This window comes from Streptomyces sp. T12 (genome assembly GCF_028736035.1).
Classification (GTDB): Bacteria; Actinomycetota; Actinomycetes; order Streptomycetales; family Streptomycetaceae; genus Streptomyces.
The window spans coordinates 6,162,320-6,274,667 of the sequence record NZ_CP117866.1 but is presented as its reverse complement, the minus strand read 5'-3'; the positions used below and the strand labels follow the sequence as shown (position 1 = coordinate 6,274,667).

At 69.2% G+C, this 112,348-nt stretch carries 111 protein-coding genes and 2 pseudogenes (2 of these 113 cut by a window edge); 50 read left to right on the top strand and 63 right to left on the bottom strand.

The features are described from left to right. The 7 genes from PBV52_RS28365 to PBV52_RS28335 form a co-directional block, all read right to left on the bottom strand. Positions 1-1,383: the 5' portion of an SPFH domain-containing protein gene (locus PBV52_RS28365; protein ID WP_274242044.1), read on the bottom strand. 279 nt of this gene lie to the left of the window's left edge; the window shows 1,383 of its 1,662 coding nt (coding positions 1-1,383); it begins with the start codon at positions 1,381-1,383; the stop codon falls past the left edge of the window. A gap of 192 nt (positions 1,384-1,575) precedes the next feature. Then, the gene (locus PBV52_RS28360) at positions 1,576-1,887 is read right to left on the bottom strand and encodes a DUF4229 domain-containing protein (protein WP_274242043.1); all 312 of its coding nucleotides are present in this window, start codon (positions 1,885-1,887) and stop codon (positions 1,576-1,578) included. 96 nt (positions 1,888-1,983) lie between these two features. Beyond that, positions 1,984-2,508 carry a GNAT family N-acetyltransferase gene (locus tag PBV52_RS28355; RefSeq protein WP_274242042.1) on the bottom strand — a complete coding sequence of 175 codons (525 nt, stop codon included), beginning with the start codon at positions 2,506-2,508 and terminating at the stop codon, positions 1,984-1,986. Between the two features lie 16 nt (positions 2,509-2,524). Further along, positions 2,525-3,184 carry a UdgX family uracil-DNA binding protein gene (locus PBV52_RS28350; protein ID WP_274242040.1) on the bottom strand — a complete coding sequence of 220 codons (660 nt, stop codon included), beginning with the start codon at positions 3,182-3,184 and terminating at the stop codon, positions 2,525-2,527. Positions 3,185-3,217: 33 nt separating this feature from the next. Further along, positions 3,218-4,381, bottom strand: a complete 1,164-nt coding sequence (mqnE, locus tag PBV52_RS28345) for an aminofutalosine synthase MqnE (RefSeq protein WP_274242038.1) — start codon at positions 4,379-4,381, stop codon at positions 3,218-3,220. A gap of 82 nt (positions 4,382-4,463) precedes the next feature. Then, entirely contained in the window at positions 4,464-4,919 is a 456-nt protein-coding gene (locus PBV52_RS28340; RefSeq protein WP_274242037.1) for an Lrp/AsnC family transcriptional regulator, read from the bottom strand. 113 nt (positions 4,920-5,032) lie between these two features. Further along, the gene (locus tag PBV52_RS28335) at positions 5,033-5,716 is read right to left on the bottom strand and encodes a UbiX family flavin prenyltransferase (RefSeq protein WP_274242036.1); all 684 of its coding nucleotides are present in this window, start codon (positions 5,714-5,716) and stop codon (positions 5,033-5,035) included. A 90-nt stretch (positions 5,717-5,806) separates the two neighbouring features. On the opposite strand from PBV52_RS28335, the gene PBV52_RS28330 reads away from it, so the two are divergent. Beyond that, on the top strand, positions 5,807-6,448 hold the full coding sequence (locus PBV52_RS28330; protein WP_274242035.1) for a rhomboid family intramembrane serine protease: 642 nt from the start codon (positions 5,807-5,809) through the stop codon (positions 6,446-6,448). Positions 6,449-6,505: 57 nt separating this feature from the next. Here the strand turns inward: PBV52_RS28330 and PBV52_RS28325 are convergent, their stop codons facing one another. Genes PBV52_RS28325 through PBV52_RS28315 form a run of 3 tightly spaced genes read right to left on the bottom strand, consistent with a single transcriptional unit; the run spans position 6,506 to position 9,359 of the window. Continuing rightward, positions 6,506-6,988, bottom strand: a complete 483-nt coding sequence (locus tag PBV52_RS28325) for a Uma2 family endonuclease (RefSeq protein WP_306801451.1) — start codon at positions 6,986-6,988, stop codon at positions 6,506-6,508. 14 nt (positions 6,989-7,002) lie between these two features. Further along, positions 7,003-7,905 (bottom strand): menaquinone biosynthesis prenyltransferase MqnP, encoded by a 903-nt coding sequence (mqnP, locus tag PBV52_RS28320; RefSeq protein ID WP_274242034.1) that lies wholly within the window; start codon positions 7,903-7,905, stop codon positions 7,003-7,005. Further along, positions 7,902-9,359 (bottom strand): menaquinone biosynthesis decarboxylase, encoded by a 1,458-nt coding sequence (locus PBV52_RS28315; protein ID WP_274242033.1) that lies wholly within the window; start codon positions 9,357-9,359, stop codon positions 7,902-7,904. The genes mqnP and PBV52_RS28315 overlap by 4 nt, the downstream gene beginning before the upstream one ends. A gap of 87 nt (positions 9,360-9,446) precedes the next feature. On the opposite strand from PBV52_RS28315, the gene PBV52_RS28310 reads away from it, so the two are divergent. The 5 genes and pseudogenes from PBV52_RS28310 to PBV52_RS28290 all read left to right on the top strand — a co-directional run bounded on the left by PBV52_RS28310 (position 9,447) and on the right by PBV52_RS28290 (position 12,012). After that, on the top strand, positions 9,447-9,797 hold the full coding sequence (locus PBV52_RS28310; protein ID WP_274242032.1) for a PLD nuclease N-terminal domain-containing protein: 351 nt from the start codon (positions 9,447-9,449) through the stop codon (positions 9,795-9,797). A 33-nt stretch (positions 9,798-9,830) separates the two neighbouring features. Next, positions 9,831-10,002 (top strand): annotated as a pseudogene (locus tag PBV52_RS28305) (cytosine permease); the annotation flags it as partial. A 224-nt stretch (positions 10,003-10,226) separates the two neighbouring features. Further along, positions 10,227-10,835, top strand: a complete 609-nt coding sequence (locus PBV52_RS28300) for a DUF6232 family protein (RefSeq protein WP_306801450.1) — start codon at positions 10,227-10,229, stop codon at positions 10,833-10,835. Next, a complete protein-coding gene (locus tag PBV52_RS28295; protein ID WP_274242031.1) occupies positions 10,832-11,191 on the top strand; it encodes a hypothetical protein in 360 nt (119 codons plus the stop codon). The genes PBV52_RS28300 and PBV52_RS28295 overlap by 4 nt, the downstream gene beginning before the upstream one ends. 146 nt (positions 11,192-11,337) lie before the next feature. Further along, positions 11,338-12,012 (top strand): hypothetical protein, encoded by a 675-nt coding sequence (locus tag PBV52_RS28290; RefSeq protein ID WP_274242030.1) that lies wholly within the window; start codon positions 11,338-11,340, stop codon positions 12,010-12,012. Between the two features lie 29 nt (positions 12,013-12,041). Here the strand turns inward: PBV52_RS28290 and PBV52_RS28285 are convergent, their stop codons facing one another. Then, positions 12,042-13,937 (bottom strand): hypothetical protein, encoded by a 1,896-nt coding sequence (locus PBV52_RS28285; protein WP_274242029.1) that lies wholly within the window; start codon positions 13,935-13,937, stop codon positions 12,042-12,044. Positions 13,938-14,060: 123 nt separating this feature from the next. Continuing rightward, positions 14,061-14,354 (bottom strand): hypothetical protein, encoded by a 294-nt coding sequence (locus PBV52_RS28280; RefSeq protein ID WP_373922029.1) that lies wholly within the window; start codon positions 14,352-14,354, stop codon positions 14,061-14,063. 420 nt (positions 14,355-14,774) lie between these two features. Between PBV52_RS28280 and PBV52_RS28275 the strand changes: the two genes are divergently transcribed. The 3 genes from PBV52_RS28275 to PBV52_RS28265 all read left to right on the top strand — a co-directional run bounded on the left by PBV52_RS28275 (position 14,775) and on the right by PBV52_RS28265 (position 17,803). Next, a complete protein-coding gene (locus PBV52_RS28275) occupies positions 14,775-15,233 on the top strand; it encodes a nucleoside deaminase (RefSeq protein WP_274242028.1) in 459 nt (152 codons plus the stop codon). Positions 15,234-15,240: 7 nt separating this feature from the next. Next, positions 15,241-16,209 (top strand): isopenicillin N synthase family dioxygenase, encoded by a 969-nt coding sequence (locus PBV52_RS28270; RefSeq protein WP_373921914.1) that lies wholly within the window; start codon positions 15,241-15,243, stop codon positions 16,207-16,209. Between the two features lie 214 nt (positions 16,210-16,423). Next, positions 16,424-17,803, top strand: coding sequence for a condensation domain-containing protein (locus tag PBV52_RS28265; protein ID WP_274242026.1), 1,380 nt, complete (start codon positions 16,424-16,426; stop codon positions 17,801-17,803). A gap of 105 nt (positions 17,804-17,908) precedes the next feature. Here PBV52_RS28265 and PBV52_RS28260 read toward each other — a convergent pair whose 3' ends face one another. From PBV52_RS28260 to hemL, 10 genes are all read right to left on the bottom strand, one after another. After that, on the bottom strand, positions 17,909-18,313 hold the full coding sequence (locus tag PBV52_RS28260; protein ID WP_274242025.1) for an SRPBCC domain-containing protein: 405 nt from the start codon (positions 18,311-18,313) through the stop codon (positions 17,909-17,911). A 38-nt stretch (positions 18,314-18,351) separates the two neighbouring features. Further along, positions 18,352-19,287, bottom strand: a complete 936-nt coding sequence (locus PBV52_RS28255) for a CU044_5270 family protein (RefSeq protein WP_373921913.1) — start codon at positions 19,285-19,287, stop codon at positions 18,352-18,354. Continuing rightward, positions 19,284-19,877, bottom strand: a complete 594-nt coding sequence (locus tag PBV52_RS28250; RefSeq protein ID WP_274249635.1) for an RNA polymerase sigma factor — start codon at positions 19,875-19,877, stop codon at positions 19,284-19,286. Before PBV52_RS28250 ends, PBV52_RS28255 begins: the two co-directional genes overlap by 4 nt. Before the next feature lie 100 nt (positions 19,878-19,977). Beyond that, on the bottom strand, positions 19,978-21,078 hold the full coding sequence (ccsB, locus tag PBV52_RS28245; protein ID WP_274242023.1) for a c-type cytochrome biogenesis protein CcsB: 1,101 nt from the start codon (positions 21,076-21,078) through the stop codon (positions 19,978-19,980). Between the two features lie 187 nt (positions 21,079-21,265). Next, the gene (locus PBV52_RS28240) at positions 21,266-22,996 is read right to left on the bottom strand and encodes a cytochrome c biogenesis protein ResB (protein ID WP_274242022.1); all 1,731 of its coding nucleotides are present in this window, start codon (positions 22,994-22,996) and stop codon (positions 21,266-21,268) included. 3 nt (positions 22,997-22,999) lie between these two features. Beyond that, positions 23,000-23,776, bottom strand: coding sequence for a cytochrome c biogenesis CcdA family protein (locus tag PBV52_RS28235; RefSeq protein ID WP_274242021.1), 777 nt, complete (start codon positions 23,774-23,776; stop codon positions 23,000-23,002). 1 nt (position 23,777) lies between these two features. After that, positions 23,778-24,395, bottom strand: a complete 618-nt coding sequence (locus tag PBV52_RS28230; protein ID WP_274242020.1) for a TlpA disulfide reductase family protein — start codon at positions 24,393-24,395, stop codon at positions 23,778-23,780. A 66-nt stretch (positions 24,396-24,461) separates the two neighbouring features. Further along, entirely contained in the window at positions 24,462-25,751 is a 1,290-nt protein-coding gene (locus tag PBV52_RS28225) for a hypothetical protein (RefSeq protein ID WP_274242018.1), read from the bottom strand. A 141-nt stretch (positions 25,752-25,892) separates the two neighbouring features. Continuing rightward, positions 25,893-26,591, bottom strand: coding sequence for a histidine phosphatase family protein (locus PBV52_RS28220; protein WP_274242017.1), 699 nt, complete (start codon positions 26,589-26,591; stop codon positions 25,893-25,895). Further along, the gene (gene hemL, locus PBV52_RS28215; RefSeq protein WP_274242015.1) at positions 26,588-27,922 is read right to left on the bottom strand and encodes a glutamate-1-semialdehyde 2,1-aminomutase; all 1,335 of its coding nucleotides are present in this window, start codon (positions 27,920-27,922) and stop codon (positions 26,588-26,590) included. The genes PBV52_RS28220 and hemL overlap by 4 nt, the downstream gene beginning before the upstream one ends. Positions 27,923-28,547: 625 nt before the next feature. On the opposite strand from hemL, the gene PBV52_RS28210 reads away from it, so the two are divergent. After that, positions 28,548-28,985 carry a hypothetical protein gene (locus tag PBV52_RS28210; RefSeq protein ID WP_003974483.1) on the top strand — a complete coding sequence of 146 codons (438 nt, stop codon included), beginning with the start codon at positions 28,548-28,550 and terminating at the stop codon, positions 28,983-28,985. Between the two features lie 67 nt (positions 28,986-29,052). Here PBV52_RS28210 and PBV52_RS28205 read toward each other — a convergent pair whose 3' ends face one another. Next, complete coding sequence (locus PBV52_RS28205; protein WP_274249633.1) at positions 29,053-30,390, bottom strand: site-specific integrase; 1,338 nt, start codon at positions 30,388-30,390, stop codon at positions 29,053-29,055. Between the two features lie 659 nt (positions 30,391-31,049). Between PBV52_RS28205 and PBV52_RS28200 the strand changes: the two genes are divergently transcribed. The 4 genes from PBV52_RS28200 to PBV52_RS28185 all read left to right on the top strand — a co-directional run bounded on the left by PBV52_RS28200 (position 31,050) and on the right by PBV52_RS28185 (position 35,646). Continuing rightward, positions 31,050-31,283: an AlpA family transcriptional regulator gene (locus PBV52_RS28200; protein WP_274242009.1), complete on the top strand. Its 234-nt coding sequence runs from the start codon at positions 31,050-31,052 to the stop codon at positions 31,281-31,283. Between the two features lie 679 nt (positions 31,284-31,962). Continuing rightward, positions 31,963-33,132 carry a DUF3631 domain-containing protein gene (locus PBV52_RS28195; protein WP_274242008.1) on the top strand — a complete coding sequence of 390 codons (1,170 nt, stop codon included), beginning with the start codon at positions 31,963-31,965 and terminating at the stop codon, positions 33,130-33,132. 463 nt (positions 33,133-33,595) lie between these two features. Further along, positions 33,596-33,937, top strand: a complete 342-nt coding sequence (locus PBV52_RS28190) for a plasmid mobilization relaxosome protein MobC (RefSeq protein ID WP_274242007.1) — start codon at positions 33,596-33,598, stop codon at positions 33,935-33,937. Beyond that, positions 33,934-35,646 carry a relaxase/mobilization nuclease domain-containing protein gene (locus PBV52_RS28185; protein WP_274242006.1) on the top strand — a complete coding sequence of 571 codons (1,713 nt, stop codon included), beginning with the start codon at positions 33,934-33,936 and terminating at the stop codon, positions 35,644-35,646. Before PBV52_RS28190 ends, PBV52_RS28185 begins: the two co-directional genes overlap by 4 nt. A gap of 378 nt (positions 35,647-36,024) precedes the next feature. Here PBV52_RS28185 and PBV52_RS28180 read toward each other — a convergent pair whose 3' ends face one another. The 4 genes from PBV52_RS28180 to PBV52_RS28165 all read right to left on the bottom strand — a co-directional run bounded on the left by PBV52_RS28180 (position 36,025) and on the right by PBV52_RS28165 (position 40,996). Beyond that, complete coding sequence (locus PBV52_RS28180) at positions 36,025-38,700, bottom strand: KGGVGR-motif variant AAA ATPase (protein WP_274242005.1); 2,676 nt, start codon at positions 38,698-38,700, stop codon at positions 36,025-36,027. A 5-nt stretch (positions 38,701-38,705) separates the two neighbouring features. Next, positions 38,706-39,122, bottom strand: a complete 417-nt coding sequence (locus PBV52_RS28175; RefSeq protein WP_274242004.1) for a hypothetical protein — start codon at positions 39,120-39,122, stop codon at positions 38,706-38,708. Between the two features lie 63 nt (positions 39,123-39,185). After that, positions 39,186-39,731 (bottom strand): flavoprotein, encoded by a 546-nt coding sequence (locus PBV52_RS28170; RefSeq protein ID WP_274242002.1) that lies wholly within the window; start codon positions 39,729-39,731, stop codon positions 39,186-39,188. Then, complete coding sequence (locus tag PBV52_RS28165) at positions 39,728-40,996, bottom strand: helix-turn-helix domain-containing protein (RefSeq protein ID WP_274242000.1); 1,269 nt, start codon at positions 40,994-40,996, stop codon at positions 39,728-39,730. The genes PBV52_RS28170 and PBV52_RS28165 overlap by 4 nt, the downstream gene beginning before the upstream one ends. Positions 40,997-41,171: 175 nt before the next feature. On the opposite strand from PBV52_RS28165, the gene PBV52_RS28160 reads away from it, so the two are divergent. The 7 genes from PBV52_RS28160 to PBV52_RS28130 all read left to right on the top strand — a co-directional run bounded on the left by PBV52_RS28160 (position 41,172) and on the right by PBV52_RS28130 (position 47,461). Continuing rightward, entirely contained in the window at positions 41,172-41,609 is a 438-nt protein-coding gene (locus PBV52_RS28160; RefSeq protein ID WP_274241999.1) for an ATP-binding protein, read from the top strand. A 2-nt stretch (positions 41,610-41,611) separates the two neighbouring features. Further along, positions 41,612-42,931 (top strand): UDP-N-acetylglucosamine 1-carboxyvinyltransferase, encoded by a 1,320-nt coding sequence (locus PBV52_RS28155; RefSeq protein WP_274241997.1) that lies wholly within the window; start codon positions 41,612-41,614, stop codon positions 42,929-42,931. Further along, on the top strand, positions 42,928-44,157 hold the full coding sequence (locus PBV52_RS28150; protein WP_274241996.1) for a metallophosphoesterase: 1,230 nt from the start codon (positions 42,928-42,930) through the stop codon (positions 44,155-44,157). Before PBV52_RS28155 ends, PBV52_RS28150 begins: the two co-directional genes overlap by 4 nt. Further along, positions 44,154-44,693: a dCTP deaminase gene (gene dcd, locus PBV52_RS28145; protein ID WP_266924742.1), complete on the top strand. Its 540-nt coding sequence runs from the start codon at positions 44,154-44,156 to the stop codon at positions 44,691-44,693. Before PBV52_RS28150 ends, dcd begins: the two co-directional genes overlap by 4 nt. Then, positions 44,690-45,226, top strand: coding sequence for a deoxycytidine triphosphate deaminase (locus PBV52_RS28140; protein ID WP_274241995.1), 537 nt, complete (start codon positions 44,690-44,692; stop codon positions 45,224-45,226). Before dcd ends, PBV52_RS28140 begins: the two co-directional genes overlap by 4 nt. Continuing rightward, complete coding sequence (locus PBV52_RS28135) at positions 45,223-46,320, top strand: glycosyltransferase family 4 protein (RefSeq protein ID WP_274241994.1); 1,098 nt, start codon at positions 45,223-45,225, stop codon at positions 46,318-46,320. Before PBV52_RS28140 ends, PBV52_RS28135 begins: the two co-directional genes overlap by 4 nt. An 88-nt stretch (positions 46,321-46,408) precedes the next feature. Beyond that, positions 46,409-47,461 carry a serine hydrolase gene (locus tag PBV52_RS28130; RefSeq protein WP_274241992.1) on the top strand — a complete coding sequence of 351 codons (1,053 nt, stop codon included), beginning with the start codon at positions 46,409-46,411 and terminating at the stop codon, positions 47,459-47,461. 235 nt (positions 47,462-47,696) lie between these two features. Here PBV52_RS28130 and PBV52_RS28125 read toward each other — a convergent pair whose 3' ends face one another. From PBV52_RS28125 to PBV52_RS28115, 3 genes are all read right to left on the bottom strand, one after another. Next, positions 47,697-49,244 (bottom strand): ThiF family adenylyltransferase, encoded by a 1,548-nt coding sequence (locus PBV52_RS28125; protein ID WP_274241991.1) that lies wholly within the window; start codon positions 49,242-49,244, stop codon positions 47,697-47,699. Positions 49,245-49,715: 471 nt separating this feature from the next. Then, a complete protein-coding gene (locus tag PBV52_RS28120) occupies positions 49,716-50,270 on the bottom strand; it encodes a hypothetical protein (RefSeq protein WP_274241990.1) in 555 nt (184 codons plus the stop codon). After that, a complete protein-coding gene (locus PBV52_RS28115; RefSeq protein ID WP_274241989.1) occupies positions 50,267-50,587 on the bottom strand; it encodes a hypothetical protein in 321 nt (106 codons plus the stop codon). The genes PBV52_RS28120 and PBV52_RS28115 overlap by 4 nt, the downstream gene beginning before the upstream one ends. Before the next feature lie 94 nt (positions 50,588-50,681). Between PBV52_RS28115 and PBV52_RS28110 the strand changes: the two genes are divergently transcribed. The 3 genes from PBV52_RS28110 (at position 50,682) to PBV52_RS28100 (ending at position 53,791) form a co-directional block, all read left to right on the top strand. Next, complete coding sequence (locus PBV52_RS28110; RefSeq protein ID WP_274249631.1) at positions 50,682-51,569, top strand: ImmA/IrrE family metallo-endopeptidase; 888 nt, start codon at positions 50,682-50,684, stop codon at positions 51,567-51,569. Continuing rightward, entirely contained in the window at positions 51,559-51,993 is a 435-nt protein-coding gene (locus tag PBV52_RS28105) for a helix-turn-helix domain-containing protein (protein WP_274241988.1), read from the top strand. Before PBV52_RS28110 ends, PBV52_RS28105 begins: the two co-directional genes overlap by 11 nt. Positions 51,994-52,426: 433 nt before the next feature. After that, on the top strand, positions 52,427-53,791 hold the full coding sequence (locus PBV52_RS28100; protein ID WP_274241987.1) for a hypothetical protein: 1,365 nt from the start codon (positions 52,427-52,429) through the stop codon (positions 53,789-53,791). A 102-nt stretch (positions 53,792-53,893) separates the two neighbouring features. Here the strand turns inward: PBV52_RS28100 and PBV52_RS28095 are convergent, their stop codons facing one another. From PBV52_RS28095 to PBV52_RS28080, 4 genes are all read right to left on the bottom strand, one after another. After that, on the bottom strand, positions 53,894-54,853 hold the full coding sequence (locus PBV52_RS28095; RefSeq protein WP_274241986.1) for a hypothetical protein: 960 nt from the start codon (positions 54,851-54,853) through the stop codon (positions 53,894-53,896). Position 54,854: 1 nt separating this feature from the next. After that, positions 54,855-59,354 (bottom strand): AAA domain-containing protein, encoded by a 4,500-nt coding sequence (locus tag PBV52_RS28090; RefSeq protein WP_274241985.1) that lies wholly within the window; start codon positions 59,352-59,354, stop codon positions 54,855-54,857. Between the two features lie 208 nt (positions 59,355-59,562). Beyond that, the gene (locus PBV52_RS28085) at positions 59,563-60,327 is read right to left on the bottom strand and encodes a nuclease-related domain-containing protein (protein ID WP_274241983.1); all 765 of its coding nucleotides are present in this window, start codon (positions 60,325-60,327) and stop codon (positions 59,563-59,565) included. 564 nt (positions 60,328-60,891) lie between these two features. Further along, positions 60,892-61,542 carry a class I SAM-dependent methyltransferase gene (locus PBV52_RS28080; RefSeq protein WP_274241982.1) on the bottom strand — a complete coding sequence of 217 codons (651 nt, stop codon included), beginning with the start codon at positions 61,540-61,542 and terminating at the stop codon, positions 60,892-60,894. 26 nt (positions 61,543-61,568) lie between these two features. Here PBV52_RS28080 and PBV52_RS28075 point away from each other — a divergent pair, with 26 nt between their 5' ends. After that, positions 61,569-61,751 (top strand): hypothetical protein, encoded by a 183-nt coding sequence (locus PBV52_RS28075; RefSeq protein WP_274241980.1) that lies wholly within the window; start codon positions 61,569-61,571, stop codon positions 61,749-61,751. 111 nt (positions 61,752-61,862) lie between these two features. Here PBV52_RS28075 and PBV52_RS28070 read toward each other — a convergent pair. From PBV52_RS28070 to PBV52_RS28060, 3 genes and pseudogenes are all read right to left on the bottom strand, one after another. Further along, a pseudogene (locus tag PBV52_RS28070) lies at positions 61,863-61,970 on the bottom strand (type 1 glutamine amidotransferase domain-containing protein); the annotation flags it as partial. 17 nt (positions 61,971-61,987) lie between these two features. Further along, complete coding sequence (locus PBV52_RS28065; RefSeq protein ID WP_274241977.1) at positions 61,988-62,662, bottom strand: type 1 glutamine amidotransferase domain-containing protein; 675 nt, start codon at positions 62,660-62,662, stop codon at positions 61,988-61,990. Positions 62,663-63,040: 378 nt separating this feature from the next. Next, on the bottom strand, positions 63,041-63,802 hold the full coding sequence (locus PBV52_RS28060; protein WP_274241976.1) for an SDR family NAD(P)-dependent oxidoreductase: 762 nt from the start codon (positions 63,800-63,802) through the stop codon (positions 63,041-63,043). Positions 63,803-63,928: 126 nt separating this feature from the next. On the opposite strand from PBV52_RS28060, the gene PBV52_RS28055 reads away from it, so the two are divergent. Both PBV52_RS28055 and PBV52_RS28050 read left to right on the top strand, forming a co-directional pair. After that, the gene (locus PBV52_RS28055) at positions 63,929-64,537 is read left to right on the top strand and encodes a TetR/AcrR family transcriptional regulator (RefSeq protein ID WP_274241975.1); all 609 of its coding nucleotides are present in this window, start codon (positions 63,929-63,931) and stop codon (positions 64,535-64,537) included. Between the two features lie 409 nt (positions 64,538-64,946). After that, a complete protein-coding gene (locus PBV52_RS28050) occupies positions 64,947-65,342 on the top strand; it encodes a molybdopterin-binding protein (protein ID WP_062700768.1) in 396 nt (131 codons plus the stop codon). Between the two features lie 25 nt (positions 65,343-65,367). Here PBV52_RS28050 and PBV52_RS51840 read toward each other — a convergent pair whose 3' ends face one another. Further along, positions 65,368-65,580 (bottom strand): NAD(P)-dependent oxidoreductase, encoded by a 213-nt coding sequence (locus tag PBV52_RS51840; protein WP_373921912.1) that lies wholly within the window; start codon positions 65,578-65,580, stop codon positions 65,368-65,370. A 212-nt stretch (positions 65,581-65,792) separates the two neighbouring features. On the opposite strand from PBV52_RS51840, the gene modA reads away from it, so the two are divergent. Genes modA through PBV52_RS28030 form a run of 3 tightly spaced genes read left to right on the top strand, consistent with a single transcriptional unit; the run spans position 65,793 to position 68,562 of the window. Then, positions 65,793-66,608 carry a molybdate ABC transporter substrate-binding protein gene (gene modA / locus PBV52_RS28040; protein WP_274241974.1) on the top strand — a complete coding sequence of 272 codons (816 nt, stop codon included), beginning with the start codon at positions 65,793-65,795 and terminating at the stop codon, positions 66,606-66,608. Further along, complete coding sequence (modB, locus tag PBV52_RS28035) at positions 66,605-67,465, top strand: molybdate ABC transporter permease subunit (protein ID WP_274241972.1); 861 nt, start codon at positions 66,605-66,607, stop codon at positions 67,463-67,465. Before modA ends, modB begins: the two co-directional genes overlap by 4 nt. Beyond that, complete coding sequence (locus PBV52_RS28030) at positions 67,462-68,562, top strand: ABC transporter ATP-binding protein (RefSeq protein WP_274241970.1); 1,101 nt, start codon at positions 67,462-67,464, stop codon at positions 68,560-68,562. Before modB ends, PBV52_RS28030 begins: the two co-directional genes overlap by 4 nt. A 1-nt stretch (position 68,563) precedes the next feature. On the opposite strand, the gene PBV52_RS28025 is transcribed toward PBV52_RS28030, so the two are convergent. From PBV52_RS28025 to PBV52_RS28015, 3 genes are all read right to left on the bottom strand, one after another. Then, positions 68,564-69,211 (bottom strand): PaaI family thioesterase, encoded by a 648-nt coding sequence (locus PBV52_RS28025; protein WP_274241969.1) that lies wholly within the window; start codon positions 69,209-69,211, stop codon positions 68,564-68,566. 138 nt (positions 69,212-69,349) lie between these two features. After that, on the bottom strand, positions 69,350-70,360 hold the full coding sequence (locus tag PBV52_RS28020) for a zinc-binding dehydrogenase (protein WP_274241968.1): 1,011 nt from the start codon (positions 70,358-70,360) through the stop codon (positions 69,350-69,352). Continuing rightward, positions 70,353-70,793 (bottom strand): tautomerase family protein, encoded by a 441-nt coding sequence (locus PBV52_RS28015; protein WP_274241966.1) that lies wholly within the window; start codon positions 70,791-70,793, stop codon positions 70,353-70,355. Before PBV52_RS28015 ends, PBV52_RS28020 begins: the two co-directional genes overlap by 8 nt. Before the next feature lie 147 nt (positions 70,794-70,940). Between PBV52_RS28015 and PBV52_RS28010 the strand changes: the two genes are divergently transcribed. Continuing rightward, positions 70,941-71,525: a TetR/AcrR family transcriptional regulator gene (locus tag PBV52_RS28010; protein WP_274241964.1), complete on the top strand. Its 585-nt coding sequence runs from the start codon at positions 70,941-70,943 to the stop codon at positions 71,523-71,525. A gap of 70 nt (positions 71,526-71,595) precedes the next feature. Here PBV52_RS28010 and PBV52_RS28005 read toward each other — a convergent pair whose 3' ends face one another. After that, entirely contained in the window at positions 71,596-72,072 is a 477-nt protein-coding gene (locus tag PBV52_RS28005; RefSeq protein ID WP_274241963.1) for a tautomerase enzyme, read from the bottom strand. A 102-nt stretch (positions 72,073-72,174) separates the two neighbouring features. Between PBV52_RS28005 and PBV52_RS28000 the strand changes: the two genes are divergently transcribed. Then, positions 72,175-72,789 (top strand): CGNR zinc finger domain-containing protein, encoded by a 615-nt coding sequence (locus tag PBV52_RS28000; protein WP_274241962.1) that lies wholly within the window; start codon positions 72,175-72,177, stop codon positions 72,787-72,789. A 69-nt stretch (positions 72,790-72,858) separates the two neighbouring features. Here PBV52_RS28000 and PBV52_RS27995 read toward each other — a convergent pair whose 3' ends face one another. After that, positions 72,859-73,440 (bottom strand): hypothetical protein, encoded by a 582-nt coding sequence (locus tag PBV52_RS27995; RefSeq protein WP_274241961.1) that lies wholly within the window; start codon positions 73,438-73,440, stop codon positions 72,859-72,861. A gap of 340 nt (positions 73,441-73,780) precedes the next feature. On the opposite strand from PBV52_RS27995, the gene PBV52_RS27990 reads away from it, so the two are divergent. Both PBV52_RS27990 and PBV52_RS27985 read left to right on the top strand, forming a co-directional pair. Further along, entirely contained in the window at positions 73,781-74,170 is a 390-nt protein-coding gene (locus PBV52_RS27990) for a hypothetical protein (RefSeq protein WP_274241960.1), read from the top strand. 112 nt (positions 74,171-74,282) lie between these two features. Beyond that, positions 74,283-76,301: a tetratricopeptide repeat protein gene (locus tag PBV52_RS27985; protein ID WP_274241958.1), complete on the top strand. Its 2,019-nt coding sequence runs from the start codon at positions 74,283-74,285 to the stop codon at positions 76,299-76,301. A 51-nt stretch (positions 76,302-76,352) separates the two neighbouring features. On the opposite strand, the gene PBV52_RS27980 is transcribed toward PBV52_RS27985, so the two are convergent. The 6 genes from PBV52_RS27980 to PBV52_RS27955 all read right to left on the bottom strand — a co-directional run bounded on the left by PBV52_RS27980 (position 76,353) and on the right by PBV52_RS27955 (position 82,313). After that, positions 76,353-77,630 carry an ArgE/DapE family deacylase gene (locus PBV52_RS27980; protein ID WP_274241957.1) on the bottom strand — a complete coding sequence of 426 codons (1,278 nt, stop codon included), beginning with the start codon at positions 77,628-77,630 and terminating at the stop codon, positions 76,353-76,355. A gap of 82 nt (positions 77,631-77,712) precedes the next feature. Continuing rightward, positions 77,713-79,134 (bottom strand): HAMP domain-containing sensor histidine kinase, encoded by a 1,422-nt coding sequence (locus PBV52_RS27975; protein ID WP_274241956.1) that lies wholly within the window; start codon positions 79,132-79,134, stop codon positions 77,713-77,715. Continuing rightward, positions 79,135-79,863 (bottom strand): response regulator transcription factor, encoded by a 729-nt coding sequence (locus PBV52_RS27970; protein ID WP_274241955.1) that lies wholly within the window; start codon positions 79,861-79,863, stop codon positions 79,135-79,137. It lies immediately after the preceding gene. Between the two features lie 73 nt (positions 79,864-79,936). Further along, positions 79,937-80,521: an FMN reductase gene (locus PBV52_RS27965; RefSeq protein ID WP_274241953.1), complete on the bottom strand. Its 585-nt coding sequence runs from the start codon at positions 80,519-80,521 to the stop codon at positions 79,937-79,939. Then, a complete protein-coding gene (locus PBV52_RS27960) occupies positions 80,518-81,612 on the bottom strand; it encodes an LLM class flavin-dependent oxidoreductase (protein ID WP_274241952.1) in 1,095 nt (364 codons plus the stop codon). The genes PBV52_RS27965 and PBV52_RS27960 overlap by 4 nt, the downstream gene beginning before the upstream one ends. Positions 81,613-81,722: 110 nt before the next feature. Further along, positions 81,723-82,313 (bottom strand): TIGR03086 family metal-binding protein, encoded by a 591-nt coding sequence (locus tag PBV52_RS27955; RefSeq protein WP_274241950.1) that lies wholly within the window; start codon positions 82,311-82,313, stop codon positions 81,723-81,725. A 79-nt stretch (positions 82,314-82,392) separates the two neighbouring features. On the opposite strand from PBV52_RS27955, the gene PBV52_RS27950 reads away from it, so the two are divergent. Continuing rightward, the gene (locus PBV52_RS27950) at positions 82,393-83,250 is read left to right on the top strand and encodes a helix-turn-helix domain-containing protein (protein ID WP_274241949.1); all 858 of its coding nucleotides are present in this window, start codon (positions 82,393-82,395) and stop codon (positions 83,248-83,250) included. On the opposite strand, the gene PBV52_RS27945 is transcribed toward PBV52_RS27950, so the two are convergent. Further along, positions 83,240-84,130, bottom strand: a complete 891-nt coding sequence (locus PBV52_RS27945; RefSeq protein WP_274241948.1) for an NADP-dependent oxidoreductase — start codon at positions 84,128-84,130, stop codon at positions 83,240-83,242. The two genes, PBV52_RS27950 and PBV52_RS27945, sit on opposite strands and share 11 nt — an antisense overlap. Before the next feature lie 133 nt (positions 84,131-84,263). Between PBV52_RS27945 and PBV52_RS27940 the strand changes: the two genes are divergently transcribed. Beyond that, positions 84,264-84,671 carry a helix-turn-helix domain-containing protein gene (locus PBV52_RS27940; protein ID WP_274241947.1) on the top strand — a complete coding sequence of 136 codons (408 nt, stop codon included), beginning with the start codon at positions 84,264-84,266 and terminating at the stop codon, positions 84,669-84,671. A 22-nt stretch (positions 84,672-84,693) separates the two neighbouring features. On the opposite strand, the gene PBV52_RS27935 is transcribed toward PBV52_RS27940, so the two are convergent. Beyond that, positions 84,694-85,197: a hypothetical protein gene (locus PBV52_RS27935; protein WP_274241945.1), complete on the bottom strand. Its 504-nt coding sequence runs from the start codon at positions 85,195-85,197 to the stop codon at positions 84,694-84,696. 90 nt (positions 85,198-85,287) lie between these two features. On the opposite strand from PBV52_RS27935, the gene PBV52_RS27930 reads away from it, so the two are divergent. Further along, entirely contained in the window at positions 85,288-85,623 is a 336-nt protein-coding gene (locus tag PBV52_RS27930) for a YnfA family protein (RefSeq protein WP_274241944.1), read from the top strand. A 20-nt stretch (positions 85,624-85,643) separates the two neighbouring features. Here the strand turns inward: PBV52_RS27930 and PBV52_RS27925 are convergent, their stop codons facing one another. Continuing rightward, positions 85,644-86,072 (bottom strand): ester cyclase, encoded by a 429-nt coding sequence (locus tag PBV52_RS27925; RefSeq protein WP_274241943.1) that lies wholly within the window; start codon positions 86,070-86,072, stop codon positions 85,644-85,646. 149 nt (positions 86,073-86,221) lie between these two features. Here PBV52_RS27925 and PBV52_RS27920 point away from each other — a divergent pair, with 149 nt between their 5' ends. The 3 genes from PBV52_RS27920 to PBV52_RS27910 are packed head-to-tail and all read left to right on the top strand — an operon-like array spanning position 86,222 to position 87,953. Further along, complete coding sequence (locus PBV52_RS27920; RefSeq protein WP_274241942.1) at positions 86,222-86,998, top strand: SDR family NAD(P)-dependent oxidoreductase; 777 nt, start codon at positions 86,222-86,224, stop codon at positions 86,996-86,998. Then, positions 86,998-87,153 carry a hypothetical protein gene (locus PBV52_RS27915; RefSeq protein ID WP_274241941.1) on the top strand — a complete coding sequence of 52 codons (156 nt, stop codon included), beginning with the start codon at positions 86,998-87,000 and terminating at the stop codon, positions 87,151-87,153. Before PBV52_RS27920 ends, PBV52_RS27915 begins: the two co-directional genes overlap by 1 nt. A 44-nt stretch (positions 87,154-87,197) precedes the next feature. After that, entirely contained in the window at positions 87,198-87,953 is a 756-nt protein-coding gene (locus PBV52_RS27910) for a tyrosine-protein phosphatase (protein WP_274241939.1), read from the top strand. 55 nt (positions 87,954-88,008) lie between these two features. Here PBV52_RS27910 and PBV52_RS27905 read toward each other — a convergent pair whose 3' ends face one another. Then, on the bottom strand, positions 88,009-89,202 hold the full coding sequence (locus tag PBV52_RS27905) for an RtcB family protein (RefSeq protein WP_274241938.1): 1,194 nt from the start codon (positions 89,200-89,202) through the stop codon (positions 88,009-88,011). A gap of 215 nt (positions 89,203-89,417) precedes the next feature. On the opposite strand from PBV52_RS27905, the gene PBV52_RS27900 reads away from it, so the two are divergent. The 3 genes from PBV52_RS27900 (at position 89,418) to PBV52_RS27890 (ending at position 92,837) form a co-directional block, all read left to right on the top strand. Then, complete coding sequence (locus tag PBV52_RS27900) at positions 89,418-90,296, top strand: DUF3558 domain-containing protein (RefSeq protein ID WP_274241937.1); 879 nt, start codon at positions 89,418-89,420, stop codon at positions 90,294-90,296. A gap of 137 nt (positions 90,297-90,433) precedes the next feature. Beyond that, complete coding sequence (locus tag PBV52_RS27895; protein WP_274241936.1) at positions 90,434-91,333, top strand: DUF3558 family protein; 900 nt, start codon at positions 90,434-90,436, stop codon at positions 91,331-91,333. 166 nt (positions 91,334-91,499) lie between these two features. Continuing rightward, the gene (locus PBV52_RS27890) at positions 91,500-92,837 is read left to right on the top strand and encodes a DUF2637 domain-containing protein (RefSeq protein ID WP_274241935.1); all 1,338 of its coding nucleotides are present in this window, start codon (positions 91,500-91,502) and stop codon (positions 92,835-92,837) included. Positions 92,838-92,916: 79 nt separating this feature from the next. Here PBV52_RS27890 and lysS read toward each other — a convergent pair whose 3' ends face one another. After that, positions 92,917-94,659: a lysine--tRNA ligase gene (gene lysS / locus PBV52_RS27885; RefSeq protein ID WP_274249628.1), complete on the bottom strand. Its 1,743-nt coding sequence runs from the start codon at positions 94,657-94,659 to the stop codon at positions 92,917-92,919. A 144-nt stretch (positions 94,660-94,803) separates the two neighbouring features. Here lysS and argS point away from each other — a divergent pair, with 144 nt between their 5' ends. Beyond that, positions 94,804-96,558, top strand: a complete 1,755-nt coding sequence (gene argS, locus PBV52_RS27880; protein ID WP_274249626.1) for an arginine--tRNA ligase — start codon at positions 94,804-94,806, stop codon at positions 96,556-96,558. Between the two features lie 85 nt (positions 96,559-96,643). Here argS and PBV52_RS27875 read toward each other — a convergent pair whose 3' ends face one another. Then, a complete protein-coding gene (locus tag PBV52_RS27875; protein ID WP_274241934.1) occupies positions 96,644-97,111 on the bottom strand; it encodes a peptidoglycan-binding domain-containing protein in 468 nt (155 codons plus the stop codon). A 319-nt stretch (positions 97,112-97,430) separates the two neighbouring features. On the opposite strand from PBV52_RS27875, the gene PBV52_RS27870 reads away from it, so the two are divergent. Genes PBV52_RS27870 through PBV52_RS27860 form a run of 3 tightly spaced genes read left to right on the top strand, consistent with a single transcriptional unit; the run spans position 97,431 to position 100,055 of the window. Continuing rightward, a complete protein-coding gene (locus tag PBV52_RS27870; RefSeq protein ID WP_274241933.1) occupies positions 97,431-98,282 on the top strand; it encodes a peptidoglycan-binding protein in 852 nt (283 codons plus the stop codon). Continuing rightward, positions 98,279-99,214 (top strand): XRE family transcriptional regulator, encoded by a 936-nt coding sequence (locus PBV52_RS27865; RefSeq protein ID WP_274241932.1) that lies wholly within the window; start codon positions 98,279-98,281, stop codon positions 99,212-99,214. The genes PBV52_RS27870 and PBV52_RS27865 overlap by 4 nt, the downstream gene beginning before the upstream one ends. Positions 99,215-99,257: 43 nt before the next feature. After that, positions 99,258-100,055: a DUF4253 domain-containing protein gene (locus PBV52_RS27860; RefSeq protein ID WP_274241931.1), complete on the top strand. Its 798-nt coding sequence runs from the start codon at positions 99,258-99,260 to the stop codon at positions 100,053-100,055. Between the two features lie 9 nt (positions 100,056-100,064). Here the strand turns inward: PBV52_RS27860 and PBV52_RS27855 are convergent, their stop codons facing one another. Then, positions 100,065-100,898: an arylamine N-acetyltransferase gene (locus PBV52_RS27855; protein WP_274241930.1), complete on the bottom strand. Its 834-nt coding sequence runs from the start codon at positions 100,896-100,898 to the stop codon at positions 100,065-100,067. Positions 100,899-100,983: 85 nt separating this feature from the next. After that, positions 100,984-102,192 (bottom strand): PLP-dependent aminotransferase family protein, encoded by a 1,209-nt coding sequence (locus PBV52_RS27850; RefSeq protein WP_274241929.1) that lies wholly within the window; start codon positions 102,190-102,192, stop codon positions 100,984-100,986. 434 nt (positions 102,193-102,626) lie between these two features. Here PBV52_RS27850 and PBV52_RS27845 point away from each other — a divergent pair, with 434 nt between their 5' ends. Then, the gene (locus PBV52_RS27845; protein ID WP_274241928.1) at positions 102,627-102,821 is read left to right on the top strand and encodes a hypothetical protein; all 195 of its coding nucleotides are present in this window, start codon (positions 102,627-102,629) and stop codon (positions 102,819-102,821) included. A gap of 25 nt (positions 102,822-102,846) precedes the next feature. On the opposite strand, the gene hemB is transcribed toward PBV52_RS27845, so the two are convergent. Beyond that, positions 102,847-103,848 (bottom strand): porphobilinogen synthase, encoded by a 1,002-nt coding sequence (gene hemB, locus PBV52_RS27840; RefSeq protein WP_274241927.1) that lies wholly within the window; start codon positions 103,846-103,848, stop codon positions 102,847-102,849. Between the two features lie 234 nt (positions 103,849-104,082). Between hemB and PBV52_RS27835 the strand changes: the two genes are divergently transcribed. Then, entirely contained in the window at positions 104,083-105,468 is a 1,386-nt protein-coding gene (locus PBV52_RS27835; protein ID WP_274241926.1) for an FAD-binding oxidoreductase, read from the top strand. Positions 105,469-105,818: 350 nt separating this feature from the next. Here PBV52_RS27835 and PBV52_RS27830 read toward each other — a convergent pair whose 3' ends face one another. The 5 genes from PBV52_RS27830 to PBV52_RS27810 form a co-directional block, all read right to left on the bottom strand. After that, complete coding sequence (locus tag PBV52_RS27830; protein ID WP_274241925.1) at positions 105,819-107,525, bottom strand: bifunctional uroporphyrinogen-III C-methyltransferase/uroporphyrinogen-III synthase; 1,707 nt, start codon at positions 107,523-107,525, stop codon at positions 105,819-105,821. Then, on the bottom strand, positions 107,522-108,481 hold the full coding sequence (gene hemC / locus PBV52_RS27825) for a hydroxymethylbilane synthase (protein WP_274241924.1): 960 nt from the start codon (positions 108,479-108,481) through the stop codon (positions 107,522-107,524). Before hemC ends, PBV52_RS27830 begins: the two co-directional genes overlap by 4 nt. Next, a complete protein-coding gene (locus tag PBV52_RS27820) occupies positions 108,478-110,247 on the bottom strand; it encodes a glutamyl-tRNA reductase (protein WP_274241923.1) in 1,770 nt (589 codons plus the stop codon). Before PBV52_RS27820 ends, hemC begins: the two co-directional genes overlap by 4 nt. Beyond that, the gene (locus PBV52_RS27815; RefSeq protein ID WP_274241922.1) at positions 110,244-111,014 is read right to left on the bottom strand and encodes a redox-sensing transcriptional repressor Rex; all 771 of its coding nucleotides are present in this window, start codon (positions 111,012-111,014) and stop codon (positions 110,244-110,246) included. Before PBV52_RS27815 ends, PBV52_RS27820 begins: the two co-directional genes overlap by 4 nt. A 281-nt stretch (positions 111,015-111,295) precedes the next feature. Then, positions 111,296-111,583 carry a glutaredoxin family protein gene (locus PBV52_RS27810; protein WP_274241921.1) on the bottom strand — a complete coding sequence of 96 codons (288 nt, stop codon included), beginning with the start codon at positions 111,581-111,583 and terminating at the stop codon, positions 111,296-111,298. Positions 111,584-111,714: 131 nt separating this feature from the next. Between PBV52_RS27810 and PBV52_RS27805 the strand changes: the two genes are divergently transcribed. Continuing rightward, positions 111,715-112,348 carry the 5' portion of an HAD family phosphatase gene (locus tag PBV52_RS27805; protein ID WP_274241920.1) on the top strand. 287 nt of this gene lie beyond the right edge of the window, so the window shows 634 of its 921 coding nt (coding positions 1-634); it begins with the start codon at positions 111,715-111,717; its stop codon lies beyond the right edge, outside the window.

The window sequence follows — 112,348 nt, the reverse complement described above, 5'->3', positions numbered from 1 at the left end:
CGCCGTGCCGCCGATGCGCACCAGCCGCGGCAGATGGTCGGCGACCTGCTCCAGCGTGTCCAGCACCTGCTGCTGGTAGCGGTACTCCAGGATCTCCGGCGCCTCCGCCGCGGTCACCGCGCGGATGTCCAGGGCCTGCGCCTCCAGGAGGGCCGCGTTCGCCTTCGCCTCCGACTCGGCCTGGACGTAGCGTTGCCGGGCGAGCGCCTGGGCGCGGTTGGTCTCGCGCTCCACGGCGGTGTCCATCTGTGCCTGGTACTGGGCGATGTCGGCCTGGATCGCGGAGAGCGTCTCGTGGCTGGAGGCGAGTTCACGGGTGAGGTCGCCCTCGTCCTGCTCCTTGCGGAGCTGGAGCGCGTACTCGTGCGTGTACGCCTCCTTGGCCACCCGCACCATCTCGGGCGCCGCCAGGTCCATGCGGTAGCGCTGGTCGGAGGGCTCGGCGTGGGTGATGTTGGCGTTGGTCAGCTCGACGGCCGGGCGGAACTGCTGGTTGAGCAGGTCCAGCAGCCGGCCGGTGTCCTCGCCGACCATGTCGTAGATGCCGGCGGCTTCCTGCTCGTAGACGAGGGTGCGGATCGTCTCGCTCACCGCGTTGCTCAGCTTCTCCTCGAAGCCGCGGACCGCGCCCAGCGTGTAGACGAACTCGGTCGGGTCGCTGATCCGGAACTGGATGAACAGGTCGATCGACGCCTTCACGCCGCCCTTGGTCGGTGCCTCGCGCACCGGCGCGTTGAACGGGTACTCGATCGTGGTGTTGACGATGTACGACACCCGCTTCCACGGGCTCAGCAGCACGATCCGGCCCGGGCCGACGACCTTCTCCAGCTTGCCGAACCGGGTGATCATCGCCTGGCAGCCGTCCGGCACCATGACCATGCCCTGGCGCCACCACACGAAGGCGACGGCGAGCAAGGAGATGAGCCAGGAGTGCACGCCGAACAGCGGGTTGGTCAGCACGTCGGCACCGGACGCCCCCACGATGGCCGCGCCCACCACGCTCAGCACGAACAGCATCAGCACCGGCAGCATGGAGAAGATCGAGCGGCCCTTGGGGATCACCATCGGGCAGATGGCGTGCACCATCTCGGTGCCCTCGCGCACCTGCTCGCTACGGCCGAGCGCCTCCCCGGCCTCGTCCAGCGGCACGGTCTTCTGGCGCATGACGGTGGCGGTGGAGCCACCCTGTTCGCGGGCGGCCGGGAAGTCGGCCGGGTCGATGCCCTGGCCCTGCGCGTCGTAGCCCTCGCCGCCGTCCGTGCGTGTCCCGCGTCCGCCGATCTGCCGCTGCAGTTCCTCCTGCGCGGCCGTCCGCGGGTCGGTGCCGGATGCGACGGCCTCGGCCACGCGTCGTGCGCCCTGCTTGGCGCGCGCTCGTGCCACGGTTCCCCCTTGTATTCCCTTGCCCGTTGGATGCGGGTCCTACTGCTCATACACCGGTCACCCCGATGTGGTTCCAGTCATCCCACATCATGATCCGGACAAAGGTAAGGGGGTGACCCGCACAGTTACCCATCGGTATCAGTTACCCATCGGTATCACTGTCGGGTCGGAAGAGACCGTACGGGGGCCCTACTAGGCCTGGGAAGAAGCCTGGCCCTGCGCCCGAGCCGCCTCGTCGAGCACGGCGTCCTCCTGGCTGCGGTTGGCCTCCAGGTTGGCCTTCGCACGGTCGACCTTCTGGACGATCCGCACGGAGGCGCGGTCGCGCTCCTTGCGCAGCACGACGAAGCTGATGGGGGCCGAGATCACCAGGGCGAGCAGGATGATCCACATGCCGTTGGAGTCGCCGAGGCCGCGCGGAGCGAGGCCGGAGTAGACGAGACCCCAGACGACCACGAGGCAGCCCACGAAGATTCCGAGGCGCATCAGTGTGTAGCGGAGCATCTCAATCCACTCTTCCGATTCCAAAAAGGGCCACTGTCCAGTGAAGCACGCGCAGCCCCCGATCTTGCAGGGGGGTCGGCGGGTGGACAGGAGGGGTCAGCCGAGCGGCAGCAGCATGATCACGTCGTCTCGGTCGTCACCCGGCGCGACCCTGATGGCGCCCGGGATCCGGCCGACCTCCTTGTAGCCGCAGGAGCCGTAGAAGCGTTCCAGGCCGAGGCCGCCCCGGCAGGTGAGCCGGATCGCCTCGATGCCGTCGATGGTGCGGGCGGCCTGCTCGGCGGCCGTCAGCAGGTCGCGGCCGTAGCCCTTGCCCTGATGCCGGGGGTGCACCATCACCGTGTACAGCCAGGTCCAGTGCGTCATCAGCCGGTGCGTGTTGAAGGTGAAGAAGGCCGTCGCGGCCACCTCGCCCGCGTCGTCGTGTCCGACCAGCAGCCGGGTGCGCCCCTCCGCCATCGCCGCGAAGTGCTTCACCAATTCCGGCCGTATCGCCTCACGCGTCACCGGCGGCACGAAGCCGACGGCTCCGCCCGCGTTGGAGACGTCGGCCCACAGGTCGAGAAGGCCGTCACGCAGGGCGGGAGTGACGGCGGGGTCCAGGGTAAAAGTAAGGGACACCGTGCCATCGTAACCATTACGACAGCGCCCGCGCCGCCACCCTCAGATCCGAGACCAGCCCCTCGTACGCCGCCTTCCGGTCCGCGTCGTCCTGTGCCCGCAGCACGGACGACGGATGCACCGTCGCCACCACCCTCTCCCGCCGGCCGTGGATCTCCCGCTCCAGCAGCGCACCGCGCACCTCGCCGACCCGGAACGACGAACCGAGCAGCGCCTTGCCCGCGCTCGCACCCAGGAGCACGATCAACTCTGGCTCCACGACGGCCAGTTCGGCAGCCAGCCAGGGGCCGCACGCCGTCATCTCGCGCAGGGTGGGCGCCTTGTGGATGCGGCGCTTGCGGGGTTCGGCCTGGGTGAACTTGAAGTGCTTGACGGCGTTGGTGACGTAGGCGTCCGCCGGGTCGATGCCGGCTTCCTCCAGGGCGCGGTCCAGCAGCTTCCCCGCGGGGCCGACAAAAGGCTTGCCCTGGCGGTCCTCTTGGTCGCCGGGTTGTTCGCCCACGAGCATGACGCGGGCGGTCTTGTCTCCGGCGCCGAAGACGGTCTGGGTGGCGTCCCTGTGCAGGGGGCAGCCCCTGCACTCGGCTGCGGCGCGACGGAGGGCGGGGAGACCGCCCCGGTCGGGGAGGAACGGTTCCGCGGTGTAGGCGTCCTCAGGAGCCTTCGTGCTCACCATGGCGGACGAGTACCACGGCCCCGCCCGCTGAAATCACACGCGCATCGGCTGGGGGGACTCGCGACGCAGCGGGTCCGGACCCTCGTACTCCCGAATGATCTCGTACCTGGTGTTGCGCTCCACCGGCCGGAACCCCGCGTCCCTGATCAGGTCCAGCAGATCCTCGCGCGTGAGCTTGTTCGGCGTGCCGTAGTTGTCCGCGTCGTGCGTGATCTTGTACTCGACGACCGAGCCGTCCATGTCGTCGGCGCCGTGCTGGAGGGCGAGCTGGGCGGTCTGGACGCCGTGCATGACCCAGAAGACCTTGACGTGCGGGACGTTGTCGAAGAGCAGCCGCGAGACCGCGAAGGTCTTCAGGGCCTCGGCGCCGGTCGCCATCTGGGTCCTGGCCTGCAGGCGGTTGCGTACCTTGCCGTCCTTCATGTCGACGAAGTCGTGCTGGTAGCGCAGCGGGATGAAGACCTGGAAGCCGTTCGTCTCGTCCTGGAGTTCACGCAGGCGCAGGACGTGGTCGACGCGGTGGCGGGGCTCCTCGATGTGGCCGTAGAGCATGGTGCAGGGCGTCTTGAGGCCCTTCTCGTGCGCCAGGCGGTGGATGCGGGACCAGTCCTCCCAGTGCGTGCGGTGGTCCACGATGTGCTGGCGGACCTCCCAGTCGAAGATCTCCGCGCCGCCGCCGGTGAGGGACTCCAGGCCCGCGTCGATCAGCTCGTCGAGGATCTCGGAGGCCGACAGACCGCTGATCGTCTCGAAGTGGTGGATCTCCGTGGCCGTGAAGGCCTTCAGCGAGACGTTCGGGAGCGCCGCCTTCAGCTCGCGCAGCGAACGCGGGTAGTAGCGCCACGGCAGGTTCGGGTGCAGGCCGTTGACGATGTGGAGCTCGGTGAGGTTGTCCGACTCCATCGCCTTGGCGAGCCCCACGGCCTCCTCGATGCGCATCGTGTACGCGTCCTTCTCGCCCGGCTTGCGCTGGAACGAGCAGTACGCGCAGGAGGCCGTACAGACGTTGGTCATGTTGAGGTGCCGGTTGACGTTGAAGTGCACGACGTCGCCGTTCTTGCGCGTGCGCACCTCGTGCGCGAGCCCGCCGAGCCACGCCAGGTCGTCCGACTCGTACAGCGCGATGCCGTCCTCGCGGGACAGCCGCTCACCGGAGCGGACCTTCTCCTCCAGCTCGCGCTTGAGCCCGACGTCCATGCGTACACCTCTCTCAGACAGACTTCGTAAACCGTACTCCCCCACCTTTCGGGCGGGGGGACCCCCATACGGCGCTCCGTGCCTACTCCTCTTCGGGCAGCTCTCCGACCCGGTTCTCCCACTTCGTGGAGAGCACGATCGTCGTACGGGTCCGGGACACGCCCTCGGTCCCGCTGAGCCGCCGGATGATCTTCTCCAGCCCGTCCACGTCGGCCGCGCGCACCTTGAGCATGTACGAGTCGTCGCCCGCGATGAACCAGCAGTCCTCGATCTCGCCCAGGTCCCGCAGCCGGTCCGCCACGTCCTCGTGGTCGGTGGCGTCGGAGAGCGAGATGCCGATCAGGGCGGTGACGCCGAGGCCGAGCGAGGCGGCGTCGACGGTGGCGCGGTAGCCGGTGATGACGCCGGCCGCCTCCAGCCGGTTGATGCGGTCGGTGACACTGGGTCCCGACAGGCCGACGAGGCGTCCCAGCTCCGCGTAGGAGGCCCGGCCGTTCTCCCTCAGGGCCTGGATGAGCTGCCTGTCCACCGCGTCCATGCGATTCGAAGCCTTCCACTGAAGAGGTCTGACGAGTTCTGACAAGTTCCTGAAGTGACGAGTACTGCTGGTGCCGCGTGATGCTGTTGCCGCGTGATGCTCTCGCGTGCCGCTCAGGTTGGGTGGGCGCCGCCGCCGAGTTCGCCCTTCCAGCGGCGGTAGAGCCGGTGCTCGACGCCCGCCGCGTCCAGGACGCGTCCGGCGACGAAGTCGACCAGGTCCTGGATGTGCGTCGCCCCCGCGTAGAAGGCGGGCGAGGCCGGCACGACGATCGCCCCCGCGTCGTCCAGTGTCACCAGGTGCCGCAGCGTCTGCCCGCCCAGCGGCGTCTCCCGTACGGCGACGACGAGCTTGCGCCCCTCCTTCAGGGTCACGCTCGCCGACCGCTGCAACAGGTCCTTGGACAGCCCCAGCGCGACACCGGCGACGCACGCGGTGGAGGCAGGCACGATCAGCATGCCCTTCGCCGGGTACGACCCCGAGGACGGCCCGGCCGCGAGATCCCCGGCGTTCCAGTACCGGACGTCCTCGATGTCGGCCTCGAAGGTACCGGGCTTGCCGTCGGCTCCCCGGGCGAGCCACTCCCGCAGGTCGTCCTGCCAGTGCCCGTCCCGGAACGAAATGCCCGTCTCGTCGAGCAACGTCAGCCGCGACGCCCGGCTGACGACCAGGTCGACACTCTCCCCCGCGGCGAGGAGCGCGCGCAGCACCGCGGCGGCGTATGGGGTGCCGGAAGCGCCGGACACCCCTACGATCCAAGGCGCACGCGGCGTCTCTCCTGGCTTGACTGGGTTCACGACACCGAGCCTATCCGGCGTCGCGGGGTGGGAACCGACCAAGGGTGGCCGGGCGTTCCCCGGAGGGACGAGTGGGACGGTGGGGTGGCCATGGCGGGTACGTCGGAGGTGTCGGACACGTGGGGCGCGGAGCGCGAGTGGTCGCGGGGTGACCGCGCGCGGACGGCCGCCAAGCTGATGCTGGGCTGGGTGGCGCTGCTGTGGCTGCTGGAAGTGGCCGACGTGCTCAGCGGGCACGCCCTGGACGGCTTCGGCATCGTCCCGCGCACCGCGTCCGAGCTGGTGGACGTCGTCCCGGCCTCCTTCATCCACTTCGGCTTCGCCCACGTCGCCGCGAACAGCGTGCCGCTGCTGGTCCTCGGGTTCCTGGCCGCCCTCGGCGGCATACGCCGGTTCGCCGCCGTCTGCGCCCTGATCGTCGTCGCCGACGGCCTCGGCGTGTGGCTGATATCCCCGTCCGGCAGCAACACCGCGGGCGCCTCCGGCCTGATCTTCGGCCTCTTCGGCTTCCTCCTGGTCACCGGCTTCGTCGAGCGCCGCCCGCTCGGCGTCCTGGTCGGCCTGCTCGTGGCCGCGGTCTGGGGCGGCTCCATACTGGCGGGCCTCGCCCCGACCCAGTCCGGCGTCAGCTGGCAGGGCCATCTGGTGGGGCTGGTGGCGGGGGTGGCGGCGGCGTTCTTGCTGCGGCGCCGGTCGACTGCGCTCACGCTCAGGGCCGGGGGCGCGACTTAGGGTCGACGGGGAGGCCGGCGGTGGGAACGGTCAGCTTGCCGAGCGGGGAGTCGATGGTCAGGTCAGGGCCATAGGGGCCTGAATGGTGTCGCGGCCACGGTAGACGTCAGGGCCGGGGTTCCACATCGTGACGCAGTGGCCCTTCAGCGGGTCGAAGATCAGGTAGTTGGCGATGCCCCGGGAGGCGTAACAGCGGGGTTTCACCTCGTAGTCGCGGCGGATGCTGCCCTGTGAGACGACCTCGACGACGAATTCGATGACATCGACCGGGTACGCGAGCTCGTTCCGGTTCACCTCCGGCGCGGGGATCACGGCCAGGTCGGGACAGAGCTCGTTGTCCTCGTCGAAGGGGAAGACGACATCGCTGACGAGGTCCCACACCGGCCCGAGCTGCGGGTCGAGGGCGTTCCATGCCTCGTAGATCGTTCTGGCGTGGTGCGGCCTGAGCGGGCACGCCACGACACTGCCTTCGACGATCTCCGTCCGAAATCCGGGGAAGGCGTCCTCGAACCGGCTGAGCTGCGTGTGCAGGCGGGTCATGGGCCGCACCGTAATCAGACGGTCAGACCCCGAACCAGAAGATCCAGCAGCGCACACACGAACAGGGCAATCCCGATGAACCCGTTGACGCTGAAGAACGCCCGGTTCAGGCGGGACAGGTCGTGCGGGCGGACGATCGAGTGCTCGTACACGAACGCGCCGGCCACGATCAGCAGGCCCAGCCAGAAGAAGGCGCCCGCGTCCGTGGCGAGCGCGTACCAGACGAGCAGGGCCGTCGTGATCGCATGGCAGGCGCGCGCTCCCCAGATCGCCGCCGGGACGCCGAAGCGGGCCGGGACCGACATGACGCCGGTCTCGCGGTCGGCCTCGATGTCCTGGCAGGCGTAGATCAGGTCGAAGCCGCCGATCCAGATGCCGACGGCAAGGCCGAGGATCACCGCGTCCCAGGACCAGGTGCCGGTGACGGCCAGCCAGCCGCCGACCGGGCCCATCGCCTGGGCGAGGCCGAGGATCGCCTGGGGGAAGTTCGTGAACCGTTTGCCGTAGGGGTAGACCACCATCGGGATCACCGCGATGGGGGCCAGGGCCAGGCACAGGGGGTTCAGCAGGGCCGCCGAGCCCAGGAAGATCACCAGGGCGATCAGGGCGCCCGTCCAGGCGTGGCGGACCGACATCGCGCCGGTCACCAGCTCGCGGTGGGCGGTCCGAGGGTTGCGCGCGTCGATCTCGCGGTCGATGATCCGGTTCACCGCCATGGCGAAGGTCCGCAGGCCCACCATGCAGATGGTGACCAGGAGCAGCCGGCCCCAGTGGATGTTCCTGTCCCACTGGAACATCGCGGTCAGCGCGGCGATGTACGCGAAGGGCAGCGCGAACACCGAGTGCTCGATCATGACGAGGCGGAGGAACGCCTTCGTGCGTCCTGGCTGCGGAATCGCGGCGGAGGCGCTGCTCACAGGCCGTACTCCTTCCAGCGGCGGTCGACCTTCGCCGCCGTCTGCGGGTCGGACTCCACCATGTCGGGCCAGCCGCCGTCGCGCGTGTAGCCCTCCTCGGGCCACTTCTTCGTCGCGTCGATTCCCGCCTTGCCGCCCCAGAACTGCTGGTAGGAGGCGTGGTCGAGATGGTCGACGGGGCCTTCTACGACCGTGAGGTCACGGGCGTAGTCGGTGTTGCCGAGCGCCCGCCAGGCGACCTCGTGCAGGTCGTGGACGTCGCAGTCGGAGTCGACGACCACGATCAGCTTCGTCAGGGACATCATGTGGGCGCCCCAGATTGCATGCATCGTCTTCTGGGCGTGCTTGGGGTACTTCTTGTCGATCGAGACGATCGCGCAGTTGTGGAAGCCCCCGGCCTCCGGCAGGTGGTAGTCCACGATGTCCGGGACGATGATCTTCAGGAGGGGGAGGAAGAAGCGTTCCGTCGCCCGGCCCAAGGGTCCGTCCTCCGTCGGAGGCCGGCCTACGACGATCGACTGGAGCAACGGCCGCCGCCGCATCGTCACGCAGTCGATCTTGAGGGCGGGGAAGGGCTCCTGCGGCGTGTAGAAACCGGTGTGGTCCCCGAAGGGACCTTCCGGCAGCATCTCGCCGGGCTCCAGCCACCCCTCCAGCACGACCTCCGCCTGCGCCGGCACCTGCAACGGCACCGTCTTGCAGTCCACCATCTCGATCCGCTTGCCCGAGACGAACCCGGCGAAGAGGTACTCGTCGATGTCACCGGGGAGCGGCGCGGTGGAGGCGTAGGTCACGGCGGGCGGGCAGCCGAAGGCGATGGCGACCGGCAGCCGCTCTCCCCTCCTCGCCGCCACCTGGTAGTGGTTCCGGCTGTCCTTGTGGATCTGCCAGTGCATGCCGATCGTGCGCTTGTCGTGGCGCTGCAGCCGGTACAGGCCCAGATTCCGTACGCCGCTCTCCGGGTCCTTGGTGTGCGTGAGCCCCAGGTTGAAGAAGGAGCCGCCGTCCTTGGGCCAGGTGAACAGCGCCGGCAGCCGGTCGAGGTCGACCTCGTCGCCGTGCAGCACGACCTCCTGCACCGGCGCGTTGTCCGACTTCACCTTCTTCGGCGGCACGTGCGTCATCGCGCCGAGCTTCCCGAAGGCCTCGCGGACCCCGACGAACCCGTGCGGCAGCTCGGGCTTGAGCAGTCCGCCGATCTTGTCGGAGATGTCGCCGTACGACTTCAGGCCCAGGGCCTTGAGCAGCCGCCGGTCGGTCCCGAAGACGTTCATCGCGAGGGGCATCGACGACCCCTTCACGTTCTCGAAGAGCAGCGCGGGACCGCCGGACTTCTGTACGCGGTCGACGATCTCCCCGACCTCCAGATACGGATCGACCTCAGCCTTGACGCGCTTGAGGTCGCCTTCGCGCTCCAGCGCCCTGAGCAGGGAACGAAGATCGTCGTAAGCCATGGGGTCAAGTATCCCCGAGCGGCTACCCTGACCCTGAACCCGGGGGCCGTGCCCCCGGCCCGACGACCGTTTCGCTGGAGAGGACCCATGCTCCGGGTGCTGATGTTCCTCGTGCCACTGGCACTGAGCGTGTACGCGTTCATCGACTGCATCAGCACGAAGGAGGACGACATCCGCCACATGCCCAAGCCGCTGTGGGCGATCCTCGTCCTGCTCTTCCCGCTCGTCGGCTCGATCTCCTGGCTGATCGCGGGCAAGAAGCGCAGCCCGGCCGCCGACGGCTGGTCCGGAGTCCGGGACCGGCAGCGCCAACAGTGGGTCGCCCCCGACGACAACCCCGAGTTCCTGAAGTCCCTGGACGAGGACGACGACAAGAGGAACAAGAGGGATGAGAGGGACGAGAAGAAGGACGACGGGCCGAAGCACGACGAGCCCTGACAGCGAGCCACCGTCCAGGCTGACAGCACGCCCCTGGGCGTGGTGACGCACGGGACCCTGTCGCTGGACGGGCCGCGGTTCGGCGTCCCGCAGATGGCGATCGGCCGCTTCTCCTTCGGCTAACGGGGCAATCTGCTGCCGTCGGGGGTGAACGAGCACGGCCTTCGCACTCACCACGCTGACGGGCCTGCCGCCGCTCCCCTCCGCCTCGCGGGTACTGGGTGGGGCCGTGGCTGGGGGTGGTGCTGGTCGAGCGCCGGCTCCGGTCCCGTACGCCGCACGAGTACCTGACGGCACGCCTCGGGGACCGGTCGTCTTCGTCTCCATCGCAGCCGAACTCTCCACAACAGCACCACACTTGGCCCTGTCGACGGCGTGCGAGTGATGAAACGCTACGTAGTCGACTTCGTCCTCAGAAGGAGCATGGAGATGACGGAACCCACAGAACGGCCGTGGAACACCCCACCCGACATTCCGCCCCTGCCACCACCGCTCTTACGCGGGGCCCAGGTCGATCTGCGTGTCGACAAGCGACTGCTCTGGGTCGGCAGGGCCGCTTACCCCCTGGCGAACATCACCCGCGTGTACACCTACACCCTCCATCCCAGACGGATGGAGGCCACGGTGCGCTTCTTCAAGAACATCGGGATCATCCTGTCGATCGCGTTCGCCCTCACCATCCTCGGCGCCGTGACGACCCTCGGGAGCGAGAGCGCGGGCAGCGGGATCATCACGTTCGTCTGGATCGCCGCCGCGGCCGCACTGATCTACTGCGTCGGGCAGCTGATCTCGGTGCTGTCGGCGCAGTCGTACTACGTACTGGCCGCCGAGACATCGGGTCCGTCGATGGCGGTGGTGACCAGCTCGAACCCGGCGCACCTGGACCAGCTCGTCGGCTACATCGTCAACGCGATCGAGAACCCGGAGGCCGAGTTCCAGGTGACGGTGGAGAGCATCACGGTCTCCCCGAGGCACTACCACTTCGGCGACAACGTCAACATGTACGGCGGTACAGGCAACGTGGGGATTTCGGCATGAGCGGCGACAGTTACCACTTCGGCGACAGCGTGACCATGAACGGCGGCCAGAACAACATCGGCATCGACAAGAAGCAGGTGACGTCCGCCGACACGTCGCCCGCGTCCGCCGAGATGCTGTCGGCGGTCCAGGAACTGCTGCGGCTGGTCGAGGAGCTGCGCGCCCAAGTCCCGGCGGCCAGCGCGCAGGCCATCGACGACTCCCTTCCCGCCATCAGCCCCGACGGCACCGTGCCCGCCCAGGACCGCCATCGCGCGCTGATGGCCATCGCCGGAATCGCCGCGACGGTCGGTGCTGTCGGCCAGCCGGTGCTCGACGCGGTCAACAAGATCCTCGGGCTGCTGGGCGGGCAGTAGCAGCGGGCGGCCAGGTCGTCCGGCGGCTGACACCGCCGAGTGATCGGCGCCTGAGGCCGAAGACCTCTGCGCTGCCGTCCACCTGATCGCCAACGGGCGGTTACGACCGTACAGTTGACGGTCCCTACGGGACGGACAGGGGCGTCATGACCAGGCTTCTCAACTGGTTCCGCGGCCAGGAGACCCCGATCAAGGCAGCGGTCATCGGGGGCGTCTTCGCGGTGACCGCCGCCCTGATCACGGCCACGGTGACGTTGCTCGTCGCAGTGACGCGCCCGAGCGACAGCCTGGCCCCCTCCCCCACGCCGACCACCCCGGCGCCCGCCCCGGACCGCACGCCCCCGGTCCCTACGACCACCGGGCCACGGCCCGACCCCACCGAGACGTCGGCCTCTCCCACGCCCTCGCCTCCGCGCCCCTCTCCGACCCCTGCGCCCACGTCGGCGGCCCCAGCGCCCGCGCCGCAGAGCCGGGTGCGCTGGCACGGCACGCTGGAGCTCGACCCCGGCAGGGTGACCAGGGGCTGGTGGCTCGACCGGACACCGCCCGGGAGCGCGGTGAACGGCGACGTGTACACCGAGGGCTCCAGCGTCCTTTACAGCGACGCCGCGCTCGTCGCCTGGCCAGGCTCCGGCGCACCGACGCACGATGAGTGCGCGACGCTCCTCAACACGAATCCCGGCCGGCACACGCTGGACGTCCAGGTGGGTGACCGGGCCTGCGTCGGTACGTGGGACGGCCGTGTCGCCTACGTCGAGGTGATCTCGATCCCGGACGGCGAAAGCATGCGCGTCACGGCGACCGTCTGGCAGCGCCAGTGACCGCTCTGGCACACCGGCTTCGGCAACCCCTACGCCTCTTCCTCCAGCACCGGTTTGCGCACCACGATGGGTGGGATCGGGCGGGTTCCGGGGATGTTGATGCGGATGCGAGTGGTGAGGGTGGAAGGCGTAGCGGCAGGCGGGGCGGACAGGCCGCGCCGGGGGTGCTCGAACCACCGCATGTGGCCCCAGCGGCCGAGTGGATCGCCGTCCGCGTCCGTGCCCCCTGTCAAGGCGGAGGCGACGCGCACGAAGGCTGCCTCCTGGCGCATTCCGGCCGCGGCCAGGTGCCGCACCACGCCCCCGACGTCGCTCAGCGGCCTGGAGCACGCGCCCTTGAGGATCACGACCGTGTCCGCGCTGCCCACCCGCACCGGGGACAGCAGAAGCGGAAGCCGTTCGATGTCGCGCAGGCGTCCGGCTTCCAGCAGTGCCTGGTTGGTCAGGTGCGAGAGACCGGCCGCCCGCAGCGCTGCGACCACGTCCAGGAAGGGACCTGTCGCACGGGTGGCGCCGATGGCCGACACCACCACACGTGCGTCGTCCGAAGAAAGCCGGGACAGGACGTCGACGAGTGTGTGAGCAGGGCGTCCCGTGCCGGCCTCGACCAGGATGTGCGCGGCCGCCACGGGCGCATTCATCGCACGCAACGACTCGAGCGCGGTCAGGAACCGACTCGGCTCGGTGCCCTGGGCCAGCACGCGCGACACGGTCCGAGGGATTGGTCTCCGCTCCTTCACGGCGTCCAGGATCTCGCCGACGAGTGGATCGTGGACGTACTCGCCCCGGGAGTCGGCCACGGAGTTGTCCGGCGAGTTGTCCACCGGGTCCGCCCTGTCGTACGGGGCGCTGTCCGCCGAGTTGTCCACGCCGGGATGAGGAACGTCGTCGCCGGTCACGGGGTTGTCCGGGCTGGACAACCCGTCCGGCTCGTCCTGTAGTTCCTCCGCGAGCTGTTCCAGGCGTTCGGCGCCGACGTCCAGGATCCGCGAGGCTTTCATCAGGGCTACGTCGATGTCGTCGGGCGCGAGGGGAGCGGACGCCGGCGCCGGCACGGGCGGGTCCGCCTCGGGCAGTTCGTCCGTCTCGGCGGAGAGCCCCTCGTGCGTGCCGCGCAGCCGCGCGAGTTCCTCGGTGAGCCGGCGTACCTGCTCGGCCGACTGCTCCGCGAGCCGGTCGGCCTTCTCCCGCTCGGCGCGGGCCCTGACGAGCTCGGTTTCCGCATGGGTGCGCTGGGCTTCGCTGTGGTGCAGCCGTTTGCGGACTTCGTCGAGCGCGTCCTGGGCCGCCGGGCGGGCGGGCGCGCGGTCTCGTTGTGCGGTCAGCGTGGCGATGTCCCGATGCAGTTTGTCGACGAGGGCGAGCAGGATCAGCACCATCTGGTTGGCGTCGTTGCGCGCCTTCTCCAGTTCGGCGGCCCGCTCCAGCGCGCGCAGCAGTTGGTCCGAGAGTTCCAACGACTGCCTCTGCACGCCGACGAGTTCGGCCGTCACGGCGGCGGCCCTGCTTTCCCCGGTGGCCCCGGCGCCCGTCCGTGACCGCTTCGCACCGCGCGGCTCGGTCCCCGACCGCTTGGCGCGCTCCGCCGCGTCGAAGAGCGGCCGTGCGCGGTCCGTCCGCCGTTTGCGCTCCACCAGGTCACGGGAGCAGACATCGGCCACCGCTTCGACGAAGTCCCACTGCAGATTCACACCGGCCAGGCGGCCGGCGACGGTGGACCGGCCAGGCACGACCTTGCTGTTGAAGTGATCGGGGGTCAACTTCCCCACCAGATCGTCAAGTCGCAGGCCGGCATCGTCCAGCCACTCCCGCAGGAGCCCCGCCAGCTCGTCCGCCTCGCTCGAACTTCCGCGGGTCTGCGCCCATGGGCGCGTCCGGCGGCCCTTGCCCGCGCCCTTGTCCGGGTCGCCTATCTGTCCACTCACCGCGCTGACGACCCCGTACTTGTCCGCACTTGTACACAGGACTTCCTGGACTAGTGGAGCCGGGAGTAGTCGATCAGCACGCTGAATGTGTCGCTCGACAGCCCGTCCGCAGCCGACCACGGCTCATACGACGGCGATCCCACGATCCGGAGGAGTCCCCCCATGACAGGCCAACTCAATCACGTGCTGTCCCTCCTTGCACACGGACTGCTCACAGAGCTCCCCGCTCAGCTCGCGACGGCGGCAGTCATGGCCGCCGCGACCGCCGCGTGGCGGTACACGAAACGCCGGAGTGCCGCCGGGGAACGGGATTCGGGCCGCCGCCGGCAGCTCCCCCAGCAGATGCGGATCGCCGATCTCCAGCCCGAGCAGCGACTCGATCCGCTCCAGCCGCCGGTAGAGCGACTGCCGGCCGATGTGGAGCAGGGCGACGGTACGGGTGGGTGATCCCGGCGAGGCGTTCCCGGTCGGCGTGGCCCCGGGAGTGCCGGCACGTCCCCCGGGAAGGCGGCCCGCAGCCCGCCCGGCCCGGGGGGGGAGCCCGCCAGGGCCGCCGTACGGTCGTCGCCCCGTGGCCGTGTGACGGAACCCCGGCGGGCCTCGTCGATCACCGCCGCCTGCATGTGCGGCAGGGAGCGGCCGACCTCCACCGGGAGGCCGGCGGGAACTCCACCGCGAGGCCGGCGGCCCGGACCGGGTCGAGGGTCAGGACCTCGCGGAGGGGGAGTGCGGGCACGGGGACCTCCAGGGCGCTGACAGTTCGTCCGCGGGCGGCCGCCGGGGAGAGTACTTTCCGCACGTTGCCCTTCGTGTTCCGCCCACAGGAGAGTGAGAGGCATGCAGCTCTTGGACCAGGCGACCGCCCGTACGTGGCTCGCCACCGCCGTCGAGGAGGCCCGCGCCGGGCTCGGCGAAGGCGGCATCCCGATCGGGGCCGCGCTCTACGGGGCCGACGGGGCGCTGCTCGGGCGTGGGCACAACCGGCGGGTCCAGGACGGCGACCCGTCCATGCACGCGGAGACGGCCGCTTTCCGGGCGGCGGGACGGCAGCGGTCGTATCGCGGCACGACCATGGTGACCACGCTCTCACCCTGCTGGTACTGCTCCGGCCTGGTCCGGCAGTTCGGGATCTCCCGGGTGGTGATCGGCGAGGCGGTCACCTTTCACGGCGGGCACGACTGGCTGGCCGAGCACGGTGTGGAGATCGTGCTCCTGGACGATTCCGGGTGCATCGGCATGATGCGCGACTTCATCAAGAACCATCCGGCACTGTGGAACGAGGACATCGGTGAGTAAGCCACGCATGCCACACATGCCACGCATCCCCACGATCGACCTCAAGCCCTGGCTCGAAGGTGACGGCCAGGCGCGCAGGACGATCGCCCGTACCGTCGACGAGGCCCTGCGGACCGCCGGGTTCCTCCTGGTCACCGGGCACGGGGTGGACCCGGCGCTGCGCGCGCGGATCCGGGCGGCGGCCCGTACCTTCTTCGTGCTCCCCGTCGAGGTCAAGCAGCGTTACGAGGCGAAGGTCGGCGGGCGCGGCTGGCTCGGGCCGGGCGCGGAGGCCAACGGGTACGCGGAGGGCACCGAGACCCCGCCGGACCTCAAGGAGTCGCTGACGTTCGCGACCCACGAGCCCTTCGACGACCCCGTCGTCAACGCCGAGTGGTACGCGCCCAACGTGTGGCCCGCGGAGGTGCCCGAACTCCGGTCGCTGTGCGAGGAGTACCTGGAGCGCATGGGCGAGCTGGAGAAGCAGCTCCTCTCGCTGCTCGGCGAGGCCCTCGGCCTCGAACCCGACTTCTTCTCACGGCACATGGACCATCCGACGTACGGCTTCAACATCAACTGGTATCCGGGTACGGAGGTCATCGGGGAGCCGGCGCCGGGCCAGTTCCGTATCGGGCCGCACACCGACTTCGGGACGGTGACGATCCTCGACCGGCAGGCGGGTAAGGGCGGGCTGCAGGTCTACACGGACGAGGGCGGATGGGAGGACGCGCCGTACGACCCGGACGCCTTCACGATCAACATCGGTGATCTGATGGCGCGTTGGACCGGTGACCGCTGGCGGTCGGGCCGCCACCGGGTGCTGCCGCCGCCCGCCGACACTCCCGCCGAGGAGCTGATGTCCCTCGTCTACTTCGGGGAGTGCACGCCCGGAACGCTCGTCGAGTCCGTCCCGGCACCGGTGGGGCGAGTGGCCTACGAGCCCGTCGACTCGCATGTGTATCTGCGGGAGAAGCTGGACTCGATCACGGTCGACTGACCGCCGTCGCCGGGTCGCCGTCGCCTGGCCGCCGTCGCCTGGCCGCCGTCGCCGGGTCGCCGTCGCCTGGCCGCCGTCGCCGGGTCGCCGTCGCCTGGCCGCCGTCGCCGGGTCGCCGTCGGCTGATCGCGGCGGCCGTTTCTGAGTAAGGGTTGCCTCGTTGGGCGAGATACCACCCGTTTGGGTGTGTCCTCCGCCCCGAATGGAGCCGCCTGTGCGAATGACTGACATCCAGCGCTGCGAGGTCCGGCCCGGACGGCTCGTCGAATGGACGCTCAGTCCGGCGACGGTGGCGACGGCGACGGGCCTGCCGGCGGACTCCAGGCCGCCGGCGTACGTCCAGGAGTCCCATCTCAAAACCGTCCACTCCGTGTGTGAGGACGGCCTGTTCCTGCCGACCTGGCTCGGCACGGCGTTCGACGTCCCGGGCCGGGTCGATCTCGACGCGCTGCAGGAGGCGCTGCACGGCTGGACGCTCCGGCACGAGACGCTGCGCAGCGGCTTCCGCTGGACCGACGGCGACATGCACCGGTTCACGGTCGACGCCGAGACCGTGTCGCTCCTGCGCGAGGTGGTCGGCGACTTCCCCGACGCGGCGGAGCTGGTCCAGTACCTCCAGGACCGCTTCGACGCCGCGGCGTACGCACTCCGCTGGCCGAACTTCATCTACGCGGCCGTTGTCCGGGACGACTGCACCAGCGTGTACATGGCTTTCGATCACAGCAACGTCGACGGCTACTCCATCATGCGCATCCCCGCCGAGATCCACGATCTCTACGCGGCAGCCGTCGAGGGCCGCCCTGTGCAGGAGCCGCCGGTCGCCAGTTACGTCGACTTCTGCGAGATCGAGCGGGAGAAGGCGGATCGGATCGCCGACGACCACGTGATCGTCGCTCGCTGGCGGGAGTTCATCGACCGCTGCGAGGGACAGCTGCCGAACTTCCCCGTCGAGCTCGGCATCGATCCCGGCGGCCTGCACACCCAGAAACTCATGCGCGAGATGATCGTGGACGCCGACGCCGCCGCGGCATTCGAGGCGTACTGCCGTCCCTACGGCGGAAGCCTGGTCGGGGTTCTGGCCGCCACCGGCCTTGTCGTGCACGAGATCGGCGGAGCGCCCGTCTACCGCACGGTCGTGCCGTTCCACACCCGGGACCGGGCCGAGTGGTCGGACTCCGTGGGCTGGTTCGTGGGCGCCGCGCCGATCGAGATTCCCGTGGCCTCCGTACCCGACTTCACCAGCGCCCTGAAAGCGGTGCGCGCCGAGTTGCGGACCAACCGGCCGCTGGCCCGCATCCCTCTCGCCCGGGTCCTGGACCTGCTCGGCTCGGACTTCCGCCCGACGTCGCCCGACCTGTACTCGGTCGTCTCGTTCCTCGACGCCCGGGACGTCCCCGGCTCGGCGCGGTGGACCGATCTGAAGGTGTACGGACTGGGCAGGGTGGCGTACGGCGACAAGGTGTACGTGTGGTTCAACCGGCTCCACGAGGGCCTGTGGTTCACGTGCCGCTACCCGGACACCGACATCGCGTACAAGAACATGCGGCTGTATGTGGAGCGGCTTCGGGACATCATCATGTCGACAGTCTCGTAACCCAACGGACGGGGGGGGAAGGTGCGGGTGGTCAGACGGCCGCACGGGCACGGAGCCCTCTTCGCCGGACGACGTCGTAGCCGGTCAGGAGGCGCTGTGTAGAGGTCACGCGCCCGCTTCGAGTACGTCGATCAACCGCTCGAAGCGCGCTCGCCACCGTGGTTCCGACTCCACCCCGCCCTGGAACTCATGGGTGAAGCGCAGGGCGCTGCCCTGGTCGCCGTCCCGCTCCAGATGGAACCTGATCCGGCCGCCGCCCTCCAGCGTGTACTCGGCGACCCGCTCCACGTCCCACGCGGTGACCCGCCCGGAGCCGAGGTCACGCAGCGTGACCGCACCGCCGAGGCGGGGTTCCAGGACGTCGGCGGCGGTGAACCAGGCCGCGAGCCCCTCCGGCGTACTCAGCGCCGTCCAGACCGTCTCCATCGGCCGGGGAAGCCGCACCAGGAAGTGCAGGATGTGCGTGTTCCCGTGGGTCTGGCTGATGCCCTGTTCTACGGAACCGGTCATGACACCAGCCTGACCCCGCCGGGGACGATATGCACCCCTTACGGGCGCTGACCTGCCTTGTCGACGACCGTGCGCTCCAGGATCGCGGCACGGCCGGTGATGTCGCCCTTCTTGAAGCCCCAGGGCAGGTCCTCGACGGCCACCTCGCGTTCGCCCAGGAACTCCTTGGTCTTCTTGTCGAAGATCAGCTCGAAGCGCTGCCCGCGGTCCACCCTGGCGACCGCGACGCCGTGTCGGCCGGCCGCGTCCACGGCGTCGTCGATCACGAAGACCCCGGAGATCCTGGCGGCGGCCCGGTAGAGGGCAGCGGCCTGCGGGGGCGGCATCAGGGACTCGCGGACGAGGTCGCCGACGAGGACGAAGTTGGCCTCGTCCTTGCTGTTGCTGCCCTCGCTGACCCTGTTCAGCCAGGCGTACATCTTCTCGGGGTCGGTCGGCAGGGTCTGGAGGTGGCGGTAGTTGGTGTTGGACGGGATGCCGGCGAGCTCCGCGTCCAGAGGCTCGTCGTCGAAGCCCTGGTAGGGCTCGTCCAGCAGGCCCTTCCGGCGGCCGTCCACCGACTTCCACACCTCGCGCTCGTGGATCGGCTGGAGCTTCGCGGGCTCGTCGTTCGTCTGCGTGGTCCAGCCGACTTTGCTCTTGATGTACACGAACTGGTCGTCCCGGATGTCGGCTGGTGCCTTCGCGTGCTCGGCGGCGAGCGCGATGTCCTCCAGCAGCCGGGCGGCGTCGTTCGTCCCGGCTCGCTTGTCCGGCGTCGCGGCCCGCTCCGCCTGCCCGGACGGGACGGTGAGCGTGACGGTGACGGCGGTGACGGCCGCGACGGCGCCCACGACCAGTGCGGTGCGCAGAAAGCGCCTGCGCACGGGGGCTTCGGACGGTTCCTGCCGGATCTCGGTCATCAGGTGCTCCTTGAGGAGTCGGTGACGGCCCGGCGGAAGGTCTCTCTCCGGAAGCTCCGGGAGCTGGTTCATCGGCTTCCCTCCCTCAGGGGCCCGACCGCGGTGGTGCGGTCACCTCTCATCTGTCCGCGCCGCTCGGGTGGTTCCATGTGTTTCGCGAGTTTCGTCCGCGCCCGCGACAGCCGTGACCGTACGGTCCCCACCGGCACCCCCAGGGCGTCCGCCGCCGCCCGGTAGTCCAGCCCCGACCACACGCACAGCGCCAGCACCTCGCGCTCGGCCCGTCTCAGCCTGGCCAACGCGGTCCGCACGACGGCCAGTTGCGCGGCGTCGTCGATACGGTCCGCGACCTCGTCGGCGAAGTCCCGTACGGTCTCGTCGCGCGGCAGGCGGGCGACCGCGGCCTCATGCCGTCGGGCCGCGCGACGGGTGTTGCGCGTGACGTTGGTGGCGATGCCGAGCAGCCAGGGGCGCGGCGAGCCGCCCTCCTCGTCGAGCCTCTCGCGCAGCCGCCAGGCCTCCAGGAAGGTCAGCGAGACGACGTCCTCGGCCGTCGACCACTCCCCCGTGAGCCGGAAGGCATGGTTGTAGACGGAGCGTGCGTACGCGTCGAAGAGCTCACCGAAAGCGTTGTGGTCCCCCGCGCGGATGCGTTTCCGCAGATTCGTATCCACATCCTGCTACCTGTCCGCACGGCGAAGGCCGGTTCCCATGACCTGAGTCACAGGAACCGGCCTTCAACGTAACGGGCCTGTAGGTGAGTTACACCCCGGCGTACGAGTGCTTGCCGGAGACGAAGATGTTGACGCCGTAGTAGTTGAACAGCCAGCAGCCGAAGGCGATCAGAGCCAGGTAGGCGGCCTTGCGGCCCTTCCAGCCGGCCGTGGCACGGGCGTGCAGGTAGCAGGCGTAGGCGACCCAGGTGATGAAGGACCAGGTCTCCTTGGGGTCCCAGCCCCAGTAGCGGCCCCAGGCGTCACCCGCCCAGATGGCGCCCGCGATGATCGTGAACGTCCACAGCGGGAAGACGGCGGCGTTGACCCGGTAGGAGAACTTGTCGAGGGACGCCGAGGCGGGCAGCCGGTCGAGGACGGAGTTCGCGAAGCGGCCGGGGGTGCCGCCGTTCGCCAGCTTGTTCTCGTAACTGTCCTTGAAGAGGTAGAGCAGCGTGGAGACCGCGCCCACGTAGAACACCGCGCCGCAGAAGATCGCCGTGGAGACGTGGATGTACAGCCAGTACGAGTGGAGGGCGGGAACCAACTGGTCGCTGGCGGTGTACAAGACAGTGACGGCGAGGCCGAGATCGAGGAGGACCGTGGTGATCAGGAACAGCCCGAGCCAGCGCACGTTCTTCTTCAGCGCGAGCAGCCCGAGGTACACGCCGACGGCGACCGTGGAGAAGGTGATGTTGAACTCGTACATGTTGCCCCACGGCGCCCGCTGCACCGACAGAGCCCGCGCGAGCACACCGCCGAACTCGACCAGGAAGGCGAGGACGGTGAGGGAGATGGCGATACGCCCGTAGAGGTCGCCCTGCGCGTCCCCGCCGTGCGCCCCGGGCCCGTCCGGCACGTCCCGCTGACCGGCGGTGGCCCGCACGACGACCTTCGGCCGCTCCAGTACGGCGGTGGAGCCGCTCTGCTTCACGGTGACGGCGGGCGCGTCGGCCTTCTTGGCCTTCGCCGGGGTGAGCGCGGCGGCCGTACGGCCGACCTTGCTGCGGCTGCCGAGGAGCCATTCGGCGATGTACGCGAAGAAGGCCAGGGTGTAGACGGCCATCGACGAGTAGATCAGCGTGTTGCTGATGCTCGCGAGGTTTTCGTTGGTGGCGGCGGCCAGATCGGTTGCGGCGGCGAGAGTCACCTCAGCACTCCTTCGGGTGAATATCCCGGCGACTTGCGGTCGGGCGGTGAGGTCTGCGAGAAGAGTTGCGGTCGTGTTACCGGGCTGGTTTCAACCCGGCTGGCGTTGATCGTGGAAGACCCGGAGGGCCGCTGGTCCGCCGGGCGGCGAGAGCCAGGAATCTCCCTTGTTCCGCACGGGAGAGGATTCAATTCTCAGCCCCTTCGGCAGATGCGGCGTCGGAGTCGGACACACCGTCCGGCTCCGCCCCCGTGCCGTCGGGTGCCCCCGGCGCCTGCTCGTACAGGATCCCGGCGAGGTCGCCGAGTTCCTCGGGCACCTTGGCGGACTCGCTGCGGCCGAGGCCGGCCATCTCGACGACCGTGACGCCGTCACTGCCGGTGGTGGCCCGCACCCACACGCGGCGGCGCTGGATGAACAGGGAGGCGGCGAGGCCGAAGATCGCGGCGACGGAACCGGCGAGCGCCCAGCCGCTGCCGGGCTGGCGGGCGACCTGGAAGCCGGCCCACTCCTTGACCTCCTTCTCGAAGGTGATCGAGCCGGCGCCGTTCGGGAGCTTCATGGTCTCGCCGGGCTTCAGGTTCTCCCTGAGCTGCGCGCCCTTGGAGTCCTTGAACCCCTTCAGGTTCTTCTTGTTCAGCTGGTACACGCTCTGTGGGAGGCCCGAGTTGACACCGAGGTCGCCGTGGTAGGCCTCCAGGTTCAGCACCGGGTTGAGCAGTGCCGGGAACTGCGAGACCACCGCGGTGCCCGAGCCGCCGTACGACGGCAGGAAGAAGGCCTGGAAGCCGAGCTGGTCCCACTTGCCCTTGGCGTCGCGGTAGCCGTCCATGACCTTGATGGCGCCGGTGGAGGTGACGTTGCCGTCCAGGGGAAGGAGGGGCACGGCGTCCTGGTAGACGACGTCGCCCTTGCCGTCGCGGACCGTGATGACGGGGGCGTAGCCGTGGCTGACGAGGTAGACCTTCGAGTCGCCGATCTCCAGCGGCTCGTTGACCTTGACGGTGGTCTTCTTGTCCTTGCCGTAGGCGCCGATGCTGTAGGTGAGGTCGGCTTCGTAGGTGCGCGGGGTGCCGCGGTTGGGGCCGGTCGTCTCGTAGGTGCCCTTGAAGTTCTTCAGGGTGAAGCTGAAGGGGTCGAGGTCGTCCTGGCTGAAGAGGCTGCCGGACTTGAAGTCGTCGTACTGGGTGAGGGTGTTGGAGAAGCCGTCGCCCTCGACGATCAGCTTGTTGCCCTCGGACTTGAACAGCTGGCCCCAGGCGAAGGCGATCAGCATCACGATCAGCGCGATGTGGAAGGCGAGGTTGCCGACCTCGCGCAGATAGCCCTTCTCGGCGGCGACGGCGTCGCCGGACAGATGGGCGCGGAAGCGGCGCTTCTTCAGCAGGGCGAGCGCGGCCGCGCGGACCTGCTCGGGCTCGGCCTCGGTGCGCCAGGTGGTGTAGGCGGGCAGCCGGGTCAGGCGCCTCGGGGCACCCGGCGGACGGCCGCGCAGCTGGCCGACGAACTGCCAGGTGCGCGGGACGATGCAGCCGATGAGGGAGACGAACAGCAGGATGTAGATCGCGGAGAACCACACCGAGCTGTAGACGTGGAAGAGGCCGAGCTTGTCGTAGATCGGCGCGAGCGTCTCGTGCGCCTTGCGGAACTCGGCGACCTTCGTCTCGTCGATGCCGGTCTGCGGGATGAGCGAGCCGGGGATCGCGCCGAGCGACAGCAGCAGGAGCAGCAGCAGCGCGACCCGCATCGAGGTGAGCTGCCGCCAGAACCAGCGGGCCCAGCCGATGACGCCGAGGGAGGGGAGATGGGAGATCTCCTCGGTGGGGGCGGTGGAGAGCTGGGAGCCGGCGGCGCCCAGGTCCTGGTCCTCGGCAGGCCCCGGGGTGTTGTCGGGCGCGCTGGTCTTGGTGTTGCTCATGGATCAGATCCCCACAGTGAAGCCGTCGGACCAGACCTGCATCTCCTGCACGATGCGGTCCCACGCGCCGGTCAGCAGCAGCACACCGGTCACGATCATCATGGTGCCGCCGATGCGCATCACCCAGACATAGTGGCGCTTGACCCAGGCGAAGGCGCCGAGCGCCTTACGGAAGGCGACCGCGGCGAGCACGAAAGGCAGGCCGAGGCCGAGGCAGTAGGCGACGGTCAGTATGGCGCCGCGTCCGGCGCTGGCCTCGTTGAAGGCGAGCGTCTGCACAGAGGACAGGGTCGGGCCGATGCAGGGCGCCCAGCCGATGCCGAACAGCGCGCCGAGCACCGGGGCGCCGGCCAGCCCGGTGGCCGGCTTGGTGTGGAAGCGGAACTCCCGCTGGCTGAGCCAGGGCATCAGGCCCATGAAGAAGAAGCCCATGAGGATCATGAGCACGCCCAGGATCTTCGTCAGGACGTCCTTGTTCTCCTGCAGGGTCGAGCCCCAGTAGCCGAACAGGGCCCCGCCGGAGACGAACACCGCGGTGAAGCCGAGCACGAAGAGGGAGGCACCGGCGACCATGCGGCCACGCCGGGCCTCGGCCAGGTCGGTGCCGCTGACTCCGGTGACGTAGGAGAGGTAACCGGGGACGAGCGGCAGGACGCACGGGGAGAAGAAGGAGACGAGGCCGCCGAGCATCGCGATGGGCAGCGCGAGCAGCAGAGCACCGCTGAGCACCGTCTCGTTGCGGCCCACCACGGCCTCGGCGAGCGTGGACACTGCGGTCACGTCACTTCTCCGCGAGGACGGGCTTGATCATGCCGCGCAGCGTGTCCTCGCTGAGCGGCTGGAGCGCACGCACCGCGATCCTGCCCTGGCGGTCGAGGACCAGCGTGGACGGGATCAGCTGCGGGTTGAGCGTGCCCTTCTTGAAGCGGAGCATCTGCTTGCCCGTGGGGTCGTACAGGCTCGGGTAGGTGACCCCGAACTCCTTCTCGAAGGCCTTCGCGGGGGTGGTGCTGGTGTCCCGGGTGTTGAGGCCGACGAACTCGACGCCCTGGTCCTTGAGGTCCTCGTAGACGGTCTGGAAGTTCTTCGCCTCGGCCCGGCAGGGCGGGCACCACGATCCCCATACGTTGATGACGAGGATCTTGCCCTTGTAGTCGGCGGTGGTGAGCTGCTTGCCGTCGATGGTCTCGCCGGACAGTGCCGGCGCCGGCGTCCGCGCGCTCTTGGCGACCGTGTCGATGCCGTTGTTGCCGGTGACGAAGTTGGTGTCACCGCCGCCACCCGACGTACCGCCGGAACTGCACGCGGACAGGGTCAGCGCGGCGGCCACGGCTGTCGCGGTGAGCAGGACGGCACGGCTGCGGTTCGAGCGCAGGGGGGCACGGCTGGCGGCACTCATGTGAAAAGTTTCGCATGCCCGTTCTGGGGATCTTGCGCACCCCCCTCCCGGACGTAGACCCGCATTTCAGGCGGCGTTCGAGGTGCTCTGCGGGGATCCCGTGGAGCTGCCCTTCAGGAAGCTCTTCCAGCCGCCGACGGGCTCCTGCCCGACGTCGAGCGTCCGCAGCTGCGCGAGCACCTCCGGCTTCTGTACGTCCATCCAGTCCACGAACTGCCGGAAGGAGACCAGTCGTATGTCCTCGCCCTTCTCCTTCTCCCGCGCGATGTGCTTCAGCGCCTCCTCGACGGCGTCCATGTAGATGCCGCCGTTCCACTGCTCGAAGTGGTTGCCGACGAAGAAGGGGGCCCGGTTTGTCTCGTATGCCCGCTTGAATCCCTGGATATACGCCTGTGCCGACTGCTTCCGCCAGGCCGGGTAGTTGTAGCTGGGCGCGTTCGTCGAGTTGACCGACTGATTGGCAAGCATGTTGTAGTCCATGGAAAGGACCTCGAACGAGCGGCCGGGGAAAGGTATCTGCTGCAACGGCAGGTCCCACAGCCCCTGCTTCTTCTGCGGCCACACCTGGCGGCCGCCCGGCGAGGAGGCGTCGTAGCGCCAGCCCAGCTCGCGGGCGGTGGGCAGCAGGTTGTCCTGGCCGAGCAGGCACGGCGTACGGCCGCCGACGAGTTCCTTGTCGTAGTCGAACGGCAGGGACGGCAGGTCGGTCCACCCGCTGTTGGTCCGCCACTCCTTCACGAAGGCCTTCGCCTGCTCGATCTCGCTGCGCCACTGCTGCGGGGTCCAGTTGCCGACGGTGCCGGTGCCGGCGCAGAAGTGGCCGTTGAAGTGGGTGCCTATCTCGTGCCCTTCGAGCCAGGCGCGGCGGACGCCGGCGAGCGTCGCCTTGACGTGCTCGTCGGTGAGGTAGCCGATGTCGGAGGCGCCGCGCGGGTTGTTCGGGGGCTCGTAGAGCCGCTTCTTCGACTCGGGCAGGAGGTAGAGCCCCGAGAGGAAGAAGGTCATGTGCGCGCCGTGTTCCTTGGCGAGGTCGAGGAAGCGCGGGAAGAGGCCGTTGCCCACCTCGCCGGCGCCGTCCCAGGAGAAGATGACGAACTGCGGCGGGGTCTCACCGGGTTCGAGGGGCTTCGGCGCGCCGGGCTGGTTCGGCTGCTTGCCGGTGTACGAGGTGGAGCCGTCGCCGATGGGACGCGCGCGGTTGGCCTGGGTGCCGGGCTTGTTGTCCGAGTCGTTTCCGGAACCTCCAACGTCGTTCGACCCGTCTGACGGCGTGAGGGTGCCGCATCCCGCGAGTCCGAGGGCGGCGGCCGCTCCGGCTCCGAGCCCGAGAAGTCCCCTTCGGTTGAAGTCGCGCATTCCATTCCCGTCCGTCGCATCCTCTGGTGGTCACCCAGTCAGAGGGCGCGACGAACAGGGAGGTTCCGTCTAATCGCACACGTTTCGGAACAAATGCAACAGGACTGTCACAGCGCCCCAAACGGACGTTGTCGGACGTTGCTATGCGCCGAAGGCCTTGTCCTTCCCCTTCACCGGCTTGGCACCTGCGCGCAGATGGGCGGGGACGAGGTCGATGGCGGGCTCGGAGTAACCGACGGACACGATCTTGTCGCCCTGGTACGTGAAGCTCGTCACCGAGGCGAGCGTGCACTGCCGCTTGCGCGGGTCGTGCCACAGGCGCCGCTTCTCCACGTAACTCCGCACGATCCAGATCGGCAGCTGATGACTGACCAGCACGGCCTCGTGCCCGCGCGCGGCGTCCTTGGCGGCGTCGAGCGCGCCCATCATGCGGATGACCTGCTCGACGTACGGCTCACCCCAGGACGGCTTGAAGGGGTTGACGAGATGCTTCCAGTTCTCCGGCTTCTTGAGGGCCCCGTCCCCGACCCCGAATGTCTTGCCCTGGAAGACGTTGTCGGCCTCGATGAGCCGCGCGTCGGTCGCGAGGTCGAGCCCGTGCGCCTTGGCGATCGGCGTCGCGGTCTCCTGCGCCCGCTCCAGCGGGGAGGCGCAGACGTACGTGACGTCGCGGGAGGCCAGGTGCTCGGCGACCCGGTCGGCCATCTGCCGTCCGAGCTCGGACAGGTGATACCCGGCGAGACGGCCGTAGAGGATCCCGTCCGGGTTGGCGACTTCGCCGTGCCGCATGAGGTGGACGACGGTGACGTCGCTGCTGTTGGTCATGGCGTTGTCGGTCATGCCGCCGTGGCCTCCGCCGCCGCTCGGGCCGCCGCCGGGAGGGCGTCGGCGATCCGCTGGACGGCCTGCTCGTCGTGCGCCGTGGAAACGAACCAGGACTCGAAGGACGAGGGCGGCAGATAGACGCCCTGCGCCAGCATCGAGTGGAAGAAGGCGGTGAAGCGGAAGGATTCCTGCCGCTTGGCGTCCTCGTAGTTGCGCACGTCCCGGTCCGTGAAGAAGACGGAGAACATGTTGGAGGCGGTCTGCAGCCGGTGCGCGACGCCTTCCTTGGCGAGGGCCTCGGTGACGAGGGACTGGATCTGCGCGGAGACGGCGTCGATGGTGTCGTACGCGGCCTCGTCGAGGAGCCGCAGCTGGGCGAGGCCGGCGGCGGTGGCTACCGGGTTCCCGGAGAGGGTGCCGGCCTGGTAGACGGGCCCGGCGGGCGCGAGGTGGGCCATCACATCGGCGCGACCACCGAAGGCGGCGGCCGGGAAGCCGCCCCCCATCACCTTGCCGAAGGTCATGAGGTCGGGCTTGACCCCGTCGATGCCGTACCACCCGGCGCGACTGGTCCTGAACCCTGTCATGACCTCGTCGGAGATGTAGAGGGCGCCGTTCTTCTGGCAGGCGTCCTTCAGTCCCTGGTTGAAACCGGGGCGGGGCGGGACGACGCCCATGTTGCCGGGCGAGGCCTCGGTGATCACGCAGGCGATCTCACCGGGGTAGCGGTGGAAGGCCTCGTGTACGGATTCGAGGTCGTTGTAGGGGAGGACGATGGTGTCGCCGGCCTGGGCGCCGGTGACGCCGGGGGTGTCGGGCAGGGCGAAGGTGGCGACCCCCGACCCGGCGGCGGCGAGCAGCGAGTCGACGTGCCCGTGATAACACCCGGCGAACTTGATCACCTTGGACCGCCGGGTGAACCCGCGGGCGAGCCGGATGGCGGACATGGTGGCCTCGGTACCGCTGGAGACGAGCCGCACCTGCTCGAGCGGTTCGATCCGGTCGACCATCTCCTCGGCGAGCGCGACCTCGCCCTCACCGGGCGTACCGAAGGAGGTGCCGCGGGAGACGGCGTCCTGGACGGCGGCGATGACGTCCGGGTGGGAGTGCCCGAGGATCATGGGCCCCCAGGAGCAGACCAGGTCGACGTACTCGCGCCCGTCGGCGTCGGTCAGGTACGGACCCGTGCCGGACACCATGAACCGGGGCGTACCGCCCACGGCCCGGAAGGCGCGCACCGGGGAGTTCACGCCGCCCGGCGTGACGGCGGCCGCACGGTCGAACAGAGCCTGCGAGGCAGGCGCATCGTATGGATAGGGCGTTCCTGAAGAGGGCGCTTCGCTCATGACCTGCGACTACTCCGACCTTCTGTGACCTACTCCGATGATCTCGGACTCCGGTTGCCAGTGACCTCCTCAGGGTAGGCCAGGGGGCGGCGGGGGCAGCGGGGCGCTGCTCGACTCGACCGGGCGGGACCAGCGTCGGTGACCTCCCCATCCCTCCCCCGTCTCCGCTCCCCTCCCTCCCCTCCGCTCCCCCCATCACGCCCCCTCGCCCCCGAGCACCCCCCGCCACCTCCCCGCGATCTGCGAGACTGGACGTGATACACACAGCTCATGCGGGGCGTGATGGTCGGGGACTGAAAAGATCCTGCGGACAGGTGTTTCAACGCACGTTTCGGCGGGCGGCCGTGGGGGAGGTCACTGACACGATGATCGGGTTGCGCGGCAGGCGTCACGCGTCCTAGAAAAGCAGTCGGGTGGAGATATGCATCGCGGTGGCGGACTGGGCGAGGGGACTGATGACCTGGGTCCTCGACGTGCCCGGCGGGGAAGGCACCGGCGCGACGCGGAGGATTCGAACGAAGCACGTCACGGACACGTAGTACCAGATATGCCGGGTGTACCGAACGAGTCAGAGCGGGCCGACCGTCACATTGATCGGCTGAGGGCGAGCAGGAATGGTGGTCGGGTGGGGGTGACGTACAAGTACTTCGGCGCGCCCGACGGTGCGACCGCGGCCCGCGTCCCGATCTCGATGCGCCCCGAGGAACTCGGCGGCGACGAACTCGGCATGAACGGCATGTTCACCAAGATCAAGCCGGAGACGATGGCCGCGATGGTCCTGACGGGCATCGAGGGCGTCCCGCTGCACAAGGTGCCCCCGCTGGAGCTGGTGGTCCTGCATCCCGACTACGCGGTGGTCAAGCTGCCGATGACGGTGGTCGATCCGCTGCGGGGTATAGGAGAGGAAGCGGTCGGCGCGGCCGCTTTCATCTGGTCCACGGTGCCGGACCGGGGTGGGCCTCGGGATGCGTTCAATGTGTACCAACTGCTGCACGAGTGGCAGGACTTCAGCCACCGGTTGCATGAGGCGGGGCATCAGCCGTATTGCTTGGTGTGGCCCTGACCTGGTGTTTCGGTGGTTTCGGGCGGGGTCTTCGGGCCTCGCCCTTTTTGGTGCCGGGGAGGGGCCGTCAGGCGGCCAGGGCACATTGAGGGCACATTGGTTTTGCTGGGGGTGCTGATGTGCCCTGGGCTGCGGGTGGGTCGTCGTTGCCTTCCGCCTCGGCTTCCGTTTCCGTGAAGGCGTCGTCGATCGCCTTGCGGGTGCGGGTCTCGCTGGACGGCAGCAGGTGCGTGTACGTCCGCAGCGTGAAGCCCGGGTCCGAGTGGCCGAGGTACTCGGAGAGCGCCTTGATGCTTTCCCCCGCGTCCAGGAGTACGGACGCGTAGGCGTGCCGGAGGGCGTGCATCCCGTCTTCCGGGGCCGCCTGGAGGTAGCGCGCGCCGCGCTCGCGGGGAGGTATGACGCCGGCGGCGGCAAGGGCGCGCTTCCAGGCGCCCATGTTGAACACGCTGCGGTTGTAGGCCCGCTTCTTCTCGTCGACGAAGAGAAGGCGGAAGGTCTTCGGCTCGCCATCTGGCTTGGCCCAGGGCAGGGTGACCTCGACCGGCGGGAACTCCTTCATGTGAGCCTTGAGGGCCGAGGCCAGCTGAGCCGACAGGGGCACTGACCGGATCCTGTTGCCCTTGGGCAGGGCGAAGACAGGCTTCGTGCCGACGAGCCGTACCTGGCGGTTGACGTGGATCCAACCGCCTTTGAAGTCGATGTCCTCGACGGCGAAGCCGAACACCTCGCCCTGCCGCAGACCGCAGCCGAAGGCGAGTCTGCCGCCGCCCTGGAAGCGCTTTGGAAGTGCGGCGATGACCGCACGGACGCGCTCCAGCGACCAAGGGATGATCTTCTTCTTGGTCGCGGTCGGCAGCTTGACCGACTTCGCCTTGCAGGGGTTCTTCGGCAGCAGCCCGTCCTCCACAGCCGTGCCGAGGATGCTGGAGAGGATGTCGAAGATGCCCTCGATCGTTGACACCTCAAGGCCAGCGTCCTGGAGGGTGCGGATCCAACCCTGTATGATCGAGGGCTGGTTGAGGGACCGCAGCTCGCGCCGGCCGAGGTGCTCGACGATGTGGTTGCGGACGGTCGCCTCGTAGCGGAGCGCGGTCGTCGGGCCGACGGAGTTCGCGTCGAGCCACTTCTGCGCGTAGGCGCTGAGCGTCTGCTTTGTCTCGGCCGGGACGACGTAGGAGCCGCGTCGGATCTCGACGTCGACCTCGGCGGCGCGGTTGTCCGCCTCGGCCTTCGTGTGGAAATTCTCCTTGCGCTGATGGCCATCCAGGTCGCGATAACGGACCTGCCAGCGCTTGCCGATGCCGTGGTCGGCGGTGGGAACCATCCGCTTCGTACGGCTCTTGTGTTCGCCGCACTCGGCCTCGGCAGGCTTGGGGTGGGACTTGTGCCAGCGGTCGTACACGTCAGCCAAGAAGGGCCTCCTGGATGGGGTTTGGGGACGGGGGGTGGCGTGGGTCGCAGCGGCGCGCGTCAGCCGCGGGAGCAGTAGGGCTGCGGGAGGGGCGGCGAGCTGGTGCTGGGGCAGGTCAGCACAAGGCGTGGGTGCTTGACGGCGTGGAGGCCAGCGGGGCCTATTTCGACAGGTCGGTTGGGCATGACAAATAGCTGTAACTTGCAGTCGACCGTCACGGCAAGAGTTAGTTCTTAAACTCTCCAAAAGTCGCCCGGAGGCGAAGTGGTGTTCGTCTCGTCGAATTCCGGCACATCACGAGCCGTTTCAGCGGGGAGGTTGTGCTACCTTCCCTCCGCGTCAAAGAATTGGGCGATTTGAGCACCTATTGGATGAGGTGTCCGGCGGGCTGGCCGCGTCACTTCTGACTGCTGTACGCCGCCTCTGAGCTGCTGGGGTACCGGATTCCGGCACCTCGGCCGGTTGCTTCGCCGCAGAAAATTTCGGCTTCCGCGGGAGCGATTTCGGCAACCGGCGATCCGCCCTTACTGTTTTGGTCTTCCCCGGCGACGCCGAGGGAAGTAACCGGGGGTTTCAGAATTCACTCTGGACGCTTCCCAGGCGGTGTGGCCGTGTTGCCCACGCCTGCCATCCAAAACCCTGATGCCGATATGGAGACCTCATTGCCGAACCACTCCCCGCGCCTTGCCGGCGCCCAGCGTGACCAGCTCGCCACTCCCGCCGACGTGGCCGCGTACCTCGGGGTACCGGTCAAGACCCTCTACCAGTGGAAGTACCGGGGCATCGGCCCCAGCGTCCACAAGGTCGGCCGCCACCTGCGCTACCGCTGGCGGGAGGTGGACGCGTGGCTGGATGCCCAGACGTCGTACGACCTCACGGCCTGACCCCGCGTCTGGCGCGGACAACGAAGCGGTCCCCGGCGCGCCAGCGCCGAGGGCCGAAGACTTCCCAACTGATCGCGCATCCCTGAACGAATGACCTGGTGAGGGGCGGGACCTTGCCCGTCCTGCCTCTCACCGGAGAGGAACGCCTATGGAGGACCCTACGTCCCCCAGCTCCACGAACACCTCCCCGACCGACTGGCCCACTCCCGCGGTCCCCGGCGAGGGCGTCCCCCGGCGCCGCAGGGATCAGGCGGAGACACGGTCCCCGGCGTCGGGGACCGTCGAGTACTCGGCGGATGCGGAAGCACACGGGGACCGTCCCCAGCCGTCTCCTGATACCGCTGCTGGGGACCGTCCCCGCGATGTGCCCGCTGCTCGGTCCCCGCACGTCCCGGTCCCCGTATCAACATCCGGCGCAAACCCGCAGGTCAGCGGCACCATAATGGGGACCGGTCCCCAAGAGGCTGCAGTTGCACCTGGGGACCGCAATGGGGACGGTGATCACGGTCCCCGCCAGTCGCTGGGGACTGACAACCCTGTGGCGGGAGCCGGCCAGCAGGAGGGGACCGGTCCCGTCGACGCACGGGGACCGGATCACGGGACCGGCTCCCGGCCTCCTGGGGGACCGGCAGCCCGTGGGGAACGGGGTTCCGGTGACGGTGCGGAACTGCTGGATGAGTTGCGGTCGGCGATCGGCAAGTACGTGGTGCTGCCCAGTGAAGAGGCGCTGACAGCGGTAACCCTGTGGGTGGCGGCCACGCACATCCAGACCGCTCTGCAGCACGCGCCGCGTCTGGCGGTCGTCGGCCCGACGAAGGGCTGCGGCAAGTCCCGGGTACTGGACGTGCTCCACGAGACCGTGCACCAGCCGATCATGACGGTGAACATGTCCACGGCGGTGCTGTTCCGCGTCATCGGCAAGAACCCGCGCACGATCCTGGTGGACGAGGCCGACACCATCTTCAGCAAGGCCGGCGAGAACGAGGAACTGCGCGGCCTGCTGAACGCCGGACACCAGCGCAACCGGCCCGCCTGGCGCATCTCCGGGCCGGAGCACAAGCCGACCCCGTATCCGACCTTCGCCATGGCCGCGCTGGCCTCGATCGGCGACCTACCCGACACGATCACCGACCGGGCGGTCGTGCTCCGCATGCAAAAGCGCAAGCCGGGCGAGAAGGTGACCCCGTTCCGCTCGCGCTACGCCACACCGGAACTGAACGCGCTGCGGGACAAGCTGGCCGCCTGGCTGGGCCCGCTGCGCGGCACAGCCGGCCGCATGGCGCCGACGATGCCGGTGGAGGACCGGGCGGCGGACACCTGGGAGCCGCTGGTCATCATCGCTGACCTGGCCGGCGGCCACTGGCCAGCCAGCGCCCGTGCGGCCTGTGTGGCGATGACCCGCTTCGAGGCCGTCCAGGACGAGCAGACCAACCTGAAGACGCGGCTGCTGCGCGACATCCACCACGTCTTCGAGGCACACGGCAACCCCGAAGCCCTGTCCTCCCTGGATCTGGTCACCGCCCTGCTCCAGGACCCCGACGCCCCCTGGGCAGAGCACGGCACCAACGGGCTCAACGCCTACCACCTGGGCAGAATGCTCCGGGACTTCGACATCCGCCCGGCCAACTACCGGTTCGACAAGGGCAGGCAGGCCAAGGGGTACGCCCGCAACCGGTTCCTCGACAGCTGGGCCCGCCACTGCCCCGACCTCACCGAGACGGCGCCCGCACCCGCGCACGACGCCACGCCCGCGTACCGGGCGGCTCAGGGCAAGCCGCCCGCCGCCCCGGCAGGCCAGCTGCCCATCGGCCCGCCCGGCGGCACCGCCGGCCCCAAACGCGCCCGCTGACCCGCCTCCCCCTCGGTCCGTATCACTGCGTCGCATCCGTCCCCGCGCAGGTCAGCGCGGGGACGGATGTCCTCACCGGGACGGACACCTCCGTACCTGCCCGAGCGTCCGTACCTGTGCTGACCAGGCATGGGACGGATGCGACGCACGTGACACGCCTCCCGCCCCCTCAGCACCGGAGCACCGGAGCACCACCATGCACGAACTGCCCACAGCTCAGGAGCAGATGCACACCACCTCAGCCCCAGACAGCGCAGCAAGTTGTCCCGGGAGCAATGCTCCCGGGATTCCCGCCCCAGGGGTGGCGGGAACAGCCCAGCGCCAGGGGGCACCGGAGCCTCAGGCTGCGACCGAGGGCGGACCGCAGCAGGGAGGGGAACGGCCGACCGAGTCCGTCTCGAAGAGACGTCAGCGCGCTCGTCAGCCGAATTCACGCAAGCGTCTGCACCAGCCCAGCTGCCGCATGAACGACACCGAGTTCCAGCGCTTCACCGACGCCGCCGCCCACTGCCACATGTCCAATGCCGCCTTCCTCGCCTATGCCGTCGACAAGGCCGCCCGCGACCTGAACCGCACCGCCGCCGAGATCGCCACCGAACGGCACGTCATCGACGAGCTGTTCGCCGCCCGCCGGCACCTCGGCCGCATCCACGGCCTGTTCAACCAGATCACCAGGGCCCTCAACTCCGGCGCCGACGCACCCCATCTGGACACGGGTGCCAAGGCCGTGCGCAGCGCTGCCCGCCGTATGGAGGATGCCGTCGATGCCCTGCTCGCCCACCGCGATGGCGGTGCCGCTGAGTGATCCCTAGCATCCACGACCGCGGCAGCGAGACGATCGGGCTCATCAACTACCTCTACGGCCCCGGTACCGCAGAGGAGCACATCGACCCGCACCTGGTAGCCACCTTCGACCCGCTCACCCCCGACCCCGGCCGCGACCCGAAGGCTAGCTATGAGCAGCTTCAGCGCCTGCTCGACCAGCCCGTCAACGCCCTGCCCGTCGGCAAGCGCCCCGAGAAACACGTGTGGCACCTGTCCGTGCGGGCCGCCCCGGAGGACCCGACCTTGTCCGACGAGGACTGGGCGGCCATCGCCCGCCGCATGGTCGCCGCCACCGGCATCGCCCCCGACGGCGACGAGCAAGCCTGCCGGTGGGCAGCCGTCCGGCACGCCGACGACCACATCCACATCATCGCAACCCTGGTCCGGGACGACGGCCGTCGGCCCCGCCTGCACAACGAGGCCCGTCGCGCCCAGGCCGAATGCCGCCTCATCGAAGTCGACTACAACCTGCGCCGCGTCGCGCCCGGCGACGGCACCGCCGCCAAGCCACCCACCAGCCCCGAACGGCACAAGGCCGAACGCGAGAGCCGGGACCGCACCGCACGCGAGGAACTGCGCGAGACCGTGCGTCGCGCGGTCGCTGGCGCCACCTCCACGGACGAGTTCCTCGGCCGCCTCAAGGACGCCGGACTTCTCGTACGCACCAAGGTGCTGCCCTCCGGCGAGCTGCAGGGCTACAAGGTCGCCCTGCCCGACGACCGCAACGGGGACAAGGAGCCGGTCTACTACGCCGGATCCACACTCGCCCCCGACCTGTCTCTGCCCCGCATCCGCAAACGCTTCTCCGGCAACACCCCGAGCCCGAACGCAGATACGCCCTCCGTCGAAGCACCGAGTGGGCCGGCCACAGCGCGGCGCCGGACGGCCACGGCCGCATGGCAGGCGCTATTGGTCATCGATCACGGCGAGGACGCCCAGGTCGCCGCGCACATGGCTGCCGCCGGGGAGGTCCTAGACGCGCTCGCCAAGACCTCCGCCGCCCACACCCGTGCCGAACTGCGTGAGGCGGCCTTCGTGTTCGAGCGGGCCACCCGCTCCCACGTTCAGGCCGAGCTCGGGCACGACCGCGCCCTGCATCAGGCTGCGCGCGATCTCGTGTGCAGCGGGCCCGCACTCGGCCGCGGGGAAGACGGTGCCGCCACCGCGATGGCGATCGACATGCTGTTCTTCCTCGTGACCGCCGCCGCCCACTGGCATGCGAAGAAGGACCATGCCCAGCAGGCCGCTGCCGCCCGCCAGGCCGCCGAGCACCTGCGCGCCGCCTACCGGACCGCCGCCGACATCCCGCTGGGGATCCTGTATCAGCGGGGCCGATGCCTGTCTCAGCCGTTGCGGCACAAGCAGGTTAGCCATCTGCGTCAGGCAGTACCGGAACTCGCGGAACGGATCCTGGCCGAACCGGGTTGGTACGCGCTCGCAGCCACCCTCTCAGACACGGAGACTGCCGGATATGACCCGACCCATCTTCTGGTCGAGGCTGCCAGACAGAAGGAGTTGCAGACGGCGGACTCAGTCAGCGATGTGCTGGTGTGGCGACTGCGCCGCATGGCCGCCCTGTCCGCCGACGCGACCCTGATGTCCGAACCCACCACCGCCGCGGCCAAGGGCAACGGTCGCGCTGCCCGGCCTTCGGCGAGCCGTAACAATCAAGCCCGCAGGGCCCGATGATTCGGCGCTTACACCGAGCCCCTCTGCCAAGGCAGAGGGGCCAGGAGCAGAGAGACCTGGGGCTTGGCAAACATCTCTCCCAGGTTGGCGTCCACGAGCCGCAGACCATCGCCAGGACGTTGCCAGTGCAGATCGCCTCCTGTTTGACGACGTTGTGCTAACCGGCAACTAAAGCAGGTGGCTCCACCGCTCGCCCCTCAGATCCTTACGGGGGTAGTCGACACCCAAGTCGGCCTTGGTCAAGAGCCGTTCAGTCAGGGCATCCGACGACAGCGGCGTGGGCGTCGAGGCATTCCCGAACGGTGCCGTCGCAGCGCACGTTGACTCAGTGGAAGAGGTAGTCGTCTCTGTCGCCAGAAGATAACGGTGTTCCGGGCTTCACAGACTTCGAACCACGCGTGCCCTGCCCTGTGTGCGGAATCCGAGCGCATGTCGGTAGATCTCAGGCATTCGGTAGCGGCCGTCGGCGTCTCTGGCCAGCGCGCCCCACTGCTCCAGGGCATCGACGTCATCCGAGGTCAGGTTCAGGTCAGCTGCATCAAAGGGCATCTTGACGGAGTCCGAGAAGGTTGCCATGTGCCGCAAGAGCTTCCCGAGGCGAGGGTTCTCCTGGTTGATCTCCTCCACCTTTGCACGACTGCACGCACCCAATGCACGACGCATGGCCGCAGGGGTCAACACGCGGTCCGACCAGCGCTCGTCGCCGGTGGACGCGGCAGCCGCCTCGCGCAGGAAACGGACGACATCGCGGGCTTGGATCTGTTCATTGAAGTCCGCAAGAGCCGCAGGGACCCACCTCTCTGTCCACGCTTCACGCGAATTCTCGGTGCCGAGCTTCGCGCCCCACAGGGGAAGGAGCGCCTGGACGATCTCCTCGAAGAACATGTCCGCGATCGGCGACTCTGGCGTACTTACTGCGCTGGCACTTGACGCAATCCACAGCGAGAGTCGGAGTGCGTCTTCGGTGTCCCAGCGGAGCTCGTAGGGCGCATAGCGGTCGAGGAACTGCCCGAGGTTCTGCTTGATCGCCGCGCGAACCAGGTCCTGACGCACGAATACCACGAGGCCGAGCGAGCGATTACGAAGGCGCCGGAGCCAGGCTGGAACCTCAATCAATAGCGTTCGAAGGGCGATACGCCGAGGCTCCGAATCCAGGGAATCCAGCCAGTCCTCCAAGCCGTCGATCACGAAAAGACAGGCTCCGGACGTGTCCAGGGTCCGGCGGATTAGAAATTCTTCGGCAGAATCTTCCTGTGCAGCACCGGCTGACCAGGCCAAGCAATCCAGCCAGCGCAACCTCCAGAACTCTGTGTCATGGGCACGGGCATCCCCGAGGCCGGCGTTTAGATGGCTTCGGATTTCATCAGCGGTGACGCCTCGCCCATCTGCCGCGCGGTCTCGGAGCGACTGCGGTGACAACCCGCCAGTTTGCGGCTCCGCGATGTTGGCCGGGTCCAGGACAGGGACGACCATTGCTGTGCGCTCGACACTCTGATCGTTCTCGCGCGCAAAAGCATCCCATGTCCCCGCAGTGCACATCCTGGCGAACGTAAATGTCTTTCCTGCGCCTTTCGCGCCGACGACGACCGCCACTGGAAGGTCGGTGCTGTGATCTGCAATCAGGCGACGTACCGGCTCGGTTGTGAGGAAACCGAGACTGGAATCCATACCCTGTCGCTCAGCGAAGACGAGACGACCTGCTGTGCTTTCCAGCGCACGTCGACGCTCGTCCAGGGTTGACGGCTGGTCCGCGGACGTCGGTCCTGCCCGCTTGACGCTTGGTGCGAACTCACTGAGCAAGCCGGGCAGACCACAGCGCCGGATGACCTCCACAACTGCGTCCCAGCTCTGCGGCAGCGCGAGCAGCTCTTCGCGGAATGGACTCAGCAGCGGCTTGGTCAGGACTTGTTCGTCAACCGCGAGATCCTCTGAGGTGTACTCATCAGTGGCCGCCACGGCAATGGCCGACGACAGCGCTGCGGAGAGGCCCCTTCGTGCTTCCTCGGCATGCAGGTCATGGACGTCGAGTCGGTACTGCGTCACGATCGCGCCGGGGGTCGGATCCGTTCGTGCTACCGCCGGAGACTGGGCCCCCAATTGTCGGATCATGGTCTCGGTCCCCTGAAGGGATTGGCTACTGACTGTAGTGACGAAGATCCGAGTAACGCGGGGGTCCAGCAAGATGGGCGCCGCCAGCTCAGATGCTCCGGCACGCAAGTCCAGTACGACGGTGTCGACTTCAGCCGCGACAGCGAGGGCCGCAAGAGATTCACTGAGAAAGTACGGTGAACGATCCTCGGTCAATAGGTCGGTGGGACCGATGCGGGGTGGGCCGAGCCGGACACGTCGGCTGACGGGTAGCACGGTCACACGGCCTGGCCCCGGATAGCGCGAGACACGCTGGTTAGGAAGGTACGCGGCAGCGATTTCCACGGCCTGGGTAGGGTCGCCCTGCTTGGAAGCGTGCAGGAGGGCGAGCACGTCCTCGTACGCGATATCACAACGCCCACCCTGCGCTTGGTACATCCAGGTAATGCCGGGGGCCTCCAGGTCAGCGTCCACGAGGAGAACATGCTGGCCTTGGGAGGCCAGGAAGTCAGCCAGCGCCACGGCGTGCAACGTGCGCCCCACGCCGCCCTTGAAGGAGTGGAATGCGATGAGTTGCTTGTCGCTAACGAACTGAGCATTCTCTGGACGCGGCAGCGCGTCCCCCAGCGCCGAGGTGACACGACGTTCACTGAGTTTTGGACGGCGTGGGGCTGCTCCGGAATCGATCGCTTCAACCAGGCGTACAGGCAGCGATTGGGGGGTGTGAGATTTGGGACGGTCCAGGGCGAGTTCCAGGCCCGCGCCTGGTTCAGTGGCTGATCCGAGGCCGAACTGGCTGTCCAGCCAGTCGCGGACGGCCGCGTTCTCAGTACCCGGCCGAACCGTCAGCTCCAGTGCGTCCCACCAGGCGTCGACCTCAAGCAACCACTGGGGCCACCGGCCCTCGACAGCTGCCAACGCCAGTTGAGAGTCGATGTCCACCCAGGTGAAGAGCTTGCCAGCCATAACGCTCAAGATCCTTTCCTGGCGTCCTTCACCAGTGACTTCAATGCTTCCAGCGCAGCCTTCTGATCATCTGCGCGCAGTTCTGCACCATAGCGCCATGCCTCATGCAGCTGATGGCTCTCGATCCAAGTACTGTCCTTGTGGCGACGGCAGCGCAATGGGTCTTGCCCGGGGGTAGGGTCCTGCAGATTCAGTGCCTTGGCCAGGCGGCGCAGATCGTGCGATCGCAGGTCGCTGGGTAGGGCAGATGTGTCTTCGCGCTGCAGAATCCAGCGCAACACCTCAGCCTTCAACCCGCACTCGGCAGCATAGAAGAGCAGTAGCCCGCCGCTTGCCCCATCCCCTGCTTGCTCTGCGGCCTCTCCCTGCTTCGCGAGCCGCTCGCGGCTTCGCCGCAGCTCGCTTACCCCCACATCGACCATCGCATCAGGATAGTGGCGGAGGAGCAGCTCCTCCCAGAGATCCTGGCTGGGGTTCCTGCACAGCTATTTCAACTTGGGCTCCAACAAATCCAGTGCCTCGTCCCAGTGGAATCGGTCGGCGCCTCCGCCAGCCTTGGGCTTGTGGGGCTCATGCGAGCCGATCAGGACGCCCATCTCACGCAGCTGGTCCAGACTCCGACGGTAGGCGGGGTGGGCGGCCTGAGCCGCATTCAGGTACGGCAGGACGGCGGTGGGAATGCCCATGCCGTACGCCTCGCACAGGATGCCCAGCGCGAGGGTGTCGGAGATGCCGGCAGCCCACTTATTGACCGTGTTGAAGGTGGCCGGCGCGACCGCGATGGCGTCCGCGGGCGGCAGAGGGCGGGCCTCACCGGGCGTGCGCCAGGCAGAGCGGATCGGGTAGCCGGTCTGTGCCTCGATCGCCTCTACGTCGAGGAAGCCGAGGCCCTGCTGAGTGGCGACGACGCCGACGTCCCAGTGCCGCTCCTGCGCAGCGGTGATCAGCTTGCCGACGTCACCAGCGATGCCGCAGGCACACACTACGACGTACAGGAAGGGCTTCTTCTCCGTTGCGGCTGGCTCACTCACGCAGGAACTCCCAGTTGGCGGCTGAAGTGGTGCAGTTCCGGCAGGGTACGGCGACGGTCGCGGGCGGCCATGTCGGCGACCAGGTCGCGGACGGCGGGTCGGCGTACGTCCTGGGCGGCACAGGTCTCGGCGATGCGCAGGGCCTGGTAACCGTCGGAGAGGCGTCCCTGCTGGCTGTAGGCACGAGCCGCCTCCACCCACAGGGCCGCCCGGCGCTCAGGGACCGGGATGTGCCGGCGCATGAGTGGGCGGGCGGCCTGGAGTGCGAGGCCGGAGTCGCCGAAGGCCACCAGAGCACTGAGTTCGTGGAGGGCGAAGTTGGTGGGGCTGAAGTTGGCCCAGGCATCGGGCCGGTCGAGGGACACGTACCGGGCCACCTCTTTGGCCTCAGCGAGGAACTCCTCGGTGGCCGCGCGGTCGCCACCTCCGCTTGCTGCAGTCACGCCACGCAGCAGCAACAGCCCGACAGCCGCGAGGTCCTTCGGAGAGCGGCGGTCGTAGGAACCGGTGAGCTGATCAGCAGTGTGGCGGACAAGGGTGACGGCCTGGGCTGTGTGCTTCTCGCGGGCCAGAACGTGGGCCTGCACGCGGACGCTGGAGGCCAGCACCACCGGGTCGCCGGAGCGTTCGGCCTCAGCCATCGCACGGCCGACCGCGAGCCAGGCATTGCCCTGGTCGTGCTGCTTCAGCAGGAGACTGGTGGAAGTCTGGTACGTCGTGGCCAGCAGCGCGGACAGCACATCACTGTCCGTCGTGCTGCTGGAAGCCAGCCTGAGGTCAGCGATCAGGCCGGGCAGGATGCGCTCCAGCTCCGCATAGTCGCAGGTGTAGAACAGCTTGCGAGCAGCCCCGACCCGCTCCCGGAGAACCGCTGTGTCCAAGGGGGCATCTGTGCCCGCCAGGCTCAGGCCGGGCAGGAGTGCCTGGACGAGATCGTCGTGGGCGGCAGCGGAGGTGGCCGGGGTTGCGAGCGCGGCGATGCTCGCAGCAAGGAACGTACGGCGGTGCATGTCGTCTGCTTCGGGATCGGCAGCGGAGGCTTCGGAAGTGGCGAGGCCCAACTGCTGAGGTGGGATCTTGAGTTCCTGCGCGACGGCACGCAGGACGCGAATGTCCTCTGTGCCCCGGCCACCTTCCAGGCGACTGACCTTGGACTGGTGGTAGCCGAGCGCGGCGGCGACGTCCTTCTGCGAGCGTCGCTGTAACACCCTTGCCTGACGGATCACTTCACCGATCCGTCTCGCTTCGCTGTGTGCTTCGGCCATCTGCCACGGCCCCTTCCGCCGCCGCCGATCCTGCCTGCTCAACCGAGGGTAGATCAGCCGTACTTCGCCGTGATGCAGCTCCTGCATAACCGATGCAGCGCCAGCACCTGGGCTAACCACTCGCCGCGACCAGCTGGTTGCGTGAAGTGGCCGCACCAACCTCGGGAGGCCGCTCATGGCAGCGCACCAGCTCAACCTGTCCCTACCCGCTACCCCCACCGCGGTCGCCTCCGCCCGGCACCAGGCCGCAGAGGCGATACAGGGCTGGGAAGCGGATCTGGGCGACGAGGTGGTGCACACCGCCGAGCTGGTGATCAGCGAGCTGGTCACAAACGCCGTCCGGTACGCCGGCTGTGGTCAGGTCTCCATGGGGGTGCGGCTCATTGAGGCCGTCCTACGCGTCGAGGTGTGCGACTCCAGTCCGGTGCTGCCTCGGCCCGATTTCCCGGACGAGCACAGCGAGAACGGCCGGGGCCTGTTCCTCGTCGCCGCTCTCACCGACCGGTACGGCGCCGAGCCGACGCCCACGGGCAAACGGTGCTGGGCCGAGATCGCCCTGACCACCGGCCCGGACCACGAAATCGCCGTCTCCCTTCCCCTCCAGAGGAGTTGATGATGCCGACCACCCGCACCCCGGCTGTCGCAGCCGAGGTGATCGCCGTACGCCCCGGTCCCCCGCTCTCGGGCGCCGTCGCCGTGGACGGCTCGAAGAACGCCGCTCTGCCCCTGCTGGCCGCCGCGGCAGCCCTCGGCCGCCCGGTGCGACTGGGCAACATCCCGGCGAACACAGACGTCCAGATCATGCAGGCGCTGTTGCAGCAGGCGGGCTGGCACGTCGCACATCCGGCGGGCGAGCCGACGACCGCAGTGGTCCTGCCGACGGAGAGTCGGCACACACATCCCGACCTGGCTCAGGCCGCCCACATCCGCGCGTCGTACTACCTGGTGTCCGCTCTGCTCGCCCGCCACGGTGAGGCCCGCCTGCCCTGGCCGGGAGGCTGCCGGATCGGCGCCCGCGGGATGGAACTGCACTTCAAGGTCTACGAGGCGTTCGGCGACCGGAGCGCGTTAGACGACTCCGGCTACCGCGTCGAGGCCGTCACGCCGCGCACCGGCACGGTCTCTCTGGTGCTGCCGTTCCGCTCCCGTGGGGCCACGGTGGCCGCCGTCCTCCGCGCCGTGACGACCGGTCGCCCGTTGCGACTGGGTGGCCCAAATCTCTCACCGGAGGTCCTGTGCGTGCTGGACGCGCTGGACGCTGTGGGCTGGGAGATCCGGGTCGACGAGGATGTTCTGACCCTCTCGCCACCGTCTTCCGGGCAGGGAGACACCGCGGTGTGGGAGGTACCCGGAGACAAGATCGAGGCTGGCACCCTGGCCTGCGCCGTCGCCGCCACGCGTGGCGAAGCATGTATCAGGGGCGTAGGCGGCAGGGATGTGGAGCCACTGGTCTTGGCTCTCACGCAGTTGGGCATTCCTGCCGACGTCGAGGGCGATGCGCTCTCTGTCCGCGCCCAGGACGCGAAGCCGGCAGGGCACCCTCTGCGCGCCATCGCCTCCCTCAGCCCGGGCGGCCTGGACGCCGACTTCGAACCGCCCCTCATGGCACTCGCCCTCGGCCTGCCCGGCACCCATCTCTTCGCCGACGCGATCAATCCCGGCCGCCACGGCAACCTGCTGCCCCAACTGGCCCGCCTCGGAGCCGGCATCGAAGAGATCTCCCCCACCGAATGCCGTCTGACCGGCCCCCAACGACTGACCGGCGCGGGCGTGGAGGCAACCGACATCCGCACCGGCTCCGCCCTCATGGTCGCCGGCCTCACCGCGCGAGGCGTCACCACCGTCGGCGGCCTCGACCAACTCCGCCGTGGTCACGCCGACCTCCCCGGCAAGCTCCGGGCGCTGGGTGCCGACATCTGCGAGGTCACCCCATGACCGCCACCCGCACCCTGCGCCAGATCGTGGCCACCACCGACGTCCACTCCACCCTCGACCACGCCGCCCCGTTCCTGACCCACCTCCACGTTCTCCGCCCAACCTCGCTCGTCGTGGACTGCGGCGACTTCTTCGAAGGCTCGGGCTACTACCGCCTCGCTCACGGCGCCATCGAGCGCAAGATCCTGCTCAAGCTGTACGACGTCCTGGCGCCTGGCAACCACGGGTGGCTGCACCACTTCGAACCCGACCTCCACTGCCTCACCGTCTGCGCCAACGCCGTCCATGCCGACACAGGCGACACGCTCTTCTGCCGCGTGCGGGTCGTCGAGATCGACGGCCGACGCGTCGGCGTCACCGCGGTGATCGGTCGGCAGGCTTTCCACTCGATTCCCGTCGGCCAGCGCGCCGAACACCGCGTCACCGATCCTGTCCAGGCGCTGCGCCAGCTGATGCTCGCCCACCACCATGAGGTGGACAGCTGGATCCTGCTCAGCCACTCCGGGTTCGACGAGGACCTCAAGCTGGCGGCTGCATGCCCGTTTCTAGACGTGATCTTCGCCGGGCACTGCCACAGCGATCAATCCGGCCCGGCTCGGGTGGGCGACACGCTCATCGTCAAAGGACGGGAACTCGCCGACGGGTACGCGGTTGCCACGCCGATCGGGCCGGGCTGGGGCGCCGGCACCACTCGCTTCCCGGACCGGAAACCAGCCGCTGTTCCAGCCGAACTGTCAGAGGCGATCAAAGAAATCGGGAGAGTCGGGAAGGAGTTGGCAAGCGGCCTCGGCCCCGTCGCTCGGGCGTATAGCCACCAGACACCCGATCGCCGCGGCCTGCTCCTCGACCTGGCCACGCGTCTGCGGAGCGGACTCGGCGTCGACGCAGTCATCCTCAACCACACCGCGCTGCGGCCTGTCCCGCTCGACGACATCCTCACGCTGGGCGACCTGCTCGCCATCGAGCCCTTCGGCAACCAGCTCGTTCACGCCCGTATCCCAGAACACTTCCGTCAGGACGTTCACGGCCTGTTGACCGCCCTCACGGAACAGGCCGGTCCTCTCGTCGCGTCGCCGGACCCGTTGCCGGACGGCATCACCACGGTGCTGACCACCGACTACCTCGCAGACAACTACCTGGCCGGCCGCTCACACGCAGCAGGGCTGCTCCTCGGTCAGGCCCTCAAGCACGTCCTCACTGCGCCCGCCGACGGAGGCACGCGATGATCCTCACCGGCCCCGAAATCACCGCCGCCGCGCACGACGGCCGCCTGCGGATCACGCCCTTCGCCTCCGAACAGGTCAATCCCAACAGCTACAACGTCCGCCTCGGCCCGATCCTGCTCACCTACACCGCCGACGTCCTGGACGCCTACCAGCCGAACGCCACCACCGAGTGCACGATCGGACCGGACGGGTACGTCCTCCAACCCGGCGAGCTCTACCTCGGCCACACCCTCGAAGAGGTGGGCTCCGACGTCTTCGTCCCGCTGCTGTTCGGCCGGTCTTCCGTCGGACGGCTCGGCCTCTTCGTGGAGATCACCGCCCCCATCGGGGACATAGGCTTCCACGGCCAATGGACCCTGATGCTCACACCCATCCGCCCCCTTCGCGTCTACGCGGGCATGCGGATCGGACAGATCATGTTCTTCGCCTCCACCGGCCCCATCTCGCCGTACGCAGGCAAGTACCAGGCTGCGACCGGCCCGCAGCCCTCCGCCTACTGGCGCGACGTGACCAAGCTCCGGGCGGTGGCCTCGTGATCCTCACCGGACTCGCGATCGCCGCCGCTCAAGCCACGGGCGAGATCGTGATCGAACCGTACGACCCGGCCCGCCTCTCCCCCAATGCCTACGACTGGCGCCTCGGCGACACCCTGCGCATCTGCGACGCCGATCTGGACGCGGCCTCTCCGACTCCGTACGCCGAGACCGCCATCCCGGACTCCGGATATGTCCTGCACCCCGGCGTGCTCTACCTCGGCATCACCCACGAGACGACCGGATCGGAGATGTACGCCCAATTCCTCAACGGCGACCGCACCATCGGCGCGCTTGGCATCTGGGTCCATGTCTCCGCCCCACTCGGGCATCAAGGCCACGCCATCCGCTGGACCCTGGAGATCCGCGCCGCCAGACCGGTCCGCGTCTATCCACGGATGACCTTCGGCAAGCTCGTCTTCCTCCACAGCCTCGGCACCCCGGCCAGCTACCAACAGTACGGCCTCAAATACACCGCGACCGCAGGCATCGACATCTCGCACCTCTACGAAGAGCTCCCCGGAGGTGCCACGTGAGTCCACGGGTAGCGACCGTCCTCGACCTGCCCTTCGGCAGCGCCGGCGGCAGTGTCGAACTCTTCCTCGACCTCTACACCGGCAAGAACCCACCGATCTCGGCCAGCGCCTTCATGCTCGCCCCGCAAGCGCCTCCGCCCCACCTACCTGCGGAGCTGGAGCTGGTGGCCGTACCTGGTAAATGCCTCTCCGGGCCTCCATTCACGGCGTACGTCAACGCGTTGCGCCGGTCCCTGACGCAGCGCATCGACCCGTCCAGCGTCGATGTCCTCCACCTCCAACACCTCACCTTCGGCGGAACTCCAGCCCTGATCCGCGCCCTACCCGCACACCCTCGCATCGCGCTCGTCCACGGCACCGACCTGCTGTTCGCCGAATCCCACCGCGACCAGCTGCGTGTCCTGCAGGAAACCGCGCGTCTCGCGGACGCCATCGTCGTCCCGACCGGCGCCATGGCGGATCGGCTCCTTCAGCTCGCGCCCACCACGGAGCGCAGGAAGATCGCAAAGATTCCCTGGGGCATCCCCGACCATCTGCTCACCACCCCACCGCCGCGCCCGGCCCGCCGACCGACCGGACACCTCCGGCTGCTCTACGCAGGACGCCTCACCGCCGAGAAGGGCATCGAGGCACTCCTACGCGCGATGCCCGTAGCCCAAGCGGTTGAACTGAGCATCGCAGCGCCTCGTCACCAGTTCCATGGTCTGGCCCCACTTCTGCGCCAGCTCAAGGTCCACGTCCGCTATCTCGGCTGGCTCAGCCGTCCACAGCTGTGGAGAGCCTTCGCCGACCACGACGTCCTCGTCATGCCCTCGACCACCCTCGAAGCCATGGGCCTGGTCGCTCTCGAAGCCCAAGCCTGCGGACTACCGGTCGTCTACCAACCCGTTCCAGGGCTGAGCGACACGCTCGCCGCAACCGGCCTGGCAACCGAGTTCACCAACCCAGCCACCGTCGCCCAAGACCTCAACCGGCTCCGCTGCACACCCGGCCTACTGGCGGCCCTGAAAGCTGCGGGCCGCGCCAACGCCGCTCGCTATCCCCTCTCGGCCACCGCTGCTGCCCTGGCCGACCTCGGCAAACAGCTCATCTGACCTGTTCGTGCCGCAGCCGGTTCCGTACCGGCCGCCTCACTACGCTGACCACCGGGACATCTCACGGCCCACGATCGATCGGGAGACCATGGCGCTCGACCTCGACACCGACCGCATCCACCGACTCCTCCACGACGGTGCAGGCGACAAGATCTACCCGGGAGCCGTGTGGGCCGTCGGTGACGGCCGGGGAACCCAGGCCAGCGGCACCACAGGCGTCCTGGATCCCGAGCGGCCCGACGAGCCGATGCGGAGCGACACGGTCTTCGACGTCGCCAGCCTGACCAAGATCCTCGCTGTGTGGTCGGCCATCGGCTGTCTCGTCGAGGACGGCAAGCTCCAACTCGACGCGCCACTGGGCGACTTGTGGCCGGAAGTGAGCGGACATCCACTGGCTCAGGTGACCGCACGCCGCCTGCTCACCCACACCGCCGGCGTACCGCTCCGGGCCAACCTCAAGAACCTGTACGGCACCGACCTGCAGGACGTCCGCGACGGCGTCCTCCGTGAAGCCCTGCACCGGCCGCCTGGTGAGGCCGTGGAATACACCGACCGCGCCGCCCTCATCCTCGGCTACCTCGCCGAGCACCTCTCCGGTCAGCGGCTCGACGCGCTCGCAGCAGAACGCGTCTGGCGCCCGCTGGGCATGGCACAGACCTGCTTCGGGCCGTTGAGCCCCGATGTGGCCGCCCGCTGCGCACCGACCGAACTCGACGACGGCACAAGAACCCATCTCAAGGGAACCGCCCACGACTTCTCCGCTCGTCTGCTCGACGGGGTGTGCGGCATCGCGGGAGCCTTCTCCGTCCTCGACGACCTCGTCGCGTTCCTGCGCTATCTCCTCGATCCGAACCGACTGAACGCTTCACCCGGATTCGGCGCGGACTGGATCAAGGAATCTCTCCAGATCCACACTGGTGAACTGAACCCACCCCGGGGCCTGTTCTGGCACCCCGCACCAGGCACGACGTCGGAAGCCGACGACGTCTGGGTGCACTACGGCTTCACAGGCACCGGCATGTGGCTCTCCCCCAGGAAGGACCGCTGGGCAGCTCTGCTCACCAACAAGCTCTACTACAGCCGGGACCGCGAACCACTCACCCGCGTCCGCAACGAGTTCCGCTCTCTCGTCTTCGCCTGAACAGCGCCGGTTTCAGGCTCTGGCCAGGCGGCTATCGAAGCCGGCGCGGACAAGGCGTTCGCACTCGTCGTGGATACGGCTCGGTACGTCCTGCGATCAAGAGTTCGCGCCAGAGCCCAAGGCATGAGCCCGACAGCGGAGATCTTCAACGTCATCGGTTCCGGCCCCAACAGCGACTGAACGACGGCCGATCTGGGCGACTAGCCCAACTCAGTGGTGCGGACAGCCGCAGTTCTCACGCAGTATCATCTGGACCGGCCGTCGGCATAGTGAATGACCCTCCCCTCGCTGATGCCGTGCGGCGCCGCCACACACCCAGGGCACGATTCGTGGGCGCGCACGCAGGACACTGCGGATCACGTGCTAGACGGCTACTTGCATTGACCAGAGCTGTGGGCTTGAGGAACTGGAACGTTACGTTGTTGTGGTCCGGCTCGCCCGGATGCATGGGCTGACCCAAGAGCAACTTGATCGTTTCGGCGGCAAGTAGGGTACCCGCCATCGCGGAGGTGAAGCCGACCGCGAAGCGAGCTTGATGAGGCTCAGCTTGTCGGCGCAACGATTCGAGAAGCCGTGTCCCGACCTCACCGCATTCTCCGCGATCGAGCCATCGTTGAACCTCCGACCTGGAAATGCCGACGTCTGCGGCGAGGGCCAGTGCAGCTTCCTTTCCACCTGCTCGGACATGGTCGCGAAGCTCGTCGTCACCGGTGAATGCTTCAGGCGGGTTGAAGCAACGCAGGCACGCCCCGACACCCGGCGGTCCGATGCGCAGGACTTCTGCTCGCAGATCCAAGGTGCTCGCCGAGAGCATGCTGGGCGCGTAACGGTTCTGGAGCTCGCCGCGCGCGCGGTTCGTATCGACGGCAGAAACCAACTGGCCTGGGGTCAGCCCCAGTTGCTCGAAGCGGGCGTTGTGCGGTCGCCAGAGAATATCTGCATCTGCTGCGACACCGGCCGCGCACTCCGCCTTTGGCAAGCCGATATGGTCGTGGCCGAACAGCGGGCAGCGGTTCAGGTTCGTGGTCGTGACCCCTTCCTCGTCCCCGTCGGCCAAGGTCACTTCCCCACCAAGTCCCGGAGCTGCCCACAAGGCATGGGCCCAGGTGCTGCCGACCGCGCCCACACCCGCAAGGGCGGTTCCAGTCAGGTCCAGCTCGGCAAGTTCGTTTGGGGCATCCGGCGCGGGGACAGTACTCAACCTCTGGCCCCAGCAGTCCCAGCCGTACGTTTCGGTGGGCGCGTCACCGTATCGAGGCAGACGGACGCTCAAGAAGACCTCGGCGGCGGCTAGCGCAGCGGCAACGTAAGGGCCGAAAGGCAACGGGCCTGACGCCTCGCGGACAGGAATCGGATGATTGCTGACGCCGCCCCACCATCCGTATCCTGCAACAAACCGCAGATTAGGGTGCGCATCGCGGCGCTGGGACCCGATCACGATCAGGGTGTCCGCTGGCGCTGCAGTGCGCGCCGAGGACACGGGGACTGCGCCGATCGCCTGCCCTCCTCGTACCAGGGCCTGGTCGAGCGGCAGATCCCGTCGGGCAAGTGGCACAACGCGTCCGGCCATAGGCACGTCCGGCGGGCACACAACGTGAACGGCCTGGATCACGCCATCCGCGCGAGCCAGGAGGTTGATCAACATCCAGGCCGTGTGCTGGTGAGCGACAATGTGGGCCGAGCACGGATCAACGACTACCGCCACGGCCACCGGCTGAAGATCCGTGAACGGAGTGAGCTGGCCTTTGAGGTCGCCTTCGTGTCGGTCTGAGATGCGTGCCACTGAGTGCTCCTGTGATCAATGAGGCTGGGCACCAAGCGCAGCACTTGGTGGATCTCGTCCCCAGATATCCAGCACCACCCCTCAGGACCGCGCAGGTGAATGCCTGCTTGCAGTGGCGTGGGACGTCGGGCGGCGTGGTGAGGTAGTACGAGGGAAAGCGCCCCATCCATCTGGCTGTAGGCGTTCTGGTCGTCCACCCATGAGTGCTGGACGTGGTGATTGCCGTGGGTGTGCACCTGAGCCAGTCTCACTAGACCGAGGCGCTCGAAGTGTGCGCCGGCCTGGTTCATGGCCGCTGAGGTCACCTGGTAACGACCTGGGCTGGTGATCGCATCGGGAACAGTCACGGTGGTTGCGATCCCGTGGAGGACGCTGTCATCACTGTGGAGACGCGCGCCGTCGAGGTACGCCACTCGCTCATGGTGAGGCGGAGCCAGCGCGAAGGCATCGAGCAGTTCCCCCCAGACCGCTTCAGGGATGAACAGCATCGGCAGGCCCTTTGTAGTTCGGGCTATCCAGGGCGTCTTGGATACGACTGAGCGTTGCCATCAGTGTGTGTCGCCCCTGCTGCCACTGCTGGCCCGCGGTGGGGCTATGACCTGTGATGTAGTACTCGAACGTCATCGAGCAGCACACCAACTGCCGGGATCCGTCGGCATAGCCGTAGGCGGCATGGATCGCGAACCACGGCAGGGGTTCCAGAGCCGGAAGCCAGCGGCTGCCAGCTGGCGCCGAGGACCAGGCAAGCGGTGCGACTGTCCCCGTCGCCTCCGGCTCCGGCGGACATACGAAGGCCGTGGTCGGTGGGTGCAGGTCGTAGTACTCGGCTCCCAGCTTCACGTAGAAGCGATCTCCGTCGCCGCCCATTCGGCCCGCCTTGATCTCGGCCACGACATGCAGCGGGTCGAGCCAGGTAAAGGCCCAACCATCCCTCCGAGCGAGCTCGCTCACCAGCGCCCGCTCAACATGATCCGCGAACACTGCGGCCGCGATCTGCGGATCAGCCGGAGACGGTGAGGACATCACGCCCCGCCGGTTCCACCGACGAAGGACCAGTGCAGGTCCTGGCAGTGCCCCTGTCGGAGATACTCCTCCAGCGTCAGCGAAGCGAACTGGAACACGTCCTCCCCGTTCCGCCGACATGTCAGCCGGTCTTCGGCGTCCCGTACCCGCCGAAACTCCTCATACATCGCGGCGATGATCGACTCGATCGTGTCAGTGACCTCACGGCGGAGCTTGATGGTGTCACCGCTGTCCTTGTTGTCGATGGTCACGACGCGCGTGCGGTCGTGACCTCGGCCCTCCGTCTGCACATCCACAGCGGTTCCCTTGTCTGTCGTCACAGGAGACTCCTGTTCACTAGAGAGTCAGGAGTGTTCCCGACCGAGAACGATCGTAGCGTTCTCGGTCGGGAACGCGCTACTCTCAACCGTGAACATGCGTCTGTCGCCGCTTTCCGCCCTAGAACTGGCTCGGCTGGAGTCTCCGGGGACGCCCGACTCCCAGCTAGTGGTGGAACTCGCCCAGGAGCTCCTCCTGGAGCTGGGTCTCGAGCCGCCCATTAGTCATGACATCGTCGCCTCGATGCGCGACGTGATCAGCATCGATGAGGCGGAGATACCTTGGGCTGGCTGCCTCGTCCCTGGCGAGGAGGGGCTTGCGATCACCCTGCGAGCCGGTGACAGCCATGGAAAACAGCGCTTCACGGCTTTCCACGAGATCAAGCACACGTTCATGCCAGGCTTCCGGTCGGTGCCCCAGTACCGGTGCGACCCGGCCGCACCTCCACCCGAGACTTCGCCGCGGAACGCGAGTCTGGAAGCACTCTGCGATGTCGGCGCCGCAGAGCTGCTGTTTCCTCGCAGCTGGTTCTCCGCCGATCTAGCTGGCAACGAGCCGACTCTCGATCTCATCGAACGCCTCGCGATCCGTTACGACGCCAGCCTTGAAGCCACAGCGCGCCGACTAGTGACGCTGTATCCCGAGCCAGCGCTACTCGTCGGCTTCGAGCCGGCGTGCAAACCGACACAGCCCAATGCTCAGCCGGCGCTGCGGGTCCAGTGGGCCTACACCAACACAAGCGGCTCCTGGCCTTTCGTGCCCAAGCACAAGTCCGTCCCTGAGAGCAGTGTTTTCGGCCGGGCCCTGAACGGAGAGCGCGTCGAAGAGTCGGCTACCCTCAAGGGCTTGACCAGCGCCTCGACATGCCCAGTCCATGTCAGCAGCCGCCTCTATCCCTACATTGACAACCAAGGGGAGCAGCACATGCGTGTACTTGCGCTGATCACACCCACTCGCAAACGCAGGTCGAACCATGCCGCCTGAGGCACAGGGGCGTTCGCGTGCGACGAACGAAAGCGACAGCGGGGCCGGTGGGAGGATCCGCCGATACCGGCTGGAACGCAGCCTCAGCTTGAGCCAACTGGCGGAACGGGCCTCTGTCAGCAAGGGGTACCTGTCCAGCCTTGAGAACAACCCCGAAGCCCGTCGCCCCTCAGCCGAAACGCTTTACGCCATCGCCAAGGCGCTAGGCGTCACAATGTCCGATCTTCTCGGGCGCAAGCTCCTCTCGGCCCCTAGCGTCGAAATCCCAGACAGCCTCCGTGAATTCGCTGATCAGGAGAATCTCCCTGAAGCGGACGTAAGAATGCTGAGCCAGATCCAGTTTAGAGGCGAGCCCCCTCGAACGAAGGAAAGGTGGCAGTACATCTACACTGCCATCCGGACAAGCGAATCCATGGATGGATGATCTCCAGAAAACCCTCGCCTCTGTATACACCTTACAGAGGCAAGTAGGCGGCAGAGCCAAACATCCTTCCAGCACCGCAAACACAGTGAGCCGACCCCACCCGATGGTGCAACGGCGACGCCCTCCGCCAGCCCATTACTTGACCCACGTCAAACACCTGCAAACGCTCGCCAATGGGCTGGCCACTCGGGGCGGGACTGTCGCCCGCCTAGCCGCCGGCTACTGGAAAGGCGCCACTGGCTCACCGCCGAGATCCGCTCCTCCGAAGCGGAGTTCAGCGCCTGACCACCGACGCAGAGCAGCCAGCTCGCATGCCTCTGTTACGCAGGCATGCGCACTTGCGTGCGCCCCGCACTCGGGGCATAGCTTTCCACCTTGACGTGTACAGATCGCGTGGACACTGGGGGCGTGCAGGTTGAAGGCGAAACCAAGGGTGACGAAAGGCGTGTTACGGGACCTCGCGCAGCCGTCGAACGTAGCCGTTCAGTCGGACGTGGCGCTGGTCGGCAGCGTCGAGACGGCCGTGGCAAGGGATGACAAGAAGCGTGCAGAGAAAGGCACCTCGCTCCGGCGGAAGAGCCGCCTGGAGGCCCTGCCAAGGGCGGAACTTGGGCAGTCAGTAGAGCTGGCTCCATGGCAGGTTCTGCACGATCTCGCTCAGGCTCTCTCCCTCTCTCGACAAGGCGCTGGGCGCGGTCTCGCCGAACATTGGGGAAGCCTCAAGTACAGCCAGGCTCTCGATGCCGTAGCGGAGAGCTATGTACAGTTGTCCGCCGAAGCCAAAGGGATAGCCCGAGACTACAAGCGTCTGCAGTCGCGAGAGTTGGGACAGGGTTTCGCCCTTGCCCTAACACGGCACACCCTCGGGCGTCGCTATCCAGATCGCTTCGTGTCTTTCGTCAGCGCCGATGTAGTCATACGCGCTGGATGGTCCAAGGGCTCAGCCGGTTACCCCTACCGCCCCGACTTCTTCGCCGAGGTTTGGAAACCGGGTGAGCCGTCACGTGTCTTCCCGATCGCGACCGCGGGGCACCATGGAGGGCCCAAACCTTCCTACACCCAACTCGCTGCGCGCTCGGCCCATGTCGAAGCCATGCACATCGGCGCGTGGAACGAAACACCGTGCCTTGTCTTCAGTACGGAGTTCCCTTCGGAAGGACCCGTCACAGTCCATGTCCTGCACGCACGTGGAGAGGACGGCTGGTTATACGGCTCGCCCGAGAATCCGCTCCGGAGCTTGAACAGTCCAGCCGAAAACAGAAACATCGTGCCAGGCATCCAGCTTCCCGCCCACGGTGACGGCGTTCCTCAGTCCGAGCCCGGTTTTCATGTCCAGTCCCAGGACTCGGCGTGGTTCCAGCAGGTCGTGGCACGGACAGCGACCGCCGGAACAGCTGCCTTCTCAGGCGACGGCGCTACAACCGCTCGCTACCTCACCACCGACCAGGGGAGTCGACGCTACGACGCCGGTATCGCGCATGCGGCCTCAGGAAGTGTCCAGGACGCGGCGTACAGGCTTCTCGGCATCCCCTTCGTCGGCACGGATCACGTCTTCCGGCTGAACAACAAGCGCGTAGAGGCATTCTCCGGAGTCGCAGCCGATCTCTTCGCCCTCCTCTCCGCTGGGAAGGCCGAGGAGTACCGCAGCGAAATTTACGCAAGGCGCGGCACCTGGCCAGGGCAAACGTGGGATCCGAAATGGGGAGGCCCTGTCTCGATCCAAGAAGACGGAACAGTCCTGGCCATGCGCCTATTGCGTTTGAGGAACAGCACGAGCACTGCGGACGCATCGACGTAACCCGTCTTCAGGCTCAGCGTTCTATGTTCTGCGCTGGCGGAGGAGGCGCCGTCAGACGCTCCGCACTTTCTCCGCCCACGCTGGATCGAATGCACCCCCGGTTCATGTGCCCGCGGTTGTTCCACCGCCCGGACGGCGACGAGCGACAGAGGCCGGCGTTGGGCGTTGTGCGGAGGCATTGGGGTTGCGGCCACGACCTCGATCAGCGGCCGCACGCGGAGAAGGCGGGGCAGGGGGCGCCGTCGCTGTCGCCGCGAGATCATTCAGCGTGGCATTCACCACCGGCCAGCACATGTCGAGCGTGTCACGGTTCGGGCTGTGTCCGTTCTGTTTCTCCGCCAGGGGATGGACGAGATTCCTGCACTGCCGGATTAGCTCCGAGGCCAGTTTGGCATCGTGCTCGATCCATTTGTTTTCGTACGCGAAGTCCAGGAAGTCTTTCAGTCCCATGTTCCGCATCGGCTTCGGCATGCGTACGCCTGCGGCGCGCGTCTGCGCGGCATGTGCGAGCACCCCTTCCAGGAGGCTGCCCAGCATGATGACCGCTGACGTGTAGGCGCCGTGCTCGTAGCAGATGCGTGCCTCGTCCAGCCGGAGTTGCACAGTGGCGGCAAGTTTCGGGTCGCTCACCACCTCCGTCACGGAGACCTTCAGCTCGACACGCCGCAGCTGCCGCACCTCGTCCTCGAAACCGGCTTCGCAGCGGACGAAGACCGGCTGGCCTCCGTCCTCTCCGATCCGACGACCGTCAAGCACGAGTATCTCGTTCAGCCGCTTCAGCGTGGCGCGGTACTCCTGCTGCTGGTTGTAGTACTCAAGGCGGTTCGCCAGACGCAGGATTGCACGCTCGGCGTCGTCCGTGCCGTCCTCCTGCCGCTCCTTGAGGAGTTCCCGAGCCCACTTGTGCCTCGGAGTGCCGTCGTACTCCGGAACGTCGTCCCAGCCCGCCCGCTGGAAGAACGCGGCGATCTCGTACCCCTTCCGATAGAGCAGCGGCGTCTCGTCCCCACAGATCAGGTGGGCGATCTCCGTCAGCGTGCTGTCGTCGAAGATCTCGTTCACATCAGGCTCCTTCGAGAGAGACGGACGCATCCTCATCGAGCATGGCGTCGAGTTCATCGGTGGTGAGGTCGGCATCGTCCATCTCGACTGGGGACCAAGTGCTCCCCGAGTCGCCTTGGACTTCCTCGGTGACTCCAGGCCGGATTCCCAGAGCGTCAAGACGCTTCCACAACGGAGTCAGCGAATCCTCCGCAGAGAGGGCGAACTCGCTGCTGCGTATGCGCCAGAACTGCCAGCCGGCCCGGCGCAGTTCCCGCTCTCGCTCGTAGTCGTCACGGATCTGGTCAGGGGTGGAGTGATAGGGGCTGCCGTCGCACTCCACGGCGAGGCGTCCCGTCTCTCCGACGACGACGAGGTCGATGCGTTTGCCGCTGACTTCCCACTGGGGGACGACGTGGTAGCCGCGTTCCTTGATCTTGATGAAGACTCGCTGTTCAAACAGGGAGTCGAACGGTCGGCAGAGTTCGTCTGGCGAAACGGCGGAGAGGCTGGGAGAAGCGCCCTGGAGTTCCGGCGGCGACTGCATGTAGGTGAGCAGGGAGTGCCGCAGGTCCGTGCTACGCAGTTGGTCCGGTGTGACGGAGGTGAAAAGCCACATCTGGTCGCGGGCCCGGCTGGCAGCCACATTGAAGCGCCTTCCGTCAGCCCTGCCAGTCAGTGCCCGGTTGTTGTCGGCGTCGATGACCAGCGACAGCAGGATGACGTCTCGTTCATCCCCCTGGAACTGTTCAGCCGTGCCGACACGTATGTTGTGCCGCTCCCGGACCGCCGCGTCGATCTCCGTATCAATGAGATCTTCCAACAGCCGCGTCTGGTGGCCGGAACGGAGCACGATGACTCCGAAACTCCGTTCCGCGTACGCCTCGTCCTCCGACAGTTCGCGCAGCTTGGTGACGACACGTTCAGCCTCGGGGCGGTTCACCAGACGCTCTCGATGCCCCTCACAGTGACCTTCGTGGACATGGACGACTTCGAGGGGCTTGAGCCGGTCTGCTCCGTACTGCCGCAACGGCACGAGTTCGTTGTCGGGATAGAACTGGGCGGAGGACCACTTAATGATCTCCGGCATGCACCGGAAGTGCTCAGTGAGCCGGATCGTCTGGCTGAAGCGCGCGGACAACAGGTCGTACAGGTTCGACTTGGGGTTGAACCCGTCCCGTTGCCAGTCAGTGAGATGAGGCAAGCGTGTGTCGAGGCTTTCGTTGATGCGGTCGTGCTTGCCGCCCGTGAAGAACGGGGCGCATTGCCGGTCGTCACCCACGACGATGATCCTCGGAGCGAGCCACAGCAGCATCAGTCCGTCCAGGCCGACCTGGCTCGCCTCGTCCACGATGACGACGTCGAAGGCGTCCGGCTCGGGGTCGATCATTTCGGCGACCTGCTTGATCGGCATGACCCAGGCCGGGACTGCCCCACGCGCATCACGCATCGCGGAACGGGCCGCCTTCAGGTGCCGCTTGCTGAGTCCCGTTGTTCCCTTGCCGGCGTTCGCCGTGGCCGAGGCATAGGCGCTGAGTGCCTGTTTCTGGCCGACCGTCATCCGAGACAGGCAGTGGAGCAGCGCTCTGTCGGCGGCCAATTGCGTCACCGTGTCCGTCAACCGAGCCTCGACTGCTTCCAGCTCCCCCTCCAGCTTGGCTTCCCTTCCGGGTGTCAGCATCGTGTCCTGGAAGGTTCGCGCTTGCCGCCAGGCCCATGCCCCGGCCAAGTCCACGAGGCGGGTTTCCCAGGCTGGCTCGGTGGGAGATTCGGCGAAATGCCGGGCCAGTTCGGCATGATCCTCGGCCAATCGCTCAAGGAGCTTGCGTGCCTCCCGGCGATCAGCCTCACGATGGAACGCCTCGGTCAGAGCGTCGATCGCGGACGCATACGCCTGCGGGTCACGAGCCGCGACAGCCCGGTGCACCTCCGCCAGTTCGGCCACTCCACGGGCATCGGGCCGCGGGAACTGCTCAGCGATGGACCGCAGCTTCTCTTCCGCCTGGCGGGCATGGAGCAGCCGTTCCGCTCCGGTCGCGGACGTACGTACGTCGTCCCACTGCTCTGCCGTTCGTACCGTGGCCTTGATTCGGGCCTTGAGAAGGACACCGTGAACCGTCCGCACGGACTGGGTGAACTCGTCCACCGCGCGGAGGGTAGGCATCCTGTCCAACAGCTCCGACAGAGCCACCTCGGTGGAGCCTTCGGCCGCGGGCACTCCGACGCCCTGCCACCGCTCGTTCAGCTGCCGAACGCACTGGCGTGCCGCCAGGTGAGCCACCAGTGCAACAATCTCTTCCGGTGTGTTGGGCAGTCGCCCGTCCACCCGGCAGCCTTGGAGAAGACCCTGAGCCTCCTTCTGTACCGCCTTCGGAGCCAGCTTGCGCAGCTTGCCGCCACCGCGCATGAACTGTTCGAGGTCCCTTCCGGCAGCGATGAGACGTGATTCTTCGGCAAGGGCCACCTCCGGCACGTCCAGGACGGCGAAGGGAATGTCACGAAGAGTGCTCTGCACTTCCTCGGCGCGAGCGGCCGACCGGCGCACTCCATCCCACAACTGCTGCCGCTGCCCGGCCATTCCGTCCTGCAATGCCCGGGTGGTCCATTCTTCGGGCGGCCAGGCAGCGGGGTCGCCTGGCAGCCCCTCGCTCTGAAGCGCGTGTTCCGCAGCGTCCAGCAGCCCCACCAACGTCGTGATCAGCTCGCTGCCCTGATTCGCGAGTTCAAGGGCGAGCGCATCGGACGCTGCTTCGGCGCAAGCGCGCACGGCAGCGTCCAGGTCAGTGACCGCCTCTTCGAAGAGAATGGGTGCGATGAAGTCCGAAGGGTCCGGGCAACGAGCCGCATGCTCGTCCAGCACCACAGCCCCGTGCCTGGTCACGAGGCCAAGCAGACGTTGGGCTTCGTCCTGGCTCAGTAAGGGCTCTCGCGGTGCCGCAGCAGGCAGTGCGGGCATCCAGTCGTGCTTCGATGCGTTGGCCGTAACCTTCTCGACGATCGCGGCAAGCCGCCCGCTGTAACCGGGGGCCACGTCGAGGTGCTCGTACCACTCGCCTTCACGAACGGCACGAAGATCGTCACGTAGCCTTGCGCGGCTGCTCAACAGTTCCGAGCGGGCCGCCTCCAGGCTCTTGATCCTTTCAGCGAGACGCTCCGGCGACTGTGTGGCACTGAGCTGGGACAGTGCGCGAACAGACTGCTCCAGGTCGTCGCTGCCGTCATGGCGCCGATCGCCCTGCAGGACACACAGGCTGCGCAGCTTGTCGGGCAACTGCTGGCGCAGGACCTTCAGGGCCTGCCCCTTCTCGCTGGTGACCAACACCCGCTTGCCATCGGCCAGTAGGGCGCACACCAGGTTGGCGATGGTGTGTGTCTTCCCCGTACCGGGCGGGCCTTGGACGACGACACCGGTATCCGTCTGGAGGCGCCTCAGAACATTTCGCTGTGCGTCGTTCGAAAGCAGCGGAAACAGTGGGTCAGGACCGAGGGCGGGCTGCACTTCGTAGCCCCCCGTCGTGCCCCACGCCCTGCGGTCTTCTGGTTCCAGTTGGTACAGCAACTGAGCCAGGCCCAACGGGCTGATGGCACCGGGTTGGGCGAGGCGGTTCGCGATACCGTCGTAGAAGTTCACGAGGGCGCCCTGGCCCCGCTGGCGAAGGATGATCGCCGGCGCAAAACCCAGGGTGGGTACAGGCAGTGCCAGATCGGCAGGTGGGCGGCCCCAGCCACGGTGGAACCCCACCGCGCGATCGGTGCCGAACGCCCTCTCTGACCAGCCGCCGAGCACTTCCAGGGCGTCGGCGGACAGCGGATGGAATCCTTCGGTGCTGACTCGTTCCCGCAGCGAGCCCAGCAAGCGTGCGCTGTAGCCCTCGTCTCCGTCCAGGAACTCGCTGTCTTCCAGGCGTGCTGGGTCGCCTGGTGCAAGGACGACTTTGACGGAGATGTCCTCAGGGTTCACGGTGAGGATGAGGGGCGCCGTCAAAATGTGCCGGGCGACGCGCCCCGACGGACGTGCCGCTCCGATCGTCAGGAAGCCGGCGCCCAGTACGGCTTCGTATTCCTCGCCGTCCTGCTGAATCCTGGTCGCCATCCGATACAGCTGCTGATGGAGCTCCCGGTACGGCTGTTCTGCGCGCTCGCCTTCCGACCACTTGCGCCACGCTGCGACCCACCGCGTGTAGGCGCGCAGCACGTCCTGCGCATCCTCCCGGCGTATCTCGAAGACCTCGAACAGATCTCCGTCCTCATCCTCCTCCCACCCCTGGCCTGGTCCCGAGTCCGCCAGCGGCGGGGGTTCCTCCGCCGCGGTGACAGCAGCCTCGGGATCGACCCACCCCTCCAGCACGGCAGGCAGGACAGGCGCTGGACGGGGCGGACGATGCTCCACGTTGAGCAGCGTCCGGTACCCATCTGGACGTCGTCGAAGCTCGTCGTCCGGCAGACCGGAGAGCCAAAGGACCTCTGGATACTTCTGCCAGTCCCGCACGGGCTTGTGCGAACTCCGTACGATTTCGCGCATGTATTCGATGAGTTGGCGAGTGTGATGGACCGCCTCCGCATTGCTCGCGCGGAGTCCAGCGTGAAGAGACACCTATCCCCCAAGGCCATGGCTCGACGAAAAGCCTTTCAGGATGCGGGAGAGAAGCTGCGCCTTCAACCAAGAACTAGCGAGTAATGACACAAATCAGCCACATTCCGTGAAAGTTGGCTGCAATACAGCCAACCAATCAGGAACGGGTCCACGTCTGACGGCTACGCGCTGCCTGGTAGACGAGTTCGGCCTTGCCAGATGCCCATTCGGCCTTGAGGTGCTTGAACACTGTGATGTCTTGCTCCCGGAGGACTCGTACGTCCCGAAGTGTCGGCACAACTATCAACTCTGCCACCGCAACGAAGGCAAGCACCGGCTGTACCTCGACAGCAAAGCCGCATGCGCGCGTTAGCGCGGCCGAGGCCCGCCGCGACTCAGCTCTACTCTTCCGCACGTAGGGGTACGACTGACCACCTATGCGTACTGAGTCGTCGCCTACCCAGACGCGCGCCCCGCGGTGGCACTTCGTGTTGAAGCAGAAGGCTCCTCCCGGCCCGATCAAGAGGTGGTCGATGTCGACATCGCTGGCCAGCGGTATGGAATGGAGCACTCGCCACCCCTGCCGCACAAGCCTCTCTAACTCCGCTCCCACGCGCCGTTCCCCAGCAAGTCCAGTGCGCCAGCTGTCCACCTCCAGACTCCGGCCGGACAGCCTGGCTAAAGCCCACCGCCAGAACCCGGGCGTCAGCTCATCCACCTTCATCTGCAGCGCATCTCCCGGGCGGTTCCCTGCCAGGTCATCTTCCGACCGCAGTTCTTTGTGCGCTGCAGGTACGGGCGACGCAACGAGATAGGGAGCAAGCGCGTCAAGTACCGCGTCCCGCTGATCCTCAACTAGAAGCTTCAGATACCCCGTGCGACGGTCGAACCAAGCGACCTTCTCCCCATCAGCCCGATTCACGTATAGCCGGTCATGTCCGTAACGCTTCCACGCGGAGACCTGTAAACCGCTCACAACCACCCCCGTTTTGCCCTGCCATCAGACCAGTGAACATGTGACCAGGGCCAGAATCCGCGGGCAAGACGGCCTCATGTGAGCGCCGACCAAGGTGGCGGCCAAGAGGCACTCCCCGACTCGTGCGGCTAGCGAGGCGAGGGCACATCCAGGGCACATGAGCCTGAGAAACGGCGTTGACCCGTGAGAACTACCAAGGAGAGTTTCCGCAGGTCAACTCACATTTCACCGAGAAACCCCCGGTCAGCACCCCACCCCTCCCATTCGCTGCACGAGTGGCAGGACTTCAGCCATCGGTTGCATGAGGCGGGGCATCAGCCGTACTGCCTTGTGTGGCCCTGAGCTGGGGTTTCGTTGGTTTTCGGGCGGGGTTCCAAGACCCCGCCCTCGTCATGTGCGGAGAGCGGCCGTCAGGCCGCCAGGGCACATGGGTGTCGCCGGGGCACGGATGTGCCCCGGGTACCGGACCTGTCGCCCTCGCCGCAGAGCGTCGATCACGACGGAAGAGGGTCATGGGCGGGGTCTGCGGGCGTGGAGGACGAAGGCCGGGGGTGTGTTGCGCCATATGGTGCGACTGGGGACGACTTCCTCGAAGCGGCTGGTCAGCAGCTCGCGGAACCGGCGAGCGGGGGTGAGGGGAACGGCGTGGAGGTAGGTGAACGCGGTGAACGCACCCGCCGGGGCGAGCACCGCGGCTGCCGCCTCCATGAGCCGGTGTTGGGTGGCGGAGGGAAAGAGTGCCCAGGGCAGGCCGCTGACCACCACGTCGGCGCTCTCGATGCCGCGCTCATCCAGCAGGTGGCGCAGGTGTACGGCGTCGCGCTGGATCACCTCCGCCCCCGGGTGGCGGCCACGCAGGCGCTGGGCGAGGAGCGGATCGATCTCGACGGCCAGGTGGCGGCCGCGCCCGCCGAGCCGGCGCTGGATCTCGGCGGTGAACGGTCCGGTACCGGCACCCAGTTCCACCACAACGGGCTCGCCACGTTCGGGCACCGGGGCACAGACCGCCTCGGCCAGGCGCCGCGAGCTGGGCGCGATGGCCCCCATGCGGGCCGGTGCGCGCACCCACTGCCGCAGGAACAGGGTGTAGTCGTTCGGCTCCTGCGAGGGCTTGCAGAGACGGCAGGGCCGGGCTGTTCGGTGCGCGGTGCTGGTGGTCATGTCGATGCCCTTGTCGGGGAGTGCGGGTGGTCGGTCGTGTCGGCGTGAACGGGCAAGGCAAGGACGCCTGCCGCCGGGAGGTGGCCGAACCGCCGGCCGCCGCGCACCCGCCCGCGGAGGCGATCGACCTGATCTTCGAGGCGATCGCCGAGCACGCCCAGGAGCGCGGCTTCCGCGGATCGCCGTTCATGAACGCGGCCGCCGAGTAGCCGGACGCCGGCCATCCGGTGCGCCGTCTGGTGGCGTCCAGCGCATGCGAAGGCAGCCGGGCGGAGGTCAGCGCGGCCGCGGCCCGCGTGGCGCCGGTCTGGATTCGTGGGTCAGGACAGTTTGTTGAGCATTTCGGCTGCGACGGGTCCGGCGGAGGCGGGGTTCTGACCGGTGACCAGGTTGCGGTCGACGACCACGTTCGGGGCCCACGGCTCGCCTCAGGTCTCCGTACCGGTTACTCGGTCTCGGCCAAGGCAGTGAGGATCAAGTCGCTGACGGCCTTGGTGGACACCGGGTTCTGGCCCGTGATCAGGCGGCCGTCGCGCACGGCGTGCGGCGTCATCGGGACGGTGGAGCGCACATACTTGGCGCCCTTCGCGCGCAGTTCGTCCTCCAGCAGGAACGGCACCCTGCCCTTCACGCCGGCCAGTCTTTCCTCGACCGTCGCGAAGCCTGTGACAGTGCGGTTCCGTACGAGCGGATTCCCGTCGGTGTCACGGAGGTTGATGAGGGCGCAGGCGCCATGGCAGACCGAGGAGACGATGCCGCCCCCGGCGTAGATGGCCTCGGCTGTTCCCCGCAGGTCGGCACTGTCGGGAAAGTCCCACATGGTGCCGTGCCCACCCGTGAAGAAGATCGTGGAGTAGTCGTCCGGATCTGCGTCGGCAATGGAAGCGGTGGACTTCAAGGAGGTCATGAAGGCCGGGTCGGCTCGATAGGTGCGAACCGTCCGGTCGGCGAACAAGCGGCCGAGGCTTCGGGGGTCGAGGGGCACCTCGCCGCCGGTCGGGCTGACCACATCCACGGTGTGGCCGTCCTTGACCGCCTTGTCGTAGAAATGGACGAGTTCACCGAGCCAGAGGCCGGTCGGGTGCTTGCTCGCCCCGTAGGTGGCCTGATTTGTCACCACCGCCAGAATCTTTTTCCGTCTCACTTTTCTCACGCTTCCTTTTCGGCCAACTATGCGACGGTCGGCACTTGTCTGGATCTGAGTGCGGTGGAGTGCGCCCAGACGATGACGATCGGGAGGACGAGCTCCAGAAGGGCGGAGGCGAGGCGAACAGGGGAGCCCAGCCGATGTGGACGCCTGCCAGGAAGCGGTACACGTTGTCCGCGTCCGCCCCGCCCGCCGGAGCTCCCTGCGCCAACTGCTCCATGCCGCCTCCGAGCGCGATGGCAGTTGCCAGCAGCAGGCAGACACGGACGATCGTGTCGGCCGGCGTGAGAGGGGTGCGGGCCGCCATCACGCCTCCTTGGCCTGTCTCGGAGTTGGCTACGGGGATGGCGCTCAGACCTGCTCGGTGGGGCGTACGAGCAGTTCGGCGACGGCCACGTGCCGGGGGCGGGTGACGATGTAGCCGACGGTGTCGGCGATGTCCTGGCTCTGCAGCCGGTCGATGTCGCCCAGGGCGGCGACGATGTGCTGCTGGATGACGTCGGGGTTGTGCGTGCGCAGTTCGGTGTCGACGCTGCCCGGCTCGACGACGGACACGCGGACGTGCTGGCGCGCCAGCTCCTGGCGCAGCGCCTCGCTGAAGGCGCCGACGCCGAACTTTGTGGCGCTGTACACGGCGGACATGGCGTAGGCGTTGCGGCCTGCGAGCGAGCCGATGTTGACGATGTCGGCGACCTGACGCGGCCCCTCGGCGGCTGCCTTGACCAGGTGGGGGACAGCCGCGTGAGCGGTGTACATCAGGCCCATGAGGTTGATGTCGATCATGCGCCGCCAGTCGTTCAGATCCGCGCCGGGGGCGGGCCCGAGCAGCATCAGGCCGGCGTTGTTGACCAGGATGTCCAGGCGGCTCAGGCCGTCGACGGTCCGCTCGACCGCTTCCGCGGCGGCCTCGGCGGTGGTGATGTCGGCGGGCACGACCAGGGCCTTGCCGCCCGCATTCGAGATTTCCGCGGCGAGGTCGGTGAGTCGGTCCTCACGCCGGCCGACCAGGGCCACGGAGGCGCCCTCGCGGGCCAGCTCCAGGGCTGTGGCGTGGCCGATACCGCTGGAGGCCCCGGTGACCAGGGCGACGGTTCCTTCAAGACGACGAGTCATGGTTCAAGCCTTTCGATGAACAGCCACGTTGCTCGGGCCGTACGGGATGGGAGGAGATGGCCCTCTTGGTGTGGGCCGTATGGGGGTGCAGGCCGCTCAGGACTGAGCCGAAGGCACAATGGGGAAGTGAGCATCAGCGGGCAGAAGACCACCGACACCACGCGTCAAGGGACCAAGGAGGACGGCGAGCTGCCTCCCCGCGAACGCCTGGTCCGGGCCGCGTCACGGCTGTTCTATTACGAGGGCGTACGCGCGATCGGCGTGGAGCGGCTGATCGCCGAGGCCGGGGTGACCAAGGCGACCTTCTACCGGCACTTCGCCGCCAAGGACGACCTGGTCGTGGCCTATCTGCTGACCAAGGACGCCTACTACAAGGAAGTGGCCGAACCGCTGGCCGCCGCGCACCCGCCCGCGGAGGCGATCGACCTGATCTTCGAGGCGATCGCCGAGCACGCCCGCGAGCGCGGCTTCCGCGGATCGCCGTTCCTGAACGCGGCCGCCGAGTACCCGGACGCCGACCACCCGGTCCGCGCCCTGGTGACGTCCCACCGGGACTGGATCCGCACCCTCTTCCAGGAACTGCTCACCCGGCTCGGCCACACCGACGCGGAGTCGGCCGCCGGCGCACTGCTGATGCTGTACGACGGCGCGATGGCAGCCGGCTACCTGGACGACTCGACGGCCGCCCACAAGACCCTGCTGGACGCGGTCCGACTGATCCGGTCGGGAGGCTGACCCCATCGGGACCGCGTGCAGCAGCGGCTCTGTGCGGGGCACCGGCCGGGCCGGGGCGCGGATTGGTTTCATGGAACCTTTTTGATCTCTCTCGATGTGCACCGGTGACCTGCGGCAGGAATCCGCCTGGAGGCAGCCCAGCCGGGAAGGCCGGAACAGACCACCCGCCATGAGGCAGGAAGACCGGTCGTTCTACCTCTCGACGATAGCCCTCTTGCCATCCGCGCGCCACCGATCGACCCGCTTGTGGGATCCCTCACCCGACCGCCGTCGGCTCTCGACCGAGGGCACATCCAGGCGGGGCACGGGGCATCAGCCGTACTGCCTGGTGTGGCCGTGAGTGGTCCGCACAAGTGACGTGACCCGGCTCTTGCGGCCCTCTTCCCACCCCTGCCCTATGTTGGCGCCCATGCAGTCATACACAATCGGTCAGGCGGCTCGGCTGCTCGGCGTGAGTCCGGACACCGCGCGGCGGTGGGCGGATGCGGGCCGGGTGGCGACCCATCGTGACGAGGGTGGGAAGCGGCTCATCGACGGGAAGGACCTGGCCGCCTTCTCCGTGGAGCTCGCCAAGGGCGGGAGCGGTGAGGAGGACGCCTCCTACACCTCGGTCCGCAACGCCTTCCCCGGCATCGTCACCGCGATCAAGCTCGGGGACGTGGCGGCGCAGGTGGAGATTCAGGCCGGGCCGCATCGGCTGGTGTCGCTGCTCACGCGGGAGGCCGTGGAGGAGCTGGGGCTGGAGGTCGGTATGGAGGCCACCGCCCGGGTGAAGTCGACGAACGTGCACATCGACCGCGTCTGAGCGGGCCGGGCGGCGGCCTCCGCGGTCACTTGGCGGCCGGCGGGGGCCGGACGTCGCCCGCGCAGCCCGCCAACTGGCCGCTGTACAGGGCGCGGTCCACCGCGTCACGGTCGACGATCTTCGCCTGGGCCGTGTTGATCAGGTTGGCGCCACTCCGCTCGGGGACTGAGGAACACTTCGGCGACGTCTGCCGGGTGACCGCACCCGAAGCCCCTCTCCGTACAAACGCACATGCCATGCTGGTAGATAGATGATCCGGCTCATGCGATGCGACAGGAGACTTTTCCCTCGCACCTGCGGCAGTATCCTCTGCGCATGCACACCACCGGATCGGTGACGCGGGCGCCCTGCTCGGTGTCGGCGCCTACGCCGTGAGGTCCGTTGGAGACCAGCGTGAGTCCGTTGGAGACCAGAGGGAGTCCGTTGAGGACCAGAGGGAGTGGACCCGTGATGACCCGTTCCGTGCGCCGGACCCGTCGGACGCTGCAGGTGACCGGCGTAGGCGCCGCAGCCCTGCTGGCCCTGAGCGCCTGCTCCTCCTCGGACGGCTCCTCGTCTGCCAAGTCCGGCTCCTCCGCCTCGGCCGGGCTGTCCGGCGAGGTGACCGTCTTCGCCGCCGCCTCGCTGAAGGAGAGCTTCACGACGCTGGGCAAGGAGTTCGAGAAGGCCCACCCGGGCACCGAGGTGACCTTCAGCTTCGGCGGCAGCGACGCGCTCGCCGCGAGCATCACCGGCGGCGCCCCGGCGGACGTGTTCGCCTCGGCCAGCCCCAAGACGATGAAGATCGTCACCGACGCCGGGGGCGCCTCCGGCACGCCCGCCACCTTCGTGCGCAACCAGCTGGAGATCGCCACCCTGCCGGGCAACCCCGACAAGGTCGCCTCGCTGAAGGACCTCACCAAGTCCGACCTGAAGGTCGTGCTGTGCGACAAGGCGGTCCCGTGCGGCGCCGCCGCCCAGAAGGCCCTGGACGCGAGCAAGCTGAAGCTCACCCCGGTCTCCTACGAGGAGGACGTCAAGGCCGCCCTGAACAAGGTGGTGCTGAAGGAGGCCGACGCCGCGGTCGTCTACAAGACCGATGTGAAGGCCGCGGGTGACAAGGTGGAGGGCGTGGAATTCCCCGAGTCGGCCGACGCCATCAACGACTACCCGATCACCCTGCTCAAGGACGCGCCGAACGCCGCGGCCGCCGAGGCGTTCATCGCGCTGGTGCAGTCCGCCGAGGGCCAGAAGGTCCTGAACGCGGCCGGGTTCCTCAAGCCGTGACGTCCCCGTCCTCGCTGGACAAGGCCGGCGCCGCGGACACCCTGGCCGCTGGCCCGCGGCGCCGCCGCGTCCGCGTCCGCGGGGGCGCTCCGCTGCCGCTCCTCCTGCCCGCCCTCATCGGCCTGGCGTTCCTGACCCTCCCGCTCGTGGCGCTGCTGATCAGGGCGCCCTGGCGGAGCATGCCGGACCTGCTGACCAGCACGGAGGTGTGGCAGGCGCTCCAGTTGTCGCTGGTCTGCGCGACGGCGGCGACCGCGGTGAGCCTGGTGATCGGGGTGCCGCTGGCCTGGCTGCTGGCCCGGGTCGAGTTCCCCGGGCGGGGGATCGTACGGGCCCTCGTCACCCTGCCCCTGGTGTTGCCGCCGGTGGTCGGGGGTGTGGCGCTGCTGATGGCGCTCGGCCGCAACGGTGTCATCGGAAAGTGGCTGGACGCATGGTTCGGGATCACCCTGCCGTTCACCACCGCCGGGGTCGTGGTGGCGGAGGCGTTCGTCGCCATGCCGTTCCTCGTGATCAGCGTGGAGGGCACCCTGCGGGCCGCCGACCCCCGCTACGAGGAGGCCGCCACCACCCTGGGCGCCTCCCGCTTCACCGCGTTCCGCCGGGTCACGCTGCCGCTCATCGCGCCCGGCATCGCGGCCGGAGCCGTACTGGCCTGGGCCCGTGCGCTCGGCGAGTTCGGCGCGACCATCACCTTCGCCGGCAACTTCCCCGGGCGTACGCAGACCATGCCGCTCGCCGTCTACCTGGCGTTGCAGAGCGACCCGGAGGCCGCTATCGCCCTCAGCCTCGTCCTGCTCGCCGTGTCCGTCGCGGTCCTGGCGGGGCTGCGTGACCGCTGGATGACCGCCTCATGACCGACCTCGAGAAGACCGCTCAGGACACCGCCGGCGCACCCGGCCGGGCCGGTGAGGGACTCGACGCCCGGCTGGTGGTCGAGCGCGGCTCCTTCCGCCTCGACGTGGCGCTGACCGCGGCCCCCGGCGACGTGGTCGCGCTCCTCGGCCCCAACGGCGCCGGCAAGACCACCGCCCTGCGCGCCCTGGCCGGGCTCGTCCCGCTCACCGACGGCCATCTACGGCTGGACGGCGCGGAGTTGGACCGTACGCCGCCGGAGTCCCGCCCGGTCGGCGTCGTCTTCCAGGACTACCTGCTCTTCCCCCACCTGACCGCACTGGACAACGTGGCCTTCGGGCCGCGCTGCCACGGCGCGACCAAGGCGGAGGCCCGCGCCCAGGCCGCCGAGTGGCTGGCGCGCATGGGTCTCGCCGGCCACGCCGGTGCCAAGCCCCGCCGCCTCTCCGGCGGCCAGGCCCAGCGCGTAGCCCTCGCCCGCGCCCTGGCGACCCACCCCCGCCTGCTGCTCCTCGACGAACCCCTCGCCGCCCTCGACGCCCGCACCCGCCTCGACGTACGCGCCCAACTCCGCCACCACCTGGCCGACTTCGAAGCGGTCGCCGTACTCGTCACGCACGATCCCCTGGACGCCATGGTGCTGGCCGACCACCTCGTCGTCATCGAGGACGGCCGCGTCGTCCAGGAGGGCACCCCCGCCGACATCGCCCGCCACCCGCGCACCGACTACATCGCCCACCTGGTCGGCCTCAACCTCTATCGGGGGCGGGCCGAGGGACACACGGTCCGCGTCGACGACACCTCGTCGGTCACGATCACGACCACGGAGGCTCTCACCGGCCCGGCCTTCGTGGCCTTCCCGCCCAGCGCGGTCACCCTCCACCGCGACCGCCCCACCGGCTCCAGTGCCCGCAACCTCTGGCGCTGCGAGGTGGCCGGCCTGGAAACCCACGGTGACCAGATCCGCGCCGCCCTCGCCGGCGAACTCCCCCTGGCCGCCGACCTCACCACGGTCGCCGCCGCCGAACTCGACCTCCGCCCCGGCGCCACGGTCTGGGCGACGGTCAAGGCGGCCCAGACGCACGCGTATCCCGCCTGACTCACCGCTGCGGACGCAGCCCCGGGAACAGGGCGCGAGCGCGGTCGGGGTCGGGGGTGACGAAGACCCCGTCGGCCGTGACGAGGGGTGCGTCCGGGTCCGTCCGGGTGGTGATCGACCCGCTTACGAAGATCTTGCGGTCGCCCGTGCCGGTGACGCGGGCGAGGACCCGCAGGGGTGTCTCCAGCGGGACCGGGCGGTGGTAGCGCATCTGCAGAGAGACGGTCAGACCGGCCATGCCGGCTGCTGCGCAGGCGCGGCCCATGAGTTCGTCCAAGAGCATGGCGCTCATGCCGCCGTGGCCGTAGCCGGGCGGGCCTTCGTGGGCGATGCCGAGGGTGCAGTGGCCCACCAGGCCGTCGGCTTCGGGCGTGATGTGGAGGGGCGGGGCGAGCGGGCTGCCGGGGCCGGTGACGGGGCTGTACATCCGTGCGCCCGCGGGGAACTCGTCCACCTCCGGGATCTCCGCCCTCGCGCGCCGTCGCCCCGTCAGCTGACCGGTGAGGTGACGAACGCCGTCCGCCACCTGGTGGAGGGTGTCGGGGGAGGCGGCGGTGCGGACGGTGGCTTCCACGAGAGCGCGCAGTTCGTGGCCGAGGCCGGTGATGGCGGCCTTCTGGTGTTCCAGTCCCTCGGATGTCTCGGACATCTCGGATGACTTGGATGTCGGTGACGTGGGGTCGGTGGGCGGCTGGTCGGTCCGGGAGGTGTGCATCAGGTTTCTCGGCGGGGTGTAGTGAGGTGCGGTGGGGGTGCAGTGCGGTGGGGCGGGGTCCGGCAGACGCGGTCAAGTGTCGGACCGTACGAACACCGGCTTGAGGTGTTTCTCCGGCAGTGCCGTCGGCAGGTCCTCCCAGTCGATGACATGGGAGACGACCCGTTCGGGGGCGACCTTGCCGGAGGCGGCGAGTTCGAGGGCGTCGGGGATGTGGGCGCGGACGTTGTCGCGGGCGACGCGCAGGGTGACGCCGGTGAGGTACATGTCGAGCAGGGGCAGCTCGCCGGGGCGGAAGTGGTTGCCCGCACTCTCGCAGATGCCCTCCGGGGACAGGCACTTGACGACCAGGGCGAGTTGGTCGACGCGGCCGGTGGCTTCTACGGCGATGTCGAAGCCCTGTGGGATCGGGTCCAGGGATTCGGCGGTGGCGGCTCCGAAGGTGCCGGCCAAGGCGCGGTGTTCGGGGTCGGGGTCGACGTAGAGGACGTCGGAGGCGCCCAGCGCGCGGGCGATGTCGCACACGTACAGGCCGATGCTGCCGCGCGCGACGACCAGGACCCGGGCGCCTGGGCGGGACTTGAGGTGGGGGGCGACCAGGCGCCAGGCCAGGGACCAGTTGTCGCTGGCCGAGGCCATGGCGACCGGGTCCAGGCCGGTGGGCAGCGGGACCAGCATGGCGTCGGCGTAGGGCACGCGGACCAGGTCGGAGAAGAGCCCGCCCCAGGTGCCGCCGATCGGTGCGCCGTACATCGCCATGTAGGGGACGGCGGTGCAGTGCGCGGTCAGGCCGGCCCGGCAGCGGTCGCAGGTGCCGCAGTTGATGGACCACGGGACGACGACCAGGTCGCCGGGGGCTACGGCGGTGACGGCGTCGCCGGTCTCGACGACCTTGGCGACGCACTCGTGGCCGAGGGCGAAGGGCGGGTCGATGAAGCTATGCCCGGCCAGGATGGACGAGTCCACGTCACAGGGCGTGGCCGCCACCGGGGCGACGATCGCCTCCCGGTCCGACTGGAGCTTCGGGTCGGGCGCCTCACGCCACTCGACGGTGCGCCGGGCCACGTAGGTGAGTTCACGCATCGGCCGTGCTCCCCTTGCCCTGCTGAGCCAGGGCCACGAGGTCGGCGTAGCGGATGACGGAGCCGCCCGCGCCCCAGGTGCCGTCGGGCTGTTCGTGCACCAGCACCCACACCCGCAGAGCCTCGTCGGCGGCGAGGCCGGCGGCGGACAGGACGGTCCGCGTCGCCTCCTCGACCAGGCCCGCCTTGCGACGCTCGGACAGGGCGCCCTGCGGGACGGTGACCTCCACCAGGAAGCGCGGCGCGTCGTCCTCGGCGGTGGTCTGGGCGCCGTCCGGCAGTTCGACGAGGTAGCTCCAGGCCTGGGCGCGGAAGAACGCGGTGTCGGGTGCGCCCTCCCAGCGCAGCAGTACGGCGGCGAGGTCACGCTGAACGCTCTGGCGACCCTGGTCGGTCAGGGCACCGGCCGGAGCTGTGAGCCGGATCATCGGCATGGGAGCACCTCTGTCTTTCTCCTTCGTCCCCTACGGCTTCTTCGTCGTCGCATACGGCGACGCCCGTCTATGACAGTCGTTATAGACGGGCGTCACGCTAGACTATGACGGCCGTTATAGCCAGTGGGGTCAGAAGGGACCGCGTACGTGACCAAGCCCAGCCCGACGGTGCGCGAGCGGATCATCGCCGGTGCGGCCGACATGATCAGCCGCCGCGGCCTGAACGCGACGAGCATCCGCGAGACGGCCAAACACGCCAGGGCGCCGCTCGGCTCGACGTACCACTACTTCCCGGACGGCAAGCAGCAGTTGGCCACCGAGGCCGTCCGCCACACGGGCGCGTGGGTCGCCCGGAGCCTGCGCAAGGAACTCGAAGCCGGGCCGGTCGCCGGGTTGCGCGCGTTCCTCGGCCTGTGGCGCAAGATCGTCGTCGACAGCGACTTCCGGGCCGGCTGCCCGGTCCTCGCCGTCTCGATCGAGGAGCCCCCCGCCGACGAGACGCCGACCGCCCTGACGGCCGCCGCCGAGGTCTTCGACGAGTGGGAAAAGCTGCTGGCCACCTCCCTGCGCGAGCACGGCACCGAGCCCGAGCAGGCCGCACAGCTCGCGACGCTCGTCGTCGCGGCGGTCGAGGGGACCGTGGCCATGTGCCGCGCCAAGCGCAGCACCCAGCCTCTCGACCGGACCGCCGAGCAGCTGCAGGCGCTCATCCTCACCGCGATCAAGCACTGACCGGGAGGGCGGTCGGACCGGTCGGAAGGGGCGTCGGACCGATCGGAAGGGGCGTCCGACTCAGCCGCCCTCATCCACCCAGCGCAGCTCGAACCGCCTTGGCCCTCTCCTCCGTGAACACACCACTGTCGAGCAGGGGCAGCACAGACAGCACGCCGCCCGAAGCGCCCCAACTGCCCTCGTCGATCACACGGAAGTTGACCCACCACGTCGGCGACGGCTTCTCCGTCCCGCAGGCCGCCGCCAGCGCGGCCAGCACCCGCTCGATGACCTCGGCCCGGACGTCCGGCTGCCAGGCGGCGTCCATGACCGCCACGTCGATCACCATCACGTCGAGCTCGCTCCCGGCATCCACCAACAGCCGTCCGCCGACGGCCATCATGTCGCGCTCGCGCTCGACGAAGTGCACCTGGAATCCGACCCGGGCGGCCGGCGCGAACTGGCCTACCTCGGGCACCAGTACAGCGTCCGTGAGCGTCTCGGCCAGCTCGCGGCGCCGCTCGAGGCTCAGGCGCCCCTTGGGCGCGTTCACGGTGATGATCGTCATGGCGACCCCTTATGACAGTCGTTATAGAGAACAGCAGGACGGCAGACTACACCCGCTCTATAACGACCGTCATACAACTCGGTGGGCCGTATCGTGAGAGCCGTGAAGGACACCGCGACCAAGGAGACAGCGACCGTCGAGCCCCCGCTGCCGCCCGCGCCGGGTGCGGAGCAGTACCCGTCACTCGCTCTCGTCAACAGCGTCATCGCGGTGCCGGGTGGGCAGTTCGTCGACCTCATCGGCACCCCGGCCGCGGCGAACCGGTGGCTCGCCGAGCGCGGCCTGGCTCCGGTCGACGCCGGCATGCGAGACATGTGTGCCGCACAGCTGCGCTCCCTGCGGGAACAGATCCGGGCGCTGTTCGCCTCGCGGGTCGAGGCGCTGCCCGCGCTCCCCGCCGCCCTGGCCGCCGTGAACGACGCGCTGACCAGGGTTCCCACGGCCCCGCTCCTGCAGTGGGACGAGAAGAACGGCCCCTACCGCGCGGCCCCGCACCCCACCACCGAGATCGTCGACCACGCCCTGGCGACCCTCGCCGCCGACGCCGCCGACCTGCTCACATCCCCCGACGCCGAACGCCTCACGGCCTGCGGCTCCCCGCCCTGCAACCGCTACCTGCTCCGGCACGGCCGCCGCCACTGGTGCAGCACCCGCTGCGGCGACCGCGCCCGCGCGGCCCGTGCCTACGCCCGACGCACGCAGCCCCCGACAGACTGACTGCTGGCAACTGCCGGGGACGCACCACCCGGGCGTCGGCGGGAAGAAGCAAGAGCCGCTGTTGCCCGCCTAGAACCGCCCCTGGCGCTCACAGTCCGCGGTGATGGTGTCGCCGGCTTCGCCGACCACCTGGTCGTTGCCGCCGCTGTCGCAGGTCACCGCGTCGTTGCCGCGCACGTCGTCGCGCAGGTTGATCGAGTCGTTGCCGGCGCCGGTCCGCACGAAGTCGCCGCCGGACCCGGCGTCGACGGAGGTGTTGACGGGGGCCGTGGAGAAGAAGCTGTCGCCGAAGTTGCCCATCGAGACATTGAGGCGTGTGACGCCGCCCATTCCGGTGGCGGGGCCGCAGTCGACGGCGGTGCCGTCGGTGCCGGACATCGGCATGCAGCCCTGGCCCGCGGCGATGCCTGCGTCATCCTCGACGATCAGGTGCCCGTTGCGGGGGTCGATGCCGACTCTCATGCCGTTCACCACGTTGTCGCGGGCCTGGACGTGGACGGTGGCGCCGGACCGGGTCGCCGCCGAGCCGGGCGACTCCTGCGCGACGGCGGGGGCGGCGAGGACGGTGAGGGCGGTGACGGTGGTGAGGGTGGTGAGGACGGCGACCGACGTCACGGACCCGCCCGCGAGCAGAACCTTCGTGATCTTCATGCTGCACTTCTCTCCTTGTCCGAGAGAGGGCACCGGGGGCGGCGCCGCTCGGCGCCATCCAAACAGTCCGTAATCGATCACGCACAGTAAGCCACGCGCGCGAGTCTCGCTCATGGGTTCGCGCACCCCCGAGTCATGCCCCGTCGATCAGCGCGAGGCCCATGGCGCAGGAACCTTCCAGGGCGAGGCCGAACCAGACGGCCTTGCCGTGCGGCACGGCGGGGCCGTGGCCCCACTGCATAGCCTCAACCCCCACCGCCCTGCACGCCCTGACCACCGTCCTGAAGGCAGATTGAGGGAAGCGTCAGCTTGATCTTGCGAGCAGGGCCACGATGTCCTCATGGCTGGCTGGCAGAGGGCTCTTTGGTGGACGTTGACCGTGGTGGGCGCCGTCGCGGCGGTCGTGCTGCTGGTGTGGGTGTCGACGGCGGATCTGGAACAGTCGAGCCAGGCCGCGGGGGTGATCGGCTCGGTGGCCGGGATCGCGGCGTTGGGGGTCGGGCTGTGGCAGTTAAGGCTCGCGGCGGCAAGCTCACCTTCCGCTGTGGAGCCGGTGCAGGCTGAGGCGGGCTCGAACGCGGCACGCGGCAGCATTCGCAACGCCCGGGCGCAAGACACAGCGCCGGGCGCGGGCACATCGCCGAACGGCGGCCCCGGGATCCGAGCAACTGGCGGATCGAACGCGGCTGGTGGAGACATCGACGGGTCGACGGCGCGGCACGGTCAGTGATTCAGCGATGAGGAAACCCAGGAGTCAACCCGGCACAGACGTGCCGAGCGAACCGACCATGGCGCCCGCGGTGTCGGCTTCTTCGGGCTCCAATGCCGCAGGGCGCGATGTCGTGAACTCGGTGGCGGTGCATGCCGAGCAGGCGCTGCCCGCGGAGGCTTACGGTCCGATCCCTGACGATGCCGTGGCCGGCGGGGTGTCGAACATCCCCCTGACAGAGCTGTTCGTCGGCCGGGACGCCGCGCTTGATCAGCTGGACGCGGCGCTCGCCGCTCCGGGCGGGGTGGTGTTGCGGGCGGTGAGCGGCCTGGGCGGGGTGGGCAAGTCCACACTGGCCGCCCGCTGGGCCGCACACCGGGCCACGGCTCGGTTGCGGTGGTGGATCACCGCCGACAGCCCTGCCGCCGTGGACGCCGGTCTCGCTGAACTGGCGTGCGCGCTGCAGCCGGGGCTGGCCGGGTTGCCGGTGGAGTTGCAGAAGGAGCGGGCGTTGGCGTGGCTGGCCGGTCACGGGGACTGGTTACTGGTGCTGGACAACGTCGACCACCCCGACCACATCGGCCCGCTGCTGGACCGGGTCCCCGATCGGGGCCGTGTCCTGGTCACCACGCGCCGGGCGACGGGCTGGCACCGGTTGACGACCACGCTTCGCCTGGGCGTGTTCGACCCGGAGGAGTCGGTCGAGCTGTTCACCCGCATCCTCACTCACGACGGGCCGCGGGAGACCGACGGCGCGCGTGCCGTGTGCGACGAGCTAGGGCACTTGGCGCTCGCCGTGGAGCAGGCCGCCGCGTTCTGCCACGAGAGCGGCACCACGCCCCGCGCCTATCTGGACATGCTGCGCCAGTGGCCGACCGAGACGTACGCGCTCGGCCCTGCGGGTACCGACGCCGGGCGAACGGTGGCACGGATCTGGCGCATCACCCTGGACCGCCTCGCGGACCTGCCCCTCGCCGGAGAACTGCTGCGGATCCTGGCCTGGTACGCCCCCGACCACATCCCGCGCACCTTGCTCGACGGCCTCGCCCCACCGCCCGTGCTCGCGGCGGCCGTCGGGCGGCTGGCGGCGTACAGCATGATCACGGAGAACGCCGACGGCACCCTCTCGGTCCACCGGCTCGTGCAGGCGCTCGCCCGGACTCCCCAAGATGACGACCCCCACCGCCAGGACAACGACATCGCCCACGGCCGCCAGGAGGCCACGCGCCGACTGAGAAGCGTGTTCCCCACCGATGTTGATTCGCCCGAGCACTGGCCCCAGTGCCAGGCGCTGCTGCCGCACGTCGATGCCCTGGCCAAGCACAGCACGCCCGAGCAGGACACGCTCAACATGTCGCATGTGCTGGACAGAGCCGCCGCGTTCCGAGAGGACCATGGCGCAATAGAGTTCGCCATCACGTACTTTCTCCGGGCTCATGTCATCGACCGGCGTGTGCTCGGTGAAGACCACCCCAACACGCTGGCCTCCCGCAACAACCTGGCGTACGCGTACGAGTCGGCGGGGAACCTGACGCAAGCCATCCCGCTGTACGAGCAGAACCTCGCCCACAGCGAACGCGTCCTCGGGCACGAACACCCCGACACGCTGCGCGCCCGGAACAATCTGGCGGGCACGTACGAGTCAGCGGGGAACCTGACGCAAGCCATCCCGCTGTACGAGCAGAACCTCGCCGACCGGCTCCGGCTGCTCGGTGAGGACCACCCCAACACACTGACCTCCCGCAACAACCTGGCGTACGCGTACGAGTCGGCGGGGGACCTGACGCAAGCCATCCCGCTGTACGAGCAGAACCTCGCCGACCTGATCCGGGTCCTTGGTGAGGACCACCCCACCACACTGACCTCCCGGCACAACCTGGCGGGCGCGTATTGCTCGGCGGGGAACCTGACGCGAGGCATCCTGCTGTTGGAGCAGAACCTCGCCGACCGGCTCCGGGTGCTCGGTGAGGACCACCCCGACACGCTGGCCTCCCGCAACAACCTCGCGAGCGCGTATTGCTTGGCGGGGAACCTGACGCGGGGCATCCTGCTGTACGAGCAGAACCTCGCCGACAGCGCACGCGTTCTCGGGTACGACCACCCCGTGACGGAAAGGGCGCGTGCGAATCTGAGCGTCGCGCGCGGCACGTAATGGCTGGCTGGCTGGCAATAGGCTCCACGTGCACTCCGGACGCAGGGGCGCTTACTTCGTCCCCACCGTCCGCAACACACTCACCGCCAACACCCGCGCCACCCCCACCACTTCGCCCACCGACACCCGCTCCCCCGCACTGTGCGCCACCCGAATGTCCCCCGGCCCGAACTGCAACGTCGGAATCCCCGCCCCGGTGTACAACCGCAGATCACTCCCGTACGGCGCCCCCTGCTCCGGCAACCGCCCCGCACCCCCGCCGCCGCCCGTCACATCCCCGTACGCACCCCGCATCACCCCGGGCAGGGGATGCCCCTCCGGCAACCGCCCACTCGCAAACTGCCCGCCCGGCCAGCTCACGATCGCCGGATGCTCACGCAGCCACGGATCACCGGCGCAAGCCTCCGCCACGCAGCGCTCGAAGGCCGCCCGCGCCTCCGCGGGATCCTCCCCCAGCCGCACCCCCAACCGCCCCTCCGCGACCAGGAGATCGGGCACGCTGCTCGCCCAGTCCCCGGCGCGCACGGTGCCTACAGACAGGGCGTAGGGGATCGGGTGCTCGGCCATCAACGAGTGCGGGTCCCGGTTCCGCTCGGCCTCCAGCCGCCCCAGCGCCCGGTGCAGCGGCACATACGCGTCGATCGCGCTCACCCCCTGGTCCCGTGCGCTGCCGTGGGCCGCCTTGCCGGGCACGGTGATCCGGAAGGTCAACGCCCCGGCGTTCGCGGTGACCAGCGCCCCGCCCGTCGGCTCGGTGATGACGCAGACGTCGCCCCGGTGGCCGCGCCGCAGCGTGCCGAAGGCGCCCAGCCCTCCGTCCTCCTCCCCCACGACGAAGTGCACCCCCACCCGCCCCCGCAGCCGCACCCCGGCGGCCCGTATCGCCGCGAGCGCGGCGAGGTGGGCCACCAGGCCGGCCTTCATGTCGCAGGCACCGCGGCCGTGGACCACATCCCCGACCACCCTCGGCACGAACGGATCGCCGGCCCAGGCGTCCAGATCCCCGGGCGGGACGACATCGACATGCCCCTGCAGGACAAAGGTGGGTCCGTCCCCGCCGTCCTCCGTCACCCCGACCAGGCCCCAGGCCTCCTCCCGCTCCGCCTCCGTCCCCGGGAAGCCGGGATGCGCGCGCAACGCGTCCAGGTCCATGGACCACAGGTCGACATCCAGCCCGAGCCGCTCCAGCCGCCCCGCCAGCAGATGCTGGAGCTCCGACTCGGCAGCGCTCCCGGTGACGCTGGGCACGGCGATCAGTTCCAGCAGCGTCCGTCCGATCGCGGCCTCGTCGATCTTCGCCAGGACGGCCGCCTCCACGTCGTTCAGCACGATGACGCTCCCTCCCCAGTCGTCCCCAGTCGCCCCCGGTCGCCCCCAGGGCCACACGACAGGGGGCCCGGCGGGAAGCCTCTCAGCCGGACCCGCCCACCGTGAACCCGATCACCGTCCCGCCCCCCTCCCGCCGGAAGGCGAACGGCGCTCCTCCATGCGACAGCGCCACCTCCCGCACGATCGACAGCCCGAGCCCGGAGCCGGGCAGCGACCGCGCGTCGGCGGCGCGGTAGAAGCGGTCGAAGACCCGGATCAGGTCGTCCTCGGCGATGCCCGGCCCCCGGTCGAGGACCTCGACACGCACCGTCCCGGGACGGGCGGGCCCGGCGACGTTGATCTCGATCGGTGCCGTGCCCTCGCGGTCGAACTTCGCCGCGTTCTCGACGAGGTTGGTCACCGCGCGCTGGAGCATCCCCGGCCGCCCGTCCGTCGACGTGTCGCCGCTCGCACGGACCGTGATCCGCCGTCCCGTGCGCCGCCGGGCGAGCCCCGCGACCTCGTCGGCGATGTCGGCGAGGTCCACCCGCTGGACCGGCTCCGTGTCGGACTGCCCGGCTGCCAGGTCGACCAACTCGTTGACCAGGTCGGTCAGTTCGCGCGCCTCCTGGCCGAGGTCGGCCACCAGCTCGTCGCGGGTGGCGGGCGGCAGCTCGTCGATGCGGCGCAGCAGGGAGATGTTCGTACGGAGCGACGTGAGCGGCGTACGCAGTTCGTGGCCCGCGTCCTGCACCAGCCGCCGCTGGTCCTCCTCCGACTGGGCCAGCCGGCCCAGCATGCGGTCGAAGGCGCGGCCCAGGCGGCCGACCTCGTCGTATCCGGTGACCGGCACCTGGATGCCGAGCCGCCGGGTGCGGGCGACGTCCTCGGCGGCGGCGGTGAGGACGACCAGGCGGCGCGTGATGCGCCGAGCCAGCCACCAGCCGAAGAGTCCCGCGAGCGTGACCACCGCCGCCATCAGCAGCAGCGTCCGCTGCTGCAGCGCCCGCAGCAGGTCCTCCGTGTCGCTGAACTCCTGGGCGATCTGCACCGCGCCCCGCCCGCCGCCGAGCGCGACGGTCGCGACGCGGTAGACGTCGCTGCCGACGCCGACGTCCTTGTACTGGACCATCCGCCCGGCCGTCCCGTCGGCCGCGATCCGCCGGTCGGCGGCCGTGACCGGCAGCCCCGGCCGCCCCGGGTCGACGACGGCACCGTCCGAGCCGAGCACCTGCACATCCGTACGGGCGGGCCGTACGAGATCGTGCCCCGGCGCGGAGGACGAGAAGTCCTCGGGCGTCATCGGCCGCTGGCGCACCTCGCCCCGCAGATCCTGCACGACCTCGTCGAAGACCGACTCCTGGTCCACCCGCACCAGCCGGGCGGCGGCACCGTAGGACAGCAGCCCGACCAGGACGGTGACCACGGCGGTCACGGCCGCGAAGGACACCGCGAAGGTGGTGCCGAGTCCCGATCTGCGCCGCCCCGTCAGCAGCCGCCCGAGCCGACGGCGGGCCGCGCCCACTCAGTCCTCCCGCAGCACGTAACCCACGCCGCGCACCGTGTGGATCAGCTGCGGCACGCCCGGCTCGTCGAGCTTGCGGCGCAGGTAGCCGACGTAGACGGCGAGGTTCTTGGAGCCGGGGCCGAAGTCGTAGCCCCAGATGCGGTCGTAGATGGTGGAGTGGTCGAGGACGATGCCGGCGTTGCGCACCAGCAGCTCCAGCAGCTCGAACTCGGTCCGCGTCAGCTCCAGCTCCCGCGCGCCCCGCCACGCCCGCCGCGCCTGCGGGTCCATGCGCAGGCCGGCCGCCTCGATCAGCCGGCCGGACGTCGCGGGAGCATCGGGGGCCTGCTTCGGTACGTCGACGGGGGCGTTGTTCGCCTCACTGGTGCGGCGCAGCAGGGCGCGCAGCCGGGCGAAGACCTCCTCGACGTCGAAGGGCTTCACGACGTAGTCGTCGGCGCCCGCGTCCAGGCCGGCGATGCGGTCCTGGGTCTCCACGAGCGCCGTCAGCATCAGGATCGGGGTGCGGTCGCCCTCGGCGCGCAGCACGCGGCACACCTGGAGGCCGTCGATGCCGGGCATCATCACGTCCAGTACGAGCACGTCCGGCGGCGTGCGGTGGGCCTGCGCCAGCGCCTCGACCCCGTCGGCGACCGCGGTGACCTGATAGCCCTCCAGGGTCAGCGCCCGCTCCAGGGCGTTGCGGATGGCGCGGTCGTCTTCGGCGAGCAGCACAGTCTGGGGCACGGGTTCATACTGCCAAGCCCTCGCGGTCGTACGACGTGATGAGCGGCTCACCGGGTGCCTTCTTACTGGCCTCTCACCCGGCCGGTCGCAGTGCCGCCAGCTGCTCCTCGAACGGCACCACCCCAGGCTCCGCGCCCTTCTTCGCAGGTCGTCCGGCCATCAGCCCGACCAGCTCCCCAGCAGCCCGCTCGACCCGCCCATCCAGCCCCGCGGCGCCCCAGTCCTCCGAGGCCGCATAGACCCCGGTCGGCACGACCACGGCCCGCAGATACGCGAAGAGCGGCCGCAGCGCGTGCTCCAGCACCAGCGAGTGCCGGGCCGTACCGCCGGTCGCGGCGATCAGCACCGGCATGCCCGCCAGCGCGTCCTTGTCGATCACGTCGAAGAACGACTTGAACAGGCCGCTGTACGACGCCGAGAAGACGGGAGTGACGACGATCAGGCCGTCGGCCGAGGTCACCGCATCGAGGGCGGCGGCCAGCTTCCGGCCCGGAAAGCCGTTGGTGAAGTTGTGCGCGATCTCCACGGCGAGGTCGCGCAGCTCGACGACCTCGACGTCCACGTCGACCTGCCTGCCGACCGCCGCCGCCAGCCGGTCACCCAGCAACCGCGTGGACGACGGGACGCTCAGCCCCGCCGACACGACGACGAGCTTCATGCGACAGTCACCTCTTCCGACCCCTTCTTGGCCAGCAGGGAAGCGTGCGTGGGCGCATCCGGCACCTCGGCCGGCCGCCCGGACGCGAACTCCTTGCGCAGCACCGGTACGACCTCCTCGCCGAGCATGTCGATCTGCTCCAGGACGGTCTTCAGCGGCAGCCCGGCGTGGTCGACGAGGAACAGCTGGCGCTGGTAGTCGCCCGCGTACTCGCGGAAGGCCAGGGTCTTCTCGATGACCTGCTCCGGCGTGCCGACGGTCAGCGGCGTCTGGGCGGTGAAGTCCTCCAGCGACGGCCCGTGCCCGTACACCGGCGCGACGTCGAAGTACGGCCGGAACTCGCGCACCGCGTCCTGGGAGTTGCGGCGCATGAAGACGTGCCCGCCCAGCCCCACGATCGCCTGCTCGGGCGTGCCGTGCCCGTAGTGGGCGTAGCGCGTGCGGTACAGCTCGACCATCTGCTTGGTGTGGTCGGCCGGCCAGAAGATGTTGTTGTGGAAGAAACCGTCGCCGTAATACGCAGCCTGCTCGGCGATCTCCGGGGAGCGGATCGAGCCGTGCCAGACGAACGGCGGTACGCCGTCCAGCGGCCGCGGCGTGGAGGTGAAGCCCTGGAGGGGCGTACGGAACTTGCCCTCCCAGTTCACGACGTCCTCGCGCCACAGCCGGTGCAGCAGGGCGTAGTTCTCGATGGCGAGGTTGATGCCCTGCCGGATGTCCTGGCCGAACCAGGGGTAGACCGGGCCGGTGTTGCCGCGGCCCATCATCAGGTCCACCCGGCCGTCGGCCAGGTGCTGGAGCATCGCGAAGTCCTCGGCGATCTTCACCGGGTCGTTGGTGGTGATGAGGGTGGTGGCGGTGGAGAGGATCAGCCGCTCGGTGCGCGCGGCGACGTAGCCGAGCATGGTCGTCGGCGACGACGGCACGAACGGCGGGTTGTGGTGCTCCCCGGTCGCGAAGACGTCGAGCCCGACCTCCTCGGCCTTCAGCGCGATGGCGACCATGGCCTTGATGCGGTCGCGCTCGGTCGGTGTACGTCCGGTGGTGGGGTCCGGCGTGACGTCGCCGACGCTGAAGATCCCGAACTGCATGGTCGCTCACCCTCCAGGTACTGACCGTTCAACGTTCAACTATAGCTGGAGAACGGGGACCTGCCGGGGACTATTCCCCGGGCGGATTCCGCACCGCCAGTGCGGGTTCCTCACTGCCAGTGCGGGTTCCTCCCCGTCCGCGCAAGCAGCCGCTCGAACGCCGACGCCCCCTCCGGCTCCGGCACCGGCTCCCCGAACACCCCCATCTTCCTGGCCGTCGGCGCCAGCTCGTCCACCGCGCCGGCCAGCTCCGCCACGACCGCCTCGTCGACACCGGGGTAGTCCTGGCCCGTCGCCCGCGCCAGGTCCCACACGTGCACGGTCAGATCGAGCAGCGCCATCGAGCCGACCAGCCGTGCGGGCATGTTCATCCCGCCGGTCCTGCCCTCCTCGGCGCCGGGCGCGGACCAGGCGGCCACCAGCCGGTCCGCCTCGGCCACGAGCCCCTCACGCCACTCGGGGCTCTCGGCGACCCGGTCGGGGGTCTCCCCGAAGTCCGACGCCTCCTTCACGGCCAGCCGCTGGAACTGCACGATCACCTGGAAGAGGTGATTGACCAGGGCCTTCACGTCGTACTCGGCGCAGGGAGTGGGAGCGGCGAGCGCCGCCTCGGGAATGCCCCGCACCACCGGAACCGCCCGCTCGCGCGCCATGGCCAGCAGCTCACCGACGCCGTACGTCTTCGCCTCGTTCGCATCCATGACTCGACCGTAGGAAAGCCACCCCTCGCCCTTCTTGAAGAAACGCGACGCCCGCCGAAACGCGACGTACGATCCGGCCATGGAGGCACCCCGCCACGACACCCGCGGGATCGTCGACCCGTCCGGGCTGCTGAACCGCGTACGGTTCCGCCGCCACGAGCCCGCCGAGCCGTTGCGCCGGTACGTCGAGTGGTACTGGCTGATCGACTGGGACCTGCCCGCGCCCTACGCCTCCCACATCGTCGCGCACCCGGCCGTCAACCTCACCTTCCAGTGGGACGGGGCCGACGAGACGGAAGCCCCGCCGTACGCCGAGGTCACCGGGGTCGCGCTCGGCCTGTACACCCGGAAGCTGAGCGGACGGGGCCGGGTGTGCGGGGTGAAGTTCCGGCCCGGCGGCTTCCGGCCGTACGCCCCCGAGGCGCCGGTGTCCGGGTGGACGGGCCGCGCGCTGCCCGCCCAGGAGGTGTTCCCGCAGGCGACGGGCGACGCCGCGCACGCAATCGTCACCCCCGCCGAGGACCACGCCCGGGTGGCCGCCCTCGACACCTTCCTCCACTCCCTCCCCTGCACCCCGGACCCCCAGGCCGACCTCGCCATGAGCCTCGTCCAGCACATCCGCACCGACCGCACGGTCCGCCGCGTCGGCGACTTCGCCCGGGCGGAGGGCCTGTCGGTGCGGGCGCTGCAACGGCTCTTCTCCACGTACGTCGGCGTCAGCCCCAAGTGGGTCATCCTCCGCTACCGCATCCACGAGGCCCTGGAACACGCCGGCACCCGCACCGACGTCGACTGGGCCACCCTCGCCACCGAGCTCGGCTACGCCGACCAGGCCCATCTGGTACGGGACTTCACGGCGACGGTGGGGGTGCCGCCGGCGGCGTACGCGGCGGACGCGCGGTCCGGCGGCGCCCCCGGCGACACCGCTAGGGAATGAGCACCAACCGGCCCCGCACGCCGCCCTCGTCCAGCCGCGCATGCGCCTTCGCGGCATCGTCCAGCGCGAACGTCTCGGCCACCCGTGTCGTCAGCACCCCGTCGTCCAGCAGCCGCACCAGCTCCGCCAGCTGCGCCCCGTCGGCGCTCACCTCGACCGCCCCGGTCCGTACCCCACGCACCGACGCGGGCTCCGCCTGCGGGATGACGCCGATGTACCGGCCCCCGTCCCGCACCCACTCCAGCGCCGGCTCCCCGAGCACAGCGGCGTCCAGCACGGCGTCGAAGCTCCCCGCCTCGATGGCACCGGCGGTGAAGCGGGCCGCCCCCAAGGACCGTACGAGCTCCTCGTCCGCCTCCCGGGCCAGCGCGGTGACCGATATCCCCCGGTGCGCGGCGATCTGGACGGCGTACCCGCCGACCGCGCCCGCCGCGCCCGTCACCAGCAGCGACTGACCCTGCGTCAGCTCCAGCAGACCCAGGGCCTGTTCGGCGGTCAGCGCGTTCAGCGGCAGCGTCGCCGCGTGGACGGCGTCCACCGTGGCCGGCGCCTTGGCGACGGCGTCCGTGGGGACGACCACGTACTCGGCGTGGGTGCCGAGCGGTTCGACCATGCCGTAGTCGAGCGCCACCACCTCGTCCCCGACATTCCAGGCAGCGGCCACACCCACCGCGTCCACGGTCCCGGCCACATCCCACCCGAGCCCGATCCGCTTCCCCGCACCCCCGAAGACCCCGGCCCGCACCCCCGCGTCCACGGGATTCAGCGCGGCCGCCGCGACCTTGATCCGTACCTCCCGCGCACCGGGCTCCGGCAGCTCGGTCTCCACGACCTCCACGACATCCGGCCCACCGAACGAGTTCACCACAACAGCACGCACAGCAGCTCTCCTTGGTTTGTCAGGTTCGCAAGGGTCTGGGATCCTCTCCCGCCCGTTGCAACAACCCTAGGAAGAGCTACTATCGATTCGTAAGTAGGTACCTGAGAGTGCGTATGTACCCCGGAGGTGAGCCATGGCCACCACGACGGCGGCCCAGCGCCGCGAACAGGCCCGTATCGAGTACGACGCGTTCCTCAAGAGCTGCCCCACCAACCAGCTCCTGGACCGCATCAGCGACAAGTGGGTCAGCCTCGTCGTCTCCGCCCTCGCCCCCGGCCCCCTGCGCTACAGCGACCTCGGCCGCAAGATCGCCGGCGTCAGCCCCAAGATGCTGACCCAGACGCTGCGCTCCCTGGAACGCGACGGCATCCTCACCCGCACCGTCACCCCGTCCGTCCCGGTCCGCGTCGACTACGAACTCACCCCCCTGGGCCACAACCTGGCCATGCTGCTGACCGCGGTGAAGGACTGGGCGGAGACCCACTTCGACGAGGTGCACGAGGCCCGCGAGCGCTACGACACCGAGAACCCCGACGAATAGGCCCCGGCAGGCAAAACAGGCGTCAGAAGTAGTACGTGTCCCCCGTGTCCAGCACCAGCACCCGCTGCCGCCCCCTCCCCCCGTCACCGTCCGCCGCACCACCGCTGCGCACCGTGCCGAACTCCAGCAGCACCTCCGACGGCGCACCCCGCAGCCCCACCCGCAGCTCGACCTGCTTCCCCGCCCCGACCGCCTCCAGCGCCCCGACCCGGCACATCACCGTCCGCTCCCCCGCCCGCCCACACCCCTCCGGCAGCGTCTGCCGGTCCGCCAGCGGCTCCGACCAGCGCAGCCGTACCGCCGAGGCCGGAAGGGCGCTCGGCCCGTGGTTGTGCGGCGTGAACCGTACGTGGACCTGGCCGCCGGACAGGGCGGCGGAACCGTGATAGGCGAGACCAGCCTCAGGACGTCCCACCGCCCCGGCGCCCACCGCCCCGGCATCCACGGCCGCGGCATAGGGAGCCACCCCACCGACCGCAGCCACGACGGCCGCACCGCACACCCCAGCAACCCGCATCCGCCGCATACCGCCCGCTCCTCACTCCACCGTGGTCGACGGATGTATCCCACGTGGAGCGGCCGCCAGGCGCCGTCCAACAGGTGACAAGCTGCCCGCATGCTCATCCTCCGCTCCGCCGCCCTCTTCGCCGTCGCCGCCCTCTTCGAGATCGGCGGCGCCTGGCTGGTCTGGCAGGGCGTGCGCGAGCAGCGCGGCTGGCTGTGGATCGGCCCGGGCGTCATGGCCCTCGGCGCGTACGGCTTCGTCGCCACGCTCCAGCCCGACGCCGATTTCGGCCGCATCCTCGCCGCGTACGGCGGTGTCTTCGTCGCCGGCTCCCTGGCCTGGGGCATGGTCGCGGACGGCTACCGCCCGGACCGCTGGGACGTCACGGGCGCGCTGATCTGCCTCGCGGGCATGGCGGTGATCATGTACGCGCCGCGAGGCAGCTGAAGTCGAGGGTCGGTCGAGGGTCAGGTGGGCGGCAGCAGCCCCAGCTGCCCCAGGAACTCCATCTCGTCGAAGTAGAGCCGGTAGTCGACGATGTGTCCGCTGTCGTCGACGGTGGCGAAGTCCACCCCGCGGATCCTGATCTCCTTCTGCGTCGCGGGCAGCGTCTCCCCGGTGGGCAGTTGGATCGGCCCCGTGTTCCGTCCGCTGAAGAACCCCTCGTCGATGGCCGTGTTGCCGACCTCGTACGAGTGCACGGGCTCGTATGTGCCCTCGGGAACCATCTCCGTCATCTGGCGCCAGTACGCGGCGATGTCGTCGCGCCCGTGGAGCTCGCCGCCGTCGGGAGTGACGGCGACCGCGTCCTGCGCGTAGAGCTCGGCGATGGTCTTGGGGTCCGCCGTGGTGATCGCTTCGGTCAGCCGGTCCATGACCTCACGCGCCTGTCCCATGGTCCACCTCCTGCGCTGGAGGATCACCCACCTCATTCTCCCACCGCCGCCCCGGACGGGCCGACCGCAGAGCGAGACCACGAACCGCCCGGACGCCGCGCCCGCCTATCCTGGCCGGACAGGCTTTCGACCACGCACGAGGAGCAGCCATGCCCACCGCCGCACCGTCCGCCGCCTCCCGCATCGCCGTCGTCACCGGTGCGAGCAGCGGAATCGGCGCCGCCACGGCACGACAGCTCGCCGCGGCCGGCTACCGGGTCGTCCTGACCGCCCGCCGCAAGGACCGCATCGAGGCGCTGGCCGAGGAGATCAACGCGGCCGGCCACTCGGCGACGGCCTACCAGCTGGACGTGACGGACCGCGCCGCGGTCGACGAGTTCGCGATGGCCTTCAAGACGATCGGCGTCCTCGTCAACAACGCGGGCGGCGCACTCGGCGCCGACCCGGTCGCCACCGGCGACCCCGCCGAGTGGCGCACGATGTACGAGACGAACGTCATCGGCACCCTGAACCTCACCCAGGCCCTGCTCCCGAAGCTGGAGGCGAGCGGCGACGGCACGATCGTCGTCGTCTCCTCCACGGCCGGCCACGGCACGTACGAGGGCGGCGCGGGCTACGTCGCCGCCAAGCACGGCGCCCACGTCCTCGCCGAGACCCTCCGCCTGGAGATCGTCGGCCGCCCGGTGCGGGTCATCGAGATCGCGCCCGGCATGGTCAAGACGGACGAGTTCGCCCTGACCCGCTTCGCCGGCGACGAGGAAAGGGCGGCGAAGGTCTACCAGGGCGTGGCCGACCCCCTGACGGCAGACGACGTCGCCGACACCATCACCTGGGCAGTCACCCGCCCCAGCCACGTCAACATCGACCTCCTGGTCGTCCGCCCACGCGCCCAGGCGTCCAACACGAAGGTCCACAGGGAGCTGTAATGGCCGACGGCGACAAGGAAACAGGCAAAGACCCCAAAGGCCCCAAAGAACTCCATAACGAACGCCAGATGTGGTGGTGGCTCGGCTATTTCCTCTTCGGCATCCACATCGTGGCGTTCGTCATGATCTACGCGGTGACACACGCGCCGAAGTAAAAGCACAGGTGCGAGAGGGCTGCGACCGCCTATGGTCACAGCCCGTGGACAGACACATACGCTTCGACGCACTGCACAACTTCCGCGACCTGGGCGGCTACACGACGACGGACGGCCACCGCATCCGCCCCGCCCGCCTCTACCGCACGGACTCCCTGGGCAAGCTGACGGAAGACACCCCGGACTGGTCCCGCTTCCTCTCCCTGGGCATCCGCACGGTGATCGACCTGCGCTACCCGTGGGAGATCGAGAACAGCGGCCGCATCCCGGACCACCCGTCGTTCACGTACCACAACCTCAGCATCGAGCACCGCCCGTACAACCAGGCGGCCCTGACCGCCGACGTGGCCCCCGGCCCCTACCTCGCCGAGCGCTACCTGGAGGTGGCCCAGGACGGCACGGCGGAGATCCGCAGCACGCTGGAGCTCGTGGCGAAAGCAGCGGAGTCGGACACTCCCCTGGTCTTCCACTGCGCGAAGGGCAAGGACCGCACGGGCCTGCTGGCGGCACTGATCCTGGGCCTCCTGGGCGTCCCCGACGAGACCATCATCGAGGACTTCACCCTCACAGAACTGGCGGCTCCCGCCTTCCTGGCCGAATGGAAGGCCCTCAACAACGGCCCTACGCCCACCTGGCCGGGCTTCAACAGGACGCCGCCGGAAGTGATGAGCCTGTTCCTGTCGTCCCTGACGACCGAGTACGGCGGAATCGAGGGCTACGTCTCCGACGCCCTGTCCCTGAACCCCGGAGCACTCTCAACGACCCTGCGCAGCACGCTCCTTGAGAAGCTGCCCGAGTAGACATGAGCGAGTAGACATGAGGGAGGCCCCCGGTCTTCACCGGGGGCCTCCAGCGTCAGCCCTTCACACAGACGACCTGCTTCAGCTTCGCCACGACCTCCACGAGGTCCCGCTGCTGATCGATGACCTGCTCGATCGGCTTGTACGCACCCGGGATCTCGTCCACGACACCGGAGTCCTTACGGCACTCCACGCCTCGCGTCTGCTCCTCCAGGTCCTTCGTCGAGAATCGCCGCTTGGCCGCGTTACGGCTCATGCGCCGACCCGCGCCGTGCGAGGCCGAGTTGAAGGACTTCGCGTTCCCGAGGCCCTTCACGATGTACGAACCCGTGCCCATCGAGCCCGGGATGATCCCGTACTCGCCGGAGCCGGCCCGGATCGCGCCCTTGCGGGTCACGAGCAGGTCCATGCCGTCGTAGCGCTCCTCGGCCACGTAGTTGTGGTGGGCGCTGATCTCGGGCTCGAAGGTCGGCTTCGCCTTCTTGAACTCCTTGCGGATCACGTCCTTCAGGAGCGCCATCATGATCGTGCGGTTGTACTTGGCGTACTCCTGCGCCCAGAACAGGTCGTTCCGGTACGCCGCCATCTGCGGGGTGTCCGCCACGAAGACGGCGAGGTCACGGTCGACCAGGCCCTGGTTGTGCGGGAGCTTCTGGGCCACGCCGATGTGGTGCTCGGCGAGTTCCTTGCCGATGTTCCGGGAGCCGGAATGCAGCATCAGCCAGACAGAACCGTCCGTATCTGTGCAAACTTCGACAAAGTGGTTGCCCCCGCCGAGGGTTCCCATCTGCTTCCCGGCTCGCTCCTCACGGAACTTCACCGCATCGGCAACCCCCTCGAACCGCCCCCAGAAGTCATCCCACCCTGCCGTGGCGAACCCATGCAGCCGCCCCGGGTCAACGGGATCGTCATGCATCCCCCGCCCCACCGGAATCGCCTGCTCGATCTTCGACCGCAACCGCGACAGATCCCCCGGCAGATCATTGGCCGTCAACGACGTCTTCACCGCCGACATCCCGCACCCGATGTCCACCCCCACCGCCGCAGGACACACAGCCCCCCGCATCGCGATGACGGACCCGACGGTCGCACCCTTCCCGTAGTGGACGTCCGGCATGACCGCCAGCCCCTTGATCCACGGCAGCGTCGCGACGTTGCGCAGCTGCTGCAGCGCCACGTCCTCGACCGTCGCCGGGTCGGTCCACATGCGGATGGGAACCTTCGCGCCCGGCATCTCCACGTACGACATATCGTCCTCTATCCCCCGGAATGAAAATACAAGTCTGAAATCGCAAAACCGGCGCCAAGGTCGCTGAAATGGGACAGCGGACCGGCGTCCACGGCGGTGCGTGCGATACACATTGTCTCCAGGGAGCGCCCCCGCGCGGCAAGCGAATAACCAGCGGGGACGCTGCAAGACCGGCAACGGACCGACCACACAGCACCGTCGAGAGGAGCCTGACCGTGCAGCGGAAGGCGTACGTATCCGGCGTCGCCGCGCTCCTCGCGGCGTTGTTGGCCGGCTGCACCGGCAGCTCCGACAGCGGCGGCACGACCGACGACGCCAACCCCGGCGACTCGGGTACGGCGACCGCGGTGGCCGAGCCCGGCCGGTACCGCACGCTCCCCGACCCCTGTGACGTGGTCGGTGAGGAGACCCTCGACTCGCTCCTGCCCGGCGTGCAGGAGCTCACGGACGAGGAGCAGCGCGAGAAGGCGTACGAGGGCACGCCGACGCTCACCTTCGACACCGACCGCAAGGTGGGCTGCCGTTGGAAGGTCGAGTCGGCCGAGGCCACCGATCATCTCTTCGTCGACTTCGAGCGTGTGGTGTCGTACGACGGCGCGGTCAGCGACGACACCGAGGCGCAGGAGCTCTTCGCGACCCAGCAGGAGGCGGCCGACCTTCCCGAGCCGACGAGTTCCGAGACCGGCGGCGGCGACGAGGGCACGTCCACCACCGAACCGAGCGGCTCGCCCTCCCCCTCCTCTTCGCCCTCGACCTCGGCGTCCGGGTCCGCGTCCGGGTCCGGGTCCGCCTCGTCCTCCGCCTCCCCCTCCGGCTCCGGCTCCGGCTCCACGGACGGGACGATCCCCGAGGAGCTCCAGCCCCGCGTCCTTGAGGACCTCGGCGACGAGGCCTTCCTCGACGACGAGCTCAGCAGCTCCGGATCGACGGCTCAGCAGCGCACGGTGACTGTGGTGTTCCGCACGTCCAACGTGATCGTGAGGATCGAGTACGAGGAGCAGCCGACGACGGTCGGCACGGTCCCGGACAGCGAGGAAATGCAGGACAGGGCCCAGAAACTGGCGGCGCGGCTCGCGGACGCACTGTCGGAGTGACGCCCCTCGGTCACCCCCGTACGCCCGCGTGCGACGTAACCGAAACGAGACCACACACCTTCTTCACCGCGTACCGTGGCCCCTCGGACCCGATCCGACCGCAGGAACCACGAGTGTCAGTCATGAGTGAAGGAACCATGCAGCGAGCAGCAGAGCGAGAGCAGCGTGACCGGCGTGACCAGCGTGAGCAGCGGGTGAAGGGCCTTCACCGATTCCTTGTCTGCGCGGCGGCCGTGCCCGTGATGCTGATCGCCACGGGCTGTTCCTCGGACTCCGGTTCGGACGACGGAGCCGGGGACGGTGCGAAGACCTCGCCGTCGGCGTCCGCGTCCGTGAGTCCGTCGCCGACGGTGCAGGCGGCCGCGTACAAGGCGCTTCCGCAGCCGTGCAAGGTGCTGGCGAAGAAGACGCTGGAGGACCTTGTCCCGAAGGCCAAGTCCGGCAAGGAGGGCTCGTCGGACGACGCGTCGACGCGCGGCTCCTGCTCCTGGAGCAGCCTCGACAACAACGGCGTGAAGGGCTCGCAGTTCCGCTGGCTCAACGTCTCCCTGCTGCGCTTCGACTCGGACGTCACGCGCGGGTCGGGCGACAAGCTGGCGCAGGAGTACTACGAGACGCAGGTGCAGGACGCCCGTTCGGTGTCCGGCGCGAAGAACGTGAAGTCGGAGCCGGTCTCCGGGGTGGGCGATGAGGCGACGGCGGTGCGCTACGACCTGAAGAAGAAGGAGGGTTCCTTCAAGCAGGAGACGGTCGTGGCCCGGGTCGAGAACGTCGTCGTGATGCTCGACTACAACGGCGCCGGTCTGGCCGGTGAGAAGACCCCGAGCTCGGACACCCTGAACAAGCTCGCGCAGAAGGCGGCCAAGGAGGCGGTGGCCGCGGTGACGAAGGCGAACACCAGCGGCAGCGGCAGCGCGGGCACGCCGAGCAGCACCCCCTCGAAGTCGGCCTCGAAGACTCCGTCGAAGTCTCCCTCGGCCAGCGCCTCGAAGGCGGCGTCCAGCTCCCCGTCCCAGTCAGCGTCGAAGAAGAGCTGACTGTCACACCTGCCCCACCGCTGCGTCACAACGCGCAGCTCAGCCCCGTCTGTTGCAGGAGCCCGGCCCCCTCCAGGGACCGGGCTCCTGTCGTACGTGAATCCGTACGCCGCACGGATGTGCCACTCTGTTGCGCGCAACAACATGCACTGGGAGGGGAGTACGAGTGGCCGCGCCACTGCAGCTGACTCGGATGCACCGCATTCTCATCGGTGTGGTCGTGTTCGGCGCTGTGATCATCGCCGGCATCGGCTTCGCCGGTTCCTACGCGGCCGTCCGCGAGCTGGCCATCAAAAAGGGCTTCGGGAACTTCAGTTACGTCTTCCCGATCGGCATCGACGCGGGCATCTGTGTCCTGCTCGCCCTCGACCTTCTCCTGACGTGGATCCGCATCCCGTTCCCGCTCCTGCGTCAGACGGCCTGGCTGCTGACGGCGGCGACGATCGCCTTCAACGGCGCGGCGGCCTGGCCGGACCCGCTGGGCGTCGGCATGCACGCCGTGATCCCGATCCTGTTCGTGGTGGCGGTGGAGGCGGCCCGGCACGCGATCGGCCGCATAGCGGACATCACGGCCGACAAGCACATGGAGGGCGTACGCCTCACCCGCTGGCTGCTCTCCCCGGTCCCGACGTTCCTCCTGTGGCGCCGTATGAAGCTGTGGGAGCTCCGCTCGTACGAGCAGGTCATCAAGCTGGAGCAGGAGCGCCTGGTCTATCAGGCCCGCCTGCGTTCCCGTTTCGGCCGGGCGTGGCGGAGGAAGGCGCCGGTGGAGTCGCTGATGCCGCTGCGTCTGGCCCGGTACGGGGTCCCGCTGGCGGAGACGGCTCCGGCGGGGCTGGCGGCGGCGGGCATCGAGCCCGCTCTGCTCCCGCCGGCGCCGAAGCAGGCCCTGGGCGCGGCGCCGGTGGCGGACGTGGCGCGGGCTGTGGCTGCGCCCGTCCCCCAGCAGGCGGCACCTCAGCAGGCGGCGGCACGGCAGGCGGCACCTCAGCAGGCGGCGCCTCCCGGCGAGGAGCGCCCCGAGCTGGTCGCCGCTCCTGACCCCGAGCAGGCGGACTACGTACAGGACTGGTTCAACACGCCCCGCAACGTGGAGTACCAGGGGGGCTACAACCCCGCGTACAACCCGCAGGAACAGTACGAGCAGTGGTACCAGGAGCAGCTCCAGGCCGAGCAGTACCAGGAGCAGTACCAGGAGGAACCCCCCGTCCAGGAACCCTCCCCGGAGGAGACCGGCACCTTCCCGATCCCCGTGAACCCCAACCGCACCCGCCAGCTCGGCGAGGGCGGCGGCACGCCGGAGCCGGCGGATCCGACGGAGGAGGACTACTACCAGGTCTTCAAGAAGTCGATAGGCGGCACCGGCTACCCGACCCCGCGCGAGTTCAGCGAGAACGTCGAGGCGGAGTTCGGTACCGCGCTCCTGCCGGACGAGGCCAAGCGCATGGTCACCCGGTTCACGAACCTGTACAACGCGGAGCTGGAAGAGAACCACATCGCCTGACGTGCAGCAGGAAGACGTGCAGCAGAAAGGGGCCCTCGCCGGAGGGCCCCTTTCCCGTACCGCTTGCCGGCTTGCTCGCTTACTCGCCGAGCAGGCGCCTCACCCGCTCCTGCCCCACCGCCAGCAGCAGCGTAGGCAGTCGCGGCCCCGTGTCGCGTCCGACCAGCAGGTGGTAGAGCAGCGCGAAGAACGCCCGCTGGGCGGTCTTGATCTCGGCCGGCAGCTCCTTGGGCGTGGCGTCCGCGGAGAACCCGGCCTGGACCTTGGGCACGCCGTAGACGAGGTGGGTCAGCCCGTCCAGTGACCAGTGCGACTCCAGCCCGTCGAGAAGGAGCCGCAGCGACTGCTGGGACGCCTCGTCGAGGGACTTCAGCAGCTCGACGTCGGGCTCGTCGCGCACGATGGTCCGCTGGTCGGCGGGCACCTGCGTGTTGATCCACGCCTCGGCCTTGTCGTACCGGGGGCGGGCCTCGTCCAGCGAGCCCAGCGGGTTCTCCGGGTCCAGCTCGGAGAGGATCCGCAGCGCCTGGTCCTGGTGCCCGGCGGTGATGTCGGCGACGGAGGCGAGGGTCCGGTACGGCAGCGGCCGCACGGTCCTCGGCAGCTCACCGCCTGCCGTGCGCACCGCGCGGGAGTGCGCGGCGACGTCGGCCGGAAGGGCGGACCCGTCGGCGACCTTCGCGTCCAGCTTGTCCCACTCGTCGTAGAGCCGCTGGATCTCCTGGTCGAAGGCGATCTTGAAGGACTGGTTGGGCCGGCGCCGGGCGTACAGCCAGCGCAGCAGCTGCGGCTCCATGATCTTCAGCGCGTCGGCGGGCGTGGGCACGCCACCGCGCGAGGACGACATCTTCGCCATCCCCGAGATCCCCACGAAGGCGTACATGGGCCCGATGGGCTGCTTGCCGCCGAAGATCCCGACGATCTGGCCGCCCACCTGGAAGCTCGACCCCGGCGACGAGTGGTCGACGCCGCTGGGCTCGAAGACGACGCCCTCGTACGCCCACCGCATGGGCCAGTCGACCTTCCAGACCAGCTTGCCGCGGTTGAACTCGTTCAGCCGGACGGTCTCGGCGAAGCCGCACTCGTTGCAGGTGTACGACAGCTCGGTGGTGTCGTCGATGTACGAGGTGACGGTGGTGAGGTCCTTCTCGCAGTTGCCGCAGTAGGGCTTGTACGGGAAGTACCCGGCGGAGCCGGAGCTGCCGTCGTCCTCGCTCGCGGCGCCGGAGCCCTCGGCGGCCTCCAGCTCGGCCTCGTCGACGGGCTTCTGCGACTTCTTGGCGCCGCCCTTGGGCTTGGTGCGGTACTGGGCGAGGACGGCGTCGATGTCGCCGCGGTGCTTCATGGCGTGCAGGATCTGCTCGCGGTACACGCCGGAGGTGTACTGCGCGGTCTGGCTGATCCCGTCGAACTCCACACCCAGTTCGGCGAGCGCCTCGGTCATCGCCGCCTTGAAGTGCTCGGCCCAGTTCGGGTACGCCGAGCCCTTGGGCGCCGGGACGGAGGTCAGCGGCTTGCCGATGTGCTCGGACCACGACTCGTCGACCCCGGCGATCCCGGCCGGCACCTTGCGGTACCGGTCGTAGTCGTCCCAGGAGATCAGGTGCCGGACCTGGTGTCCGCGGCGCCGGATCTCGTCGGCGACGAGGTGCGGGGTCATGACCTCGCGCAGGTTGCCGAGGTGGATGGGTCCGGAGGGGGAGAGTCCGGACGCGACGACGACCGGTTTGCCCGGGGCCCGACGCTCCGACTCCTCGATGACCTCATCCGCGAAACGGGAGACCCAGTCGGTGGTCTCGGTGCTCTGAGCCACGATCGGCACGTCCTTCTTTCTCCAGGGCAGCCGTACGGTCAACGGCTGGCGTCCCATTCTCCCAGACGGCATCGCGCCCGGGAAAACCGCTTTACCCCCCATGGGATACTGAGCGTGTCTATCGATTCCCACGAGGAGAACGGCACCCATCCCATGACCTCGGTCACGTCGCTCACCGATCAAGTCCAGCAGCGTCTCGCGAACGCCCTGTCGGCCACCCGGCCGGAGGCCGACGCCGACCCGCTGCTGCGACGTAGCGACCGGGCCGATTTCCAGGCCAACGGGATCCTGGCCCTCGCCAAGAAGGCCAAGTCGAACCCGCGGGAGCTGGCGACGCAGGTCGTCGGCAACATCGTCACCGGTGACGTGATCAAGGACGTCGAGGTCTCCGGCCCCGGCTTCCTCAACATCACGATCGCCGACAAGGCGATCACCGAGAACCTCGCCGCGCGGCACGCGGACGGCGAGCGCCTCGGCGTGCCGCTGAAGGAGAACCCGGGCATCACGGTCGTCGACTACGCCCAGCCGAACGTGGCGAAGGAGATGCACGTCGGCCACCTGCGGTCGGCGGTCATCGGCGACGCCCTGCGCTCCATGCTCGACTTCACCGGCGAGAAGACGATCGGCCGGCACCACATCGGCGACTGGGGCACCCAGTTCGGCATGCTCATCCAGCACCTGTTCGAGAACCCCGGCGAGCTGGCCCCCGCGGCCGACGTCGACGGCGAGCAGGCGATGAGCAACCTGAACCGGGTGTACAAGGCCTCGCGTGCGGTCTTCGACTCGGACGAGGAGTTCAAGGAGCGGGCCCGCAAGCGGGTCGTCGCCCTGCAGTCCGGTGACAAGGAGACGCTCGAGCTGTGGCAGCAGTTCGTGGACGAGTCGAAGGTCTACTTCTACTCGGTCTTCGAGAAGCTGGACATGGAGATCCGCGACGAGGAGATCGTCGGCGAGTCCGCGTACAACGAGGGCATGCCCGAGACCGCCCGCCTCCTGGAGGAGATGGGCGTCGCGGTGCGCTCCGACGGCGCGCTCGTGGTGTTCTTCGACGAGATCCGCGGCAAGGACGACCAGCCGGTCCCGCTGATCGTGCAGAAGGCCGACGGCGGCTTCGGCTACGCGGCCTCCGACCTGACCGCGATCCGCAACCGCGTCGTCGACCTGCACGCGACGACGCTGCTGTACGTCGTGGACGTACGCCAGTCGCTGCACTTCAAGATGGTCTTCGAGACGGCCCGCCGGGCGGGCTGGCTCGGCGACGAGGTCACGGCGCACAACATGGGCTACGGCACGGTGCTCGGCGCGGACGGCAAGCCGTTCAAGACGCGTGAGGGCGAGACCGTACGACTGGAGGATCTGCTGGACGAGGCGGTGCAGCGGGCCGCCGAGGTCGTACGGGAGAAGGCGCAGGACCTCACCGAGGACGAGATCCAGGAGCGGGCCACGCAGGTCGGCATCGGTGCCGTGAAGTACGCGGACCTGTCGACGTCGCCGAGCCGGGACTACAAGTTCGACCTGGACCAGATGGTCTCGCTGAACGGCGACACGTCCGTCTACCTGCAGTACGCGTACGCCCGGATCCAGTCGATCCTGCGCAAGGCGGGCGAGACGCAGCCGGCCGCGCACCCGGAGCTCGAACTCGCCCCGGCGGAGCGGGCGCTCGGTCTGCACCTGGACGCGTTCGGCGACACGGTCTTCGAGGCGGCCGCGGAGTACGCCCCGCACAAGCTGGCGGCGTACCTGTACCAGCTGGCGTCGCTGTACACGTCGTTCTACGACAAGTGCCCGGTGCTGAAGGCCGAGTCGCCGCAACAGGTGGAGAACCGCCTGTTCCTGTGCGACCTGACGGCCCGGACGCTCCACCAGGGCATGGCCCTGCTGGGCATCCGGACGCCCGAGCGGCTCTGAGCGCCTGAAGACACGCACGCGGCCCGTCCTCTCCCCCGCAGGGAGGACGGGCCGCGGTCTTCGACTCACCGGGCGACGATCCGGATCAGCAGGGGTAGAAGACGCTCATCTCGTTGGCGAACCGCTTGAAGGCGCTCTTGGTGCCCGATCCGGCGATCCCGTCGATGTCGCCGTTGTAGTCCCAGCCGTGTGCCAGCATGCGCTGGAGCGCCATGATGGTGTTGGGTCCGACGATTCCGTCGATGCTGTCGTTGTAGCGCCAGTACTCCTTGAGCCAGCGCTGCATCGCCTTCCAGCTCTCGGTGCCCAGCAGTCCGTCGATGGCACCGGTGTAGCGCGCGGGGGCCGTCCTGAGGAAACACTGGGTGTTCTTGGCCTGCTGGCTGCTCAGGCCGAGGTTGTTCACCGCGAGGACGGAGATGTCCTGGGCGCTCACCGCCGGCTTCGTGGTCTGTGCGGTGTCCGCGAAGGCGGTGCCCGCACCCGCCAGGCTTCCGGCGGCGATTCCGACGGCCGCGGTGACGCTGACGACTGTCCTCGTCAGAGCTCGCATACTTTCCCCTCCGATGCGTGCGATGGTTGAACCGACCGTGGCGACCGGCTCGGCAACGAGAGTGCGGTGCGGGCGGCGGCACCTGCCACTATTGCCTCGGAAGTGACGTCATCGCGGGACGTCCCATCCGCTGACCTGCATGAAAACCGTCCGCCGGGACGTTGCGGCGGGACGCCTGCGGCGGCCGGTGGCTGATTCCGTACCGGTGCGGGAACCGGCTTCCGGTACGGGCCGTGGATGCTGATGCAGAATGCGACGGGGCTCGGGGGACGCCGACCACGGACTGCGGGCCCGGACCGTGAACGCGAGTGGGGGGAACATGTCGCGTTGGGCAGTGCTGCCCGCGGAACTGGATCCGCGCGTGCGGCAGTTGGTGGTGCGGCTGCGCCGCCTGAAGGATCACAGCGGGCTGAGCCTGCGGCAGCTCGCGGCGAGGACGGGGTACAGCCCGAAGTCGTGGGAACGGTATCTGGGCGGCAGGTCGCTGCCGCCCCGGGAGGCCGTCGAGGCGCTGGCCCGGGTGGTGGGTGAGGATCCGACGCGCTTACTGGCGTTGCACGAGGTCGCCACGGAGGTGTGGGGGAACAGGCGCGCCGACACCGTCACGGCAAAGGCGCCCGCACCGCACGCGGCGACGGCAGAGCCGGAGATCCTCTCCGCCGAGGCCACCGAGGCCACCGAGGCCACCGAGGCCGCTGAAGCCACCGCGAGACGGTCGCCCGGCCGGTCCCTGCGCGTCGCGCTGGTGTCGGGGGCCGTGGCGCTGGTGCTGGCCGTCTCCACGGCCGTCTTCCTCGTCGTACGACTGGCCCGCGGCGAGCAGGAACGACCGACGGCTCCCCTCGCCGCGACCGCCGCGTCGGCAGCCGCGTCGGCCTCGCAGTCGGCCTCGCAGTCGGCACCCGCGTACACCTGCCGCGTCGAGCGGATCGACGGCCGCTGGTACGCGGGCAACAGCCGCACTCAGGACGCCATCCTGGCGAACGGCCACGCCGGGCCGGAGGTGGCCGAGGCGCAGTGTCTGCTGCGCAGGGCGGGCATCTCGCCGGGCGGCATCGACGGGATCTTCGGTCCGGTGACGGAGCGCGCGGTCAAGCAGGTGCAGAAGCGGGCGGGGCTGGTCGTGGACGGCATCGTCGGGCCGCACACCTGGAAGGCCCTACGGGGATGACGGCGCCGTCGCCGGAACGGACCCGACTGTCCGCCGCCCTGCGGGAGTTGAAGGCACGCACCGGCCTGAGCCTGGCCGGCCTCGCGGCGAAGACCGCGTTCAGCAAGTCGTCCTGGGACCGCTACCTCAACGGCAGGACGCTGCCACCGCGCGACGCGGTGCAGGAGCTGTGCCGCCTCGCCGGCGAGCCGGAGGGGCGCTGTCTGGCCCTGTGGGAGATCGCGGAGTCGGAGGGGAGCGGACGGTGCGGGCCGGCGGCGCCGGGGCCGCGATCTTCATCGCCGACCGCGTCCCTGGTGACGGTGTCGTCCTCGCCGCCACGTCCGACCGCGGCTGCGGCTCCGACGCCCATCTCGGCCCGGACACCGACAGCGGCTCCGGGTCCGGCTCCGGTGCCTCAGGAGGCCACGCACACCGGGAGTGCCGCGGTCGTGGCGGTGCTCGCCTCGGTCTGTGCCCTGGCCGTCGGAGGTGTGGCGGCGGTGGCCCTCCTGCTGCCGCACCGGGACGGCGAGCCGCGGTCGTCGCTGACCCCGGCCCCGGCCCCGTCCGCGACCGGGCCGCGCTGCCAGGGCGCGGGCTGCGAGGGCAAGAGCCCGATGCAGATGCAGTGCGCCGCCGAGCCGGCCACCCTCGCCGCGCACCGCACCGCCGGCGGCGCCTGGATGGAACTGCGCTACAGCGTGGAGTGCGGGACGAGTTGGGCCCGGATGTGGGGGACGCGCGTCGGCGACCGGATCGAGATGACGGCGGGTGGTCGTGACGGCCGTGCGGGTGTCGCCCGCAGCGCCGAGGTCCAGAACACCATCGACGCGGACTCCTACGTCTACACCCCCATGACCGCGGCTCATCCCGGAACCGTCGTCCGGGCCTGTTTCCGACCGGCGGCGGGCGGCGAGGGGGACTGCTTCGAGGCCCGTGTGGCCAAGTGAGGGCGCTGCTCATTGTCAGTGCCGCCGCCTACAGTTCACCGACATGGCGACACTTCCGAACCCTCTGCCGAGGCTCGCGTCCCTCGGTCTGCACCTCCCGCCCGGCACCCTGGTCGACGCGACTGACGACGGGCCGTGGCACGAGCCGCTGCTGTGGCTGGCGGACGGCCCGGCGGCTCCTGGCGACTGGGCCGCGCTCCGGCGGACGGCACCGGCCCTCGGTCTGCTCCCGGTCGTCCTCGACGTCGGCGCCGGGCACGGCGGGCCGGAGCTGTGGGAGTTGATGCCCGCCGAGATGTCGTACCCCGGGGATCATGACGCGGAGGAGGTGCTGGAGGAGTTCTGGGACGAGTACGCGGAGGAGGACGTGGACTGGCCCGGTCTGGCCGACACCGAGCGCACCGACTCCGCCCCTGGCCCCGAAGTCCCCGCCACGGACCCCGAATCCGTTGCCTCCGACGTCGTCGACTCCCTCCTCGACGGCAGTGGCCCCCTCAAGGACCCCCGTCTCGCCCTCGTCCCGGCCCGCCGCAGCGCGGACATCCCCACGGCGATCGGCTGGATGGGTCCGGCGAACCACGAGAACGACACCGGCCGTCTGTCCGCGGTGCTCCGCTCCTGGGAGGACCGGTTCGGCATACGGACCGTCGCCCTCGGCTTCGACACCCTGCTGGTGTCCGTCGCCGCACCGCCCACCACCCTCGCCGAGGCGGAGGCCCTGGCCGCCGAGCACTTCGCGTTCTGCCCGGACAACATCTGGCAGGGCAGCGACACGACCCTCCGCGCCTACGCCGAGAACCAGATCCTGGGGCAGCCTGCCTGGCACTTCTGGTGGGACTGACCGAGTCCCTCACTGCGGCAGCAGCCGCATTCCTTCCGGCACGTCGATCCCGAACTCCTCCTCCAGCAGCCGCCGCGCCTCCGCCTCCTCGGTCACCTCGCGCTCGACGGCCGTCCCGTCCACGCGCGTGTCCGTCAGGAGACGGCCGTTGAGGAGGAGGTGGCGTTCGGCCGTGACGCTCTGGACGTAGACGCGCTGGGTGAAGGGCGAGCGCGGGTTGGTCCCGATGTGCCAGTTGATGACCTCGAAGTCGGGCTTCTCGAACGGCTCCAGGGTGAACGCGTACTGGTCGGCCCAGTCGTCCTTCGCCCGGTCGTGGGCCTGGAGCAGCCACAGCTCAAGCGGCCCGTCGTGCGGCGCGTGGGCGAGCCGGTGCCGGCGCTCCGCGTCCCGGAACTCGACACCGGCCGTCAGCGGCACCGGCTCCAGCAGGGCGCCGATCGCGCCGAAGCCGACGTCCGCGAGATACGGCTGCGGATCGCCGGGGGCCTCGACGAGCAGCGCCATGTGGGTGCGTGGGCGGCTCTCGATGCGGTCCGCGCCCACGACGACCCGCGCGGCCAGTCGCGTCACCGTGAGGCCCAGCGCCTCCAGCGCGCACGCGAACAGCGTGTTGTGCTCGTAGCAGTAGCCGCCGCGCCGACTGTGCACCAGCTTGGCCATCAGGTCGGCCGGGTCGAGGGACGGAGCCGTACGCCTGAGGGCGTCCAGGTTCTCGAAGGGAATGGCCCGCATGTGCGCCAGGTGCACTCCCCGCAGCGTCGCCGCGTCGGCCCGCCGCTCCCCCTCCCAACCGATCCGCCGGAGATACGCGTCGAGGTCGAACCGCATGGTGTCGGACATGGCCTCACCTTAGGAACACACGCCCTGCCCCGTCTGCCGTCCGTGGCCCGACCCGTCCTGGATCCTTGGCCCTAGGGCGTAGGGCCTATGACCGCAGCCCCCTCCCCAGCCGCTCCAGCCCCTCCCCGATCTCCTCCGGCCTCTGCGTCACGAAGCACAGCCGCAGCGTCGACCGGTCGGGCTCACCTGTGTAGAAGGGCGCGCCAGGGACGTAAGCGACATCCTGCTGCACCACCTTCGGCAACAGGGCCGTCGTGTCGTACGACTCCGGCAGGCGAGCCCAGAGGAACATGCCGCCCTCGGGACGGTTCCAGGTGGAGCCCTCCGGGAGGGCCCCGGGCAGGCCCGCCAGCATGGCGTCGCGGCGTTCGCGGTAGACGTCCCGAACGCGGGCCACATGTGCGTCGAGGCCGGTGAGGTAGCGGGCGGCGGCGAGTTGGTTGAGGGGCGGGGTGTGCAGGTCGGCGGCCTGTTTGGCGACCACGCACGCGCGCCGCAGGGCAGCGGGCGCGCGCAGCCAGCCCACCCGTATGCCCGGCGCCATCACCTTGGAGAAGGAGCCGAGCAGCGCCGTACGGTCCTCCGCGCCCGGGTACGAGGCGATCCAGGGCACCCGCTCTCCCTCGTAACGGAGTTCGCCGTACGGGTCGTCCTCGACGATCCACAGCCCGCACCGCGCGGCGACCTCCGCGACGGCCGACCTGCGCTCGGCGGGCAGGGTTCTGCCGGTCGGGTTCTGGAAGGTGGGCACGGTGTAGAAGAACTTCGGCCGCTCCCGCACGACCAACTCCTCCAGCGCCCACGCGTCCACCCCGTGCGCGTCCCCCGGCACGGCGACGACCCGCGCTCCCGCGAAGCGGAAGGCCTGAAGTGCCGCCAGGTAACAGGGGTCTTCGACGAGGACCGTGTCCCCGGGGTCCAGCAGCGCGGTGGCAAGGAGGGACAGGCCCTGCTGGGAGCCGGTGGTGATGAGCACGTCGTCGGCGTCGGTCGCGAGCCCGCGTGCCGAGATGCGGGCGGCGAGCCCGGCGCGCAGGCGGGGCTCGCCCTCCGTCGTGGCGTACTGGAGTGCCTGCGCCGGCGTCTCGGCGAGTACGTCGCGGAAGGCGGCCGCGATACCCTCCCGGTCGAACAGCTCCGGCGCCGGCAGGCCGCCCGCGAAGTTGATGACCTCGGGGCGGGCCGTGACGGCCAGGATGTCCCGCAGCGGCGAACCTCCGACCGACCGGGCCCGCGCCGCAAGCGGCGGCACGACGGCTGGGGCGTGGTGGGGCGCGGGTTGGATGACGGTCATGACACGGCTCCTTCGGCTGCCAGGACGAGGGTGACGGGTGATGGGTGACGGCTCGTGCCGTACGACGTCGGGCAGCCTAGAGAATTAGGTGTCGCCTACAACCAGCTTTTCAGGATACGGACCCCACCGCCCCGTGGACGTCGATGTCCGCGTCCGTCACATCGTCGATGTCCCGGTGAACGGTGTTGGGCGTTCTGGAGGGGATCCAACCGAGGTCAACAACCTGACTCCCGGCGGTAATTGATGGCGCCCACAGCCGGATCTCACTGCTCCCGGCGTCCCACAACACGCCGTCGGGACGTACCATCCCCGCAGGTCAGCCCCGGTCCCATCACTCAGGCGTCCCGAATTCCCGGCCGAAGGTGGCGGCCGGGACGGATGATCACGCAGGCTGAGCCGCGACCCCAACCCCCACCCAAGGAGAGGGCCACCCCATGTCCGCGTCCGCACCCCCCGCCCGCCGACCCCGCGCCCGGCTGCTCGCCGCCACCCTGGTGGCGATCACCGCGCTCACGCTCACCGCGTGCGAGGACGGCCAGGGCCTGCGCGACGAGGGCCCGTCCACCCCGACGAGCCCCACGGCCACGGCTCCCACGACACCGTCGAAGACACCGTCCGACCGACCGTGACCAACCTTCGGCCCTCGTACGCCCGTTACTGGAGGCGGCCCAGCTTCTGCGCCGCCTCCGTAGCCCAGTAGGTGAGGATGTTGCGCGCACCCGCCCGCTTGATGCCGGTCAGCGTCTCGAAGATCGCCCGGTCCCGGTCGATCCAGCCCTTCTCGGCGGCGGCCTCGATCATCGAGTACTCGCCGGAGATCTGATAGGCGGCGACCGGCACATCCACCGCGTCGGCGACCCGCGCCAGGATGTCGAGGTAGGGCCCGGCCGGCTTGACCATCACCATGTCGGCGCCCTCCTCCAGGTCGAGGGCGAGCTCGCGCAGGGACTCCCGCGCATTCGCCGGATCCTGCTGATACGTCTTGCGGTCCCCCTGCAGCGAGGAGGCGACGGCCTCCCGGAAGGGCCCATAGAAGGCGGAGGCGTACTTGGCGGTGTAGGCGAGGATCGCGACGTCCTCCCGCCCGATCTGATCGAGCGCGTCGCGGATGACGCCGATCTGCCCGTCCATCATCCCGCTGGGCCCGACGACATGCGCGCCCGCGTCGGCCTGCACCTGCGCCATCTCGGCGTACCGCTCCAGGGTGGCGTCGTTGTCGACGCGCCCCTCGGCGTCGAGTACTCCGCAATGCCCGTGATCGGTGGTCTCGTCGAGGCACAGGTCGGACATGACGAGAAGCTCGTCCCCGACCTCGGCCCGCACGTCCCGGATGGCGACCTGCAAAATCCCGTCCGGATCGGTACCGGGCGTACCCAGAGCGTCCTTCTTCTCCTCCTCGGGCACCCCGAAGAGCATGATCCCGGAGATGCCGGCCGCCACCGCCTCCGCAGCCGCCTTCTTCAGGCTGTCCCGAGTGTGCTGAACCACGCCCGGCATGGCCGCGATGGGCACCGGCTCACTGACGCCCTCGCGCACGAAGGCCGGGAGGATGAAGTCGGCGGGGTGCAGCCTTGTCTCGGCGACCATGCGCCGCATGACGGGGCTGGTCCGCAGACGCCGCGGCCGCGTGCCGGGGAAGGATCCGTACGTCGTCATGCCACCTACGCTACGCCCGCCCCGGCAGCACCTTTGCCGACGTCAAGTCGGCACGGGAGCGCGCCCCCCGGCGGCCCGCATGCGCACCCCCACACCCCGGGTCCATCCTGAAGAAAAGCCCCGCCCCCCGAACGCAAGGACCCGACGACCCCGCCCCTCCCCCTCACCCCTCCCCCCTCCCCACCTCGCCGCCGCCGTCCCTCCGTACATACGCACCCCACGGAAGAGGACGCGATGACCGCCACCCGCCACAACACCCCCGACCTCTTCGCCCTCTCCGACCTCCACGGCCCGGTCCTGCGCCCCGGCGACGACGGCTACGCCGACGAGGTCACGGGCTTCAATCTGGCCGCGTTGCACACGCCCGACCTGGTCGTGGGCGCGACGGGCGCCGACGACATCGTGACGGCCCTGCGCTGGGCGACGGCCACCGGCACCCCGGTCGCGGTCCAGGCGACGGGTCACGGCGCGAACTTCCCCATCGACCACGGCCTGCTGATCAACACGACCCGCATGACCGGCGTACGCATCGACCCGGACCAGCGCGTGGCAACCGTCGCGGCGGGCGCGAAGTGGCGCCACGTCCTGGACGCGGCCGCCCCCCACGGCCTCGCCGCCCTCAACGGCTCCGCGTCGGACGCCGGCGTGGTCGGTTACACCCTGGGCGGCGGTCTGCCGGTACTCGGCCGGACCTACGGCTACGCGGCCGACCTGGTGCGCTCCTTCCAGGTCGCCACGCCCGACGGCACGCTCCGCGAGTGCGACCCGGACCACGAGCCCGAACTGTTCTGGGCACTGCGCGGCGGCAAGGGCAACGTAGGCGTGGTCACGTCCCTGACCTTCGACCTGCTCCCCCTCCCCACCATCCTCGGCGGCGGCATCTACTGCCCCGGCGAGCACGCGGAAGCGCTGCTGACCACCTGGGCCGACTGGACACACCAGGTCCCCGAGGAAATGTGCAGCGCCTTCTCCCTCCTCCGCCTGCCCCCCATCCCCCAGATCCCCGAGCCCCTGCGCGGCGGCTTCTGGGCCCGAGTGGCGGTCGCCTACACCGCCGGCCCCACCGAGGGCGAGCGCCTCCTGGCCCCGATCCGCGCGGCCGCCCCGGTGACGGTCGACACGGTGGAGGAAATGCCGTATGCCGAGGTGGACCGCATCTACATGGAGCCACAGGACCCGCTCCCCGCAAGGGAGTCCTGCGCCCTCCTGCGCGACCTCACCCCGGAGGCGATCCGCACGTTCCTCGCCCAGGTAGGCCCGGAGACCCCCGACTGCCCCCTGCTCCTGGTGGAGATCCGCCACATGGGCGGCGCCCTCTCCCGCCCCGCCCGCCAGGAGGACGCCATCTGCGCCCGAGACGCGAACTACCTCCTGGAAACAGTGGGCGTCCTGGCCGCCCCACCAGCAGCCGAGGCCATAGAACAGGCCACGAAAGCCCTGCACGCAGCGATGACTCCCTACGGCACGGGCTACACGATGGTCAACATCCACGGCACCCCGGGCGACGCCACCGACCGCGCCCGAGCCTGGACCCCCGAGGTCTACAACCGCCTACGCCAGGACAAATCCACCTACGACCCATCCAACCTGCTCCGCTTCGGCCACACGGTGACGGCGTAACGCACCCCACACAATCAACCCTCAGCGCCGGCCCGTGCATCCCAGCCCGTCCGGCATTCGAGGACGACACCCCACCATCCCCAGCCCCCACCCACCCGCAGGGGGCTTCGCCTCTCATCACTGCCGGTCGCTTCGCAGAGCCGGTCGGCATCATTCAGCCCGTCTGGGGGTGCCCCCTCTGGGGGAGTTTGAGGACGAGGCCCCTTCAGGGCCGAAGCGGGGGTCTGGGGGCCGCAGGCCCCCAGCGACCGGGGCCGAAGGGGCAGCGCCCCTTCAGGATGGGACGGGTAGGGGCGGCGGGGGCGAGAAAACTCCCAGCCCGCACGCCACCGCCCCCACGCGCGCCCCACCTACGTAGTGGACCGCCGCCGCCGAGCCCCCGGCCGCCGCTCACTCGGCCGAGTAACCGGATCCCCGGCCTCCACCGCAGCAGCCCGCCGCCGCATCCCGAAGTCCGCCAACGCCTCAGCCAACTTGTGCACAGACGGCTCCGGAGCCATCACATCCACCCGAAGCCCATGCTCCTCAGCAGTCTTCGCGGTAGCAGGCCCGATACAAGCGATCACCGTCACGTTGTGCGGCTTCCCGGCAATCCCCACCAGATTCCGCACCGTGGACGACGACGTGAAGAGGACGGCATCAAAGCCACCCCCCTTGATCGCCTCCCGCGTCTCGGCCGGCGGCGGCGAAGCCCGCACGGTCCGATAAGCCGTGACGTCATCGACCTCCCAGCCCAGCTCGATGAGCCCGGCCACCAACGTCTCGGTGGCAATGTCCGCCCGAGGCAGGAACACCCGGTCGATCGGATCGAAAACGGGGTCATACGGCGGCCAGTCCTCAAGCAGCCCCGCAGCCGACTGCTCGCCACTCGGCACCAGATCCGGCTTCACACCAAAGGCAATCAGCGCCTTGGCGGTCTGCTCCCCCACCGCGGCAACCTTGATCCCGGCAAACGCCCGAGCGTCGAGCCCGTACTCCTCGAACTTCTCCCGCACAGCCTTGACCGCGTTGACAGACGTAAACGCGATCCACTCGTACCGCCCGGTGACAAGCCCCTTGACCGCCCGCTCCATCTGCTGAGGCGTCCGCGGCGGCTCGACGGCGATCGTCGGCACCTCGTGCGGCACGGCCCCGTACGACCGCAACTGGTCGGAGAGCGACGCCGCCTGCTCCTTCGTGCGCGGCACGAGCACCCGCCACCCGAAGAGCGGCTTGGACTCGAACCACGACAACTGCTCACGCTGAGCAGCGGCAGAACGCTCACCGACCACGGCTATCACCGGCCGCCCGCCTTCGGGCGAGGGCAGCACCTTGGCCTGCTTCAGCGTCTGCGCAACGGTCCCGAGCGTCGCGGTCCACGTCCGCTGACGCGTCGTCGTACCCGCGACAGTGACCGTCATCGGCGTATCGGGCTTACGCCCCGCCGACACCAGTTCACCCGCAGCCGCGCCCACGGCGTCCAGCGTCGTCGAGACGACCACCGTCCCGTCCGACGCCCCGACCTCGGTCCAGCACCGGTCCGAAGCCGTCCGCGCGTCCACGAACCGCACGTCCGCGCCCTGCGCGTCCCGCAACGGCACACCGGCATACGCCGGCACACCCACGGCCGCGGCAACACCCGGCACGACCTCGAACGGCACGCCCGCCGCGGCGCACGCGAGCATCTCCTCGGCGGCGTACGCGTCGAGCCCGGGGTCCCCGGACACCGCACGTACGACCCGCCTGCCGCTGCGCGCGGCCTCCATGACAAGATGTGCGGCATCCCGCACCGCGGGTAGCGCAGCGGTCGTTGACGCGCCGTCAACTACCGCTAGCTGGGGCGTGCCTGTGCCCGGAACGGGGTCCGAATCGGGACCCGGGTCCGTATGCACCTCGGCGACACCGGCTCTGGCGTGCTGGCGTACGACGTCGAGCACCTCGTGCTCGGCGACGAGTACGTCCGCGTTCGCCAGCGCCTCGACGGCGCGAAGAGTCAGCAGCCCCGGATCCCCGGGTCCGGCACCGAGGAAGGTGACGTGCCCGTGTTCAAGGCCGGCGGGAAGAGTGGTGGGGCTCACTGTGCTCGCTCCCCCATCAGACCGGCCGCGCCCTGGGCAAGCATCTCGGTAGCGAGTTCGCGACCGAGCGCCAGCGCTTGGTCGTGCGTCTCGGGCACGGGACCGGTGGTGGACAGCTGCACCATCCGCGTGCCGTCGGTCGTGCCGACGACGCCGCGCAGGCGCATTTCCTTGACAATCTGCCCGTCGGCCAGCAGGTCGGCCAGCGCGCCCACAGGGGCGGAGCAGCCGGCCTCCAGGGCGGCGAGCAGTGATCGCTCGGCGGTCACGGCGACCCGCGTGAACGGGTCGTCGAGTTCGCCGAGCGCGGCGACGAGGTCCGCGTTGTCCGCGGTGCACTCGATCGCCAGGGCCCCCTGGCCGGGGGCGGGCAAAACCGTGTCGACTGACAGAAAATCAGTCACCTCGTCAATGCGGCCGATGCGCTGCAGCCCAGCCGCAGCAAGCACCACCGCATCCAGCTCGCCATCGCGCACGTACCCGATCCGCGTATCCACGTTCCCGCGGATCGGAACCGTCTCGATGTCCAACCCGTGGCTGCGCGCGTACGCGTTCAGCTGCGCCATCCGGCGCGGCGAACCCGTACCGATGCGCGCCCCGCGCGGCAGGTCGGTGAGCTTCAGTGCGTCCCGCGCGACGATCACATCGCGCGGGTCCTCCCGCTCGGGAACGGCCGCCAGGACCAGTTCCTCGGGCTGCGCGGTCGGCAGGTCCTTCAGGGAGTGCACCGCGAAGTCGACCTCGCCCTTGAGGAGCGCGTCGCGCAGGGCGGTGACGAACACGCCCGTGCCGCCGATCTGCGCGAGCGCCTCGCGGGAGACATCGCCGTACGTGGTGATCTCGACCAGCTCGACGGGCCGTCCGGTCACCTGGCTCACGGCGTCCGCGACCTGCCCGGACTGGGCCATGGCGAGTTTGCTGCGCCTGGTGCCGAGCCGTAGTGGCTGCTGAGTCATCGTGGGCCTCGGTTCTTCTCGGTGCTGTCCTCGGCGCGCGAGACGGAGGCCACCGTCTCCTGGTCGAGGTCGAACAGGGTCCGCAGCGCGTCCGCGTACCCGGCGCCGCCGGGCTCGGCCGCGAGCTGCTTGACCCGCACGGTCGGCGCGTGCAGCAGCTTGTCCACCACGCGCCGCACGGTCTGCGTGATCTCACTGCGGTGCTTGTCGTCGAGGCCCGGCAGACGGCCCTCCAGACGGGCGATCTCGTTCGCCACGACATCGGCGGCCATCGTGCGCAGCGCGACGACGGTGGGCGTGATGTGCGCGGCCCGCTGCGCCGCCCCGAAGGCCGCGACCTCGTCGGAAACGATACGGCGGACCTGGTCGACGTCGGCCGCCATCGGAGCGTCGGCGGAAGCTTCCGCCAGCGACTCGATGTCGACCAGCCGCACTCCGGCCAGCCGGTGCACGGCGGCGTCGATGTCGCGCGGCATGGCGAGGTCGAGGAGGGCGAGGACCGGCGCGGGGCGGGGCGCCTCGGCGACGGGCTCGGGCTTGCGGCGCTCGGGGATCCGGCCGACGGTGGCCACGGTCGCGGCGAGCGCGGTGATCAGCTCGGCGTCGGCCTCGGGGCTGCGCCGGGCGGCCTCGCGGCGGTCGACGGCACTGCCGGCCGCCCAGGCCGCGTGCTGCTCCAGCGTGGCCGCGTCCATTCCGGCGACGGCGGCCTCCCCCATCACGGAGAAGCCTCCCTGCACGGCGGACAGGTCCAGCGGACAGTCCTCGTCGGTGCCGACGCTGGTGGGCGGCAGCGGAGTCTTCCGTACGTCCCCGCTGCCGGCGTGGGTCCTGGCGGCGGGCGCCTTGGCCGCCGTACGACCGCTGCCCTCGGCCCCCTCGAAGGCGACCGGCCGCCCGGTACGGCCCTCGACCGCACCCGCGACCTCCTCGGCGGTGAGGACGAGCCCGGTGGCGCCGGTGCACGAGACGGCGACGTCGGCACGTGTCAGCTCGACCGGCACCGACTCCATCGGTACCGCGCGGGCCAGCACGTCCGTGCCGTCGGCCTGGCTCAGGCCCTGTCCGTACTGCTCCCCGAGCAGGGCGGCAAGCCGCTCAGCCCGGTCGAAGGTCCGGTTGGCGACGACGATCTCGGCGACCCCGGCGCGCGCGAGCGTGGCGGCGGCCAGGGAGGACATCGAACCGGCGCCGATGACCAGGGCCTTCTTGCCGCGGGCCCAGTCCTCGACGGGCCTGCCGGAGGACAGCTGCTCCAGGCCGAAGGTGACCAGGGACTGCCCGGCGCGGTCGATCCCGGTCTCGGAGTGGGCGCGCTTGCCGACGCGCAGGGCCTGCTGGAACAGGTCGTTCAGCAGTCGCCCGGCGCTGTGCAGCTCCTGCGCCTTGGCGAGGGAGTCCTTGATCTGCCCGAGGATCTGGCCTTCCCCCACGACCATGGAGTCGAGCCCACAGGCCACCGAGAACAGGTGATGGACGGCCCGGTCCTCGTAGTGCACGTACAGGTAGGGCGTGAGCTCCTCCAGCCCCACCCCGCTGTGCTGGGCGAGCAGCGTGGACAGCTCGGCGACACCGGCGTGGAACTTGTCGACGTCGGCGTACAGCTCGATGCGGTTGCAGGTGGCGAGCACCGCGGCCTCAGTGGCCGGTTCCGCAGCGACGGTGTCCTGCAGCAGCTTGATCTGGGCGTCCGCGCTCAGCGCCGCCCGCTCCAGGACGCTGACCGGGGCGCTGCGGTGACTCAGCCCTACGACGAGGAGACTCATGCCGGCATCACGGCGGGTACGTCCCCGTCGGGCCCCTGGTCGGCGGATGCGTCGGAGTCCTCGCGGGTGACGGCGGCCGGTCCGGTGCCGTCGGAGTGGGCCTCCTCGCCGGCCTTGCGCTGCTCGTGGAAGGCGAGGATCTGCAGCTCGATGGAGAGGTCGACCTTGCGCACGTCGACGCCGTCCGGGACGGTCAGCACGGTCGGCGCGAAGTTCAGGATGGAGGTGACACCGGCGGCCACGAGCCGGTCACAGACCGCCTGGGCGGCACCGGCGGGGGTGGCGATGACGCCGATCGACACGCCGTTGTCCTGGATGATCTTCTCCAGGTCGTCGGAGTGCTGCACGGGAATCCCGGCGACGGGCTTGCCCGCCATCGCCGGATCGGCGTCGATGAGCGCGGCGACGCGGAAGCCCCGGGAGGCGAATCCGCCGTAGTTGGCGAGCGCGGCGCCGAGGTTACCGATACCGACGATCACAACCGGCCAGTCCTGGGTGAGCCCCAGCTCGCGGGAGATCTGGTAGACGAGATACTCGACGTCGTAGCCGACACCCCTCGTCCCGTAGGACCCGAGGTACGAGAAGTCCTTGCGCAGCTTCGCGGAATTGACCCCCGCCGCGGCCGCGAGTTCCTCGGACGAGACCGTGGGTACCGAGCGCTCCGACAGCGCCGTGAGGGCTCGGAGGTACAGCGGAAGCCGGGCGACGGTGGCCTCGGGAATCCCTCGGCTGCGGGTCGCCGGTCGGTGAGTTCGGCCAGTTGCCACGGTGCTCCTGCGGGTAGAGCGGGACTGCCGGCGGTCAGTCGTCCCCAGACCGCCCCGTCGAAAGCAGGCTATGTCTTTGTGAACGCGTGCACAAAGATGGTGTCCGATTTGCCCGCCCAACGTGACCGGGCTCACGCACGCCCGGCGCACTGGTGTGGAACCGGCGCATTCGCACCACCGTTCCTCTGCTCCTGGGGGCAAAACCGCACACTCTCCTCAACGATCCCCGCCCCCCAGACCAAGTCGCCGTCGATCCTAAGCGACTTCCCGGACCAGTTGGACTACTCAGTCAGTGCTTTGCGGAGGCGATTCTCGTTCACGCGCCAGAAGGTGTGCTGGGCGCCGTCGACGAGGACGACAGGGATCTGTTCCCAGTACTGGTCGTGGAGTTGAGGGTCCTGGTTGATGTCCTTCAGCTCCCACGGAACCCCCAGCTCGGCACAGACCTTCTCGACGACGATCTGTGCGTCATCACACAGATGACAGTCCGGCTTTCCGATGAGGGTGACGAGCCGGTCCTGGGGGGACTTGGCCGCGGCGCGACGAAAGAGGGGACTCATGTCAGCCATTCTCGCGCGCCGGCGCGCGAGGGCCGAACGGATGCGCCACCACGCTGTTTAACTGCGCGGTCGCGGAGAGTTCACAACCTTCAAACCTCTCGACTCCGGAAGCACCGAACAAACTGGCTATGCTCACGGTCATGGCCGCTCTTGGATGGCTCACTCCCCGTAGGCGCTCCGCCACGGCGCGGAGCGTGTTGGCTGGCGAAGCCTCGGCAGAGGCAGCGCGCAAGTCGTCGCAGGAAGCGACGGAGGTCTCCGACGCCGAGCCGGAGTTCCCGGTACTCGGCGACGAGAAGGCCGCGGCCTTCTTCGACCTGGACAACACCGTGATGCAAGGCGCCGCCCTCTTCCACTTCGGGCGGGGCCTGTACAAGCGGAAGTTCTTCGAGACGCGCGACCTCGCCAAGTTCGCCTGGCAGCAGGCGTGGTTCAGGCTGGCGGGGGTCGAGGACCCCGAGCACATGCAGGAGGCCCGCGACTCGGCACTGTCGATCGTGCAGGGCCACCGCGTCGCCGAGCTCCAGTCGATCGGCGAGGAGATCTACGACGAGTACATGGCCGAGCGCATCTGGCCCGGCACGCGTGCCCTCGCCCAGGCACACCTGGACGCGGGCCAGAAAGTCTGGCTGGTGACGGCGGCCCCCGTGGAAATCGCCCAGGTGATCGCCCGCCGCCTCGGCCTGACCGGCGCCTTGGGCACGGTGGCGGAGTCGGTCGACGGCGTCTACACGGGCAAGCTGGTGGGCGAACCCCTCCACGGCCCGGCGAAGG

What these genes read in the sequence shown, in the direction of transcription:
- PBV52_RS28255 (WP_373921913.1), bottom strand. Translation starts at nt 19,287, where the DNA reads ATGAACCAGCTCCCGGAGCTTCCGGAGAGAGACCTTCCGCCGGGCCGT.
- PBV52_RS27865 (WP_274241932.1), top strand. Translation starts at nt 98,279, where the DNA reads ATGACGGCGCCGTCGCCGGAACGGACCCGACTGTCCGCCGCCCTGCGG.
- PBV52_RS28080 (WP_274241982.1), bottom strand. Translation starts at nt 61,542, where the DNA reads ATGACCACCAGCACCGCGCACCGAACAGCCCGGCCCTGCCGTCTCTGC.
- PBV52_RS27820 (WP_274241923.1), bottom strand. Translation starts at nt 110,247, where the DNA reads ATGAGTCTCCTCGTCGTAGGGCTGAGTCACCGCAGCGCCCCGGTCAGC.
- PBV52_RS28175 (WP_274242004.1), bottom strand. Translation starts at nt 39,122, where the DNA reads ATGGTCGATGTGGGGGTAAGCGAGCTGCGGCGAAGCCGCGAGCGGCTC.
- PBV52_RS27925 (WP_274241943.1), bottom strand. Translation starts at nt 86,072, where the DNA reads ATGGGACAGGCGCGTGAGGTCATGGACCGGCTGACCGAAGCGATCACC.
- PBV52_RS27875 (WP_274241934.1), bottom strand. Translation starts at nt 97,111, where the DNA reads ATGCGAGCTCTGACGAGGACAGTCGTCAGCGTCACCGCGGCCGTCGGA.
- PBV52_RS28325 (WP_306801451.1), bottom strand. Translation starts at nt 6,988, where the DNA reads ATGACCCGCCTGCACACGCAGCTCAGCCGGTTCGAGGACGCCTTCCCC.
- PBV52_RS27995 (WP_274241961.1), bottom strand. Translation starts at nt 73,440, where the DNA reads ATGAAGATCACGAAGGTTCTGCTCGCGGGCGGGTCCGTGACGTCGGTC.
- PBV52_RS27920 (WP_274241942.1), top strand. Translation starts at nt 86,222, where the DNA reads ATGCCCACCGCCGCACCGTCCGCCGCCTCCCGCATCGCCGTCGTCACC.
- PBV52_RS27915 (WP_274241941.1), top strand. Translation starts at nt 86,998, where the DNA reads ATGGCCGACGGCGACAAGGAAACAGGCAAAGACCCCAAAGGCCCCAAA.
- PBV52_RS28015 (WP_274241966.1), bottom strand. Translation starts at nt 70,793, where the DNA reads ATGCCGATGATCCGGCTCACAGCTCCGGCCGGTGCCCTGACCGACCAG.
- PBV52_RS28315 (WP_274242033.1), bottom strand. Translation starts at nt 9,359, where the DNA reads ATGGCTTACGACGATCTTCGTTCCCTGCTCAGGGCGCTGGAGCGCGAA.
- PBV52_RS27850 (WP_274241929.1), bottom strand. Translation starts at nt 102,192, where the DNA reads ATGACCGTCATCCAACCCGCGCCCCACCACGCCCCAGCCGTCGTGCCG.
- PBV52_RS28155 (WP_274241997.1), top strand. Translation starts at nt 41,612, where the DNA reads ATGCCGACCACCCGCACCCCGGCTGTCGCAGCCGAGGTGATCGCCGTA.
- PBV52_RS27935 (WP_274241945.1), bottom strand. Translation starts at nt 85,197, where the DNA reads ATGCGGCGGATGCGGGTTGCTGGGGTGTGCGGTGCGGCCGTCGTGGCT.
- PBV52_RS27930 (WP_274241944.1), top strand. Translation starts at nt 85,288, where the DNA reads ATGCTCATCCTCCGCTCCGCCGCCCTCTTCGCCGTCGCCGCCCTCTTC.
- PBV52_RS28310 (WP_274242032.1), top strand. Translation starts at nt 9,447, where the DNA reads ATGCTCCGGGTGCTGATGTTCCTCGTGCCACTGGCACTGAGCGTGTAC.
- PBV52_RS28105 (WP_274241988.1), top strand. Translation starts at nt 51,559, where the DNA reads ATGCCGCCTGAGGCACAGGGGCGTTCGCGTGCGACGAACGAAAGCGAC.
- hemC (WP_274241924.1), bottom strand. Translation starts at nt 108,481, where the DNA reads ATGACTCAGCAGCCACTACGGCTCGGCACCAGGCGCAGCAAACTCGCC.
- PBV52_RS28150 (WP_274241996.1), top strand. Translation starts at nt 42,928, where the DNA reads ATGACCGCCACCCGCACCCTGCGCCAGATCGTGGCCACCACCGACGTC.
- PBV52_RS28130 (WP_274241992.1), top strand. Translation starts at nt 46,409, where the DNA reads ATGGCGCTCGACCTCGACACCGACCGCATCCACCGACTCCTCCACGAC.
- PBV52_RS28240 (WP_274242022.1), bottom strand. Translation starts at nt 22,996, where the DNA reads ATGAGCAACACCAAGACCAGCGCGCCCGACAACACCCCGGGGCCTGCC.
- PBV52_RS27835 (WP_274241926.1), top strand. Translation starts at nt 104,083, where the DNA reads ATGACCGCCACCCGCCACAACACCCCCGACCTCTTCGCCCTCTCCGAC.
- PBV52_RS28180 (WP_274242005.1), bottom strand. Translation starts at nt 38,700, where the DNA reads ATGGCTGGCAAGCTCTTCACCTGGGTGGACATCGACTCTCAACTGGCG.
- PBV52_RS28190 (WP_274242007.1), top strand. Translation starts at nt 33,596, where the DNA reads ATGAACGACACCGAGTTCCAGCGCTTCACCGACGCCGCCGCCCACTGC.
- PBV52_RS28060 (WP_274241976.1), bottom strand. Translation starts at nt 63,802, where the DNA reads ATGACTCGTCGTCTTGAAGGAACCGTCGCCCTGGTCACCGGGGCCTCC.
- PBV52_RS28270 (WP_373921914.1), top strand. Translation starts at nt 15,241, where the DNA reads ATGCCACACATGCCACGCATCCCCACGATCGACCTCAAGCCCTGGCTC.
- PBV52_RS28330 (WP_274242035.1), top strand. Translation starts at nt 5,807, where the DNA reads ATGGCGGGTACGTCGGAGGTGTCGGACACGTGGGGCGCGGAGCGCGAG.
- PBV52_RS27860 (WP_274241931.1), top strand. Translation starts at nt 99,258, where the DNA reads ATGGCGACACTTCCGAACCCTCTGCCGAGGCTCGCGTCCCTCGGTCTG.
- PBV52_RS27895 (WP_274241936.1), top strand. Translation starts at nt 90,434, where the DNA reads ATGCAGCGAGCAGCAGAGCGAGAGCAGCGTGACCGGCGTGACCAGCGT.
- PBV52_RS28110 (WP_274249631.1), top strand. Translation starts at nt 50,682, where the DNA reads ATGCGTCTGTCGCCGCTTTCCGCCCTAGAACTGGCTCGGCTGGAGTCT.
- PBV52_RS28350 (WP_274242040.1), bottom strand. Translation starts at nt 3,184, where the DNA reads ATGGTGAGCACGAAGGCTCCTGAGGACGCCTACACCGCGGAACCGTTC.
- PBV52_RS27990 (WP_274241960.1), top strand. Translation starts at nt 73,781, where the DNA reads ATGGCTGGCTGGCAGAGGGCTCTTTGGTGGACGTTGACCGTGGTGGGC.
- mqnE (WP_274242038.1), bottom strand. Translation starts at nt 4,381, where the DNA reads ATGGACGTCGGGCTCAAGCGCGAGCTGGAGGAGAAGGTCCGCTCCGGT.
- PBV52_RS27950 (WP_274241949.1), top strand. Translation starts at nt 82,393, where the DNA reads ATGGAGGCACCCCGCCACGACACCCGCGGGATCGTCGACCCGTCCGGG.
- PBV52_RS27940 (WP_274241947.1), top strand. Translation starts at nt 84,264, where the DNA reads ATGGCCACCACGACGGCGGCCCAGCGCCGCGAACAGGCCCGTATCGAG.
- PBV52_RS28230 (WP_274242020.1), bottom strand. Translation starts at nt 24,395, where the DNA reads ATGAGTGCCGCCAGCCGTGCCCCCCTGCGCTCGAACCGCAGCCGTGCC.
- argS (WP_274249626.1), top strand. Translation starts at nt 94,804, where the DNA reads ATGACCTCGGTCACGTCGCTCACCGATCAAGTCCAGCAGCGTCTCGCG.
- PBV52_RS27855 (WP_274241930.1), bottom strand. Translation starts at nt 100,898, where the DNA reads ATGTCCGACACCATGCGGTTCGACCTCGACGCGTATCTCCGGCGGATC.
- PBV52_RS27960 (WP_274241952.1), bottom strand. Translation starts at nt 81,612, where the DNA reads ATGCAGTTCGGGATCTTCAGCGTCGGCGACGTCACGCCGGACCCCACC.
- PBV52_RS28220 (WP_274242017.1), bottom strand. Translation starts at nt 26,591, where the DNA reads ATGACCGACAACGCCATGACCAACAGCAGCGACGTCACCGTCGTCCAC.
- PBV52_RS27845 (WP_274241928.1), top strand. Translation starts at nt 102,627, where the DNA reads ATGTCCGCGTCCGCACCCCCCGCCCGCCGACCCCGCGCCCGGCTGCTC.
- hemL (WP_274242015.1), bottom strand. Translation starts at nt 27,922, where the DNA reads ATGAGCGAAGCGCCCTCTTCAGGAACGCCCTATCCATACGATGCGCCT.
- PBV52_RS51840 (WP_373921912.1), bottom strand. Translation starts at nt 65,580, where the DNA reads ATGGCATGTGCGTTTGTACGGAGAGGGGCTTCGGGTGCGGTCACCCGG.
- PBV52_RS27870 (WP_274241933.1), top strand. Translation starts at nt 97,431, where the DNA reads ATGTCGCGTTGGGCAGTGCTGCCCGCGGAACTGGATCCGCGCGTGCGG.
- PBV52_RS27955 (WP_274241950.1), bottom strand. Translation starts at nt 82,313, where the DNA reads ATGGATGCGAACGAGGCGAAGACGTACGGCGTCGGTGAGCTGCTGGCC.
- PBV52_RS28050 (WP_062700768.1), top strand. Translation starts at nt 64,947, where the DNA reads ATGCAGTCATACACAATCGGTCAGGCGGCTCGGCTGCTCGGCGTGAGT.
- dcd (WP_266924742.1), top strand. Translation starts at nt 44,154, where the DNA reads ATGATCCTCACCGGCCCCGAAATCACCGCCGCCGCGCACGACGGCCGC.
- PBV52_RS28225 (WP_274242018.1), bottom strand. Translation starts at nt 25,751, where the DNA reads ATGCGCGACTTCAACCGAAGGGGACTTCTCGGGCTCGGAGCCGGAGCG.
- PBV52_RS27810 (WP_274241921.1), bottom strand. Translation starts at nt 111,583, where the DNA reads ATGGCTGACATGAGTCCCCTCTTTCGTCGCGCCGCGGCCAAGTCCCCC.
- PBV52_RS28160 (WP_274241999.1), top strand. Translation starts at nt 41,172, where the DNA reads ATGGCAGCGCACCAGCTCAACCTGTCCCTACCCGCTACCCCCACCGCG.
- PBV52_RS28020 (WP_274241968.1), bottom strand. Translation starts at nt 70,360, where the DNA reads ATGCGTGAACTCACCTACGTGGCCCGGCGCACCGTCGAGTGGCGTGAG.
- PBV52_RS28295 (WP_274242031.1), top strand. Translation starts at nt 10,832, where the DNA reads ATGAGCGGCGACAGTTACCACTTCGGCGACAGCGTGACCATGAACGGC.
- PBV52_RS28200 (WP_274242009.1), top strand. Translation starts at nt 31,050, where the DNA reads ATGGAGACCTCATTGCCGAACCACTCCCCGCGCCTTGCCGGCGCCCAG.
- PBV52_RS28340 (WP_274242037.1), bottom strand. Translation starts at nt 4,919, where the DNA reads ATGGACGCGGTGGACAGGCAGCTCATCCAGGCCCTGAGGGAGAACGGC.
- PBV52_RS28005 (WP_274241963.1), bottom strand. Translation starts at nt 72,072, where the DNA reads ATGACGATCATCACCGTGAACGCGCCCAAGGGGCGCCTGAGCCTCGAG.
- PBV52_RS28030 (WP_274241970.1), top strand. Translation starts at nt 67,462, where the DNA reads ATGACCGACCTCGAGAAGACCGCTCAGGACACCGCCGGCGCACCCGGC.
- modA (WP_274241974.1), top strand. Translation starts at nt 65,793, where the DNA reads ATGACCCGTTCCGTGCGCCGGACCCGTCGGACGCTGCAGGTGACCGGC.
- PBV52_RS28290 (WP_274242030.1), top strand. Translation starts at nt 11,338, where the DNA reads ATGACCAGGCTTCTCAACTGGTTCCGCGGCCAGGAGACCCCGATCAAG.
- hemB (WP_274241927.1), bottom strand. Translation starts at nt 103,848, where the DNA reads ATGACGACGTACGGATCCTTCCCCGGCACGCGGCCGCGGCGTCTGCGG.
- PBV52_RS28300 (WP_306801450.1), top strand. Translation starts at nt 10,227, where the DNA reads ATGACGGAACCCACAGAACGGCCGTGGAACACCCCACCCGACATTCCG.
- PBV52_RS27905 (WP_274241938.1), bottom strand. Translation starts at nt 89,202, where the DNA reads ATGTCGTACGTGGAGATGCCGGGCGCGAAGGTTCCCATCCGCATGTGG.
- PBV52_RS27965 (WP_274241953.1), bottom strand. Translation starts at nt 80,521, where the DNA reads ATGAAGCTCGTCGTCGTGTCGGCGGGGCTGAGCGTCCCGTCGTCCACG.
- PBV52_RS28090 (WP_274241985.1), bottom strand. Translation starts at nt 59,354, where the DNA reads ATGCGCGAAATCGTACGGAGTTCGCACAAGCCCGTGCGGGACTGGCAG.
- PBV52_RS28275 (WP_274242028.1), top strand. Translation starts at nt 14,775, where the DNA reads ATGCAGCTCTTGGACCAGGCGACCGCCCGTACGTGGCTCGCCACCGCC.
- PBV52_RS28025 (WP_274241969.1), bottom strand. Translation starts at nt 69,211, where the DNA reads ATGTCCGAGACATCCGAGGGACTGGAACACCAGAAGGCCGCCATCACC.
- PBV52_RS28360 (WP_274242043.1), bottom strand. Translation starts at nt 1,887, where the DNA reads ATGCTCCGCTACACACTGATGCGCCTCGGAATCTTCGTGGGCTGCCTC.
- PBV52_RS28260 (WP_274242025.1), bottom strand. Translation starts at nt 18,313, where the DNA reads ATGACCGGTTCCGTAGAACAGGGCATCAGCCAGACCCACGGGAACACG.
- PBV52_RS28165 (WP_274242000.1), bottom strand. Translation starts at nt 40,996, where the DNA reads ATGGCCGAAGCACACAGCGAAGCGAGACGGATCGGTGAAGTGATCCGT.